Source organism: Pseudoalteromonas sp. MM17-2 (genome assembly GCF_022347945.1).
In the GTDB taxonomy this organism is placed as follows: Bacteria; Pseudomonadota; Gammaproteobacteria; order Enterobacterales; family Alteromonadaceae; genus Pseudoalteromonas; species Pseudoalteromonas ruthenica.
Genome location: NZ_JAKRFV010000002.1, coordinates 229163 through 333327 on the forward strand (window position 1 = coordinate 229163; position 104165 = coordinate 333327).

The following is a 104165-nucleotide window of genomic DNA, read 5'->3' on the forward strand; positions in this document are numbered from 1 at the left end:
AGCGGGTAGGCCCATACATGGTCCCGCGCACCATGGCTAGCACCACCTCGGCGTGTTTAGCCACGCCGTTTAAAATTAAAGGTGTGAATTACTCTATCAGTTCGGCCTGTGCCACCTCGGCGCATTGTATTGGCCATGCGGTAGAGCAAATTCAACTAGGCAAGCAAGATGTTATTTTCGCCGGTGGCGGTGAAGAGCTGCACTGGACCCTTGCGATGGAATTTGATGCTATGGGCGCCTTGTCGACCAAGTATAACGATGCGCCAGAAAAAGCGTCTCGTACTTATGATGCTAACCGAGATGGCTTTGTCATCTCTGGTGGCGGCGGTATCGTCGTGGTTGAAGAGCTAGAGCATGCATTGGCCCGTGGCGCGCATATCTACGCCGAAATTACCGGTTACGGTGCAACTTCTGATGGCTTCGATATGGTGGCACCATCGGGCGAGGGCGCAGTTCGCTGTATGAAACAAGCGATGCAAAACCTGCAGGGTCCTGTTGACTACCTTAATACCCACGGCACCTCAACGCCAGTAGGTGATGTCAAAGAACTCGGTGCTATTCAAGAGCTATTTGGTGAGCAATCACCGGCTATTAGCGCCACTAAAGCAATGACGGGTCACGCGCTCGGCGCAGCCGGTGTTCATGAAGCAATTTATTCTTTGCTCATGCTAGAGAATAACTTTGTAGCGCCATCTATCAACATTGATGAGCTGGACGAGCAAGCAAAAGGCTTGGATATAGCCACTGAGCGCCGCGATGTGGAGCTTAATACCGTGATGTCGAATAGCTTCGGCTTTGGCGGTACTAACGCCACATTGGTGATGAGTAAATACAAAGGCTAATTTTGCTGCTTTGTTAATCATAAAGCCACGCTGATGCGTGGCTTTTTGCTTTGTGTGCCAAGGGCGATTAGAATGGCGCTCCAAACTGGGTTGGGATAACTGCCATGAAGATATTAGCTGATCAAAATATGCCTTTGGTGGATGCATTGTTTTCACCGCTGGGCGATGTCGAGCGCTTCGATGGGCGCACACTCACAGCGGCACAAGCGCAGCATGCCGATGTACTGCTAACGCGCTCGGTGACCCAGGTGAACGAGCAGCTGCTAGAGAGCAACACGCAACTCTCTTTCGTTGGCACGGCGACCATTGGTATCGACCATATCGACCAAGGGTATTTGCAAGGCCGTGGTATCCCTTTTACCAATGCTCCTGGTTGCAATGCCATTGCGGTGGCAGAATACGTGCTAAGTGCCATGCTGGTGTTAGCGCAGCAACAACAGTTTTCGCTATTCACCAAGAAGGTGGCTATTGTGGGTGTCGGCAATATTGGCCAATGCTTAGCCGATAAGCTAGCCGCCATCGGTGTGCAAACCTTGCTGGTTGACCCGCTGCGTGCCGCGCGAGGTGACAGCGGCCAATGGTACGAACTAGAGCAGGCGTTAGCGCAAGCAGACATCATTAGTTTCCATGTGCCTTTGGTAAGAGAAGGCAGCCACCAAACGCGGCACTTACTCAATGCCGAGCGCATTGCGGCTTTAGCCAGTAACAAGGTGATCATTAATGCCAGTCGCGGTGATGTAATTGATAACGTCGCATTGCTGGCGCGTCAGCAAAGTGACAATGACCTGCATCTGGTCTTAGATGTGTGGGAAAATGAGCCGCATATTCTTACTGAGCTGATGAATTATGTGGATTTAGCTACGGTGCACATTGGCGGTCATACCCTCGAAGGTAAAGGTCGAGGCACCTTTATGTTGTATCAAGCGTTGTGTCAGCACTTGGGGATTCGCGCTGAAGCCACCCTCAGTGAGCTGCTGCCGACGCCGAGTTTAAATGAACTCACTTTAAGCCCTAGTTGGACATTGCAGGAGCTTGGCTCGCTTGTGCACCTTATTTATGACGTTCGTCGCGATGATGCCATTATGCGTCAAGCACTCGCGACAGAGGGCTTTGATAGCCTAAGAAAGAATTATCCGGTTCGCCGTGAGCTCAGCACCTTGCGGCTGCGCGGTGATAACCCTCACCTCAGTGCGCTGGCTGCACTGGGGTTCAGTATTTAATGCCTGAGGAAATAGCATGTCGCAAAAGTTTAACGTCGCGGTATTAGGAGCCACAGGGCTCGTAGGTCGCCAAATTATCGAAACGCTCGCGGAGCGTAACTTTCCGGTTGATAACCTTTATCCATTGGCCAGCAGTCGCTCTGCCGGTGAGGAAATTGAGTTTAATGGCCAGAGCATTGAGGTGTTGGATGTCGAGCAATTCGACTTCGCTGATGCCCATATTGGTCTGTTCTCGGCTGGTGGCAGCGTGTCACAAAAATATGCTCCCATTGCCGCTGAAGCTGGTTGTATCGTCATCGATAATACCTCAGAGTTTCGCTATGAGTTTGATGTGCCACTGGTTGTGCCTGAGGTGAATGGCGCAGCGCTAGCAGATTTTCGCAATCGTAATATCATTGCCAATCCGAACTGCTCCACTATTCAGATGATGGTGGCGCTGAAACCTATCTATGACGCCTATGGCATTGATCGTATTAACGTCTCAACCTACCAAGCGGTGTCGGGGGCAGGTAAAGAAGCGGTGGAAGAGCTGGCTAAGCAAACAGCGCACTTAATGAATGGCCGGCCCATGGAAAATGAAGTCTTTAGCAAGCAAATGGCTTTTAACGTCATTCCGCAAATTGATAAGTTTGAAGACAATGGCTACACCCGCGAAGAAATGAAAATGGTGTGGGAGACGCAAAAAATTCTTGGTGATGACAGCGTATTAGTGAACCCAACAGCGGTGCGCGTGCCGGTATTTTACGGTCATGCTGAAGCCGTACACCTAGAAACGCGTATGCCGGTGGATGTTGAGCACGTTAAACAGCTGCTCGAGCAAGCGCCAGGTGTTGAGCTTATCAATGATGACCATGATTTTCCGACGCCGGTGACCGATGCAAGCGGCAACGACAGCGTCTATGTTGGCCGCGTGCGGCAAGATATTTCTCATCCACACGGCTTAAATTTGTGGATCGTCAGCGATAACACCCGCAAAGGTGCGGCGACCAATAGTGTGCAGATTGCTGAGGCGCTCATTGCCGAATATTTGTAAAATGAAGGCCAACGGCGAGTAAGTACAGTAAAAAAGCGGCAAATTGCCGCTTTTTTCTTAGTTATCAATTGTTTCGGAGTAAAGTGAAATTCCCTTTCCGGCGTGGATATTCCCCTATATCTGGTTTATAGTTTGAAAGTGGAATAAAGCTTGCTGATAAACACAAGAAAAACAATGACTCGGGAGATGGCTTTTGCGGCCGATAACCTTCCATAAAGCACAAAAAAATGAGTAAAGGAAAAGCATGCGCGGTTTAGTTACACTGGTTTTTGTTGTCGCGACCCTAGTAGCGGCTGGCACGAGTGCGCAAAGCACTGAAATTCGTGGTCCTAAAGGGGTCGACTATGGTGCTCAAGGCCGCTCTATCGGACCCATTAAGCCAACTGACACCTTGTGGCGAATCGCTGCCAAGGTGCGTCCCGACAACTCAGTAACCATGTATCAAGTAATGGTTGCCCTTTACGAGAAAAACCCCGACTCATTTTTAGACAAAAACCTTAACCACATGCGTGATGGCGCATATTTGCGTATTCCCTCGTTAAATGAAATTCGTACTATTGACCCAGCTCAGGCACGACAAAAGTCTGAGCAAGATGACCGTTTGTGGGAGAAAATCAAAAACGGCACGCTTAATAGTAATGAAATCGATCTGGTCGCGAAAAAAACCACGTCGGCGCGTCAAGAAGATGTCGAAAAAGCCAAAACGGAACTGAAAAGCGAATTAGAGCAGCTTAAGCGTTTACAAGGCGAGCGTTTGGTGGAGCTACAAGAGCAGTTCAAGTCGTCTGTGACCGATGTAGAGGCGATATTGACTGAGAATCGTCAGCTGAAATCGCAACTGGAGAAGATCAGCGAACAGCTTGCCACAGTCAAAGATCAGCTTGACGAAAAGGACGCAGAGTTGCAGCGCCAGCTGCAACAAATACTGGCTGAACGTGAGGCCATGGCGCAGCAAAAGTTACAGCAAGCGCAGCAAGAACAAAGTGCGCTCGAAGGCATCCCAACGTGGCTGAAATTAGTTTTGATGATGACTATTCCAGCATTAGCCGTGCTCGGGTTAATTATTTTCATTTTAAAGAAACGCCAGTCAGCAAAAGAGCCTGAGCCAAGCGACGACGATGAATTCCTACCGCAAACACCGGCGCCGCAAATGCAAACTCAACCTGAGGCCGGTATCGATGACCTAGATTTAGGTGCGGATGACGACAGCTTAGACGACAGCCTTGATGATTTACCGCTCGATGACCCCGATGATGCGTTAGATGAGCCAGGCATTCAGTTAGACGATGACGACTTCCTTGATCAAAGCGACGATATTTTAGATGAAGGCGGTGATGGGGCTGACGATATCGACTCACTGTTAGACCAAGACGAGTTAGACGGCTTACTTGATGATGACGTGGTATTTGACGATGAGTCTGATGCTGAAGTTAGCCAAGAAGAAGCGGTATTACAGCAAAATTTTGATGCCCCTGGTGATGACATCAGTGTTGATGTGCCAGAAGAAAATGAACCAGATAGCGATATTCTTAGCGACGAAGATATTGACGACTTATTTGCCACCGATGATAGCGAAGACGAGTCACAGGCAAACGCTAACGGTGAAGAACCGAGCGATGATAGCGATGAGGCGATGGCCGCATTGTCTGAGGAGTTGGCTGACGATCAGCTCGAGCAGACTGATGCCGAGTCAGGGGATGACACCTTTGATATTGATGAGCTTGTTGATGAAACGCAATCCGAGCCGGCGGATGATGATTTCGATGTCGATGACTTACTAGAGGAAAACGCCACAGACGAGCAAGGCGCTGAAGAAGATGACCTTGATGTTGATAGCCTACTCGATGAAGCGGCAGAAGCGCCAGCAGCAGATGCCGATGAAAGCGATGTCGACATCGATGAGCTGATTGATGAAAACGCCGCAGACGAGCAAAGCGCTGAAGAAGATGACCTTGATGTTGATAGCCTGCTCGATGAAGCGGCAGAAGCGCCAGCAGCAGATGCTGATGAAAGCGATATCGATATCGATGAGCTGATTGATGAAAACGGCGCAGACGAGCAAAACGCTGAAGAAGATGACCTTGATGTTGATAGCCTACTCGATGAAGCGGCAGAAGAGCCAGCAGCAGATGCCGATGAGCTGATGGATGAAAACGCCGCAGACGAGCAAAGCGCTGAAGAAGATGAGCTTGATGTTGATAGCCTGCTCGATGAAGCGGCAGAAGCGCCAGCAGCCGATGCCGATGAGCTGATGGATGAAAACGCCGCAGATGAGCAAAGCGCTGAAGAAGATGAGCTTGATGTTGATAGCCTGCTTGATGAACCGGCAGAAGCGCCAGCAGTAGATGCCGATGAGCTGATTGATGAAAACGCAGCAGACGAGCAAGGCGCTTTAGATGATGACCTCGATGTTGAAAGCCTGCTCGATGAAGCGGCAGAAGCGCCAGCAGCCGATGCCGATGAAAGTGACGTTGATATTGACGAGCTGATTGATGAAAACGCTGCAGACGAGCAAGGCGCTGAAGAAGACGATCTTGATGTCGATAACCTACTCGATGAAGCGGCAGAAGCGCCAACAGCAGATGCCGATGAGAGCGATGTCGATATCAATGAGCTGATTGATGAAAACGCTGCAGACGAGCAAGGCGCTGAAGAAGATGAGCTTGATGTTGATAGTCTGCTCGATGAAGCGGCAGAAGAGCCAGCAGCCGATGCCGATGAGCTGATTGATGAAAGCGCTGCGGACGAGCAAGACGCTGTAGAAGATGATCTCGATGGCGATGACCTTCTTGAAGATGTCCCTGGCGATGAGCAAGCGGCTGATGAAGAGGGTGACGTCGAGCCGGAGCCAGAACTCGCATTGGAAGAAGATGACGACTTAGGCGGTGACGATCTTCTTGAAGATGTCTCTGGCGATGAGCAGACTCCTGATGAAGAGGGTGACGTTGAGCCGGAGCCAGAACTCGCATTGGAAGAAGGTGATGACTTAGACGGCGGCGACCTTCTTGAAGATGTCCCTGGCGATGAGCAAGCGGCTGATGAAGAGGGTGACGTCGAGCCGGAGCCAGAACTCGCATTGGAAGAAGATGACGAATTAGATGGTGACGATCTCCTTGATGACGCCCCTAGCGATGAGCAAGCGACAGATGAAGAGGATGGCGTTGAGCCGGAGCCAGAACTTGCGCTGGAAGAAGATGACGAATTAGGTGGTGACGACCTCCTTGGTGACGCTCCTAGCGATGAGCAAGCGGCAGATGACGAGGGTGACGCTGAGCCGGAGCCAGAGCCGGAGCCAGAGCTTGCGCTGGAAGAAGATGACGACTTAGACGGCGACGACCTCCTTGATGACGCCCCTAGCGATGAGCAAGTGGCTGATGAAGAGCATGACGTTGAACCGGGGCCAGAGCTTGCGCTGGAGGAAGATGACGAATTAGATGGTGACGATCTCCTTGAAGATGCCCCTAGCGATGAACAAGCGGCAGATGAAGAGCATGACGTTGAACCGGAGCCAGAACTTGCGCTGGAAGAGGATGACGACTTAGATGGTGACGATCTCCTTGATGATGCTCCTGGCGACGAGCAAGCGGCAGATGAAGAGCATGACGTTGAGCCGGAGCCAGAGCTTGCGCTGGAAGAAGATGATAACTTAGACGGCGATGACCTTCCTGAAGATGTCCCTGGCGATGAGCATACTCCTGATGAAGAGGGTGACGTTGAACCGGAGCCAGAGCTTGCGCTGGAAGAGGATGATGATCTCGATGGTGATGACTTACTTGCTGATGCACCGGAGCTTGAAATAGAAGAGCAAGCGCAACCGGATGAGAGTGATGAAGGTGCCGACCAAGAGCTACTTGAAGCAGACTTTGCTGATTTTGATGAGCCTGATCTCGAACTTGACTTAGGCGACGATCCGCTGCTTGAAGATGAAGATGCATCGGACGTTGAGCCTGTTAGCTCTCAAGAGCCCCAAATGGGGGATGTTGAACATCCTAGCCAGCAGCTAGATGACTATCCCGAGCTTGAACTCGACGAGCCATTTAGTAGCGAAGCTGAGCAGCAACTCAGCGAAGCGATGGCTCAAGAGGGAGGTGAAGAGCTCGACCTCTCCAGTGATTTGGATGGCGACCTTGACGATGAGTTAAGCGCACTGATGGATGACTCTCTAGATGACGATATCGATGGTGACGAACAACTCGACGACAGTCAGCTCGATGAGGATTTCCTTGCAGACTTAACGCAGACCGATTTTGATGCTCTGCTCAACGAACTTGCGGAGCCAGATGAAGATGTGATCGGTGAACCGCAAGATAACGACCTTGATCTGCAGAGTTTGCTCGCCGATAGTGACTTTGACGCGGATGATGACGCGGGTGCAGACGCGGTCGCAGACGCGAACGAAGACGACAATGGCGCAGCAGAGCCGGACTATCTTGATATTGATGACCTGCTCGAGCAGAGTGATGACTCCGAGCCTGATAACGAACCTTATGATGAGGTTGACATGGATGTGGGCTTGGGTGAGTTTGATGACATGCTCGATGACTCGCAAAAGACCGATGTTGATAGTGAAGACGGCGGTTTCAGCGCTAAATTGGATTTAGCGAGGGCTTATATCGAAATTGATGATGTTGATTCAGCCCTCGAGGCGCTACAAGACGTGCTTGATAATGGCCCGCAGTCGCTCCATAAAGAGGCGCAAGCCTTGCAGGAACGTCTGAAACGCTAGTGTGCTAAGCTCAGCCGCGAGATGATAAATGGCAGGCAAAGTGTCTGCGCATTTTTTTGTATTAACTGCTTGTCTATGGGCAAGCTTACTTCCTTCGGGAGCCTCATTACCCTCAGCATTAGCTATTTGCCCGCAGAGCGTTTAAAATGCCGAAAATTTTATTGAGCTAAGAGTATCAATGCGCGTCGCTTTAGGAATCGAATACAATGGTGCCCGCTACAGTGGCTGGCAGCGTCAATCTCATGTCAGCAGTATCCAAGCGGAAATTGAAACTGCGTTGTCCCGTATTTGTAATCACCCTGTGGATATTACTTGTGCAGGGCGTACCGACGCCGGCGTTCATGCCACTGGCCAAGTTGTGCACTTTGATACCCATGCTGAGCGTGATATGGGCGCTTTTACCTTAGGTATGAACTCGCAGCTGCCTGATGACATCGCCGTGCGCTATGCAATGCCAACCGCTGATGGTTTTCATGCCCGATTTAGTGCTACCGCGCGACGTTATCGTTATGTGATTTATAATCACCCCTATCGGCCAGGGATTTTGCGCTCTGGGGTGACTCATTATCATCACCCGCTGGATGAAACACGCATGCAAGCGGCCTGTGCGTATATGCTCGGCGAGCAAGATTTCACCTCGTTTCGGGCGGTGCACTGCCAGTCCAACACGCCGTTTCGTAATATTCACCATCTATTTGTTGAGCGCATCGGTGATTACATCGTTGTTGATATTAAGGCCAATGCCTTTTTGCACCATATGGTGCGCAATATTACCGGATGCTTGATGGACATTGGTGTTGGTGAGCAAGAGCCGCAATGGATGCAGCATTTATTGGCTATTAAAGACCGCACCCAAGCCAGTGCAACCGCTAAGCCTAATGGTTTATATTTGGTGGATGTGGACTACCCCGAGCAGTGGCAAATTCCCAGCACGCCACTGGGACCGCTTTTTTTACCCGATAACGAGCCACCACAGAGCTAATAAAAAGGGGTGAATGGTGGGTGTAAATGGACTACGCCGACCAGTTTTTTATATCTAAGCAACTAATTTCATGTTTTAATTGTGCTAATTTATCGGCTAATTTTGGGGTGCTCAATCCGCCCCGGTCCTGACAAGCATTAAGAGAGTTGCCAATGAGCTGGTTAGAAAAAATCTTACCAAAAACCACAAAATCTTCTGGCAAGAAAGAAATTCCAGAAGGGGTGTGGGCTAAGTGTACGTCGTGCGATTCGATTCTGTACAAAGCAGAATTAGAAAAAGCCATGAACGTATGCCCGAAATGTGATCACCACATGCGTATCAGCGCCCGTAAACGTTTAGAGTTATTTCTCGATGACGCTGGGCGCGCCGAGCTCGGTGAGCAGTATGAGCCAAAAGACATACTGAAGTTTAAAGATTCAAAAAAATATTCAGACCGCATCAGCGCCGCGAACAAAAGCAGTGGCGAGAAAGACGCCTTAGTCGCTATGAAAGGGCAGCTTAAAGGCATTCCTGTTGCGGCAGTATCGTTTGAGTTTGCCTACATGGGTGGCTCAATGGGCTCGGTTGTTGGCGCCCGCTTCGTTGAAGCCGTTAATGTGTGCTTAGAGCATAATATGCCGTTGGTGTGCTTTTCTGCATCAGGCGGTGCTCGCATGCAAGAAGCATTGATGTCGTTGATGCAAATGGCTAAAACCAGTGCTGCATTAGCAAAAATGAGCGAAAAAGGGCTGCCTTTTATTTCCGTACTGACTGACCCAACAATGGGGGGTGTATCGGCGTCTTTAGCTATGCTAGGTGATGTGAATATTGCTGAGCCCAAAGCACTGATTGGATTTGCCGGTCCACGAGTTATTGAGCAAACAGTACGTGAAACCCTCCCAGAAGGCTTTCAGCGCAGTGAGTTCTTATTGGAGCATGGCGCTATCGACATGATCGTTGATCGCCGCGAAATGCGCGACACTGTGGCGCGTTTATTGGCTAAGCTAATGAACTTGCCTTCTACCGAACAAGAGCATAGAGTAGCGTAAATTTCTCGGTAACCTAGAAACTTACAACCTATGTCAGATTCCATACCGAGCCAATCGTCAAGCCTTGATGATTGGCTTTGTTATTTAGAGCAAATCCATCCTGCTAACATAGAAATGGGCCTTGAGCGCGTGCAGAACGTTGCCGATAAGATGGGCCTTATTCATACCCCCAGCAAAGTAATTTTAATTGCCGGCACCAATGGTAAAGGCACCACCGCACAATGCCTGGAAAAGCTATTACTGAGCCAAGGGTATTCCGTGGGCACCTATGCCTCTCCTCATCTTATTCACTATAACGAGCGGGTCCGCATCAATGGCGCCGAGCTTGACGATCAGTACCATGTTGATGCCTTTAACAGTCTCGAGCAAGGACGAGGCGATGTGCCACTTACCTATTTTGAATATGGCACCTTGGCAGCGCTGGCAATTTTTAAACGCGAAGCGGTGGATTATGTGCTCTTGGAAGTAGGGCTAGGGGGACGTTACGACGCCACCAATATAGTTAATCCAGTCGCAAGCGTGATCACTACCGTCGATCTCGATCACAAAGAATACCTCGGTGATACCCGTGAACTGGTTGGTTATGATAAGGCGGGGATTTTTCGTAGCAACGTACCCGCAGTGGTGGGTGACTTAGATATCCCCCACACCGTGGTGGATTATGGCGAGCAAATCAATGCCGATTTGTGCCTGTCTAAGCGCGACTTTATTTTTACGGAAGATGAAGCAACCTTCAACTGGCAGATGGGCAAGCTGTCGCTGACCTTTGCTAAACCCGCTATTCCAGCGCAAAATGCCGCTACCGCATTGAGTGTGTTAGCAAAACTGGACTTACTGCCGGCGGTAACAGACATAGCTGATTGTTTGAAACAACTTCAGATAAAAGGGCGCTTTCAACAACTGAGTAAAGAACCCTTGGTCTATACTGATGTGGCTCATAACCGCGAATCAGCCCGTTATTTAGCCACACGTTTACAGAGCCTTCAGGCGCAGGGTAAGACAATACATGCCATTATCGGCATGCTCGGTGATAAAGAGCATGTTGACGTGATTACCGCGATGGCACCGGTGGTTACTCATTGGCACGTAGCCGGATTAGACAATCCGCGCGGGTTGAGTGCACAGCAATTAACAGCCAAAGTGACACAGTCTGTCAAGGTTGAAGGAACATATGAGCAGGTCAGTGACGCAATGCGTGCTGTTTTACCACAACTTTGTGCGCAAAGCCTTTTGATTATATTCGGATCGTTTTACACTGTAGCACAAGCAATCACCTTTTTTGATAACGAGAGGGCGTAACAGTGAACTCAGGGTTTATAAACCGCTTAGTGGGAACCATTATTGTCGTCGTCGCTGCGGTCGTTTTTATTCCCAATATCCTTGATGGCGATAAAGTGCGCTACAAAGAAGGGTTTAAAGCCATCCCAGAGCGCCCTGAGTTTAAATCTATTGACCTGCAAGAAGCGTTATCGGAAAAAGCCGATAGCGCACCACTGCCTGCTGATGCCAAAAGCGAAGAGCTGGCGGCCGATGACGATAAGTTGCAACAACGTGGTGAAACTCAAAGCGGGGGTGATGAACAAAGTGCGCAGCAGGTTACCGAGAGCAATGATACGGTCACGGTTAACACCCTGGTCAAAGATGAGCCATTGACGCGCCCACAACAGAGTGCGTTAAAAGAAATGGCTTATGTGGTGCAGTTGGGGGCCTTCTCTCGCCAAGGAAGCGTGGATGCCTTGAGCAAAAAGCTTAAAGACGCCGGTTTTAATGTATTTACCCGCCCGGTGAAGACCCCAAATGGCGAGTTGACGAAAGTGTTAGTGGGGCCTGAATTGGATAAGGCAACCTTGGAAAAGCAACTCCCCCAGTTGCAAAAGCTCACTAACTTAAAAGGGCGTATCACTCAATTCCAAGTGACAAAATGATCTGGTATTTAGTGCCTCGCTCCGTTAGAATGCGCCCCAAATAAACGACTAGTGGTTATTATGATCTGGGTTGATTACGCCATTGCCGGCATTATTGCACTGTCCACCATAATTGGTTTAGTGCGTGGCTTTGTTAAAGAGTCAATGTCGTTAGCCGTATGGGCCGCCGCGTTTTTTGTCTCCAGTTTATTTTACCCCTATTTAGCCTCCTACCTTACCAACATTTCAGAACCCCTTTTAAGAAATGCAGCAGCGATAGCCATATTATTTTTCTCTACGTTGCTTTTAGGCGGATTGCTAAACTATATTTTAGGCGAACTAGTGCAGCGCACTGGGTTGTCGGGCACCGATCGCGTATTTGGAATCGTGTTTGGTGCTTTACGTGGCGTGTTAGTCGTGAGCGCCATACTCTTCTTCCTGGATGCCTTTACCGGAGCCCCAAACACCGACTGGTGGAGCGCATCTCGACTAATCCCTGAATTTGGCTTTGTGATTGAGTGGTTTTTTGATTATCTCGAACACAACTCAAGCTTTTTAAATTCAGCTAACCGTTAATCGGCGAGGAAATTTTAATGTGTGGTATCGTTGGTATAGTCGGAACATCGCCCGTCAATCAGGCGCTGTATGACGGCTTGACTGTTTTGCAACACCGAGGCCAAGACGCGGCCGGTATTATTACCATAGACAATAATACCTTTAGTCTGCGTAAAGCCAATGGTCTAGTTAAGGATGTGTTCCATACTAGACACATGAAGCGTCTGCAGGGAAATATTGGCATTGGCCATGTACGTTACCCTACCGCAGGCACGTCAAGCTCTGCAGAGGCACAGCCCTTTTATGTTAACTCGCCTTTTGGCATCGCCATGGCGCATAACGGCAACCTGACTAATGCCGAGCAGCTAAAAGAACAGTTATTTACCGAAGCGCGTCGTCACGTTAACACGACCTCTGATTCAGAAATTCTCTTGAATATTCTTGCGCATGAATTCAGCAAATCTGACAAGCTGCACTTGGCACCAGAAGATATCTTCGCTGCGGTTTCTGAGGTTAACTCAAAAGTAGTGGGTGGGTATGCCACCATGGCGATGATTATCGGTCATGGCATCGTTGCTTTTCGTGACCCCCATGGCATTCGTCCGTTGATTTTCGGAAAACGTGAAACCGAAAAAGGCACCGAGTACATGTTCTCTTCAGAGAGTGTGGCACTGGATACTGACGGCTTTGAGGTGATTCGTGATGTGGCCCCAGGTGAGGCCATTTACGTAACTGAGGATGGACAACTGTATTCGCAACTGTGTGCAGATAAGTCGGTACAAAACCCTTGTTTGTTTGAGTTTGTTTATTTTGCGCGACCGGATTCCACCATCGACAATATGTCGGTGTACGCTACTCGCGTTAATATGGGCACCAAACTAGGCGAAAAAATTAACCGTGAATGGGCTGACAAAGACATTGATGTGGTGATCCCCATCCCTGAAACATCCTGTGATATCGCCCTAGAAATTGCTTCGGTATTGGATTTACCTTATCGCCAGGGCTTTGTTAAAAACCGCTATATCGGCCGGACTTTCATCATGCCTGGGCAAGAGCTGCGTAAAAAGTCAGTGCGCCGCAAACTTAACGCGATAGATCGTGAGTTCAAAGGCAAAAATGTATTGCTGGTTGACGACTCTATTGTCCGTGGCACCACCTCTGCGCAAATCGTAGAGATGGCCCGAGAGGCCGGCGCTAAGAACGTTTATTTTGCTTCAGCAGCACCCGAGGTGCGCTTCCCTAACGTCTATGGTATCGATATGCCTTCAGCGGCAGAGCTAATTGCCCATGGACGTGAAGTAGAAGATATCAATGCGAGCATCGGCGCAGATGGCCTGATTTATCAATCGTTGGACGACTTGGTGGCTGCCGTGGCTCAGGAAAATCCAGAGATTAGTCGTTTTGAGACCTCTGTTTTTGATGGCAATTATGTCACTGGCGACATCAATCAGGACTACCTAAATCGTATTGATGAGTTGCGTAACGATGCCGCCAAATCAGTGCGAGAGCAAGCCATGTCATCGAGCTTGGAATTACACAACCAAGATAGCGATTCGCAAGATGACTAACTGTGGTTAAAGAGCAATAAAAAAGGAGCCAGAGGCTCCTTTTTTATTGCTCCCACACTGCTAACTGAAGACCGGCGAGACAATCCCGTTAGTCCACAAAATTGCGGTAGCGGCAAGTATAATAACAAGTAACACCAGACCACATGTCACTACAGAGCTGGCGTAGATAAAGCCCCGTTCATGGGGAATATGCATCAAGATAGGAACACCTGTGTAGAGTAAATACACCGAGTAGCCAACCGCGACAATGCCCACAGACACGATAAACCATAAAGTAGGGTAGAAGGCTGCAAATGCGGCCATAAACACGGGAGTAGAGGTATACGCCGCAAGCTCTAAGGTCTGCGTAAAGGTTGGCTCGGCGCCAAAGGTTTTTGCCATCCAGTGGGCCAGGTATGCAAGTGCAAAAACCCCGACAATCAGAGCAACATACATAGCCACAGCTATCAGCATGGCGCTGTTGTGAGTAAGAAATACGGCATCGCCCGTGCCGACGTGCCAGCCTAAGTGTACGCCAGAGTAGTAGCCCATTGCACTGGGAATACAGGCGATGAGGAGAATATGCGATAAGCTGTAAAGTAAACTTTCGTGGCGATTATCAATCGTTTGCCACTCTTCCACTGGGTGGGCGTATAAGCCCCAAAGATGGTTCAAAATCATAGGTGTGCCCCTTAAATAAACTGGTTGTTATGGCTGTATTATTTTTCACCAGCCTTAATTAAGGTATCGTTCAGAGCAAAGAATTTGTCAAGAAAGCCCCATGGTAAAATCAGTATGGTAAAATAGTGGGTATTAGCGGTTAGTATTACAATTCTATGTTAGCGAAGTACCAACAACTCTTAGAACCGATCAACGCATTTTTACAATGTCAGACACCGGATGCATGGCTGCAGCAAGCAAAAAAGCCAGAGAACTTAACGGTAATTTTGACCGATCACCTTATTTGTGAGTTGAAAGCGGCACAAAGCGCCATGTACTTAATTCGTCGTTATGCGGTGGATGAGCAAAGTGCAGAAGCGCTGTTGGCTTGGCTCAAACCATACGAAGATTTTACCTACCGCCAGGTGGGGGATTGGCGAGAGCTAGCAGACTATAACCGCTTAAACAAATCGATGATGCCCAAGTCAGACACCCCTTATGGCCAAGACCTGATCGATAAAATGGTGTTACTCATCAAAGAAGAATTGCACCACTTTTATCAAGTGTTAGAGATTATGCAAGCTTGTGGCATTGAATACGATAAAATCACCTCCAGCCGCTACGCCAAGGGGCTGTTGCGACATGTGCGCACCTACGAGCCGCAGGCGCTGATCGATAAATTGATTTGCGGCGCTTATATCGAAGCACGCTCATGTGAACGCTTTGCTATGTTGGCCCCCCATGTTGATAAGCAACTGGGAGAATTCTACATCTCCTTATTGCGATCAGAAGCGCGCCATTATCAAGATTACTTGAGCCTTGGCGAGCAAATAGCAGGTGAAGATATCAGTGCCCGCATCGCTTTTTTTGGTGAAGTAGAGGCGGAACTTATTTCATCTCCAGACCCAGATTTTAAATTTCACTCTGGTGCGCCAGTATCGAGATAGTGCTGTTTAAGTAAACTTAGTACTGCTTGTTGCTGCGGTGGTGGCAAGGGGTGCTGTGCCAATATATCCGCCACCCGACCTTGTTTGAGCAGACTTTGCATGCCGCTGCGAAACGCCTTTAGGTGATAATGGCTAAGGGGATGCTGACGGGCGAAGGCTAAATGTAAGGTGTTTTCGCTCAAGGCCGGTGAATCAAACATCAAATGCTCAGAGAGTGCTAATTCACGAATAATATGTTCACCCACTTCTTGCGGACCGAGCACCCAGCTAATTCGTCGGCGTTTGAGTAATTGCAAGGCTTTGCTCAGATTGGGCAACTCAACGTAGTCGATGCCGCCATAGTTTATGAGCAGTTGCTCTTCACCATAGTCGCGACCAACGGCAATCGGGTCTTGTGCGACTAATGCTAAGTCGCCAGTAAAATCACGATTGCTCTTTGCATGGCGAAAAAATCCACTATGGGCTTTTGCCAGTGCGGCGCTAAAAACAAAGTCTTGCTGCCGCGCCGTGGTTTTATATGCGCCTAATACGGCCGAATATTTCCCTTTCTTTGTCCCTCGCAAGGCCCGAGACCACTGTGTAAAATGAATACGCACAACTATATTTTGGCTTCGGAAAGCTTCACTGACTAAATGGGCCATCCAGCCATGTTGATACAAAGTGTTGGAAAAATAAGGCGGGAAAGGTTCGGTGGCAAGCTCTAATCGCTCCAATGCATGTGTGTGCTGACTGAGTATAAACACGAGTGCGCTTAAAAGTGCACGCAAGACCATACTTTGCTCCTATCGCAACATTAGGCAATCGTTCATTAGAGCAAGTATAGTTTGAAACTCAGCGAGCGCGAGTTAGTCAGCGTGTTGCCACTGTGTAAGCGTATCAGCATGGTCGCCATAGTGCAGCCGCATATGCTGTTTATCAACCACTAGAAAAGAGCTTTGCTCGTACCAATCACCGAGGACGATACGGGTTTGCTCTTGATCATATTGATGCACTGCTGGGCGGTGAGTGTGGCCGTGGATCATGATCCTTACTTGATGTTTCGAAAAGGTATCAAGTACTGCTGAGCGCTCCACATCAAGAATTTCGGTGGCCTTGTGCTGTTGGCTTTGTTTACTTTTCGCACGGGCCTTTTTTGCCACACGACGGCGATACCAAAGCGGCATCGCGAGCATCAATCGCGGCCACCACCAACCTCGGCTTTTGCGCCGAAAGCGCTGATATTCAAGATCTTGTGTGCACATTTCATCGCCATGTAATAGCAACACCTGTGTCCCGTATAGGTCTATCACCGTTTGCTCTGCAAGCAGTGTCATGCCTGCTTTTTGCGCATAACGTTGACCAAGTAGAAAGTCGCGATTGCCATGGGTAAAGTAAATGGCAATACCTTGGTCTGCGAGTTGTTTAAGCCGAGCGGCAATATCATCACTGAATGCGTCACTGGCATCGTCGCCCACCCAAACCTCGAAGAAATCCCCTAATATGTATAAGGCATCTACTTGCTGATCTATTTCTTTATCAAGGAAGTCGAAAAAAGCACCTGTGATCTCTGGCTGGTTGCTACTGAGGTGGAGGTCGGCAATAAACAAGGTGCGAGACATAGGCGTCCAGATAGTAAAGTGGCGCGCATGGCGCGCCTATAAGTTATTCAACAATGACTTTGTTGATGATGACATCTTCCAGGGGAACGTCTTGGTGGAAGCCGGCGCTGCCAGTTGCAACGTCTTTAATTTTTTCCACTACATCCATGCCTTCAACGACTTCGGCAAACACGCAATAACCCCAGCCTTGTGGAGTTTCACTGCTGAAGTTAAGGAAGTCATTGTCATTCACATTAATGAAGAATTGTGCCGTCGCTGAGTGTGGATCTGGGGTGCGAGCCATGGCCAGCGTGCCTTTTTTGTTGCTCAACCCGTTATTGGCTTCGTTTTTGATCGGTGACTGCACTTTTTTCTGTTCCATGCCCGGAGCAAAACCGCCGCCTTGAACCATAAAACCGTCGATGACACGGTGGAAAATAGTGCCGTCATAAAATCCGGATTTGGCGTAGTTCAAAAAGTTTTCAACCGTTACAGGGGCTTTGTCAGCAAACAGCGCGATTTTAATCGTGCCAAAGTTGGTATCTAGTACAACCATGATGAGTCTCTGATTTAATAATTAGGGGCCTATTTTATAGTAGGGTAGCGGATCAGACAATGCACCAAGCAATGACACTGCCCTAAAGGCTTTATTTTTGTTATTTTCAGAGGTCTTGCGTGTGGCGAGATAGTCGGGGCAGTGGTAAGATAGCGCCATTAATATAACGATAGGATCATATTGCAATGTTGCAGATATACAACACACTTTCACGTCAAAAAGAACGCTTTACTCCACTGAACGAGAATAAAGTAGACATGTATGTGTGTGGCATCACTATCTATGACTATTGCCATGTTGGTCATGCGCGCACCTATGTTTCCTTCGATGTGATGAATCGTTACCTACGCTATCTCGGTTACGATGTCACTTATGTGCGTAATATCACCGATGTTGATGATAAAATCATTACCCGTGCTAATGACAACAATGAGCCTATTAACGCCTTAACAGAGCGGATGACCGCCGCGATGCACGAAGACTTTCGTGCCTTAAATATTCTTGATGCCGACATAGAGCCTACCGTTACCGGGCACATGGATGACATCATTGCGATGATTGAGCGGCTTATCGACAAAGAGCATGCCTACGTTAGCGATAGTGGCGATGTCTTATTTGATGTATCCACCTTTAAAGAGTACGGCAAGCTGTCGCAGCAAGACTTAGAGATGTTACAAGCGGGCGCGCGCGTTGATGTCGCAGCAGGTAAAGACGACCCCTTAGATTTTGTGTTGTGGAAAAAGGCCAAAGCTGGTGAGCCTAGTTGGTCTTCACCTTGGGGTGAGGGGCGTCCAGGTTGGCATATTGAATGCTCAGCTATGAGCTCAAAACACCTAGGTGAGTATTTTGATATTCACGGCGGTGGCTCTGATTTGCAGTTTCCACACCATGAGAATGAAATTGCTCAGTCATGCTGCGCCAATAATGGTCGCTACGTTAAAACCTGGATCCATACCGGCATGGTTCAGGTCAACAAAGAAAAAATGTCTAAGTCATTAGGCAACTTCTTTACCGTACGCGAAGTACTCAAAGCCTACGACCGCGAAACTGTGCGCTATTTCCTTATAAACGGCCACTACCGTAGCCAGTTGAACTACTCGCAAGAGAATCTCGAGCAGGCGCGCTCATCGTTGGAGCGCTTATATACCGCTCTACGTGATGTTCAGCCTGTTGCTGTTGAACTGGACGGTCATCCGTTGGTAGCGCGTTTTGAGCAAGCCATGAATGACGACTTCAATACCCCTGAAGCCTTGCCTGTGCTGTTTGAGTTGGCGAAGGAAGTAAACCGCCTAAAAGGCCAAGATGAGCAAGCCGCAGGTGAGCATGCCTATATCTTAATTAAGCTGGCTGAAGTGTTAGGTATTGCCCAGCAAGACCCTGCTGCCTTTTTACAAGGTGAGCAAGACGATGATGAAGCGCAAAAAATTGAGGCGCTGATCGCCAAACGTAATCAGGCTCGTGCTGATAAAGATTGGGCTGAGGCAGACGCCGCACGTGATGCGCTTACGGCCATGGGAGTAGTACTCGAGGACTCTGCTGGTAAAACAACATGGCGTAAGGCCTAAGCGTTTATGTTAATTAAACGCCGCGCTTAGGCGCGGCGTTTTCGTTTCTACGTCACTCTTTTTCTCTCACCATGGTTGGATGCACACTCAGTTCTTTATTTTTTGAACGTTGCCTTTAAGTGGTGATTTTTCCATTGACCTCAATCTTAGTTGAGGTTTTACCCTGTTCGCGCTGAATATAACTATGGAGCGTTGATGAATATTCTACTGGCAATGATCCCCGCATTTTTATGGGGCACCACTTATGCGGTCACTAAGTACGCCACCCCAGATTGGCCGCCAATTCTTCTCGGTGCTTTACGCGCCTTGCCTGCAGGGATACTGCTTTGGTTGATAAAGCCGTCGCTCCCTAAAGGTCGACAATGGTGGGGGCTAACAGTGCTCGCTTTGGCCAATATTGCTCTGTTTTTTGCTTTTATTTTTGTTATGGCGGTGAATTTGCCAGCAGCCATTGCCGGTGTAGGCATGGTCTCGGTGCCGGTGGTGGCGATGATTTATACTTGGGTTGTTAAAGGTCAGCGCCCAAGTGCCGTGCAATCGCTTTGTGCCGTGGCCATTGTTACCATCGCTTGGTTATTGTTTGACCCTCAGCATGTCGAATTGAGCCTCCTAGGGCTTGCCGCTTTAGCCGGAGCGTTGTTGTGTATTGTCATTGGCAGTTCGCTAGTGCAAACCGTGAGTATGCATATTCATTGGTGGACCGTACTCACCTGGCAGTTAATTATTGGCGGCACTGCGCTGCTGATAGCCGCCGCAATGCAAGCCAGCATATTTACCCCCGATGCGTATATACCGCTTAGTGAGCCTATGACGGCAAAGCAATGGATCGCTTTGTTTTGGCTTATAGTTCCTAATACAGCACTCGCTTACACCTTGTACGTCTGGCTCTTAGGGCGTATGACGGTGGTGGAATTTACCTTTGGCACCATTGCCAATCCAATAGCAGGGATAGTGACAGCGGTAATTTTGCTCGCTGAACATTACCAAGGTTGGCAATATGCCCTGATGGCATTGATGATCATGTTCTCGGTACTGCCACAGGGTGTTAACTTAGCAAAACAGCGGCTCAGACCGGTGGTGGCAGCACAGCCAAGGCAAGGAAAATAAGCACAAAAAAGCCAGCATTAAGCTGGCTTTTCTTTCATATTGACTCTGGCTGTCAGTCGCTGTGATAGTTCTCACAGGCCTCAAGGGTATTTTCTATTAGGCTCGCCACCGTCATTGGGCCAACACCGCCGGGCACGGGCGTGATGTAACTGGCGCGTTGACTCGCAGCCTCATAGGCAATATCGCCAACCAAAGAGCCATTATCAAGACGGTTGATGCCAACATCAATCACTAAAGCGCCGTCTTTCACCCATTCACCAGGAATAAACTCAGGTTTGCCTACGGCCACAACAAGTAAATCGGCACGACGAACGTGTTGCTCAAGGTCCTGGGTGAACTTGTGACAAACGGTGGTGGTGCACCCGGCGAGCAGCAGCTCCAATGACATGGGGCGGCCAACAATATTCGACGCGCCAACGACCACGGCATGCATGCCTTTATAACGGACCCCAGTGGAATCTAGTAAGGTAATGATCCCCTTTGGTGTACATGGGCGTAATGCCGGCATACGTTGAGCTAAGCGGCCAATGTTATAAGGGTGAAAGCCATCGACATCTTTATGAGGGGTGATGCGCTCTAGTACTTTCTCTGCGTTCAGACCTTCAGGTAGAGGAAGTTGTACTAAAATACCATCAACTTCTTTGTCGGCATTGAGCTCGTCAACCAGCGCCAACAATTGCGCTTCGGTGGTATCACCTGGGAGATCGTAAGATTTGGAAACAAAGCCGACTTCGTCGCATGCTTTGCGCTTAGAACCTACATAAACTTGGCTAGCTGGATCTTGTCCAACTAGTACCACCGCTAAACCAGGAGCACGAAGACCTTGCTCTTTCCTAGCAGCAACACGTGTAGCCACTTGCGAACGCACTTGCTTCGCAATTGCTTTACCATCAATGATGTTTGCCGTCATGGGTAACCTATACCTTGGGGTTAGTGTGCTTTTTGCTTTAATGCATGAGCAACACATGTGAACGAAATACTTTTATTATCAGTGAGGGCATTTTGGGGTCTCCCGTCACCAACTGGCAGATATTTTCGCAGAAAAGCGTCTTGCCGCCAAGGTAAAGGGGGATGCTTAGCATGCTTTTATGGTCTAAGGTGATAAAAAATCAACCAAAATTGCTAAAACTACAGCACTATGTCCTAAAAATGAGCAAACGCGCAGTTCAAGGCAAAAAAATGTTTGACCTTGTCAGGGCAAATCACTATTATGCACCCCGTTGTCAGCGAGGGGTCAGTAAAGAGTCCTTAATGATGCATCAAGTATCGGCGATTAGCGCAGTTTGGTAGCGCACTTGGTTTGGGTCCAAGGGGTCGCAGGTTCAAATCCTGCATCGCCGACCACTTTCTTAGAAAGTGTCACTTGGTTCGCACGAAGAAGTATTCGTTGCACCGCGCCCGTAGCTCAGTCGGATAGAGCAACGGCCTTCTAAGCCGTCGGTCGAAGGTTCGAATCCTTCCGGGTGCGCCATTATAGTGGCGGCTGTAGCTCAGTTGGTAGAGCCCTGGATTGTGATTCCGGTTGTCGTGGGTTCAAGTCCCATCAGTCGCCCCATTTTTCTACAATATGTTTATCGGCGATTAGCGCAGTTTGGTAGCGCACTTGGTTTGGGTCCAAGGGGTCGCAGGTTCAAATCCTGCATCGCCGACCATTTTCATATTTAGAACACATCTCAGTATCGGCGATTAGCGCAGTTTGGTAGCGCACTTGGTTTGGGTCCAAGGGGTCGCAGGTTCAAATCCTGCATCGCCGACCACTTCTAAATAAATCCAGAAATACACCTCTTGGTTTGGGTATAACTGCATGCAGTCGCAGGTTCAAATCCTGCATCGCCGAGCACTTCTAAATATATTCAGAAATACACATCTTGGTTTGGGTATGAACACATGCAGTCGCAGGTTCAAATTCTGCATCGCCGAGCACTTCTAAATAAGTTCAAAAATACACACCTTGGTTTGGGTATAACCTCATGCAGTCGCAGGTTCAAATCCTGCATCGCCGAGCACTTCTAAATACATTCAGAAATACACATCTTGGTTTGGGTACAGCCTATTCAGTCGCAGACTCAAACTCTCTAACATACACCGCACCATCTTTCTCTTATCAGTCATCAACGTTTTGCGCTAGATATGAAAAGCATTGCTGTGTTTATCGCTACGCTCTTACTCGCCGACATCCGTTAATCCAAGATTCTTAGCCGCCCTTATTTTTAAAGATAGCTTTTTGTACAGACTCATAGAGTGGCATGTTGAACACAGCCCAATAGCGATACTTTAACGCCAAGCGGTAATTACTTTTTTGACGCGCGTCCAACGTAGCTGTTACTTAGAATTCATTGTTAGCAAATCTCCTCAATTTATTGCTGTAAAAGTAATCAGCAATGCGCCATACGCCCAATTTATTGGTGCTCGCTCTCGACTCTTATAAATATTAGGTTATAATGCCGCGTCTATTGTTTAACGTAAGTGCCCATAGGGCAGTGCAAGCATAGGGATCGCTGGCTATCGCCGAGGTGCATAATGTGCACTTAATGTGGTGTAGCAACTAACTGATCGCCATGTATGTAAGGAAGGCGCAAAGTCGCCACATTTGAAGATTGAGGTAAATCATGCAAGTTTCTGTTGAGACGACTCAAGGCCTTGAGCGCCGTCTGACTATCACTGTTCCTTCAGAGAACGTTGAGACCGAAGTAAAAAAACGCCTACAACAACTGTCTAAAACTCAACGTATCGACGGTTTCCGTCCGGGCAAAGTACCAGTTTCTATCATTAAAAAGCGTTACGGCACTGCTGTACTTCAAGAAGTTGCTGGCGAATTAATGCAGCGCAACTACATTGAAGCGATCGTTTCTGAGAAAATTAACCCAGCGGGTGCACCTTCATTTGCACCAAAAACGCTTGAGACAGGTAAAGACCTAGAATTCGAAGCGACTTTCGAAGTTTATCCTGAAGTTGAACTTCAAGGTTTAGACAAAATCGCAGTAGAAAAGCCAGCTGTTGAAGTAAAAGACGAAGATCTAGAAAACATGCTAGAGACACTTCGTAAGCAGCACGCTTCTTGGAAAGAGTCTGATGACAAAGCCGGTGAAAATGACCGTGTAACAATCGACTTCGTTGGTACTATTGATGGCGAAGAGTTTGAAGGTGGTAAAGCTGAAGACTTCCCACTAGAGCTTGGCCAGGGTCGTATGATCCCAGGTTTTGAAGACAACATCGTTGGCAAGAAAGCCGGTGAAGAAGTTGTTGCTGACGTAACTTTCCCTGAAGAGTACCACGCTGAGAACCTTAAAGGTAAAGCGGCGCAGTTCACCATTACTGTGAAGAAAGTTGAAGTTCAAGAGCTTCCAGAGCTAAACGACGAGTTTGCTAAGCTGTTCGGTATTACCGAAGGCGGTGTTGACGCACTTAAAGAAGAAGTGAAGAAAAACATGAGCCGTGAGCTTGACCAAGCGGTTAAAGCTAAGGTTAAAGAGCAAGCAATTGAAGGCCTACTTGAGCAAAACGAAGTGGACGTTCCAAAAGCACTTGTTGAACAAGAAATCGACGCGCTTCGCAAGCAAGCGGCACAGCGTTTTGGTGGCGATGCCAACAACATGCCTGAGCTTCCTGCTGAATTATTCCAAGAGCAAGCAATTAAGCGTGTTAAAACCGGCCTACTGCTTGGTGAAGTAATCAAAGCGAACGAAATCGAAGCCGATGACGCAAAAGTAGAAGAGCTTATCAACACGATGGCGTCTGCATACGAAGACCCAAGTGAAGTAGTTGAATACTACAAATCAAATGATCAGCTTATGCAGCAAATGCGTAACGTAGCGATGGAAGAGCAAGCAATTGATGCTTTACTAGCCAACGCGAAAGTAACTGATGTTGAAACTGCGTTTGACGACATCATGAACCCGCAGGCAGCTCAATAAGTCGTTGACTTAAGCTAAAAGCAACGTTTAAATGGCTCGTATGCTTTGTTTACAAAGCACCGAGCCATTTTAGTTTGTGTCGGTCACTAAGGAATCAAGTAATAATGAATAATGGTATGACAGATCCCCTAAACGCGTTAGTGCCAATGGTAGTTGAGCAAACTGCTAAAGGTGAGCGCTCTTTCGATATTTATTCGCGCCTTCTAAAAGAGCGAATCATTTTCTTGACTGGCCCAGTAGAAGACCAAATGGCCAACTTGATTGTGGCTCAGCTATTGTTCCTTGAATCAGAAAACCCAGACAAAGACATTCACCTTTATATTAATTCACCAGGCGGCTCTGTAAGCGCTGGTATGTCTATTTACGACACCATGAACTTTATCAAGCCAGATGTAAGTACCTTGTGCGTCGGTCAAGCCGCAAGCATGGGCGCATTTTTATTATCTGGTGGTGCCAAAGGTAAGCGTCACTGTCTGCCTAACTCACGTGTGATGATTCACCAACCACTAGGTGGGTTCCAAGGCCAGGCGTCTGATATTGAGATTCACGCCAAAGAAATTTTATATATCAAAGACAAACTAAACCGCTTGCTAGCTGAGCACACCGGCCAGCCGCTCGATGTTATCGCTCGTGATACTGACCGTGATAACTTCATGACTGCTGATGCTGCCGTTGAGTACGGGCTGATCGATTCGGTCTTTGATCGCCGTAACGATAAATAAGCGCGAGCGCATTTGCCAAACAGCTGCGCATTGATAAGTAAAGTTTGGTATATTTGTTAAGAAGTACATTTGCTACTATGAATAAAAATAGTAGCGCAAAGAATGAGGTAGCTGAATGTCCGATAAACCAACAGACGGCGAAAAGACTAGCAAGCTGCTGTACTGCTCGTTTTGTGGTAAATCGCAGCACGAAGTACGCAAGCTAATTGCAGGTCCATCTGTTTATATTTGTGATGAATGTGTCGAGCTGTGTAACGACATCATCAGGGAAGAAATTAAAGATATCGCGCCAAAAACCAACGCGTCCGATAAGCTGCCCGTTCCAAAAGAGATCCGCAGCCACCTAGATGACTATGTGATCGGCCAAGAGCACGCGAAAAAGGTATTGTCGGTAGCGGTATACAACCACTACAAACGTCTTCGCAATGCGGGTACCACCGAAGGTATCGAACTCGGTAAAAGTAATATTTTGCTGATTGGTCCAACGGGCAGTGGTAAAACCTTACTCGCAGAGACGATGGCACGCCTATTGGATGTACCATTCACCATGGCGGATGCCACAACGTTAACCGAAGCGGGTTACGTCGGTGAAGACGTCGAGAATATCATTCAGAAACTACTGCAAAAGTGTGATTACGACGTCGAGAAGGCTCAGCGCGGGATCGTTTACATTGATGAAATTGATAAAATTTCTCGTAAATCAGATAATCCATCCATCACTCGTGATGTGTCAGGGGAGGGGGTGCAACAGGCGCTGCTTAAACTGATTGAAGGGACTGTTGCCTCGGTGCCACCACAAGGTGGTCGTAAGCATCCTCAGCAAGAGTTCTTACAGGTAGACACCTCAAAGATACTGTTTATCTGTGGCGGTGCTTTCGCCGGATTAGACAAGGTTATCGAGCAACGCAGTGCTAAGAATACCGGTATTGGTTTTGGCGCACACGTTAAGTCTGCCGATGGTGAGCGTAGTATCAGTGAAACGTTTAAAGACGTGGAGCCAGAAGATCTAGTTAAATACGGTCTTATTCCAGAGTTCATTGGTCGTTTGCCTGTGGTTGCAACACTCACTGAATTGGACGAAGATGCACTGATTCAGATTTTGAACGAACCTAAAAACGCATTGACTAAGCAATTCTCTTCATTATTCCAAATGGAAGATGTTGAGCTTGAATTCCGAGAAGATGCTTTACGTGCGATTGCTCACAAAGCGATGGAACGTAAAACCGGTGCTCGTGGCTTACGCTCGATTGTTGAAGGCGTATTGTTGGAAACCATGTATGAGCTACCTTCGATGGAAGGAGTATGCAAGGTGGTAATAGACGAGACAGTGATTAAGGGTGAGTCAGACCCTATCTTGATTTACGAAAACAGCAGCCAAGACAAGGCCGCGTCAGAGTAAAAAACAAGCAGTTTAATTAAAAAAGGAGCACTAAGCTCCTTTTTTTATAAATTTGTTTGAACTTTCCCCCCTTTATCCCCATATACTTGGGTAATCTTTAAATTTTAAGAAGTCCGAAGAGAGTTAGCATGACGCTTGAAAGAACGGATCGCGTAGACATTCCAGTATTGGCGCTAAGGGATGTGGTGGTGTATCCCCACATGGTGATCCCTTTGTTCGTCGGTCGGGAAAAGTCGATTCGCTGCCTTGAAGCAGCGATGGATAAAGACAAACAAATTTTCTTAGTGGCACAAAAAGACGCTTCTGTCGATGACCCACAAACGGATGAAATATATACCGTAGGGACAGTCGCGAGTGTGCTGCAGCTACTCAAGCTACCCGATGGCACCGTCAAGGTGCTGGTTGAGGGCACGCAACGCGCCGCTATTACCCATTATACGCAAGAAGAAGAGTACTTCGCAGCCGAAGTTGAGTATATTCCTTCGACTGATATTGATGAGCGAGAGCAGGATATTTTCATCCGCAGTGCGATAAGCCAATTTGAAGGTTACGTTAAGCTCAACAAAAAAATTCCACCAGAAGTACTTACCTCGGTGTCGGGTATTGATGAGCCCGCACGCTTAGCCGATACCATGGCTGCGCATATGCCTATCAAGGTGCCCGAAAAGCAGAAAGTGCTTGAAATCAGTGACGTCACCGAGCGCCTTGAATACCTTATGGCGATGATGGAGGGCGAAATAGATCTCCTGCAAGTAGAGAAAAAAATTCGTGCCCGCGTTAAAAAGCAAATGGAAAAGTCACAGCGCGAGTACTATCTCAACGAGCAAATGAAAGCCATTCAAAAAGAGTTAGGTGAATTGGATGATGTGCCTGACGAGTTTGAAGGTTTACAAAAGAAGATAACAGAGTCGGGGATGCCAGCCGAAGCCGAAGAAAAGGCGATGGCGGAGCTGAAAAAACTGAAAATGATGTCGCCGATGTCGGCCGAAGCAACGGTGGTGCGCTCTTATATAGATACCATGGTTAATGTGCCGTGGAAGAAAAAATCAAAAGTGAAAAAAGACCTAGCAGGGGCACAAAAGATTCTTGATGCCGACCACTATGGTCTCGAAAAAGTAAAAGATCGCATCATTGAATATTTGGCGGTGCAGCACCGTACCAACAAGCTTAAAGGCCCCATTTTATGCCTTGTAGGCCCGCCAGGCGTGGGCAAAACGTCACTAGGGCAAAGTATTGCTCGAGCAACGGGTCGCAAATACGTGCGTATGGCATTGGGCGGCGTACGTGATGAAGCCGAAATTCGCGGTCACCGCCGTACTTACATCGGCTCTATGCCAGGTAAGTTAATCCAGAATATGACCAAAGTAGGGGTTCGTAACCCGCTGTTTTTATTGGATGAAATCGACAAGATGTCATCGGATATGCGTGGCGATCCTGCATCTGCTTTACTGGAGGTGCTGGACCCAGAGCAAAACAGCACCTTTGCTGATCACTATCTAGAAGTTGACTATGACCTATCCGATGTGATGTTTGTTGCCACTTCTAACAGCTTCAACATACCAGGCCCATTGTTGGACCGTATGGAAGTGATCCGTTTATCCGGCTACACCGAAGACGAGAAACTCAATATCTCCAAGCAGCACTTAATCCCTAAGCAAATTAAGCGCAATGGCTTGAAAGAAAAAGAAGTGACCATCGAAGACAGCGCCATTATTGGCATTATCCGTTATTACACCCGTGAAGCCGGGGTTCGTAACTTGGAACGCGAGATTTCCAAGTTATGTCGTAAAGCGGTGAAAAATATTTTGCTCGATAAAGGTCTTAAACACATTACCATCAATGATGAAAACCTAGAAGAATACCTAGGTGTGCAACGTTACGATTACGGTAAAGTGGAAGGTGATGACCGCATCGGTCAGGTCACTGGTCTGGCGTGGACTGAAGTGGGCGGAGACCTGCTAACTATTGAATCGTCTGCGGTACCAGGTAAAGGTAAATTAAGCTACACCGGCTCTTTGGGCGACGTCATGAAAGAGTCGATTCAGGCTGCGATGACCGTGGTACGCGATCGCACTGAAAAACTGCGTATTAACGACGATTTCCACGAAAAGCGTGATATTCATGTGCACGTGCCTGAAGGCGCTACACCAAAAGACGGTCCCAGCGCGGGTATCGCCATGGTGACTGCTTTAGTATCAAGCTTAACGGGTAACCCTGTGCGCTCGGATGTGGCGATGACCGGTGAAATAACCTTACGCGGTGAAGTGTTGCCTATCGGTGGTCTTAAAGAGAAGCTGTTAGCGGCACACCGTGGCGGTATTAAAACAGTGGTCATTCCCAAGAAGAATGAGCGGGACCTAAAAGAGATACCGGAAAACGTCCGTGAAGGCCTCGAAATTCACCCAGTTCAGTGGATTGACGAGGTGTTAGATCACGCATTGGCGCAGCCTGTGGAGCGTTTTTCAACAGATCGTGCAAAAAGTGAGTAAAAATCACAAAAAATTGCCGCAAAGGGCTTTTCAAATCACACCTGTGTGATAAGTTAAGCACTAGATTTTGAGCCTAGGCCTTGTCCGGCCTAGGTTTCAAGCAGATCTAGGTGTTAGAAAAACGACCTTTGTTTTTCTAAATTACATAGCAAAGTGATGAGGCCGTTTTGTGTAAAACCGCACAAGGTTAGTCGCTCTGGATAATAACAATGTAAGGGGATGATATTGTGAATAAGTCTCAATTAATCGATCAAATCGCAGCTGATGCTGACATTTCTAAAGCGGCTGCAGGTCGTGCGTTGGATTCATTCATTGAGTCAGTATCAACTGCACTTAAAGACGGCGATTCCGTTGCCCTAGTTGGTTTCGGTACTTTTTCTGTACGTGAGCGCGCAGCGCGCACTGGCCGTAACCCGCAAACTGGTGAAGAAATTCAAATTGCTGCTGCAAACATTCCTTCGTTTAAAGCAGGTAAAGCGCTTAAAGACGCAGTTAACTAATTTGCGAAACTTGAGCTGCAATTAGCGCAACTGTGCTAGATTGCTTCAAGTGAAAAAGCGTATCTGTTAAGATACGCTTTTTTTATACCCACCGCCTCGAAATTGAGGGACAATAGAGTCTGAGTTCGTTGTTTAGCGGTTAAATAAAATAGAGATAAAATAAATGCTAGAAAAAATCAGAGAAGGCTCGCAAGGCTTAGCGGCCAAAATTATTCTAGGGCTGGTGATTTTATCTTTTGCTTTAGCAGGGATCGGTGGCTATTTAGGCCAATCAACCGAACAATCCGTGGCTGAGGTAAATGGAGTTAAGATCACTCAGCGCGAATTTGCTCGTGCCTATGAAAACGAGCGTGCCCGCTTAGAGCAGCAGTTCGGCGAATACTTCGCACAACTTGCTAACGATCCAAGCTATATGGCGCAAGTGCGTCAATCCGTTACTGACCGCTTAGTACAGCAAGAACTACAAACACAGTTAGCGGCAGAAATGGGGCTTCGCGTTAGCGATGAACAAGTTAAACAAACGATTCTAGAACTCCCAGCTTTCCAGTTTGGTGGTCAGTTCAGTAATGACCGTTATCTGCAAGTGATCCGCCAAATGGGTTATCAAGCAGATGGCTTCCGTGAGTACCTGCGTGAAGAAATGACGCGTTCACAACTTGTTTCGGCACTTGCTGGCACAGATTTCACGCTAAGTAATGAGTTAAGCCAAGCCGTGGGTCTGCAACAGCAACAACGTGCTATTGATTATTTAGTGCTCGATAACAACGCCTACAAAGCCCAAGTAGAAGTGAGCGACGAAGAGGTTCAAGAATACTACGACCTAAACCAAGCGCAGTTCCTTTCGCCAGAGCAGGTGAAAGTGTCTTATGTTGAGCTAAGTGCCGATGATTTAGAGTTGGCGGAGCCAATCACAGACGAGCAAATCAACGACTATTATCAGCAAAACAAAGCCTACTATTCAGAGCCTGAAAAGCGCCGTGTTGCTCATATTTTGGTTGAATATGGTGATGATCAGGACAGTGCTGAACAAAAAGCCAATGACCTACTTACACAGCTTAACAACGGCGCTGATTTCGCCGAGCTGGCTAGTGAAGAGTCAGACGATATCGTCAGCGCGGAAATGGGCGGTGACCTAGATTGGATTGAGCGTGATATGCTGGATCCTGATTTTGAAAAAGCAGCGTTTGCTTTGCAAAACGTGGGCGAACTTTCACAAGTCGTTGAGTCTGAGTTCGGTTATCACATTATTAAGCTCACAGACCTGCAGCCAGGTGAAACCAAGCCTCTTGCTGAGGTAAAAGAAGACATTCGCACTGAGCTGGCTAAAGTTGAAAAAGCTGACCTATTCTATGAACAGCAAACAGAGTTGGCAGAGCTTTCATTTGAGGTGGCTGATACGCTAGAAGACGCTGCTTCTGCGGTAGGAGCGCAAGTGCAAACCACACCTTGGTTAGCCCGTGGACAGCTAAGTGCCCCGTTGAATGAGGCTAACGTGCAAGCAGCCATCTTCTCACCAGATTTACTGGAAGATAGAGTTAACTCAGAAGTGCTGGATTTAGGTAATGAGCACGTGATTGTGGTACGCATCGCTGATCATAAACCTGCGGCAACTAAGCCTTTGGCTGAGGTGAGCGAACAAATTAAACAAACGCTGATAGCTGAAAAGGCCACCGCCAAAGCGAAAGAGCAGGGTGAAGAGCTGTTTGCACAATTACAAAGCGGCACCAGCCTTAACGCCATTGCTCAGCAAGCAGGTGTTGAAATGCAAAGCGAGGACGCCCTTAATCGTCGTAGCTTCAGTGTGGCACCCGCTCTGGTAGAGCAGGTATTTAAGCTGGCACACCCACAAGATGAGCCTGTCGTGGATATGGTTGAGCTTAACAATGGCAACATAGCCCTGGTTGCGTTGAAGTCAGTTAACACTCCGAGTGAAACTGAAGTGAATGCGCAAGTGAAGCAAAACCTCACCATGCAAATGGCAAACAAAAACTATCAAAGCTTTATTGAAGCGCTTGAGGCTCAGGCCGAAGTGGTTCGCATGCGCCAGCAGGGGCAATCAGAATAAAGTAACATGAATGCAAAAGGCGCCTATTCGGCGCCTTTTTTGTCTCTGCGCAGCGCCTAATAATAAAACTGACGTCGGAACATGAATTACACTTCGCAATGTAGTACAGTGAAACTAACCCCAATAAGGAGTGTGAGGAAGTATGAAAGGTGTATATCGATTTTTAATTGCTATGGTGCTTATTGTTGCAGCGATAGCATCATACAGCGCTGGGAATAGCACTGGGCTTTTCGCTTTTGTGGTGCTTGGCTTTATGTTTGAAGCGGCTTTTTGGCTGCGCCTTTTCCCGGTGAGTAAAAAGCGCAAATCACACGCCTGATAGCCATTAACAAGTCAGTAAACGCTGGCAGGTTTTGGATTGGGGATTACCGAAAATTTCACCGGTTTTCCCATACTCCACCACCTCCCCGTGATCCAGCACTAACACTTGATCACTCATGTGCTTTACCAAGCTCAAATGATGGGTGATCAACACGTAACTTAACCCTGTCTCCCGTTGTAACTCTAGTAGTAAGTTTACCGTCTGTGCGCGTACTGAGGGGTCAAGGGAGGAAAGCGCCTCATCCAATACTAAGACTTTAGGGTCCAAGATCAGTGCGCGTGCCAGTGCGACGCGCTGCAATTGCCCGCCAGAGAACATATGTGGGTAGTATAAGCGGTGCTCAACAAGCAGCCCCACCTTCGCTAATGTTTGCTTTATTTTTTCCAGTCTTTGTTCGCTGCTAAGCTCGGTATTTAAGCGTAAACAGTCATCTAAAATCTCACCGATAGTGAGCGCAGGATTGAGTGATGTGGTTGGGTCTTGGAAAATCAACCGAATGTGGCGGCAGTCACCATGGCGATTAGTCCCATCATGCACTAAATCACTTTCTAAAATGATCTGGCCGCTACTGGCCTCATCGGCGCCGGCCAACACCTTTGCGAGTGTACTTTTTCCTGCACCCGTCTCGCCAATAACCGCCAACGTTTCGCCGCGACCAATACAAAATGAGATATCTTTGAGTAAACTGACCTTTTTATGGCTCAGTAAGCCCGCCCTCACAGCCAGTTGCTTGCCCAAACCTTGTACTTTCAATAAGGGTTGCATCAACTTTGCTCCTGTTTATGTAAAGGGAAGTGACAGGCATAACTATGACCTTGCTCTTTGTCTAACTTAGGAGTAACGACACAGGCTTTCTGTGCGTTCGGACAGCGTGGCCCAAGTCGACACCCTATAGGCAGATGCTGCAAGGTGGGAATGGTGCCTTTGAGGGCGAACAGCGGCTCCTTATGGCCAAGTGCAACATCATAGTCGGGCAAGCTCTGTAACAGCGCTTTAGTGTAAGGGTGGCGCGGTTGAGCAAACACTTTTTTGGTGGGTCCGGCCTCCACCATTTGCCCGCAATACAGCACGTGCATACCATGCGTCCAGTCAGTCAATTCTTCGAGTTCATGAGAGATCATCAGAATCGACATATTTTTAAGCTGATTTAAACTTTTCAGTAGTCGAAATACTTGCGCTCGTGTGGTGCTCTCCAATGCTGTGGTCGGTTCGTCGGCAATAAGTAGCTTAGGGGAGCGGGCGATGGCCATCGCGATCATCACTTTTTGGCACACGCCCTCTGACAACTCATGTGGGTAACTGGTCAAAACCTTGGAGTGCTCTTTGATGCCCACCTTGTGCAACAGAGCCCTGACACGCTGGCGTTTAGCTCTGCGTCGTTGCCATAAATTACCGGTGTAGTTGCGCGCCGGAATACTTTCTTCAATTTGGTCACTGATCTTCGCTGTGGGGTCGAGGCAACGACTCGGCTCCTGATAAATCATCGCTAAGTCTTGGCTTACCAACTTACGTCGCTTTTCATCAGAGAGCCGCATTAAGTCAACGCCGCGCCAGTGCATGCGATCGGCCGTAACCCGCCAGCGTTTATTTAACGCACCCACCAAGGCCTTGGCAATGAGGCTTTTGCCAGACCCCGACTCGCCAATTAAGGCGTGTACTTCGCCTTCTTTTAGGCTGAAGTTTACTTTATCTACCACACGAATCACCGAATCTGAGGTCGTCAATTCTATGGTCAGATTTCGAATATCGAGCAATTGCATCAGTCCGCCCGCCGCTCTTTGAGTACATTACGCAAACCGTCACCAACAAGATTGGTGGACAGTACCGCTAAAAACAAAAGGATCCCCGGTAAGGCAACGGTCCATGGTGCGAGATAAATTAGGCCTAGGTTTTCCGCCAAAATAGCTCCCCATTCAGCTGTCGGAGGTTGCGCGCCAAGTTTCAAAAAGCCTAAGGCAGCAATGTCCAAAATGGCTAATGACAGCGCCATAGTAAAAATAACCACAATACGTTCGTAAATATTGGGGAAGATGCCCCGCACTAAGATTTGCCAGCGGCTGGCTCCATCAAGGCGAAATGCGCTGATGTAATCTTTATTAAGCTCTTCGACCACCAAGTTACGGACTGAGTGGATAAACTGTGGCAACAGCGCAAAGATAATCGCCCACACGGTGTTCATCAAACCCGGTCCGAGTATAGCGATGATGATAATCGCCAGCAGTAACGAAGGGATAGATAAGGTGATATCTAACAGGTGATTTAGGAAGCTCGCACGCAGGCCATGGCTCATACCGGCGAAGGTGCCAACCAATACGCCCACCAAGGTGGTCATCAGTGCTGCAATAATTGATAAGCCGAAGGTATAGGTTGCACCATTCATAAGGCGTGAAAGCACATCACGGCCCAAATCGTCGGTACCTAAAATAAAGCGTACATCGCCATCCTCATGCCATGAGGGAGGAATTAATAGCGCATCCGCATGTTGCTCGTTGATGCCATAAGGCGCCAGTAACGGCGCGGTGGTAGCAAGTACCGCCAGCGCAATAAAGAGCCATAAACCAACCAAAGACACATGGTTAGATTTAAACTTGCGCCATAACCGCGACAGCGGCGACACGTTAGACTGTTCGGTAAATAATTTAAACTTTGCCATGCGCTTGATTCCGTGAAATCGGGTCGAGCAGGGTGTAGAGCAACTCGGTGATAATGGTGGCGAAAATAATGAATACCGAGATTGCCAATAAGCCACCTTGAATTGCTGGGAAGTCACGTTGGTAAATGCTGTCTATTAACCAGCGACCAATGCCAGGCCATGAAAAAATAACTTCAGTGATCATGGCTAACGTGATCAACGCACTAAATTGCAGGCCGATTTGTTTTATCACCGGCAACAACGCATTGCGAAGCGCATGGTGAAAAATAAGTTGGCGGCGACTCAACCCCTTCGCCCGGGCCGTTTTAATATAGTTTTGGTCAAGCACGTTGAGCATTGAGTCGCGGGTAAAGCGGATTAAAACCGTGGTTGGGTAGGTCGCCAGCACCAGTGTTGGCAATGCCAGATGATGCAGCGCATCGGCAAAGGCAAGGCCGCCATAGGGAAAGCCCGCAACCATAATATCTAGCAAAATAAAATTACTGTATGCGGGGATCTCGTAAAGCAAACTGATACGCCCAGACATAGGGAATAGCCCCAGTTGTAAGCAAAATACCATAATAAGCAGCAGTGCTAACCAAAAAATAGGCACAGAGTAACCGACTAATGTAAAGCCACTAATGAGCTTATCACCCCAACGTCCGTGTGATAGAGCGGCGATGACTCCCGCTGGAACTCCCGCCAACACGGACACAAACAGCGCATAAATAGCGAGTTCAAAGGTCGCAGGAGCTAAATCTAACACATGGCCAAAAACACCATCGCCGGAAGCAAAAGACAATCCCCAGTCGCCCTGCATAATGCGTCCTAAAAACGCAAAGTACTGCGTTACATAGCCATCATCCATATGGTATTGCTGCTGTAATTGCGCTGTTTGCGAAAAGCCTGCTGTTTCAATACCACTAAAGTTCGTTAACGGGTCACCGGGGAACAGGTAGCCCAATGAGAAGGTAAACACACTCAGCGTAAAAAGCATAAAAACCAGCAATGAAACCCGGCGTAAGGCGAACTCTAACATCATGGCTTTTTACTCGCGTGGGCTAAGGATATGCCGCCAAAGGGGCTGAGGCTGATCCCTTTTACTTGGCTGTCACGAGCTTGCGAGCGCTTCCCATGAGCTAGAGGAAATAGGGGCAGCTGTTTCGCTATCATCTGTTGCGCCTGGTGGTAAAACTGTTGTCGCTGCGCTTGCTCTGTGGTGTCTAACGCCTGCGTCAGGAGCATATCAAATTCGGGATTACACCAATTGGCCGGGTTCTTACCGCTGTAAGTGGCGGCGCAGCTCAGTAGTGGGCTAAAGAAATTGTCTGGGTCGGGGGTATCAGCGGCCCATCCCAACAAAACACTATCATGGCGATGCTCGCCTACGCGCTGTAAAAAGGTATTCCATTCATACTCGACAATACGCACGTTAACACCAATTGCACGCAGGTCACTTTGCATCAGCTCTGCCATTTTGCGCGCATTAGGGTTATAAATACGGCTTACCGGCATGGCCCAGATGGTCATATCAAAGCCATTTTCATAGCCAGCGGCACTGAGCATCTCTCGAGCCTTTTCTGGGTCGTATTGGGGCAAATTAGATTGCTGCTGATAGGCCCAACTAATGGGCGGTAACATTGAAGCCGCTTTCACGCCTTGGCCGTAATAGACCGCCTGCATAATTTTGTCGACATTAATGGCGTGGGCTAATGCCCGGCGTATTTGTGGATTATTAAAAGGCACACGTTCAGTATTAAAGGCCCAATAGCCGACGTTAAGGTTATCTTGTTGTTCCAATTCAATATCGTCGCGTTGGCGCAGAACGCTTGATTGGGTCGCACTTGGGTGTGGGGTGACATCGCATTCTTTGGTTAAAAGCTTGGCAATGCGTGTTGTGCCATTAGGAGTAATATCAAATACCAACTGATCGAGGTTTACTTGGTGCTCCCAGTACTCGGGGTGTGAATAGTAGCGGATCAGTCTGTCGCGTTGGTATTCACGATAAACAAACGGGCCGGTGCCGATAGGTAGCTGGTCAAACAAATCCATCTGCTCGTTGGCCATCAGAGTCATTGCATACTCTTGCGAGGTGATCACCGCGAAGTCTGTAGCCAGATTCGCTAAAAAGCTACTTTCGGGGTTAAACAACTCAAATGTAACTTGGTATGGTGAGTCTTTGCGAATGTTGCGAATAAGCTGATCAAGACCGACACTCTGAAAATATGGGTAACTGGCTTCACCAACAAAGTGATAGGGGTTGTATACGTCGAATAAGCGACTAAAGGTAAATACCACATCATCGGCGTTAAAATTACGGCTGGGAGTAAAATAGCGGGTGGTATGGAATTTTACATCTTCGCGCAGGTTAAACGTCACTTCCGTGCCATCATCGCTAATTTCCCAACTGGTCGCCAACTCGGGGATAAATTCACCGGTGATAGGATCAATACGTAGTAAGCGGTTGTACAACTGTTTAGCGATCAGATCGATAGTTGAACCGGTGGTCGTTACTTGCGGATTGAAAGAGACAGGGTTGGCCTCAGCACAATAAACCATGCCTTCCATCGGTGCATACTGCGTGTCTTCGTCTTGGCACCCCATTAAGAGCACCATGGCAATGCCTAACAACCGTGTGTACACAGGCTAAGCCTCTTGTTTTTGCTGCGAATCAAGTAAGTTGTATTTTTTCAAATATCCTCTTAGCTGATGATACGTTAAACCAAGCAATTGTGCAGTTTTCTTTTGATTAAATTGGCTAAATTCCAACGCTTGGCGCAACAGTTCCGTTTCGTAGTCGCTGGAGAGTTGTTTTAAATCGCACGGGAAGCCCATTCGTTGATTGTTTTTCACCGGCTCTGCGGGCGCTACTTGAGGCTGCTCTGAGTCACTGAGTAGTGTCTGCTCATTGATGACCACCGCAGCTTTGCGAGTGCTCAACGCCTTAGGCCGATAGGGGCTGGCAAAAGGGTCTAAATTAATCGTATGCACCGCGAGGCTTTCATTGCCATGACGATACAAGCTGCGCTCTATCACATTTTTCAGCTCACGGACATTCCCCGGCCAGTCATAGTCCAGCAGAGCTGCCTTGGCTCGGGTAGTGAAACCACTGAATAACTCCCACCCCAGGTTACGTGCCATGTTAATAGCGAAATGCTCGGCTAGCAGCAGAATATCTTCTTGGCGCTCACGCAGCGGAGGGAGCGTAATTACGTCAAAGGCGAGACGGTCCAGCAAGTCGTGTCGAAACTCGCCGGCATCGGCAAGGCTAGGTAAGTCTTCATTGGTGGCGCAAATAAGTCGTGTATCAACTTTTATTGGCGCCCGACCCCCAACGCGTTCAAACTCGCCATATTCAATTACCCGAAGCAGTTTTTCTTGGACCGCTGCGGGGGTATTTGCGAGTTCGTCTAAAAATAATGTGCCGCCGTTGGCGCGCTCAAAACGTCCTTCATGACGTTTACTGGCACCAGTAAAAGCGCCACTTTCATGACCGAATAGCTCACTTTCAAGTAAGTTCTCATTGAGTGCAGCGCAGTTAAGACTGACATAGGTTTGATCCCAACGCCCAGATAGATAGTGTAACCGTGCAGCGATAAGCTCTTTACCGGTACCGCGCTCACCAATGACTAACACCGGCTTATCAAGGGGGGCCAACTGGGAGACCTGATCGAGCACCTCTAAAAAGCTATCGGATTGGCCCAGTAAATCGTCTTTTTTGCGGAACTGGCTCATTTACACTAACTCTTAGTTATTTTTGCTAAAGCTTAGTGTATTTCATTATTTGAAGATAAGAAAGTGATTTGGCGAATATAAAGTAACTTAATGAATAAATTAAGTTTTTTATGTGGTTTTAAAGTTGGCAAGCAACTTGATAATACGTAGAGTAGTCAACAAAGACTTCAACATCCGAGGTAAAGATTATGGGAATTTTTTCACGTTTTGCAGATATCGTAAACTCGAATATCAATGCTATTTTAGATAAAGCAGAAGACCCAGAAAAAATGGTGCGTTTAATCATCCAAGAGATGGAAGACACACTCGTGGAGGTGCGCTCGACATCGGCGAAAACACTCGCAGAGAAAAAAGAGCTCAGCCGCCGGTTAGAAACATTGCACAAGCAAACCGAGCAGTGGCAAGAGAAGGCTGAGCTAGCCTTATCTAAAGACCGCGACGATTTAGCACGCGCTGCACTACTAGAAAAGAGCAAGTGTACCGAAGCGAAAGAGTCACTTGAGCGTGAGCTTGAACATGTAGACGAGCACATCAACAAGTTGCAACAAGAGATCAGCACCTTACAAGAGAAACTCAGCGACGCTAAAGCGCGCCAAAAAGCCATTGTTCTTCGTCAGCGTTCAGTGCAATCGCGTCTAGATGTGAAAAAGACACTTGATGGTGACAAGGTGCAGGATGCACTGGATAAGTTCGAGCGTTACGAGACAAAAATTGATGGCCTCGAGGCTCAGGTAGAATCCTATGAGTTAGGTCAGAAGTCGCTGTCTGATGAAATCGAGCAGCTAGAAAAGGACGAGAAAATTGACGATGAACTCTCAGCCTTGAAAGCAAAAATGGGCAAAACCGATAAAGCAGAATAATAATGTATAAGGTGAAGGGTCGTACGCGGCCCTAGCCACACGATGGCGCACCATAACAACAAGGCAGGAGAGGATTATGTTTGATTTTGATATGTTATTACCACCGATTGTCATATTTTTGATTTTTGTGGCGCCGTTGTGGCTGATATTACATTACCGCAGTAAAAAACAGGTAAGCCAAGGGTTAAGTGAACACGAGCACCGTCAACTGGTTGAGCTGGCTAATAAAGCAGAGAAAATGGCAGAGCGCATCAATACCTTAGAGACCTTGCTCGACCAGGAGTCCCCGCAGTGGAGGAGTAAGGTATGAGTGGCAAACGCGAATTATATCGCAACCCCGAACGCGGCAAGCTAGGCGGCGTATGTGCAGGGGTCAGCGATTACTTTAATTTTGAGTTGTGGTTGGTACGCATTATCTTCATCTCCGCTGTGTTGTTGGCCGGGGGACCCTTATTTATCGTCGCCTACATTGCTGCTTGGCTTATATTAGAGAAAAAGCCAGCCGCAGAGCAAACAGCGCCCAGTAGTAAGAGCGCCCATGTCGGTGAGGTGAAAGCCAAAGTGTGGCAAAAGGGTGAGCCTCCACGTAAGGCTCTTAAAGAATTGAAGGAGTATTTAGGTGAGTTAGACAACCGTATTCAGCATATGGAGACTCATGTCACTTCGCCGACCTTCACGGTAGACAGAGAAATTAATAAGCTATAAAGCCCTCAGGCGCATTGCAACCAGCTAGTCATTATTAGCTGGTTGCCTGCGTTTGTATGTAAGGGTATTTCAACAAGGAGTTAATTTGTCGTACTCACGCCTTGATAAGCTCAAAGACAGAGCCAAAAAGACTTTAAAGCGTACCTTAGATAGCCATATCACCCTGGCGGTTACAGGATTGTCAGGCAGTGGAAAAACAGCCTTTATCACAGCTTTAGTGCATCAGCTATCAGAGCAAGCGAGCGAACAAAACATGCCTTTTTTCCGTGTTGTTCGCGAGGGGCGCCATATAGCCACACAACCGGTGCCACAAAAAGCGCTGAATATCCCGACTTTCGCATATCGTCAAGCGATGGCGGCGTTGAATCAGCAACCGCCGGCCTGGCCAGAGTCAACGCAACGTATTAATACTTTGCGCCTCGCCATGCGCTATCGTCCCAAGCAGGGATTACGGGCACAATTTGGTGATAGCGCCACACTAACCATTGATCTTATTGATTACCCAGGTGAGTGGCTAATGGATTTACCCATGTTGAGCATGGATTATCCCACTTGGTGTGAACGTCAGTTAACGATGTTCAACAAGGCCGCGAGATCAGAGCATGCACAGGACTTTATGACTGCACTGCATGAGTTTGACGCCAATGCAGAGGTCGATGAAGTACGCTTAAAAGAGCTCAGTGAGTTATACAAGCAAGCCTTAGTGAATATTAAGGCTCATGCCCACGCCGCTAACTTGCAACCGGGACGGATGTTGATCCCCGGGGAGTTAGAGGGCGCGCCGCTTTTGTCTTTTTTTCCTTGCCATGCGCCAAAGCAGGGTGAGCAACATACTCAATATCAGCAGCTTGAGGCACGCTTTGAAGCCTACAAAGCACAAGTCGTTAAGCCTTTTTATAAAGACTATTTTTGCCATTTTGACCGTCAAGTGGTGCTTGTGGACTTATTGCGAGCGCTAAAGCTGGGTCCGGACATATTCGATGAGCAAGCCGAGGCAATCACAGAGTTGCTGTCTTTTTTTGATTACGGTAAGAGCAATGTGCTGCGCCGACTGTTCAGTCCCAACATTGATAAGCTGCTGTTTATCGCCAATAAAGCAGACCAAGTTGGAGCTAATTACCATCAAGACTTGGCGCTGCTGTTGCACGATATTGTTAAAGAAAAAGCCAATAGCTTGACCTTTTCTGGGGTGGAAGTGGACACCATGGCGATGGCCGCTGTGTGCGCAACACAGGGCAAGCAAGTGGTGGAAAAAGGGCAAAGTTTGCATTGCGTCTATGGTAAACCGCTGCATGAGTCGCAGTGGCTCACCTATTTGCCACCGCAGCCACCGCGACACCGTTTGACTGCACAGCAATGGCCACAACAGGGGTTTGACTATATAGATTTTGCCCCTTGGCCGCACAGCGACGGACGCTTGCGACATATGCGAATGGATCATGCGCTGGAATTTTTATTGGGGGATAAGCTGACATGAGTGAGCCAGTTAATTTAGCCGGAGCGCGGCGTTTTGAGGGCCAGTCGCAGCAGCAATCTGCATCTCAGTTGGAGCCCGCTAAAGTGGTTGCTCGTAATGACGCGCCGCAAGAGGAGGATGATTTCGACTTGGCGCAGGGAAGCGAGCTGGAATCAACATTGAATGAGGAATTGGGGCGCCAGCGTGGTAAACGCTCGCTATTGAAAAGGCTGTTTGCTTGGCTGTTGTTAACCCTCATTATCGTTGAAACCGTGCTGAGTATTGTTGCGAGCTTTCAAGCCTCTGTATGGCTTGGCGCGTTATATAGCAGTGTTATCGGGCTGGCGGTGTTGTTAGTTGGCCGATTGCTATGGCGTGAGCTGATCAATTTGAAGCGCCTCAAAGTTAATCGCCATCATCAACAACAAGCTCAACGGTTGTTGGCGAGTGAACAAATCGGCCAAGCGCTACCTTGGCTAGAGAGCGTTAACCGTATTCAAAACCATGCGGACTTTGCACAATTTAAGGGGCAAATTGCCGAGCACCTAAGTGACCGCGAAGTGATGGAGTTGTATCGCGACACCTTGCTGGTGCGCCAAGATGAACAGGCTAAGCAGATTATTAATCGCTACGCCGTTGAATCAGCGGTGCTAGTCAGTGTCAGCCCATTAGCAGTAGTGGATATGCTTGCGGTGTTGTGGCGCGGACTGAAACTGGTCGATACCCTTGCGGATAATTATGGCTTGGCACTGGGCTACATGAGTCGTGTTCGGCTTTACCGCAGCTTGGTTAAGCAAATGCTCTTTGTCGGTTCGACCGAGTTGCTTGCCGATCTCGCCGCCACGGCGTTTGGTACCAAGTTGTTGAGTGTATTATCGACTCGTGCTGCCCAAGGCCTCAGCGCCGGGGTGTTGACTGCACGCATTGGCTATAAGGCGATGGAGCTGTGTCGGCCATTACCGAAGCTAGAGGCCAAGCCATCTTTATTGCGAGCGACAGCAAAACGCTTAGCTGCCCGATTGACGCGCTTAGATAAGCGTGAAAACGAGCAGACGACCGAGAACGTCAACAAAGATTGACGAAAACACCGAGATGATACAGCAAGCTAGCCATCCAAGCGGCTAGCTTGCTTGTTTTATAGCCAGAACTGCCACTATGTTAGAAAGAAAAACGGTGGCATTATGAAAAATATTCAACCTTCAGACAAAACGCAGTGTATCCATCCCCAGGGTGAGCGTCGCGATCCCCATCGCGCTTTGGCGGCCCCTTTATACCAAACCTCAACCTTTGTGTTTGACGACGCAGCGCAAGGTGCAGCCCGCTTTGCCGGTGAAGAGGCCGGGTATATTTATTCGCGTCTTGGCAACCCCACAGTGCGCGAGCTAGAGCAGAAGCTGGCAGCGCTTGAACAGACCGAAGATGCGGCGGCCTGCGCCACTGGTATGGGTGCGGTTTCAGCAGCAGTCATGAGCTTTCTTAGCGCAGGCGATCACCTGATAGCATCAACAACAGTCTATGGCTGCACTTATGCACTGTTTAGCCACTTACTTACTCGCTTTGGCGTCGAAGTCACTTTTGTTGATTGCAACGATATACAGGCTGTTAAGCAAGCTCTGCGCCCGAATACTAAAATGTTATTTGTAGAGACACCTGCCAATCCAAACATTGATGTTTACGACTTACAGCAGTTGTGCGATGTAGCGAAAAGTCACCAGTTGATCAGCGTTGTTGATAACACCTTTTTGACGCCTATTTTGCAAAAACCCGCCCACTTTGGTGCAGATTTGATCGTGCACAGCGCGACGAAGTACCTCAATGGTCATGGTGATGTCGTCGCAGGTCTGGTGTGTGGCAGTAATGAGCATATTCAGTGTATTAAGTCGACGGTACTCAAAGATATTGGTGCCACCATGAGCCCATTTGACGCCTGGTTAATATTACGAGGCATGAAAACCTTAGCGGTGCGCATGCAGGCCCATTGTCAAAGTGCTCATCAGGTGGCGGAATTTCTACATCAGCATCAAAGCGTTGAGCGCGTTTATTTCCCGGGGCTCAAAAACGATCCAGGACATCGGCTTATGGGCTCGCAGATGCAAGATGCCGGCGGCGTGATTGCTTTTGAACTTAAAGCGTCTTTAGCACAAACAGAGCAGTTTATTAATGGCTTGCAGTTGTGCACGTTGGCGGTCAGTTTAGGTGATACGGAAACCCTTATTCAGCATCCGGCTTCAATGACTCACTCTACTTATGAACCGGAACAGCGTCGTGCCGCAGGAATTAGTGATGGTTTGGTCCGCATTTCTATAGGTTTAGAAGATGTTAATGAGATTATTGCAGATCTAAGCCAAGGGTTAGCAAAGCTTTAATAATTTTAGTAATTAATACTTTACACCCTTTTGCTTTGCAGTCCACTAAAAGCAGGGGTGTAATTTTTAAGGTGTATAAGTGTATCTTTAAGTTTACGTTTTAAGCGGTTTGCCCAGAACGTATAACAGCACCAAGTATTACAAACAGATGTACTTTTCCTTAGTATCTGGTTAACACACACAGAGTCATTTGCGTCGTGCGTTTGCAGTGCAAACAAAAGCAAATGGGACAAGGTAAGGTAGTTATGGCTAAATCAAGTAAATACGTTTCTCGAACGCCGGATGAGAATGGCGTTATTCATTGGAGCGATGAAGAAAACCAAACCTGGGCCGAGTTGGTCGAACGCCAGTTGGCGTGCATTGAAGGGCGCGCTTGCGATGAGTATATCGAAGGCCTGAAAAAAATTAACTTGCCCACCGACCGTATTCCGCAGCTTAGCGAGCTCAATGAAGTACTCGAGCGCGAAACGGGTTGGCAGGTAGCGCCTGTCCCTGCGTTGATTGATTTTGATGAGTTTTTTCGTTTATTAGCGAACAAACAATTTCCTGTCGCCACGTTTATCCGCACTCGCGAGGAATTCGATTACTTACAAGAGCCGGATATTTTCCACGAGATCTTTGGCCATTGCGCTATGCTCACTAACCCGGACTTCGCTGAATTTACCCACAAGTACGGTCAGCTAGGCTATGCAGCAGACAAAAAAGACCGTGTCTACCTAGCACGTTTGTACTGGTTTACCGTTGAGTTTGGTTTGATGCAAACTAAAGACGGTCTTCGTATTTATGGCGGTGGTATTTTATCAAGCCCGGGCGAGACCAATTACGTGTACACCGACGAGCCCGAAATCAACCCAATAAATGTGTTGGATGTGCTGCGTACCCCTTATCGCATTGATATCATGCAGCCCGTGTACTACACCATTAACTCTATCCATGATTTATTTGAAATCTCGCAAATGGATTTAATGTCGATGGTAGCCAAGGCCAAAGAGCTTGGTTTGTTTGAACCTAAGTTTCCCCCTAAAGAGAAAAAAGCAAGTTAAGGAATTAGCAATGTCTGAATTAAGCGCACAAAAATGTGAAGCGTGTCGTGCCGATGCGCCCAAAGTATCAGATGAAGAGTTGGCCGAGTTAATTAAAGATATCCCAGATTGGGTGCCTGAAGTTCGTGACGGTATCATGCAATTAGAGCGCGTCTTTAAGTTTAAAAACTTTAAACAAGCGTTAGCCTTTACCAATGCGGTAGGTGATATGGCAGAAGAAGAAGGGCATCACCCAGGTCTTTTAACCGAGTGGGGTAAAGTAACAGTTACTTGGTGGTCTCACTCAATTAAAGGCTTGCATAAGAACGACTTTATCTGCGCGGCTAAAACCGACAAAGTGTTCGCATCGCTTTAAGCAATTGAGCTTTGCTTAAAAGGTCACCACACAAGGTGGCCTTTTTTATTGGCGGCTTCATTGTTGAGCACAACTTGCTATAATGCAGCGCTTGTCAGAACAAAAAATGAAATAACTATGAGTGCTGCTGATCTTCAATACATCAAGCAATCTATTGCCACAGTGCCGGATTACCCTAAGCCAGGCATCCAATTTCGCGATGTGACCACCTTGTTGGCCGATCCAAAGGCCCTAAGACTGACCATTGATAGCATGGTGAGCAAGTATAAAGACCAAGGCTTTACCAAAATCATTGGCACAGAGTCTCGCGGCTTTATCTTTGGCGCCCCGTTGGCTTATGTACTGGGCATTCCTTTTATTCCTGTGCGTAAGCCGGGTAAACTGCCGCGTGAGGTCATTGCACAAAGCTACCAGTTAGAATATGGTGAAGATATTCTTGAATTGCACAAAGATGCTATCGAACCCGGCGATAAAGTACTGCTCGTTGACGACTTACTCGCTACCGGCGGCACCATAGAAGCGACTGCCAAGCTGGTGGCCAAATTAGGCGGCCACGCCAGTGACGCAGCATTTGTGGTTTCTCTACCTGCTCTAGGTGGTGAACAGCGAGTGCGTGAGCAAGGTATCGATGTGTTCAAATTAGTTGAATTTGAAGGCGATTAAACATGAGCTATCAGGTTCTTGCCCGTAAGTGGCGACCGCAAACCTTTCATCAACTCGTGGGTCAAGACCATGTCAAACAAGCATTGGTTAATGCCTTAAACGAGCAGCGTTTGCACCACGCTTACTTGTTCACCGGCACTCGCGGTGTGGGCAAGACCACTATAGCCCGGATTTTTGCCAAAAGCCTGAACTGTGAGCAGGGTATCTCGGCACAGCCATGTGGTCAGTGTAGTACTTGCCTAGATATTGAAGCCGGTAAATACATTGACCTTATTGAGATCGATGCGGCATCGCGGACCAAGGTTGAAGACACCCGAGAGATTCTAGATAACGTGCAATATGCCCCGACTCGCGGGCAGTTCAAGGTTTACCTCATTGATGAAGTGCACATGCTTTCCAAGCACAGCTTTAATGCGCTGTTAAAAACATTGGAAGAGCCACCTGAGCACGTTAAGTTTCTGCTAGCGACGACCGATCCGCAAAAATTGCCTGTAACCATTTTATCTCGTTGTTTACAGTTCAATTTAAGTGCGCTGTCGGTGCAACAGATCAGTACTCAGTTAGCGCATGTGCTCAGCCAAGAGCAACTCGATTTTGAACAGCCAGCCTTGGCGGTGTTGGCTAAGGCTGCCGATGGCAGTATGCGAGATGCACTGAGTTTAACCGATCAGGCCATTGCGCAAACCAATGGGCAGTTGCACGAGGGGCCGATTAAAGACATGCTCGGGCTGATGGATGTGCGCTATGCCCAGCAATTGCTCAGTGCGGTATTGCTCGGCGATGGCGATGAGCTGATCCAGCAAATTCGCAATTTAGCACAACACAACCCGAATTATATTGCCGTACTCGATGACCTTTTGAATCTTACACACAGTGTGCAATTGACTCAGCTGGTGCCCAGTGCAGCGCTACTAAACGACCGTGACAGTGATTATATTACTGAGGTAGCAAACACTGCTGATACGCAACATATCCACTTGATTTATCAATTGTTGTTAGCGGGTAAGCGGGACCTACAGTGGGCCAGCTCTGCGCAAGTGGGCTTTGAGATGTTAATGCTACGCCTGCTCGCTTTTGAACCACAGTATGGCACTTCGACCACATCGACGGCTCAACAGACGCTGTCTCGTGGTGATAATGAAGAAAAAACGGCGAACCTGCGGGCAATGCTAGCACGTAACAAGGCTGGGTTAGAAAATACTGCTCAGCCTCAGCCTCAGCCTCAGCCTCAGCCTCAGCCTCAGCCTCAGGAGCCACACGCAGAGGCGCAGCAAAATACTTCTGCTTTTGAACCGCAACGCGCAGAACCCGCCATGGCCACCGAACCTGCGCCAGCGCAATCCGTTGCAAATGGTAGCGATAATCAGGGGGTAAACGCAGCAAATTCCCAATATGAAGCTGACTCTCAAGATGATCAGCATCATGAAGCGATGGCCGCGCAGCAGTTTGAGCAAGTGATGCAGCAGGCGCATGAACAAGGTTATCAACCCCACACAGAGAATGCGCAAACAGCAATGGCTAGCAAGCAGGGCGCAGAAGTAGCCGCCAATGCAGGTGCTGAGCCAGGCCCCGCGCCCGCTTCACCAGCGCAGCAGTTAGACCAACTACAAGATGAGGCGCAGTCTGCCATTGCGCGTATCTTAAAAAACCGCAAGTTGGGAACAGCGAGCAGGCCTGTGCAAGAGGATGATAATGCAAAAAAGGCCGAGGCCCGAACTAAACGGGCCACCGCCGTAAGCACTGCGAGCCAAGAAACGGCCAATACCGCTCCACCCGAAAAAACCAAAGCGCAGCGGCAACAATCGCCAGCACAGCGGTTAATGCATAAACACCAGCCTGATCCGCAAAAATTGGCCCCTGAGCTGGTGGAGCAACTAGAAGCGCCGGCTTCACCGCGCAAAGAGTTTCAGCAAGAGCAAGTCGCTATCGCCGCACCTGAAGGTTTTGAAAGCAGTGTAAGTGATGTCAAATTTGCGCACCAACAGGATGACTGGGCACATATTATTGAGTCTATGGGTCTCGGTGGGCGTATTAGGCAGTTTGCCTTGCATAGTCGCTATCAAAAACAAGGCACAGAGCTGACGTTGCATGTAGAACAAAGCCAGCGCCATCTAGACAGCAGTGCGTTACGTGAGCGCTTACAACAAGGGTTAGCTGAGCACTTTAAAGAACCATTGAACGTGCAGATTGAATTTGTCGATGAATTGCAACAAACGCCGTTTTTAATTCAGCAAAGCATTGATGGCCAGCGCTATCAACAAGCGGTTGCTGCAGTGAAAGCAGATGAACACGTGCAGCAGATGATGACGCAATTTTCAGCAATCTTGGACGAAAACTCGGTTCAAGCATTGTAATTTACGGCTGTTGGCCTTATCTTTGCCAGCAGAGCGATTTTTAACGAGAGAGAGCACTATGTTTAAAGGCGGAATGGGCAATATGATGAAGCAAGCGCAGCAAATGCAAGAGCGCATGCAAAAGGCCCAAGAAGAAATTGCCAATTTAGAAGTGACCGGTGAAGCCGGTGCGGGCTTAGTTAAAGTGACCATGTTAGGTAGCCACAATGTACGCCGCGTGGAAATCGATGAAAGCCTAATGGAAGATGACAAAGACATGATTGAAGACTTGCTTGCAGCCGCGTGCAATGACGCTGTACGTCGCGTAGCAGACGAAAGTCAAAAACGTATGTCTGAAGTAACCGGTGGGATGAACTTACCCCCAGGCATGAAAATGCCGTTCTAAATCTGTATCTAGATTTATGTGTTTAGCCCCGCTTTATAGCGGGGTTTTTTATTTCTTTAAGATAGCAAACACAGAGGCTCTTGAGGACTGCTACACTCAACTACAAAGGAAGAGGGAGCCGCTGTCATGAATGATATATTGGTGGTCGAAGATCAGGAATTTGATTTTCGTATTATTAAAGCCATATTGGAAGAAAAGCACCACTCACTGACTCACGCTACATCTGCTGAGCACGCGTTGGTTGAAATTCATCGCCATTTACCGGCACTTATTCTGATGGACATAGAAATGCCTGGTATGAATGGGTTAGAGCTCTGTCGGCAGCTTAAGCAGGATGAGTACAGCGCCCATGTGCCAATCATTTTTATTAGCTCATACTCTGATCGCCAACATATTGATGATGCCTTTGCCGCCGGTGGCGTCGACTACATTGTTAAGCCCTTTAATAAAACTGAAGTACAACAACGGGTCAGTACCTACCTTATGCTGATAGAGGCAACGCATCGACAACAACAGATAAGCACGCTCAAAGATATTCTTTTGATGACCTCAGGGCTGGCACATGAACTCAATACGCCGCTCGGAAATTGTCTAACAGCGAGCGGGTCGTTAGAGATGCAGAGTCAAACACTGTATCAAGCACTGAATAAAAAATCCCTAACCGCCAAAGCGTTAGATTCTGGCTTGCAGAAAATCGACCATGCCAACACCTTGCTGATGCGCAATTTGCTGAAAACCAGTGAAATGGTGGGTGAGTTTCAAACTATGTTTAATGACTACAGCACCCCAGACGGTGAATATTCATGATATGGCGTTATTGTTATTCGAGCCCTTCACTTACCAAAGTTACCCCTTTCGGCTTTCGTTTGATGTGCAAGGGCAGCTGCATATGGATCACGGCAGCAATACCATACAGCGGGTTCTGTTGGAGTTAATGGCTAATAGCTGCAAACATGCTCAGTTAGAGCCGGGTGATAATTTAGAGGTCGTGCTCAAGCTTGAGCAAAGGGGTCAATATGCGCAACTTATCTATGAAGATAACGCAGCGGAATTATCAGCCGAGCAAGCGGCGCAAATATTGTCACCCTTTTATACCACAGCACGAGCTAATGGGGCATTGGGGCATTGGGGCTTGGGGGAACCCGTATTGCCCAAGGCATTACCCTGGTGCTTAATGGCTCTATTGAAGTACAGGCGCTGCGCCCGCGTGGTGTGCGTTTTAGTATACAAGTGCCGCTACAGAGCCAATCTGGTTCACCTAATCGCTTGCAAGCAGGAGCGCGCTACTAAAAGCCCTTGAGCCTAAGTGCTGAAGCGCTTTATACTGGGGTTTTAGCGCCAAGGTCAATGTCTGCCTTGTGCTCTTGCCAACGCTTGTGGCTAGGCCACCGGTGTATTCATGACCTCTGTGGTACTTGGGATCCGTTATGCAATTATCTCCAAAATTAACGCAACTTGTTGACGCTTTACGCTGCCTACCAGGCATTGGCCCGAAATCAGCGCAGCGCATCGCTTTTCATTTATTAGAGCGAGACCGAGAAGGGGGGGCACAATTAGGGCAAGCCTTAAACCAAGCGATGCAAGACATTGGTCACTGCCAAAGCTGTCGTACCTTTACAGAGCAAGATATCTGCGAGTTATGTAGCAATATAAAGCGCCAAGATTCGGGCTTGTTATGTATTGTGGAATCACCCAGTGACGTCTTGGCGGTTGAACAAACAGGGCACTATCAAGGCTTATACTTCGTATTAATGGGTCATCTTTCGCCACTCGATGGCATTGGCCCGAATGAAATTGGCCTAGACGTGTTAGAGCAAAAACTTGCCCAAGGCAGCATCAATGAAGTGATATTAGCGACCAACCCGACAGTTGAAGGCGAAACCACGGCTCATTACATTGCCCAGTTGTGTAAACAGTACAATGTCGGTGCGTCGCGCATCGCCCATGGCGTGCCCGTTGGAGGCGAGCTTGACTTAGTCGATGGTATGACATTATCCCATGCCTTCAATGGTCGTAAACAAGTGCAATATGAAAGCTGACTTTTAGAGAAGTCTGTTTACTTACAAAAAACCGCCGTTAGGCGTTTTTTTTATGCGTACGCTCTTGAATCCGAGATGCAATACCCCATATACAGAGCATATCTGCTTCCCAGACATGCTGGGATTGTTTGCTAACGGAGAGAGAAATGACAGCAACATCAGAAAAAGAAACGCTCGGCTTTCAAACCGAAGTAAAGCAACTGCTTAACTTAATGATCCACTCTTTGTATTCCAACAAAGAGATTTTCCTACGTGAGTTGGTTTCTAATGCGTCAGATGCGGCAGACAAGCTGCGTTTCTTGGCGTTAGAAAATGACAGTTTGTATGAAGGCGATGCCGACTTAAAAGTGCGTATTAGCGCAGACAAAGATAAAAAAACTGTCACCATCAGCGATAACGGCATAGGCATGAACCGTGATGAAGTGGTGAGTGCATTGGGCACGATTGCCAAATCGGGTACCGCTGAGTTTTTCCAAAACCTTACTGGAGATAAAGCTAAAGACTCGCAACTCATTGGTCAATTCGGTGTAGGTTTTTACTCGGCCTTTATCGTTGCCGACGAAGTGACTGTGCGCACGCGCAAGGCCGGCGAAAGCCAGGCTGTTGAATGGCAGTCAAAAGGCGAGGGTGAGTACACACTCGCGAATATCGACAAGCCGAGTCGAGGCACTGAGATTATCTTACATCTGCGCGATGATGAAACAGAGTTCCTTGATGACTTCCGCCTACGCGGTATCGTGACTAAATACTCAGACCATATTTCGATCCCAGTGGAAATGTATCGCGAGCCAGTGCCTGAATCTGAAGGCCCTGACGGTGAGAAAATTGAAGCTAAGCCCGGTGAGTGGGAAGCTATTAACAAAGCTGAAGCTTTATGGACACGTGATAAATCTGAAATCAGCGATGAAGAATATCAAGAATTCTACAAGCATGTAGGCCACGATTGGGAAGAGCCACTGACATGGGCGCACAATAAAGTAGAAGGTAAGACTGAATACACTAGCCTGCTTTATATTCCTAAGCGTGCACCGTTTGATTTGTATAATCGCGACCGCCAAAACGGCTTAAAACTGTATGTGCAACGCGTCTTTATCATGGATGACGCAGAGCAATTTATGCCTGGCTACTTACGCTTTGTAAAAGGTTTGCTTGATTCCAATGATTTACCATTGAACGTGTCTCGTGAAATTTTACAAGACAACAAAGTGACCCAGGCGATCCGCAAAGGCTGTACCTCGCGGGTATTAAAAATGCTTGACCGCATGGGCAAAAACAAGCCTGAGCAGTACCAGACTTTCTGGAATGAGTTTGGTGGGGTGATTAAAGAAGGCCCAGCTGAAGATATGGCTAACAAAGAAGCCATTGCCAAGCTGCTGCGCTTTGCTTCAACGCACAGCGATGAAGCAACTCAGAATGTATCACTAGAGCAATACATTGAGCGCATGGATGAAGGCCAAGACAAGATTTACTACGTTGTGGCTGATAGCTTTGAAGCAGCGAAAAACTCACCGCATTTGGAGATTTTCCGTAAAAAAGGCATCGAAGTCTTACTGCTGAGCGATCGTGTTGACGAGTGGATGATGAGCCACCTTACTGAGTTCCAAGAAAAGCAGTTCCAGTCGATTACTCGTGGCGATCTTGACTTAGGTGACTTGGACGACGAAGAAAGTAAAAAAGCGCAAGAAGAGTCGGAGAAGGAAGTAGCAGGACTTTTAGAGCGCATCAAAGAGGTGCTTAGCGATAAAGTTAAAGAAGTACGCTTTACACACCGCTTAACTGACTCGCCAGCCTGTGTTGTTGCTGATGAGAACGACATGAGCTCGCAAATGATCAAGTTGATGGAATCAGTTGGGCAGCAAGCGCCGGAAACCAAGCCGGTGTTCGAGCTTAACCCTGAGCACCAACTTGTGAAACATTTAAATGATGAGCAAGACGAAGATAAGTTCAAGCAGTGGTCAGAAGTATTGCTTGACCAAGCACTATTGGCTGAGCGCGGCAGCTTAAAAGACCCAGCTGGCTTTGTTAGTCGACTGAATAAGCTCATGCTTGATTTAAATAAGTAAACAGTTCCCAACCGAAAGGCCCGAGCAATAGCTCGGGTTTTTTTATTGATTAATTTATAAAAAACGGGAGGTTAGGGGTTTTCAAGCGAGTTAAAAGAACATAGAATAACGTCGTGTTTTGGGGCTATAGCTCAGCTGGGAGAGCGCTTGCATGGCATGCAAGAGGTCGGCGGTTCGATCCCGCCTAGCTCCACCAATCACTTCTTTTACTTACCAGTACATTGATTCCCTTTTTTTAAGTTGCGAATATCTGATCTTACAGTTTAGATGAACAGGTTTAGACTTCATCTGACTGGCAGCTATGAGCAAAGAATAGACGTTCTCTAGCTAGCCTTGGCAGTGCCATCCTAATGCCAGCAAGAATGTTGCTCCAGCCAATACGTTTCTTTCAAAGCTTGCCATCTACAAAGACTTCATAACAATCAGTTTGGTTTGCTTTAAACAACTACATTATGGAAAGAATAAATAAATTACCTACTGAGTATTTTTCTGGTAACGAAGTCACCCACCCTATTTTACTCTGTGCAACAGCTGCGGCAAGGTTCAAATTGTTGCCCCTATGGCCTGTCGAAGTGCTTAGGTGAAAACCTACCTGAACTGGCACTGTATAAGTGTTGATTGTATGGATTTTATGTGTTTATATACCTCCCATTTTTTAATGGAACATATCATGAAGGAACATATCATGAGTCAATTACGCTCATTTTGTTACTTTGCTCTGCTAATGCTATTAACAGCGTGTGGCGGCGGAAGTGATTCTGGCGACAGTAATAGCAGCGAAGGTAACAGCCCAGTACCACAAACCGCTATTTCATTTGCTGAAAATTCAATCCAAATATTGATAGACGAGATCCCACCAGTTAATAAGATATCAGGAGGCTCAGGCACGGGAGCAATAACGTTCTCATCTTCAGACTCATCAATAGTAGAAGTAATGAACCCTCAAACCGGGCAAATAAAAGGTATTGGAGCAGGAAGTGCAACCATTACTGTATCCAAAAGTGGTGATTCTCAGTACAAGTCAGCATCTGCCAGTTATTCAGTTGAAGTTAAAAAGCGTGAGCAAGAAGCATTAATTTTTGATGCAAGTTATGTCACAAAGTTTGTGGACGATTTAAACTTTACAAACCCGCTCAATGGTGGAAGTGGTACAGGCTCAATAACCTATAGTTCGAGCAACCCAGACGTTGCAACTATTGACCTTACATCTGGAGACGTAACTTTTACAGGTAATGGCACAACAATCATAAAAGCTACCAAATCCGCAGATGAAATATATAATTCAGCAGAAGCGTCTTATTCATTGACAATAAATAGAAGAAATCAAGACGACATTGTTTTTGAGCAAGACTCACTTTACATCTATATAGATGAAACTAAAACTAATCACTATACAGGCGGGAGTGGAGAAGGACTGGTTACCTATTCGACATCCAATGCCGAAGTTGTGCTCATTAACACCGAAACGGGTTTATTGACACCTGTGGAAGCAGGTTCTGCTACCATTAACCTGACTAAATCGGGTGACACTTTTTATGAACCTCAAACAGCTCAGTTCACAGTTAATGTAACAAAAAGAGAGCAGGAGCCTTTATCATTCCAGTCTAACTCTTTAGATTTGTTAATTGATACCCCGATACAGAGCAATCCTTTATCAGGAGGTACAGGCTCAGGTACTATAACTTATCAATCCAGCGATACATCAGTGGTAGATGTCAATTCAAATACAGGAGAATTAACATTACTCACAGATGGGGTTGCAACTATAACCGCAACAAAAGCTTCAGATGCTGTGTACAGTGAATCAAAAGCTTCCTACGATGTTGATATCAGTTATATATTAGATGAGCTCAATATTGCCATTAGCTTAACAAATGCAGAGCTAACATGGAGTAAACAAAGTCAGCAACTGGAGCTATACAGAAGTACCGACGCCAACTGTGATATAGCCAATTACACTGCATGCGATAATTCGCAGATGAATATTATATCCGCACAAGATGCACTGCCACTTCAAGATAGCTTTATAAATGTTCAGCGTTCAGTAGACACGCTAGAACACCAAAGTGCCTATATTAAAATTGCTCACGAAGACTATATTTCTAATACCGTCCATGTAACACCTTCCTTACCTCCTTTTAAACTTGGGTTTGGCGCTCAAATGGTATCCTTTAAAGGTAAGTTGTGGTTGATAGGGGGTGAATACTACGAAGGCGACGATACTATTTGGCAAACTGGCATTTGGTCTTCTCCAGATGGAATAAACTGGCAACTTGAGGTTGCAAATGCGCCATTTGGGGGGCGTGCATACTTTGAATTAATTGAATTTAATGAGCAGCTTTATTTAGTAGGTGGTCAAAAAGGAAGGGGAACAGGTGGAGCTGCGGTAGAACAGTCAGATGTGTGGCGCTCTGATGATGGAGTTAATTGGACATTAATCCAACCTAATCCAGGGTTTTATATAGGAAAGGTAGCATCTGCAATCGTCTTTCAAGGTAAGCTATGGCTATATGGAGACGCTTACGGTAGTGAAAATAGCACAATCTACTCGACCGAAGATGGGTTCAATTGGACTGTGCAAAATAGCTCGGCAGCATATAAGCCTAGACGTAAGCCTACATTATTTGTCCACGATGACATCATGTGGATGTACGGTGGCCTGGTAATTGAAAGTAACCAAGCAAAGGCGGCTAACGAAATTTGGTCATCAGAAGATGGAGTTAATTGGAGCTTGAGGAATGCAGCCCCCAATATTCCAAATGAATATGCTAATACTAGTAAAGTGTTCAATTTTAACGGCAAACTTTGGATGATTAACGGACAAGCTTATACCGCTAATAATAGCGCCGTCTATTCATCTGATAATGGAATAGACTGGACGGTCGAAGCAAGCCCTATTATATCTAGGTTTAATACCTATTTAACAGGTGCTAAGTTCTCTGATAGGCTGTGGATATACAGTGGTCGACAAGATGAGTATATCTGGCACTCCAAAGACGGAAAAGATTGGAGAACCTATGTCGAGCTACCAGAACTAGAATGGAGCTCAAGGCAAAAATAATCCTAGGGTGATGATAGCAATTTAACGTGGACACCCATTCAACTTATCCACCCCAATTTGTATGTTGGGGTGGTTTGTCTTAGTTTGACGTTGAATGGGTGTTTTTATAAATAAAAGTTTAGTTCGCTGATACAGGCGCAAGTGTTTCGAAAGTAGAGTGTAAACGCATTGCAAGGTGCTAAATTAGGGCGAAATTAAATAAGCTCGTCGCTTCGCTTGATTTTAGCTTATTCAATTCTGGCTGTTAGCTCAGCGTTGGTATGATCCCACATGTCAAGCAGAGTACACCGATCTCTGTCTAAACCTTTAACCTTCAGTTGCCGCTCAATAAATTGAGTTAACACATCGAATGAAGCAAGTAGTGTCGTCAGTTATCATGGCGAAGCGTCGCCTTGGTGGTATTCGTGGGTTACTCTCCTTTCGGTGAGCTGCGCCTACTTTACTGAGCCCGTCGTGATTACTTCACAGCGACCCATTGCCTCCAATCTATGTTCGTGGTGCAATAATTATTGCTATCTCAAGCGATAACCAAGTCACTATTGGCAACTCAAAACTCTCTAAGAGTTTGCTTCGCTCAAAACACTAATTTGGTTAAGCAGTCTTGTGAATCTGTCATGGTTACAATTCGAGCTGATAAGTCGGCCAAAAATAAAGTTGTTTATGGCACAATCAAAAAAAATAAAACCATTGAGCTATCAAGTGTCGCAGTAACCCTAACTAGCGCATCAATGGATAGACGCTTTTAGCTCGGCGGTCACTCATTCTTCGCTATTTTAGGCAAGCTTAATCCGGCCATTACGCCTGCGTCAGCACTCATATTCATACAACAAGGAGGTTTTATGTTCCCATTGGAAGTGTTTGTTGCTTATCGCCAGGCCCTGATAACTTGCTCGCGATTGGTCGAGGCTTAAGTCAAGGGAGGCAGGCGGCGGTAGAGTCAGGGCTGTCTTCTGGAGCGGGTATTTTATTTCATGTTGTCGCCGCAACTTTCGGACTAACGCTTCTAATTCAAACCCCGGAAGTAGCATTTTACGTCGTGAAACTTCTTGGTGCTGCATATTTAATTTGGTTGGGTATAAAGGTTCTTCGTTCGAGGAATCTGTTCTCATTAGAGCCCGTGAAAAGGCAGTCTTTGAAAGTTATTTTGTCAACGGGCTTTCTATTAGCAGCGTTCAATCCAAAGCCCGGCATGTTTGTTCTTGCTTTCATACCTCAGTTTGTAAATCCAAACTTAAGGTCAGTGACAATTCAAATGTTAGGCTATGGAGTCTGGTTTGCGGTATTAACAGCAGTAGGCTTCAGCTTTATGAGTGCTTTCTCGCCTCAGTTGTCCGAGTGGTTCAGAAATAAACCTAAACTCGTGTCAGGGCTCAATATTGGCGCAGGCATAACATTTGTCTCTTCGGGGCTGGCGGTGGCTTTTATGAAGCAGCGATAATCCAACTACTCTTAGTATTTAAGAATAATTCGCAATGCTTGTCGTTTTTACTTCTCTTAGAGTGTAGGTAAGTGTTGCTCACACCCTAATGCGGCATTACCATCGCTCTCTAGTGGCACAAATGCGACTGTCAGACTTGATTGAATTCTGTCAATCGAACCTAACTGATGAACCTTTATTCACTTCCCCCTTGGCGTTAGCAAAAGGAGTTTATGAGTACGCATAAGTACCATAAATAGGTATATTTGTTATTTTAATGTAAATTTATGTAAATGTCGTAACCTATTGTTTATTTTGTGCTTATTTGTAAAAATCAATATTTAAAGCTCAATTATCGAACACTTGTTAATTGAGAATTTATATTTGTATGATTATTCTGCGTTCCAAAATAACTAATAACGGAACGTATCATGCGGTGGATATTTTTAGCGCTTATCAGCGTGAGTGCAGGCGCACTTCTTTGGATTTATCTTGGGCAGCAAGGCCCAAGCACTCATCATAACGCAACAATCGAAACAGCCGAGCAGCAACCCCCTGTTGCACAAATATCAATACACAAACAAGCGGTCACTGAACCGAAAAGCAGTTCCCAACCTTTGCTAAAGACACCAGCGAAGCACGATAGGCATCAGCCTACTGACTTTGGTGTTGCCTCGGTCAATAAGGTATCGAAAACCGCGCAAGCAAAGCTGCAAGAGGCGGGCGTGATCCCAACCGACTTACACAATGAAGCCTATGTGGAATTTGACCTGAGCGCGTTGCGTGCTCTTGAAGCCGGTGACACTTTTGAACTGATGATACCGCAAACTCAAGAGAGCTTTGTTGCTGAAGTAAATAACGTCAGTGTCGCTGAAAATGGCGATAGGAGTGTGTTTGGTGCGGTAACAGGGGCAGGGGGGCGTTTTCATACCACGGTATTAACTGTTGGAAAAGACGCCGTCTATGGTCAGCTGACGGCACCCAGTGGCAATTATGTTTTTGAATCAAAAGACGAGCATGGATGGATAGCGGCAAAACGCGATCTTTATCGCCAGCACCAAGAGCAAGAGGTGCATGCAAGTAGTCACCAAGCTGACGCCAACCCGGAAAATTTCAATCCTCAATTTACAACCACCCCCACTAACTAAAAATAAGGGAACAATAATGAAAAAAATCGTAAAATCAGCGCTTATTGCAAGTGCTATGGGTGCGTCAATGGCGCAAGCAGCGACGATTGATATTGGTATTTTGTATACTGATGAAGCAGCAGCGGCTACAGGTAATATTAATACAAAGATCAATCAGTTGATTGCTTTTGCGAATCAGGTTTACAGTCAAAACGGTATTGATCTACAGCTTCGTGTTGCTGGCCAGCAAAACCTAGGTAATTACAGTATCAGCCCCTCAAGCAGTTGGTTGAACTCAGTGACCAATGCTTCGAGTGTTCAAAACCTGCGTAATAGCTGGGGAGCCGATATGATGGCTGTGCTAGGTAAAGGTGCGGGCTCGAATGGTTATATTACCTGCGGTATTGCTTGGGTAGGCCAAGGCAGCAGTGCTTCTGGTAACTTATATGCCTCTACTTCAAACAACATGTATAGCATTACCGCAGTGGACTGTGGAGCAACCACCTTTGTTCATGAACTAGGACATAATCAAGGCTTGGCCCATTCACGCAAACAAGGCGATACCAGTGGCGGTGTGTATGTCGATGGTATGGGCCACGGCGTTGATAATCAATTTGCCAGCATTATGGCCTACCCACATGTATTTGGCAGTGCCACGCAATATGATTACTTTGCCAATCCAAACTGGAGTGTAAACGGTCTCCCTTACGGCATAACTGGGCAAGCGTATGCTTGGAAAACCGTGGAAGCAACGAAAAACAGTATCGCCAACTTTAAATAGTATTCCCCCTGAATGAGGAGCACCACTGTGGTGCTCTTTTTTATCACTGCCGTTAATCGCATCAGGTTGCCAATCGTTATCCAAGCGCCCATAGTATTTGGCGAATAATAACAAAAGCCCTAGGCCATAAACGGAGAGCCTCATGAAGTCTATACTTTATACATTCGCAGCACTGAGTGCTTTAGCAGCGCAACCTGCTATGGCTGACGATGAACCCATTGCCATTGCTATCCATGGTGGTGCCGGCACCATCGAAAAAGCCCGCTTCACTGCGGAGCAAGAAAAAGCCTATCGCGACAAACTCAAGCAGGCGGTTGAAGCCGGCTATCAAGTATTAGCGCAAGGAGGTGAAAGCCTAGATGCAGTCAATGCGGCGATCAATGTACTGGAAGATTCTCCTTATTTTAATGCCGGCAAAGGGGCCGTTTACACCTATGAAGGCACTCATGAGCTCGATGCCTCGATCATGGATGGACGTACGCGCCAAGCCGGCGCTGTAGCTGGAGTAAAGCACATTAAAAACCCTATTAACTTGGCACGCTTAGTAATGACGAACTCTGTTCATGTGCTGCTCAGCGGTGCAGGGGCTGAAGCATTTGCTCAGCAGCAGGGGGTGGAGAAGGTTGATAACAGTTACTTTGATACAGAGCATCGTTATGAAGCCTTGCTCAAGGCAAAACAAAAATTAGATAAAGCCAAGCCCGCAAGTCAAGACTACCAAGCTCGTCATCAAGCGTTACCCACATCCTATAAAATGGGTACGGTTGGCGCCGTAGCTTTGGATAAACACGGTAATATGGCAGCGGGTACATCAACAGGAGGTATGACGGCGAAGCGCTTTGGTCGTATTGGTGATTCTCCGATCATTGGCGCGGGTACATTCGCCGACAATGAGTCTTGTGCGGTTTCAGCAACCGGCCATGGTGAGTTCTTCATCCGTTATCAAGTAGCGAGCGACATTTGCGCACGTGTGCAATATCAGCAAAAAAGCATAGCGCAGGCGGGGAAAGAAGTTATTTTTGGACCCATGTTTGACGCTGGTGGAACCGGGGGAGTCATCATTGTTGATGGCAAAGGAAACATCAGCATGCCGTTTAATACCAAAGGTATGTATCGCGCTAGCAAGTCATCAACCAGTGACACCTATGTAGCGATTTTTAAAGACGAATAAATCCTTCAAAGATATAAGCAATTTTGTAAACGCCAACTATAGTTAGCTATGTTGGCGTTTACTTATTTGGGGGTGCCTATGCAATCAATCAAAGTCGCTGATTATTACAACCATAGACCAGTAAAATTCAAAGCCACTATGCCGATTGAAACGGCTGTAGAGAGGCTATTACAAAGCGGCCAAACCGGAGGACCTGTTGTCGACGACCTCGGAACCATCATCGGTTTCGTGTCGGAGCAGGATTGCTTACAACATATGTTGACATCCACTTACCAAAATGAAGCACATACAGTTGTTGGTGATGTCATGACCAAAGAGCCACTGTGTGTGACGCCAGAGGAGAGTGTGATGACACTCGCCGAAAATATGAAAGTTGATAAGCCGAAAATGTACCCGGTATGTGATGAACAGGGTAAGTTACTCGGGATTATCACCCGCGCGCACATCCTACTGGCATTGGATAAGCATCTGCATTGTAATTATACGTCCGGACATCGATTTGTTTAGTGTTGCTGTAGGCTCTGATTAATAGCCAAAAAGGCCCAGCCATCGGCATTCAGAGCTTAATACCCGCTACACTTGGCGCTGATAGTTTGCTAAGCTTAGCGACCATTTTTAAGTCGTTAATTAGGGGCCTGAGTGTCAGCAAGCAAGCCGTTGTATGGTAAACTCTCCGAGTGTTTGAAAAAGGATCAGTTTGTATTAAAAAGGCGCCTACAAGGCGCTGATAAGATTTCCGACTCCGAGAAGCAACAAAGCGTACTGGCCAAAATTGAGCGGGCGATAGAGCACAGCATCAGCCATCGCACACAACGCCTTGAACAACTGCCAAAACCGCAATTCCCAGCGGCCCTGCCGGTTAGCGATAAACGTGAAGACATAAAAGCAGCAATAGCGAAGCACCAAGTGGTGATTGTCGCCGGTGAAACCGGATCGGGTAAGACGACTCAGCTGCCAAAGATTTGCTTAGAGTTAGGCCGTGGCGTTGAGGGCTTAATTGGCCACACTCAACCACGTCGATTAGCCGCTCGCAGTGTGGCAGCGCGTATTGCCGAAGAACTCCATAGCGAAATCGGCGAAACCGTCGGTTTTAAAATACGCTTTAGCGACCAGGTCAGTGAACGCAGCTACATTAAGCTAATGACTGATGGTATCTTACTTGCAGAGATACAAAACGACCGCTACCTGAATCAATACGACACTATTATTATCGATGAGGCGCACGAGCGCAGTTTAAACATCGACTTTATCCTTGGTTATTTAAAGAACCTGCTACCCAAGCGCCCGGATCTTAAAGTAATTATCACCTCAGCAACCATCGACCCAGAGCGTTTCTCTCGCCACTTTAATGACGCCCCAATCATTGAAGTCTCCGGACGCACATACCCCGTTGAAGTACGTTATCGGCCCTTAACCGAGATACAAGGCGGTGACGACAACCAAGATGAGAATGATCAACTGCAGGGTATTTTTGATGCTGTAGATGAGCTCTACAGCGAAGGCCCTGGGGATATTTTGATTTTCATGAATGGTGAGCGCGAAATTCGGGATACCGCCGATGCCTTGAGCAAGCGCAACTTAAAGCATACCGAAGTGCTGCCTTTGTATGCACGATTATCCAATGCCGAACAAAATCGCATATTCCACCCCGGTAATAAACGCCGTATTGTGCTCGCCACGAATGTGGCCGAAACCTCACTGACGGTGCCTGGGATCCGCTATGTCATAGACCCGGGTACGGCGCGTATTAGCCGCTACAGTTACCGCACTAAAGTCCAGCGCCTACCTATTGAAGCGGTGTCGCAAGCCAGTGCCAATCAACGTAAGGGCCGGTGTGGCCGGGTTGAAGCGGGGGTGTGTATACGTTTATACAGCGAAGAAGACTTTCTTGGTCGTCCAGAATTTACTGACCCAGAAATTCTACGTACTAACTTGGCGTCGGTCATTTTGCAAATGCTGGGTTTGGGGCTTGGTGATATTAGCCAATTCCCTTTTGTACAGCCGCCGGATAGCCGCAACATCAACGATGGTGTGCGCCTGCTTGAAGAGCTCGAAGCAGTGCAAGCGAGCAAACATAAAGGGCGGACCAAGCTCACTAAGTTGGGACGTGACCTAGCACGCTTGCCGCTGGACCCTCGGTTAGCGAAGATGGTGCTTAGCAGTGTCTCCATGGGGGCGATGCGTGAAGTGATAGTGATTGCAGCGGCGTTAGCCATTCAAGACCCCAGAGAGCGTCCGCAAGAGAAAAAAGCCAAGGCCGATGAGCTGCATGCGCGCTTCGATGATGAGCATTCTGATTTCATCGCGTTCTTGAATTTGTGGCATTATTTGGAGCAGCAACAGCAAGCGCTCACCAACAATCAATTCCGCAGGTTATGCCAAAAAGAGTTTCTGGCATATATGCGTATTCGTGAGTGGCAAGATATTGTTTATCAAGTCACGACGATTTGTAACGAAATGGGCCTAAAGGACAGTAACAACGAGCCTGAACATGAGGCGATACATCAGGCGCTGTTGAGCGGGTTACTCAGCCATATAGGCCAAAAAGACGAAAAGAATGCGTTTTATCAGGGCGCACGCAATAGTCAGTTTCATATTTTCCCAGGCTCCAACCTGTTTAAAAAGCGCCCCAAGTGGGTGATGTCTGCCGAGCTGGTGGAAACCTCCAAGTTATATGCTCGCATCAATGCCAAAATTGATGTGAGTTGGCTGGCGCCCCTAGCACAGCACTTGGTGAAACGCAGTTACAGTGAACCGCACTGGCAGAAAAAAGCCGGCGCGGTGATCGCCTTTGAACAACAAACTCTGTATGGCCTCACTATCGTGGCGCGTAAGCGCAGTCAGTACGATAAAATTGACCCGGCCCTTAGCCGAGAAATATTTATTCGCACGGCCTTGGTCGAGCAAGAGCTCGGCGCCAGTGAAGCGTTTTTGCAAGTTAACCGTGAGCTTATCGAAGAAGTTCAAGATTTAGAGAACAAGGCACGCCGACGCGATATTCTAGTGGATGAGCAAGCATTGTTTGATTTCTATGACCAGCACATCCCTAGTGATATATGTAATCGTGTTAGCTTCTTGAAGTGGTACAAAGAACAAAAGCGTCACAACAAACGCTTTTTGTTCATGCGCAAAGAAGACCTGATGCAGCACGGGGCCACTGAGATCACGGCGGATAACTACCCGGATGTGTGGATGCAAGGCAACCTAGTGCTGCCGTTGCAATATAACTTTGAACCCGGGCAAGACGTCGATGGGGTGGCGGTGCAAATTCCCTTGGCGCTGCTCAACCAAGTCAGCGGCGAAGGTTTTGATTGGCATATTCCGGCGCTGCGCCATGAGTTGGTGTGCGCTCTTATCAAATCATTACCGAAAACCCAACGTCGCAACTTTGTGCCGGCACCGAATTACGCGGACGCGGTACTCAGCTCTGTAGAGCCACTGCAAGGGTCGTTGCGTGAGGCGCTGGCGCTGCGCCTATTTCGCATGACTGGAGCCAAAGTGGACGCTGAGGACTTTGATACCAGCGCCTTGGATGAACACCTGCGCATGGCGTTTGAAGTGCGTGATGATAAGGGTAAGTTAGTGGCCCGTGGTTATGACGTAGAGGCCTTAAAGACACAACTTGCGGATAAAGTGAGTAATACCCTATCGCAGGTCGCGGATAAGGGCATTGAGCGCGACGGCTTAGTGGAATGGCAATTTGACTCTTTACCCCAGTCCTATGTGAAAAAACAAGGTCAATACGAGGTCAAAGCCTTTGTTGCCTTGGTCGACAAAAAAGACAGCACCGCGATTGAGCTATTCGATTCACCAAGCAAAGCATCTGCAGCGCACCAGTTGGGTCTGCGGCGCATGGTGCTTTTGAATATTCCTTCGCCAATTAAGTATTTACAGCAGAATTTACCGAATAAAGCCAAGCTAGGTTTGTATTTTAACCCCTTTGGTAAAGTGCAATTGCTGATTGATGATTGTATCGCCGCTGGGGTTGATAAGCTTTTAGAGCAATGCGGTGAAATCCGAGACGCTGAAGCGTTTAATAAAGCCAAAGACTTTATTCGCGGCGAACTGGGCGACACTGTGGTGGCGATTGCCTTGCAAGTTGAGCAGGTGTTGAGCTTGGCTCACGGTATTCATAAGCGTATGCGTGGCAAAGTGGACTTAACCATGATCACCGCCCACGGTGATATTAAAAGCCAATTGGAAAGCCTGGTCTTTAAAGGCTTCGTTAGCCATCATGGGGCGCATAAAATGGCCGATTTATGCCGTTATATGAAAGCCATAGATAAACGTTTGGAAAAACTACCGGTGGACCCTAACCGCGACCGTTTGTGTACCCTTGAACTGGATAAAGTAGCGCAGGCGTACCATAAGTGTTTGGCCAAACACCCTAAAGGTGAGCCCCAGCCGCCGGCCTTGCAAGCGCTGTTTTGGATGCAGCAAGAGCTACGTGTATCGTTATTCGCGCAAACACTGGGAACCCCTTATCCGGTTTCGGCAAAACGGGTGTTGAACGCAATTAATGACTATCTCGCCGAGAGTTAACTTGCATTCGCGCTAAGCTGAGGTAACTTTATATTATTAGAGTGATTCAGGTGCTCGCCGACAAGGATAGGGAACAAGTTGAATAATCACGGCAAAGCTAAGCTATTAGTAGTCGATGACGAATATTTTAATTTTACACTGTATGCTCAAGCACTTGGTCAACAGTACCAATTGCAGTATGTTGATTCGGGCAAGCAGTGCTTGAACGAGGCCATCAATCAGCACCCGGACGCCATTATGCTCGATGTGTGTATGCCGGGGCTTGATGGCTTCGACACCTGTCGCATGTTAAAAAACACCCCAGAAACGCAAGATATTCCGGTGTTAATGATATCCGGACTCGAATCCCCCCATGCCAAGCAACAAGGGTACGCCGCTGGTTGTGATGCCTACTTCGTAAAACCCTTATCTTTCAACGAGTTATTGGATAGCTTGCAAACCCTCATTTAATCCGAGTATGCTGCCTATAGCAACACATGTTTCGCCCCTTTAAATGGGCTTTGTGATGCGACCCCAACTGCGGCATGCGTAGGTAGGTAGTGATAGGCCTGCGATCGGCTGCTGTAAAGCACAAAAGGAGAACAACAATGCTTTATGACGACGATAAGCGCGGCTTTATGCGCATGATGGTGAATGCGCAAGCAAAGCTTGAGGTATCACACAATGATAAATATTTGCAGTTAACGGCAACCTGCCGCGACTTGAGCGCCACAGGCATGCAGTTACTGGTTGATGAACCCATCGACCCGGGCGCCACAGTAAAAGTGGATATCAACTCACCCGATGGTTCGGTGCCGCCACTTAAAGCGCTGACCCAGGTCGTGCGTTGTACGCAAGACGACCAGGGACAGTACTGCATTGGTGTGGAAATGATCGATATTAATTAGGGTAAAGCGTTAATACACTTTGCAGATCAGCCCCTTGAGGTAAAAGCCTTCAGGATAAGCGCCTCCGATAGGGTGATCGGCGGCCTGATTTAAGCGCTCGACAATGAGTAGCTCTCTATTGGCGTCTAGGGCAGCATCGGCGACCACTTTTTGAAATAAGTTTTGCTCCATGAGTCCAGAACACGAGAACGTCAGTAGAGTGCCGCCTGGCTTAAGCAGCTGCATCGCCAACATATTGATATCCTTATAGCCTCGGCATGCGCCGTTGAGCTGCGCCTTTGAGTCGGCAAACTTGGGTGGATCCATGACGATGGTATCAAAGGTGCGTCCTTCGCTGCGGTATTCACGAAGTAGCTTAAATACGTCTTGTTTGACAAACTCAGCGCGTCCTAAGTCTAAGTCATTGTGCTGCACATTGCGCTTGGCAATATCAAGGGCTTGCTGTGATACATCGACATTGATCACCTTAGAGCAGCCACCGCGCAAGGCATATAAACCAAACGTGCCGGTGTAACAAAAGCAATTTAATACTTCCTTGTCTTTGGAGAAGCGCTCTAGGGCGGCGCGGCTGTCTCGTTGGTCGAGATAAAAGCCGGTTTTATGGCCTTGCAGAATATCTACCTCGCAGGTGAGGCCATTTTCTTTTATCAACACCGGGTGCTCTGGCGCCGTGCCAGATAGCACGCCGGTTGTTGGCGCTAATCCTTCTTTTTTACGCACCTCTACATCTGAGCGTTCATAAACATGACAAGAAGGGAACAGTTCCACTAACGCGGCGACTATCTCACCTTTGTGACGCTCTGCACCGGCACTTAACAACTGACAGACTAAGTAGTTATCAAATTTATCTATTGTTACTCCAGGAAGGCCGTCAGATTCACCGGCACATAGGCGGAAACCGGTTAACTGGCCTTCTTCAATAGCGTGCTGGCGGGCATCAAGGGCCCGAGCTAAACGGCGATAGAAGAACGCCTGGTCGATAGATTCTTGTTCGTCAAAGCTCCATACCCGAGCGCGAATTTGTGACTGTGGGCTATAAGCGGCCGTAGCCAAGTATGTTCCCTGACTGTCGTAAACGGTGACCGTGTCACCTAGGCCGAGGTTGCCTTTGGTTTTCTTAATTGCTTTTGAAAAGATCCACGGGTGTTTACGTTTCAGTGATTTTTCGCGTCCTGCTTGAAGATAAATCGCACCGGCCATTGAGCCTCCTAATAATTCCTAGAGTGAGTATGTTGAAGCTGCTGTGCACTGAGGCAGTTGAATACCCACCGCAAGGCATGTTGACACGCTAGGTCGTTGGTTTGAGAGGCGCTATTCTAGGCATCTTAAGGCGCTTTCTCAAATTAATTTTGCCAATAGCCGATGAGTGATTTATTGTCATCACATAAACTCTTAATAATGAATACTATGCAAGAAATCGAACAACAATGTCGCGATTTTATTCTCAGTTGCGGTAGCGCCGACTCAGCCCATGACATTACCCATATTGAACGCGTTGTGCAGGTGGCGAAAACTTTGTGTGAACAGGAGCATGCCAAGATTGAAGTGGTGTTGCCTGCGGCGTGGCTGCACGATTGTGTTGCGGTGGCGAAAAACCATCCGGACAGAGCGAAGGCATCGACCATGGCAGCCGACAAGGCGTTAAGCTTTTTGCACAGTATTCATTATGACAGTCGCTATTTCGATGCTATTCATCATGCTATTGTCGCCCATAGCTTTAGTGCCAATATCACACCCACCACTTTAGAAGCGCAGATAGTACAAGATGCCGACCGCATGGACGCCCTTGGCGCAGTGGGAGTGAGTCGCTGCATGAAGGTAGGCGGGGCGATTTGTCGTGGCCTATATCACCCCCAGGATCCGTTTTGTAAGAACCGTCAAGCTGATGACAGTAAATACACCCTTGATCACTTTTTTGTGAAGTTATTGCACATAGGTCAGAGCATGAACACCGCCAGTGCTCGATATGAAGCACATAAGCGCACGCAGTACATGCACGATTTCTTACGCCAACTGGGCGAAGAGATAGGTATTGCCTATGAGTAACCCACCGTTATTGCGTGGCGTACACCATTGCCATATACAAGTGCATGATATTGAGGTTGCATTGGCGTTTTATCGTCACGTAATGGGTTTTGATATCGTCCCCGAGTTGGCTTTTTGGTTTGAACAGCAACACGATGGACCGCTTATGCTGCAAGATCAGGCAAAGTCGATTTGCTTGGCTTTATTTGTTGGTGATAAAAAAAGCAACGGCATCGCGTTTCGTTGTGATGCGTTAGCCTTTGTGCACTGGCAACAGCATCTGCATGATTGTGATATCAAGGTCACGCGAGCCGATCAACAGGTATCTTGGTCATTGTACTTTCGTGATCCCAGCGGCAATGTCCATGAAATTACCTGTTATGAATATGAGGCCGTTGCTGAGCTGCTCTAGCTTGGATACTGTGCTTTAACAGCAAGAATATCGTCCAAACAAGCCATGAAAATATCCACCAGTTCGGGGTCAAAGTGCTTGCCTTTCTCTTCTTGAAGTAACTGCACGGCTTTGTCGATTGGCCAAGGTTCTTTGTATGGCCGCTTCGAAGTTAGTGCATCGAATACATCGGCAATGGCACATATACGGCCCTCTATGGAGATCTCTTCGCCTTGTAAGCCATTTGGGTAGCCGTTGCCATCAAAGCGCTCATGGTGTTCAAGGGCAAGTCTGTGGGCAAGTTGGATTAATGCAGAACTTGAGCCTGCCAAGATATCCGCACCAATGCTGGCATGAGTTTGCATTTGCCGGTATTCGTCTTGATCCAAGCGCCCAGGTTTAAGGAGGATATTATCGGGGATACCGATTTTGCCAATATCATGCATTGGCGCCGCAAGCAGCAACGACTCGGCATGGGCCTCATTAAAGCCATAAGCGCGCGCGATGATGTGGCAATAACGACTCATACGAATTATGTGTTGTCCGGTTTCATTGTCTTTGTACTCGGCTGCATGGCTCAGCCTCTGGATCAATTCAAGTTGCGCTGCTTTGAGTAAGTCAGCTTGCACTAAAGACAAATGATTTTTAACCCGCGCTTTGACGATTGCTGGGCTAATTGGCTTAGTAATGTAATCAACCGCGCCTTTGGCAAAGCCTTGCGTTTCATCAACTTCGTCTTGCATGGCGGTCACAAAAATAACCGGAATAGCCTGTGTACTTGGCTGTTGCTTTAACTGTTCACATACTTCAAAGCCAGACATATCCGGCATCATAACATCAAGTAAAATGAGCGCGGGTTGCTTGCTATGAGCTAATTCCAAAGCTTGAGGCCCTGATTTTGCAAATATAAGGCGATAGTCGTTTCCTAATACTTGATTTAAAACCTTAAGGTTCGTCGGCTCATCATCTACAGCTAGGAGAGTCGGCTTTTGTGTCTCAATCATGTTGCACACCCTGCAGTTGCTCAAGTAATTGCTCAATAGCGGCCTTTGCCGCCGCAAATTCGAATTCGTTAATGAGATTTGCGATATCCATTACTTGTTTATGCCATTGTTGTGGCGTTGCCGCAATAAGTTGTTCACTGTGTTCACTATCATATTCAAAGTTATCGCATAACTGCGCAACCTCCCGCAATAATTGCTTAAAGTCCTCATCGCTATGATGATTACTCACGACTTTGCTAGGCGCGTCAGTATGGTTTTGCAGATATTGATAGAGCTCATCAATACAGCTGAATAAGGCAAACCGATGAGGGTCTTGAACCTGTTTTTGTCGTTCAATCGACTTTAATGTATCGGCTAATTTGGGCAGAGCTAGATTACCGGCTAATCCTTTTAATGTATGCACGTCAACAAGCTGATCGGCGCTGAGCTGCTCATACTTACTCAGTGTTCGCAGCTGCTCATTGCGCTGCCCATAGAAGTGCTTTAGTTCCTTGAGGTAATGCGCTTTTGAACCCCACAGCTCCGCTCCTTGGGTTTCGTTGACTAGCTGCTGGCTGTCGTGGGCGGTGGCGTTAGTTTGTGCGAACACATGTGCAGCCAAATCGATATCGAGAACGCGGGCTATTTCCGTTAGTAAATCGCTCAGCACTACAGGTTTGCTGGCAAAACCGTTCATTCCAGCGGCTTTAGCCGCTTCACGGTCACTGCCCATAACACTGGCCGTTAAAGCAATCACGGGCGTTGTAGCAACCTCGTTGTGCTGCTCATATTGACGCAATTGTCGGGTTGCTTGGAGACCATCACATTTGGGCATATGAATATCCATCAACACAATGTCATAGCTATTACTTGTGGCCAGTTGCACTGCTTGCTCGCCGTCATCAGCTGCCTCTACTTGATGACCGAGTTTAGTTAGGCGTAGTTGCAGTAGCTCGCGGTTTTGCGGTACATCATCAGCCACCAGTATTCGCAATTTAGGCATTTCGCTAAGTGGGGTCAATGAGCTCTGCTCATTGACGTGCTCGCCCGCCACCTGTTTTAGGGGCAGGGTAAAGTAAAATGTACTGCCTTGGCCCAAGGTGCTGGTGACGCCTATATCCCCGCCCATAAGTTGTACGAGCTGGCGGCTAATGGTAGTGCCTAGACCGGTGCCGCCAAAACGCCGCGTGGTACTGTCGTCTGCTTGCTCGAAGGGGTTGAAAATAGCACCCACCCGCTCGGGGGCGATACCAATGCCAGTATCAACCACCTCAAAATAGACACCTTGATTATCGCCACGAACATTGACGGTGACACTGCCTTGCTCGGTAAATTTTACTGCGTTGCCGATTAAGTTGACTAATACTTGACGTAAGCGCTGCGGATCGCCGCGATAGTGCTCACCGAGATTATTATCCATATTCAGGGCAACCGAGAGCTGCTTATGTTCAGCGCTGTGATAAAAGCTGGAGACCACAGAGTCGACGAGAGCCAGCAAATTAAAGGGTACTGACTCAATACTCACTTTACCTTGCTCAAGCTTGGCAGAGTCTAAAATATCATTGAGTAAATGCAATAAAGAGCGTGCAGATTGCAATACGTTGGTGAGTTGCTGACGCTGTTGTTTATTCAATGGGCTATCTAGCAGCACTTCAGAGAAGCCAATGATGGAGTTCATGGGTGTGCGTATTTCATGACTCATATTGGCTAAAAAGGCTTGCTTTGTTTCCGCCGCAGCTTCGGCTTTCTCTTTCGCTTTTACAAGCTCTTGCTCCATTTGTTGGCGCTCACTGATATCGACCAATACGCCTGCAATGAAAAGCTCTTCCCCTTCGGTATGCTCAAATGTTCCCTTATCAATCACCCATTTACGGCTGCCATCGCGACACTGTATTTGGTATTCAAAAGAGTAGTGTTTTTTTCCTTGTGCAAGAGCGCTGTATATTTGCTCGCGCACATAGTTGCTATGCTGCGCAGAGATAAGCATGTCAAAATTAACGCTGCCGTCGATAAATTGCTGGTCATCATAGCCGGTTAATTGTTTTACGATGGGGCTAATGTAGAGCATGCTCCAATGCTTATCTAAACGGCAGCGAAAAGCCACGCCGGGCATATTAGTTAACAAAGTGCGATAATGACGCTCTTGCTGGGCAAGCTGATTTTGCATCGCCTTTTGTGCGCTCAAGTCAGTAATAAAACCTACAAACATGCGCTTTTGTCCGGGAATAGCGACTTCACCAACCCCCAAACGAATGGGGATCAGCGCGCCATTTTTATGTTCGGCGTTGACTTCACGTCCAGAACCAATAATGTTTTTAATGCCGGTACTTTGGTAGGCACTTAAGTAATTATCGTGTTGATTGGCGATTTCTTGTGGCATCAGCATTTTTACGTTTTCGCCAATCACTTCATCGCGATGATACCCGAGTATACGTTCGGCTCCAGAGTTGAAGCTCAGTACTTGGCCTTTCGCACTAATGGTAATAATGCCATCGACGGCAGTATTGAGGACCGCCTCAAGGCGTGATTGAGTGATAAGTTGTTGCTGAAGGGCCAAGCGATAGCGCATCACACTATGCAATAAAGCGATGAGACCACTGAGCAAGAGGCTTACAATAGCGATACTCAGAGCGAGATCGGTTACATGGCTATTATCGGTGAGCTGACTGTACACCGGGGATTGAGCCACAAATCGTGCCGCTTGCATCCCGGTATAATGCATGCCAGAGACTGCGCAGCCCATAACAATGGCGCTGAGAATACGATAACCGGTTTGACCTAGAGTGCTGCGCCCTGTGGGTTGTAAATATAAATGAGCGGCCAGGCCGAGCCATGCGAGAATAACCGCCACTAATACAGAGACAACAAACCAAAGTGGGTCATAGCCTAGCATCGGCCCTAGGCGCATCGCGGCCATGCCCGTGTAATGCATAATCCCTATGCCGGCGCCCAACAGCAGGGCACTGAGCGCAAGCTTGGCTCGAGATGGATTGTTCGTACTGAGTAAATGGAATCCTAAGGCAGTGGCTAAAAAGACAGGGATGAATGACACCACCGTCACTGTGAAATCATAGTCGACGCTGACGCATAGGCTAAATGCCAGCATTCCGATAAAGTGCATGCTCCACACGCCTGCGGCAAAAGCGGCGGCACTTGCTGGCAGTGCCATGCGATAAAATGGGGTGTGGCGTTGTTGTTGAGCAAATTCCCTTAATTGCAGCGCAAAAAAAGATGCAAAAATTGCAACAGTTACCGAAAGTAACACTAAGGTCCAATCATAGCTGCCATTGACCAGCAATTCGGGAGCAGGGTCGGTGATAAAAAATTGAGAAAGCATAAAGTACTTCGATACTCCAACAACGGATGGCCAAGTCGCAATCACAGCCTAGCACACTGAAAAACCACGTGTCGCGCACTAAAGTGAAAGCCCCTCTGTATTTTACAATGATACTGACTGTACTATCAGCGCAGCGACGGCTGAGTTTAGTTATTTATGAGTGCGCTGCAAGCTTACCCAAGAGCGTAATTACGGTATCATATTAGTAGCGCTGCAAAGGATGTACTTAATATTAGCACATTGTTTGGCAAACCCTTTTAGTTCAAGTAATTACAACAAAGGTTTAATATGAGTAGGCAATATGATGTGCACTATAGCCGTCGACGAACGCTCGCTTTGGTGGTCAAAAATCAGCAAGTGAGTGTGAAAGCACCTTATGGGGCATGTCGTGATTTCATTGCAGACTTCGTTGAGAGCAAACAGGCGTGGATAAACAAACAATTACATAAACAATCTGATATTGAAGCGGCTAGGTATAACCCATGGCTACATCGTCGCATTATGCTTTTCGGTGAATTACGTGCAATAGAGGTAAGCGAGAGCTCACTTGAGCAGACAGATAACCAAACGATAAACATCGTAATCAATAAGCGAGTGAAGCATCGCCAACGCTATTTTAATCAACAGCTATTGGCACTGATGCACGATGAATTATCTGATCACTTATCAGAGCGCATAATGCAGTGGCAAAAGGTGATGAATATCGGCGCTAACGGCATTAGCGTTAAAGTGTACAAGCGTCGTTGGGGCAGTTGCGATTCGCGCGGTGAGTTATGTTTTAATACCTTGTTGGCAGGAGCTCCGCATTGGGTTATTGACTATGTCATTGTTCACGAGCTGGCGCACCGGGTACATATGGATCACAGCCATCAATTTTGGGCACTGGTTAATGGCTACTACGAGCATACCGACCAAGCGCGATTATGGCTTAAAGAGAATGCACATCTGTTGGATTTTGTACGATAGGAAAGTGGTGGAGGGAGCTGGATTCGAACCAGCGAAGGCAATGCCGTCAGATTTACAGTCTGATCCCTTTGGCCGCTCGGGAACCCCTCCGATAGAATGATGTGTGTTGTTAAGTGGTGGAGGGAGCTGGATTCGAACCAGCGAAGGCAATGCCGTCAGATTTACAGTCTGATCCCTTTGGCCGCTCGGGAACCCCTCCTAAACAACGGCGGCGATAATAGCAAACTCAGAGTCCAAGTAAAGAAAAAAACTAAAGAAAGCTGAAAAAAGGCCGATAACTGCTTAGAAGTAATTCAGGTTGAATAAAGTTTATGCAAGTTAAGCCCGTCATTCGTAACGAACTACAAATGGACTCGCAATTATGTCGCAGTGTCCATGAGGCCCGTCGTGGAGACTTTGCTTGGCTGTTAGCATCATTATCAGCAGATGCACTCGATTTTGCCCAGTTTCACCTTCCCAAATCAGAATTAGAATCTCACCAGGTGGATGAGCAGCAGTTGCGATTGCAATTGGGCGCTGCGCCTGCAAAACCAACGGCATTACCGGATTACCATATAGATAGAGCTCAGCATGACAGGGCATTGTTGGCGCAAAGCTCAATGACAACTCTGCGCTTAAAAGAGTGTCTAACCCCGGAGCCTTTGGCAGTGCGAGACGACAAAACCTATGTTCCACTACTTATAATTGATAATTGCGATCCGAGCGTACAGGCAAAACATCATCGCCAATATGAGCCACTGAACGAGCCGCAAATGGATAGTGCAGCCTTTTACGATCAACTTGTGGATATGAATAAGTCCTCGTCTTTAGCACACGCGTAGTGGCCTGCGCATATCAGGGTGTAATAGTGGGTGCGAGCAGGATGCAATAGCAGGTGCGAGCCAAGGGTTCTTGTACTAATTAAGCGAATACCTAAAGCTGCCACTGGGCGGCGGTATCACATCAAGACATACAGCACTTTTTGAATTTATTGCCACTTAAGCATGGGCAGGGATCGTTGCGTTTAAGCTTTACATCAGCGGCTTTAAACAACTGCCCGCTGTCGTACTTCCACTGGTGGTGGCGTTGAATGAACTGTGAGCGTTCATGTATACAGTGAAGGGTATCAGCAATGATGTAAAAAGCCTTAAATTCAACATAGGCCAAAGCATCGCCAGGCACATAATCCATTATTTGTAAGCGCACAAAACGCGCTGCTTGGGCAAATTCAGCCACTTCCTCTCTGGGGTTTTGTTCTAGGGCTTTCTCTGAGCAGGTAAAACATAAGTAATCAATAGCTTGTTCACAAAATGCACTATAACGAGAGCGCATCAGGCTCTGGGCGTCGGGGGCATCAATAGCTCTACTTACAAACCGGCCGCAGCAATTAGCAAAAGGCTGCGGCAATCCACAATGGCACATCGCATTTTCTAACTACAAGGAATCACGCCACTATATTAGCAGACTTGTAACTGCGAGGGCACAGTTGTTTGGTCGCTGGCGTTATGCTCGGTAGTGAAACAGTAAAGCTGTGCTTTAGCTTGGTGGGTATTAAGTTGTAAGGCTTCGAGTCGCTGCTGTTTTAAAATATCCGTCCAGGTGATCACCGCCGCAAAACGGCCATTTTGCAGCGCACAATTAAGCATGTACTCCATATCAACAACATGTTTAGCCCGAATTACCAGCAATTTATTCGTGTCGATAGAGCAAGCGTCCAATAGGTGGCGGCTAGGCACATTGTCAGGGGCGACTAATAGCGTCCAGCCATTATTTTGATTGTAGCGATGAACGATTTTAAGCATCTCAAATGTTGCAGAGATCTCATCCTCAGTTTTTACGATATTGATCACATTAGGGTTATCTTGCTGATAGCTTTTAACATGACGAACACTTGCTGTATGTAACATAATTGCCTCGCTGTGGATTTTGTTAACCATATACAGTGTTTTATACAGTATGTGTATACAGTAGTTTATACAGTTGTTCAGTGCAAGTTTTTTTTGTTTCTTTTTTAAACGTCTTGTTTGTTGCTTTAAACGCTTAGCGATACCGAAGAAGCTAAAGCTGTATTTCAGTGCCAATATTGCTGTGTAAACATGCGGTCATTTGTCCGCATTTATGCTAGTATCCGCCGCTTCTATTTTACGTATCACTGTTTACTCCTATGTTCGAAAGACTGTTCAAAATAAAATCGCATGGAAGCTCCGTTAAGCGCGAGGTTATCGCAGGACTCACGACCTTTATCACCATGGTGTACATCGTGTTTGTCAACCCGGCAATGCTAGCAGAGGCGGGAATGGACCAAGGGGCAGCATTTGTAGCAACCTGTATTGCTGCTGCTATCGGTTGCTTCATTATGGGTTTTTGGGCGAATTATCCGTTGGCATTAGCGCCAGGCATGGGCTTAAATGCATTTTTTACCTACGGCGTAGTATTAGGCATGGGTTACACCTGGCAGGCGGCTTTAGCGGCGGTGTTTATGTCGGGATGTATCTTTTTAGCGTTGAGCCTATTTAAGGTCAGAGAGTGGATAATCAATGCCATTCCACTGGTACTTAAGCGCGCTATCGCCACGGGAATTGGCGCTTTTCTGGCGCTCATTGCACTGAAAAACGCGGGTATTGTTGTTGCCAGTCCAGCCACGCTCGTACAGATGGGTGATATTACCAGCAGTGGGCCTTTGCTCGCTATCCTGAGCTTTTTCGTAATAGCGGCGCTGTTGTATCGTGATATCAAAAGCGGCGTATTGATCAGTATCATGTTGGTAACAGGCATTGCGTTATCTCTGGGGCTGGTTGAATATCAAGGGGTGATCTCAGCGCCACCTTCCATCGCTCCTACCTTTATGCAATTAGATTTTGCCTCGGCGCTAGAGTTGTCCATGCTCAGTGTCATTTTCGCATTCTTGTTTGTGGATTTGTTCGACACCTCAGGCACCTTAGTGGCGGTAACGCAAAAAGCTGGCTTGGCCGATGAGCAAGGGCGTATGCCACGTTTGGGTCGAGCACTGAGTGCCGATAGTACGGCGACAATTGCAGGCTCTATGCTTGGCACCTCTACGACCACTTCCTACATCGAGTCGGTATCTGGTGTGTCAGTGGGTGGGCGTACAGGCTTAACAGCTGTGGTGGTGGGCTGTTGCTTCCTACTGATGATGTTTTTTGCTCCTTTGGCAGCCATGGTTCCAGCTTATGCAACAGCGGGTGCGATTTTGTATGTCTCGGTGCTCATGCTGCAAAACCTCAAGCTGGTTGATTGGGATGATATGACAGATGCGATTCCAGTTGCCGTGGTGCTGTTGATGACGCCGTTAACTTTTTCCATTGCCCACGGCATTGCCCTTGGCTTTATCGCCTATACGGCGGTGAAATTAGTGTGTAATAAGGGGGCGGAGATAAGCTTGAGTGTGTGGATTCTAACAGTACTATTTTTGCTTAAGTTCATGTTTTTATCTTAGTAAGCAAGGTCATATATAACAGCTAAAAAGGCACAGCTATGACGCTGTGCCTTTATTTTTTGTATGAACCAACGAGCTTCAAAAAATCAGCCTATATTGTCAATTGTCGCTCCTTGACGTCGCACTTCGTAGTTGTACTTCAGCACACTCAGATCATGGCTAGCCCTGCGTACCGGCGCAGCACTATGGGAAGTTTGGTTTCAGGTGTTGGCACACATAGCTGGGTGGTGTGTAGCTCAATGATTGAAGGTGGTAAGAGGGTTGAGCGTAAGGTACTTATCCTGCTGGCCCGGTACAGGCAGCAGATAGGCGATGTTTAATATCGGCCTATCTGTTATAGCTTGATTTACGCTGCTACCACTTTTTCTTTGGTGCGAATAACACATCCAAATCGTCTTTTTCTTCCTCTTCACGTTTTTTACGGGCGGAGGCGTTAGAGGCTTTCAACTCAGAGCTGATCTCATTGAGATAATCCTCAAGCTGATTTTTCTTATTCGTGACATAGTCGTCGCTGTAATTCAGGGCGGTAATCGTGGCATACGCCTTTTCGAAATACTGCCGTGCCGAGCCAACCATATTGGCGTTTCTTGCAGCCACGCCGCGCTTAATTTGGCTTTCGATATTTATTTTTAATTGCAGACGCTCAAAGGTTTTGTCCTCTTGCATAAACACAGGGGTATCGATTTTGCCCTTGCTGTGTTCAGAGCGCATGATGGTGCGCAGTTTCTTTATTCCCTGTATCAATGAAATAAGCTGCTTGTCATGATCGGGAAGAGCAAAGTTCTCGCCCATATTGGCGCTCTCATCAACACCACTGGTTAAGCGAGTTTTTGCATCATTAAGCCGAGATTTAAGCTCTTTCGAGGAGGGAGATAACTCAACCATGGCGGCGAGCGCATCGTGAATTCGACGATAAAGAATCATCATCACATTATTAGATAACGGGATATTGACACTGTTGACCAGCACTTCTTCCGTCTCTTCAATTATTTTTTTCTGCTTTGCGAGCTCTTGGCGGCGCTGAGCTTCTTGCTTTTCTTTATGCTGTTGCACTGCACTTACCCAAACCGCAATAACGATAAGCGCGACAATTAACATAATAATGATAGAGACTATCATACCCCGATTCTCTTACTCATTGAGTTGCCCAATTACCACCCATCTTAACCGAAAGAACCTAGGTTGGGGTAGTAATACACGTTAAATTCATGAAATAACATTAAATAAAATAAGAGTATAGGAGAACATCGCAGCCTTGAACATAAATCAACAGTACCGAGACATAATTAAATGTGCTAGCCTAGCTAATCGCAATAGCTAAAATGTATAAGAAGATGGGCTCAAGGTGTTGATTTGCCTTCCCATTCACCAGGAAGATTAGGGTCTAGGCCACTGCGTATAACGCCTGGTGCAATCGCAAGTAAAATAATAATAGAAAGTAACAACGACCATGAAACTACAGCAGCTAAAGTATATTGTTGAGGTGCTTAATCACAACCTCAATGTATCCGCCACAGCGGAGAGTCTTTATACTTCGCAGCCCGGTATCTCCAAGCAAGTACGTATGTTGGAAGACGAATTAGGGGTGCAAATTTTTGGACGCAGTGGCAAGCACCTGACGCACGTAACCAGTGCCGGTAAAGACATTATCAATATTGCTCGTGAGATTCTCTCCAAAGTCGAGGGAATTAAGGCTGTAGCCAATGAGCATACCTTGCCAGACCAAGGTAAACTTAATATTGCCACCACCCACACTCAAGCGCGTTATGCCTTGCCTGAAGTCATTCAAGGTTTTATGAAAAAGTACCCGGCGGTTTCATTGCATATGCATCAAGGTACGCCGCAGCAAATCTCTGATGCAGCGGCACGTGGAGATGCTGATTTTGCTATTGCAACAGAAGCCTTACACTTGTATTCCGACTTAGTGATGTTGCCTTGCTATCACTGGAATCGCAGTATTGTGGTGGCGAAAACTCACCCGCTGGCGCAAAAAGCCGATAACCTTAGTATTGCTGATGTTGCTGAGTTTCCGCTGATCACTTATGTGTTTGGCTTTACGGGTCGCTCAGAGCTAGACAAAGCGTTCAATGCTCAGGGGTTAGAGCCTCATATAGTCTTCACCGCCACTGATGCGGACGTTATAAAAACCTATGTACGTTTAGGTTTGGGCGTCGGGGTGGTCGCCTCGATGGCTGTTGATGAAATCACCGATAAAGATTTAGTGTGCATTGATGCCAGCCACTTATTTGAGGCAAGCACGACCAAAATCGGCTTCCGTAAAGGAACGTTTTTGCGTGGCTACATGTATGACTTCATTGAGCGTTTCGCGCCGCACTTGACCAAAGATCGGGTTGAAAAAGCTTGCTTATTACGTAATCAAGATGACGTCGATGCGATGTTTGAAAGCATTGAGTTGCCAGTGCGCTAAGTGATCAGTGTCACGATATGAAAAAGGCGCCTGTTGGCGCCTTTCTTTGTGCGATTAACACTCAATGATGTTTACCGCCAGACCGCCTCGAGCGGTTTCTTTGTATTTGGTTTTCATATCATTGCCGGTGTCCCACATGGTTTTAATCACTTTATCCAAGGAGACCTTTTGCTCACCGCTGCCGCGCATGGCTAGGCGTGAGGCATTAATGGCTTTAATCGCACCCATGGCGTTGCGCTCTATGCAAGGCACTTGCACAAGGCCGCCCACAGGATCGCAGGTGAGACCGAGGTTATGCTCCATGCCGATTTCAGCGGCATTTTCTACATGCACTACGTTACCGCCCATGATCTCCGTTAAGGCGCCCGCAGCCATTGAACAGGCAACGCCCACTTCGCCCTGACAACCCACTTCGGCCCCGGAGATAGAAGCATTCTTTTTATACAAGATACCAATTGCTGCTGCGGTAAGCAGATAGCGCGTGGCGATATCGCGATCCACCTCTTTGATAAAGGTGTGGTAATACATGAGTACTGCCGGCAGGATACCTGCGGCGCCGTTGGTGGGGGCAGTGACCACTCGGCCGCCAGCGGCGTTTTCTTCGTTCACGGCAAGAGCGAATAGGTCAACCCAATCCATTGCTCTAAGTGGGTCGTTATTGTTCTCAACGTTTAGCTTTAAGTATAAGCTGGGTGCCCGACGACGCACCTTCAGACCGCCTGGAAGAATACCCTCAGTACGCATGCCGCGTTCAGTACAGGCTTTCATCACCTGCCAAATATGAAATAACTCATCTTTGATATCAGCTTCGTCGCGTAAGGTCTTCTCATTGGCCATCATTAGGCTTGAGACGCTCAGGCCGGATTCCTTACAAAGCTCTAGCAGTTGCTGTGCGTTATCGAACGGGTAGGGGGCAGGGTTTTGCTCACGGATATCTAGCGCAGCCTGCTTTTCCTTATCAAAGTCCTCGTCGCTGACGATAAAACCGCCACCAATAGAGTAATACACTTGCGAGGCAATGCGCTCATTACCCTTAAAGGCAATAATCTCCATGGCATTAGAGTGCTTGGGCAAAGTCTTGCGGCGATGAAATACAATCGCCCCTTGCTTTGGAAACTTAGCCTGATGGGTTTTATTGAGATAAATAACCTGCTCTTGTTCGATTTTAGCCAAAATATCGGGTACGGCGTCGGCATCGACCGTCTCTGGGTCGTATCCGGCGAGCCCTAAAATAACAGCTTTACCTGAGCCATGGCCAACACCGGTTTGACCCAAGGAACCAAACAGCTCTACTTTTACCTCGGTAACATCCTCAAGTGTGCCTTGCTCTTGCAGGGTTTGCACAAACAACCGAGATGCGCGCATTGGGCCTACGGTATGGGACGACGACGGCCCAATGCCAATGCTAAACATATCGAATGCACTGATCATAAAATCTATACTCACATTGCCTTTGAACGGGCGCCCATCATAACGTTAAACACCAGGGATGTAATCCTCTGTACACTAATTTTAGCTGATCGGACCAAGGCGCTTCGTAAAGCGCTCAATAATTCGCTCGGTCGCCCCCCAAAGCAGGCCATAAGGGGTTTTAAAAACGCGGAAGTGGAGATTTTTTTGTTGTCGCTCGACCCGCAGAGACTGCCAGTTTTGGGTTGCCAGTAGCTCAGCCAGAGGCACAAAAAATGCGGCTTCGACCTCATTCTGATCAATTTGCCAACGGGCACCGGCGCGCAGCTGTGCTAGATACGGCGTAATACTCATATCATTGAGGGTGCTGACCTCATCGAGACGGCCGATGATGGTGACATCTTTGCTGTCTATATTCAGCTCCTCGTGCAGCTCTCGTAGGGCGGTGTGGGCAAGCGTCTTATCTTCGCGCTCTTGCTTTCCTCCTGGAAAGCACAGTTGGCTGGGATGATGGCGCAGATGGGCGCCGCGTTTACACAGCAACACTTGTGCTCCGTGCTCAGACTCTGAGAGCAACATAACCACGGCGCTACGGCGCTTTGGGTGGGCTGGAACAAAGCTGGAGGGCACGGCACTGAGATTAAACCGCGCAATAACCTGAGCGCATGAGAGCGCCGCATGGGGTGATTTTATCACGTCAATACCGGTAAGATTTTATTTACCTTATCGTAAGTCTCTTGGTACTCAGAGGCAACATCTGAGTCGGCAACAATGCCACCACCGGCCCAGCAATGTAGGGTATTGTCTTTGGCCACTAAGGTACGAATGGTGATACTGGTGTCCATATCACCGCAGGCGCTAATGTAGCCAATTGAACCACAATAGGCACTGCGCCGATGTGGTTCGAGCTCTTCAATGATTTCCATCGCCCGGATTTTCGGGGCACCGGTGATAGAGCCGCCCGGGAATGCGGCCTTCAGTTGGTCGAGCGCCGTTTTACCCTCAGCCAATTGCGACTGCACGGTACTGACTAAATGATGGACAGCGGGGAAGCTCTCTATGGCAAAAAGTGAGGGCACATGCACCGAGCCCGGTTTCGCAACCTTGCCGAGGTCATTACGCAGTAAATCGACAATCATGACGTTCTCGGCGCGGTCTTTGGGGGAGCTCGCCAACTGCGCTGCCAAGGCTTGATCTTTTTTAGGGTCACTGCTGCGCGGCAGTGTGCCTTTAATCGGTTTGCTTTCGACCTGATTGTGGTGCACTTCGATAAAGCGCTCTGGCGAAATGGATAAAATGCAGCCTTGCGGTAAACGCACAAAAGCAGAAAAGGGGGTGCTGTTATGGCTGCGTAAACGGCGATAGGCTTGCCATTCACAGCCCTGATATGTGGCACTGAAGCGCTGTGCTAGGTTTATCTGATAGCAGTCGCCGCTGCGCAAGTAGTCCTGTATCTTCGCAAACTTATCGGCATATTGCGCTTGGCTCATATTGGAGGCCCAGTCACTGGTTAAGGCAAATTTGCCCGCGCTTGCGGCGGCGGGTGGCTGCAGGTAACGCTGCAAACGGGCCTCGACATCCACCGTTGGCTGGGCAATATAATACCATTGGCTGGCTGCTTTATCGTAAATTAAGGCATCAAGATAAAGGCCCAGTTGCATCTGCGCCAAGGCAATGTCGTCCGTCGCCAAGCTGGGTAGGCGCTCTAAGGTGCGTCCTAAATCATAGCCAAAGTAGCCAAGCCAGCCGCCACTAAAAGGCAGATCATGCGCCGGGGATTGTGTGCACAGGCCAGCTAGACGTTGCTGCATATAGGCGAACACGTCCTGATGCAGCTCAAGGCCATCTAGGTATACCTTGTTGTGCTCGACGCTGAGCGTCGCTTCAGGCTCAATCACTAAGATATCGAAGCGGCTATTGACGTGCGCTGCACTAGCAGAGTCAAGAAAAACCGCTCCTTGGAGATGATGTAATTGTGCAAACACCTCACACGGCGAGGATGAAAGCGCCAATTTACGGCAATGTAATTGCGAATTTGTCATTATCTTCAACTCGAAGAACTAGCCCGAAACGGGCAGGGAGGTTATCATAAGTTACACTTTATCAGAAGACGCGGTCTAACCGTGCACACGTCACCGAGTCGTCGCACCGATTTATGTATTAACTGAAGGTGTGACCCAGTAGGAAGGATTAATCATGAGCACTATTCGCCAGCAAGATTTTATCGACAGCATTGCCGATGCGCTGCAGTATATTTCTTTTTATCACCCGCTAGACTTTGTTCAAGCTTTAGAAAAAGCCTATAACAAAGAGCAAAGCAAGGCGGCCAAAGACGCCATTGCGCAGATCCTTATTAATTCTCGTATGTCTGCCGAGGGCAAACGCCCACTGTGCCAAGATACCGGCATAGTTACTTGTTTTGTTAAAGTTGGTATGGATGTGCGGTGGGATCAAACCGACATGACGGTGCAGCAAATGGTGGATGAGGGAACGCGTCGTGCCTACACCAATCCAGATAACCCGTTACGTGCATCGATAGTTGCCGACCCTGCTGGCAGTCGAAAAAATACTAAAGATAACACCCCGTCCGTGGTGCACATTGATATGGTGCCAGGCAATGAAGTGGAAGTGATGATTGCGGCCAAAGGCGGCGGCTCTGAGAACAAAACCAAGATGGTGATGTTGAACCCTTCCGATGATGTTGCCGAGTGGGTAGAAAAAACCTTACCAACAATGGGCGCTGGTTGGTGTCCACCGGGTATGTTAGGTATCGGTATTGGTGGCACTGCGGAAAAAGCAGCGGTATTGGCCAAAGAGTCGTTGATGGACCCTGTGGATATTCATGAGCTGATCGAACGAGGGGCTGAAACGACCGAAGAGAAAATGCGCTTGGAGATTTTTGAGCGTGCTAACAAGCTCGGTATTGGTGCCCAGGGGCTCGGTGGTTTAACTACCGTCGTAGACGTAAAGGTGAAGACCGCGCCCACTCATGCGGCGTCAAAGCCTGTGGTGATGATCCCCAACTGTGCGGCAACTCGTCATGTGCACTTTACTCTTGATGGCTCGGGTCCCGCCGATTTGCAGCCGCCAAAACTAGAAGACTGGCCAGAAGTGACCTGGGAAGTAGGCGAAGACACCCGTCGCGTTAATCTTGATACCCTTAACAAGGATGATATCCAAGACTGGAAGATGGGTGAAACCGTGCTGCTTAGCGGTAAAATTCTGACTGGTCGTGATGCGGCCCACAAGCGCTTGCAAGGAATGATTGAAAGTGGTGAAGGCTTGCCTGAGGGTGTTGATTTTACCAATAAATTTATTTACTACGTGGGCCCCGTGGATGCGGTGGGCGATGAAGTCGTCGGCCCCGCAGGACCCACTACCTCGACCCGTATGGATAAATTCACCGACGTGATGCTAGAGAAAACCGGCCTTATTGGCATGATTGGTAAGGCTGAACGCGGTCCGGCTACAGTTGCCTCAATAAAAGACAACAAGGCGGTATACTTAATGGCTGTTGGCGGCGCCGCTTACCTGGTCGCTAAAGCGATTAAAAAGGCCCGCGTGGTGGCATTTGAGGACTTAGGTATGGAAGCTATCTACGAGTTTGAAGTGGAAGATATGCCGGTCACTGTGGCCGTGGACAGCGAAGGAGCAAATGCTCACACCCAAGGTCCAGCAATTTGGAAAGCAAAAATTGAAGAATTGGATGGTGCGTTGAAGTAATGCATCGGTTCGGTTAAGAAGGGCGCCTTGGCGCTCTTTTTTATGGAGTGAAACAATGACAACAATAAATTCTATCCTCAGTGTGATGTTGCTTGGCGGCTCAGCGCTGAGCGCCCAGGCTGAAGTACTCAGCGTTGAAAAACTAGCTCAGCTCAATAAAGTGCACAGTGTGGCGGTATCCAGTGAAGGAAGGCAGCTCGTTTACGGTGTAAAAACGCCCGAGGGCAGCGATTTATATCTGCAGCCCTTATTAGCAGTGAGCAGCAGTTATGCTGGCTCGGCCAACTTAGCGAAAGCGACACGGTTAACCTATGACAGCAGCAGTGAAACAGCGGTACGCTTTTCTAGTGATGGCCAAGCTATCTACTTTTTATCAGCCCGCTCGGGCTCCAATCAGCTGTGGCGACTGCCCCTTAGCGGCGGAGAAGCGCGCCCCGTCACCGACTTACCCATGGATATCGAGGGTTACACCTTAAGTTCTGACAACCAATCCGTGGTACTAAGCTTAGATGTGTATCCCGATTGTGATACCTTGGCGTGCACTATCGAGCGCGATGCCAACCCACCGGCCCATAACGGCCAAGTCTATGACAGTTTAATGGTGCGGCATTGGGATCACTGGAATGACGAAAAGGTGCGTCATCTATTTAGTGCTAAACTTGCCGATAAAGTCATCACCGACGTTAAAGACATCACCCCACAGTGGCAAACCGATGTGCCTGCTAAGCCTTTTTCCGGCATGGAAGAAGTGGCAATTAGCCCTGATGGCACCAAGGTGGTTTTCAGCGCTAAGGTTAAAGCCCCGGATAATGCTTGGAGCACAAACTTCGATTTATTTGAAGTGGCTATCGAAGGCGGCTCTATTCGCAACCTCACCGAAGCAAACAAAGCTTGGGATGCGGCGCCGCAGTTCTCCGCTGACGGCCGTTACCTTGCCTATAAAGCGACGACAAAACCTGGCTTTGAATCAGACAAGTTCACTTTGCAGTTGCTAGATTTGCGCACTGGTGAGAAAAAAGCACTGGCACCTCAGTGGGATCGCAGTGTGAGCAGCTTCCAATTCGGTGCGAATGGCCGCGCCATTTATGCCACCGCCAAAGATTTAGGTCAGACCAGCTTATTTGAAATCAGCACCGGGTTTGGCGATATCCGTAGCGTGTTTAGCGATGGCTATGTCGGTGACGTGCAGGTTGTAGGCGAGCAAATCGTGTTTTCTCGCCATGCTCTGAATTCACCGAAAGAGCTCTATCGTATTAATCGCGATGGCAGCGGCTTAATGCAGTTAAGTGATGTCAATAAAGAAAAAATGGCTGATGTGACTTTAGGTGACGTAGAGCAATTTAGCTTCAGCGGTGCTAACGATGAACAAGTATATGGTTATCTTGTGAAGCCGGCCCAGTTCGATGCCAACAAGCGCTATCCACTGGCATTTTTAGTCCATGGGGGGCCGCAAGGATCGTTCGGCAATATGTTCCACAGTCGTTGGAATGCTCAGCTTTGGGCAGCGCAAGGCTATGGCGTAGTGATGATCGATTTTCACGGCTCGGTGGGCTATGGCCAAGCGTTTACCAATTCTATTTCCCGCGATTGGGGAGGTAAGCCGCTGCTAGACCTACAAAAAGGGTTAGATTACGTGGGCGATAATTATGCCTGGTTAGACATTAACAACGGCTGTGCCCTCGGTGCCTCCTACGGTGGTTACATGATGAACTGGATTGCTGGAAATTGGCCTAAAGGCTTTAACTGTTTGGTTAATCATGCGGGCTTGTTTGATATGCCAAGCTTCCACCAAAGCACCGAAGAGTTGTGGTTCGCTGAGCATGAAATGGGCGGCCCGTTTTGGGCGAAAGACGGGGATTACAGTAAGTATAACCCGGCTAACTTCGTCGCCAATTGGCAAACACCGATGTTAGTGACTCAAGGCCTTAAAGACTACCGCGTGCCATATGCGCAAAGTTTAGGGGCGTTTACCACCTTGCAACGCAAGGGCATCGACTCGCGGCTGGTGGTCTACCCTGAGGAAAATCATTGGATCCATAACCCTGATAATTTAATTCACTGGTATCAGCAAGTATTTGCGTGGATGGCAAAGTACACCCAGCCACAGAGCGAACAATAATAAGTTCTGCTCTGACCAGTTAAGGGCGTCGCCAGCGATTAGACTGGCAGCGCCCGTCCTCCTTGAAACTCGACATTCCCGCCCAGCGTATTAAAATATTTACATAGGTGTTGCCGTTAACGTAAACGTCAGATGGGCGTGGATAAAGGTGGTACATAGGGTGATTGGTTATAGTTTAAAGTTCGTTAATTTAACCATATTTTGAATTAAATATTCACTTACTGTTCTATGTGTGAATAGAAATTCAACCACAAAGGAAATGCGTGGTTTTATCATCTTATATAGTGGTAAGGCACAGCACTTAGTGATAGAGTCTGCGGCAATTTCAGCGCACCCAAGTAGGGTAACAAGTTCGGAGAATAACAGTGGCTGTTTTTAATCAAGTTGATTTCGATAACCACGAGCAAGTGGTTTTTTGTAGTGATAAAGAATCCGGCCTAAAGGCAATTATTGCCGTACACAACACTAACCTAGGCCCAGCTGTGGGCGGTTGCCGGTTGTGGAACTATGCCAGTGATGAAGAAGCCGTTACCGACGTACTACGTCTTTCCAAAGGCATGACTTACAAGAACGCTGTGGCGCGTTTGCCTTTCGGTGGCGGTAAATCTGTGATCATCGGCGATGCAAAAAGCATTAAATCAGAAGCACTATTTCGTGCTTTTGGTAAGCAACTAGAGCGTTTAGGCGGAAGCTACTATTCTGCTGAAGATGTCAACATCACCACCGGTGATGTAATGATGATGCACCAAGAAACAAACTATGTAATGGGCTTGGAAGGTAAAAGTGGTAATCCATCGCCGTTTACTGCTTTAGGTACTTTCCTAGGTATTAAAGCGGCTTTTCAACACAAGCACGGTCATCAAAACCTTGAAGGTGTGAAAGTGGCGGTACAGGGCCTAGGCGCTGTGGCCTACGACCTATGTAAACATTTGCATAACGCTGGTGCAGAGCTATTCGTGACCGATATTAACGAGCAGTCGGTAGCGCGTGTAGTCAATGACTTCAATGCCACAGCTGTGGGCATTGACGACATTTATGACCTGGATGTGGATGTATACGCACCTTGTGCGCTAGGAGCGACCATTAATGACAACACCATCCCGCGTATTAAGGCTACGATCATTGCCGGTTGTGCTAACAACCAGTTAGCGGAGCCTCGTCATGGTGAGATCATTCGTGAAAAAGGCATGCTGTACGCGCCAGATTACGTTATTAACGCCGGCGGCATCATCAACGTCTATTACGAAACCAAGCCACAAGGCTATAATGCTGACGATGCGACTAAGCACGTTGAAGGTATCTTTGATACTTTGTTGGAGATTTTCCAACGCTCGGAAAAAGAGCAGGTATCAACGCATGTTATCGCTGATAAACTGGCAGAAGAGATCATCGCTCAGGGTCTTTAGTACTCAGCGTTTAGGCGCATTTTATTGCTCCTAATATCAGATTAAGGCATGCTTTCGGGCATGCCTTTTTTGTTGTCGAGTAGATAATGCCTTATCCCGCCACGCAAGTGGACCTCCAGCAGTGGCCGCGTGCACAGCACTTTGCCTTTTTCAAAGATTTTCAGCAACCCTACTTCAATGTGTGTGTGCGCCTAGACGCACGGCTGTTATTTGCATACTGCCACGCGCAGGCTTTGTCCTTTTTTAGTGCTTACATTTATTTGGTGCACAAAAGCGCGCAGCAATATTGGCCAATGGGGCTACGTATTGTTGATGATCAGCCTGTGCATTATCAGCAAGTGACGATGAGTGTGGTGCAACTGGCCGAGGATGACAGCTTTCGTTTTAGTTATCTCGATGACACGCCATGTTATACAACTTACGCGCAGCGTATGCGCGAAGAAAAAGCCCGTGCTGCAAATGAGCCTTTGTTTAGTGAGGCCTTCGCGCGCACCGAAGGGCGCGCCGATGTGCTGCATGTATCGGTATTGCCGTGGTTACAATTTAGTGGCTTTTCTCATGCTACTTGTTTGGGTGCTACTCACGGTATTCCTAAAGTGGTGTTGGGGCAATATGATAAAGTTTCAGGTTGTATGCCTTTAGCCCTGGATGTGCATCATGCACTGATGGATGGCCTGCATAGTGCAAAATATATTCAAGTATTGCAGGAGATGATGCATAATCCCTCGGATTATTTGTGATTTAAATGTAAATATTTAAACATTAAATTTACATTTGTTCCCCTTATGGATCTATAGTGAGTATTCCCACATACGGGACATGATAACGATAGAGGGAACAAAGATGAAATTGAACACCATACTCACCGGCATAGCCTGCGCCGGTGCAACAACACTATTGAGCTTTTCGGTGCATGCAGAGCATGCCCAGTTACCCGAGCGCATTGTTGCTAAGCAAGATATGGCGCTGATTGATTTACACAGCGAAGCGCTTATTGCCGATGAACAGTTTGTTTTTAATAACGCCCTGGCAGCGCGGGATTGGACTAATTTCTTCGCTGGGCTTAATAGCGAATTACAAGCAAAGCAAGAAGCGATACTGCATTTCGCTGGCTACGCCAGTATCAACCCAGAGCTGTTGTTAGCATTAATGGAGCAGCAAAGCCAACTAGTCACGAACCCCACGGCCGAAGCAATGCAGAGGCCTTTCGCTGATTTGAGTGATGAAGTCGGATTTGAAGCGCAGCTTCGCGATGTCACTAACCGGCTCAGCCACACCTTTTATGCCTATAAACGCTTCGCACAAAGCAGCCAGCAATTTAATCAAGATGTCGCCAGTTTTGCGCTGGTCGATATGTTTATTATGCGGCAAAAGCCGGTGGGTCCGCGCCGCCCGCGTAAGGGTAAGAAGATCACTGCGTTGATGAGTGCCTATGAGGTTGTGACCGGGAAACCATCAATACAACTGACGCAAAAGCAGGTATCAGCCCCACAGCGCCAAGCGCTCAGTGCGCAGCCTCAAGCTCAGGTAGCTTTTAGTATGAATCTTCCGTGGCCAAGTGGCTATGCATGGTTCAGTGGGGGGGCACACTCTAATACCGGCTCTGGGTATCCGTACTCCTCGTTAGACTTTAATAATGGCTCTGGAGGATGGGGCAGCAATACACCTTGGGTGCAAGCGGCCCATGAGGGCACTGTTACACGTTATTCGCAATGTAATATTCGCATCACTCATCCAAGTGGCTACGCGACCAACTACTATCATATGGATGCGTTGCAATTTAACTCCGGTGATTATATTTCCGCAGGGAGTTGGATAGGGCGCTATGCTAACAATCAAAGTACTGCGCTGTGTCAGGGTGGTCAGTCAACGGGACCACATGTGCATTTTTCACTGTTGTATAATGGCCAATATGTGAGCCTACAAAATCGCTATATTAGTGGTTATCGTATTGATGTAGGTAATTACAACTATGACGATAATTGCTACAACTTTTACTTTGAGCGTAACGGTTATAAAACCTGTGCGTGGCAGCGCTTGTATCGCTAGTGCGAACGGATAGCGCCGGTCTACGGCGCTATCTACAGTATCTCTACTATAATTTTATATTTAAATTCAAAAGGTTAAGTTTTTATTGGTGGGCGTTACAGTGCCTATTGTTATTAGTTGTAAGCGATTTGGCTCAAGCTAATTGTTATTTTATGTGTTTGAAGTAGAATAAAACTTAATAATAAAAAAGACGTAGGCGCGCTGCTGTGAAAATCATCCTTTATTTAGCTATTTCACTGTTAAGCCTAAGCAGTTTCGCCAATCAAGTCCCCAAAAATATTCCTAGTAATGTTCCCCTAAGTCACTATTTTGCCGAAACCTGGGATACCCGTGATGGTTTGCCTCACAACAGTGTCAATGCCCTAGCTCAAACTCCCGATGGTTATGTCTGGGTAGGTACATGGGAAGGTGTTGCCCGTTTTAATGGCCGCACTTTTAAGCTTTTTACTCGCGGCGTTCTCACCGGGTTGCCCGATTCAGGGATCCGCAGCCTCAATGTCGATAAAGCGACTCAGCAGCTCTATGTAGCTGGCTCTCGGGGTGGGATCAGCGTGGTCGAGCGCGAGCGTTGGCAAGCACTTAAACCGGCACAAACGATGGTGAATTTTGCCGTGCGCAGTGGTGATGGCGCCTTGTGGCTGGCGCTAGAAGATGGCGGCTTGGTGCGCAGAACACAACAGGGCGACGAGCAAAATTTGCTGTCTAATGTCAGTGCCTATCAAGTCTTTGAGCAACAAGAAGGGCGAATTTGGGCAGCAACAAATAACGGCCTTTATTACTATGAAGACGGAGCCATGCATGGTGTTAAGGGCGATAACAGCGCTATTACCGGCGCCATTTATTCGTTGGCTGAAGACCGTGATGGGGCGTTATTGGTTGGCACCGAGCAGGGTGTATGGCGTTATGTAAATAATGAATTTACGTTGCTACATAACGCTCTGGCAGACGATTCTGTGTCGAGTATTTTGGTTGACTTTCGTGGTGACATTTGGCTTGGCACCATCAATCAAGGGGTATTTCGCTTCAGCGAGTATGGGCTGGAAAAGTTAGACGCCAATGTTGGCCTACCAAGCAATCGCATTTTATCGCTGCTTGAAGATAATGAACACAGTATTTGGATTGGCACCAATGGGGGGCTTTTTCGCTTGCGGCAAGCGCCCTTTACCACCGTCAATACCGCACGCGGGCTCTCAGGAGATTATGTGCGTAGTGTGCTTTCGCACACTGATGGAGCGCTCTACATTGGTACCAGTAACGGCTTAAACCGCTACACCCAAGGACAGGTGGAACAAATTTCATCTCCCTTGGATGCACCCATTTCTGTACTTTCACTTACGAGTAGCCAACGTGGTGGTGTGTATGTCGGTACTTATACCAGCGGGTTGATGTATTTTGACGGCCAACGTTTGAAAACAGTGATTAACCGGGATTCGGGTCTGCCGAGCAACGAAGTAAGGGCCCTTCACGAGCAAGCTGACGGCACGTTATGGATTGGCACTGCGGGTGGCCTTGTGCGTATGAAAAACGCCAAAGAAGTAACAACCTTGACCGATAAGCAAGGTTTGCCCGGTAACTTTATTATGGCGCTAGCGCAAGATAAACAACAGCGACTGTGGATAGGCACCGGGGTCGGTGTTGCTTTTTATCACCAAGGGCAGTTTACCACCTTGCCGTTGCGCGAGCATTTCGATGCCGACTACGCATTTGGGTTTTTAGTTCAGGATGACGCACTGTGGATGGCCACCGATCGCGGGCTGCTTCATTATGATTATCAAAGTCATCGTCTGCGCAAGCTCGGTCGAGAGCAAGGGTTACCGGTTGATAAGCTGTTTGCCGTTGTAAACGATAAATATGATCACTTATGGCTTTCCAGTAACCGAGGTGTGATCCGCATAAGTCAAGCTCATGTGATGGCTTCCCTTGATAGTGAGGAAGCACAATTAGAATTCACCTTATTTGATGAAGGTGATGGCATGCTTAGCTCACAAGCCAACGGCGGCTCCCAATACCCAGCAGTGCGCCATCATGATGACAGCGTTTGGATTGCGACAGCGCGCGGTGCAGCGGTGGTCGACCCAGCGAAGTTGGTTCGTATGGCCAGTGTCTCACTGCCGGTGAGCATCGAGAGTATTGGTTTTGACGATGAGCAAGGCTTCCTACCTAACCTTGATAAAACGTCGTTAACAGTGCCTTCAGAAACAGACCGTTTATCTATTGCCTATGCTGGTTTAGGCTTTATTATGCCGGAGCGCATTGAGTATCAAACTAAGCTCAAAGGCTTTGATGATAACTGGATAAATCGCGGTAACCTCACACTGACCGAATACACTAATTTACCGCCCGGTAATTACGAGTTTCATGTGCGGGCGCGTTATCCTTATAGCGAATGGCCCGCATCTGCGGCAAGCTTTCATTTCACCATTACCCCTAAGTTTTGGCAAACACTCAGCTTTAAAGTCGCAATGATTGTGGTGTTGGCATTGGCACTATTTACTCTATATCGTTTGCGCTTTTTACACCTTAAGCGCAGCGAAGCTCAGTTAAAGCTAAGGGTGCAGGCGCAAACTCGCAGCCTAGCGGAGCAAGCTAAAGCCTTTGAACATCAAGCGACGCATGATCAACTCACCGGGGTGGCGAATCGTCGTGCCTTTGACAAATGGTTGATAGCGCATTTTGAGCAAGCTAAACAGCAACAACAACCTCTAAGCTTAGCTATTATTGATATTGATCACTTCAAAAACATCAATGATAAATACTCGCACATGGTCGGTGATAAAGTGATCACCGAAGTGGCTAACCTCATTCACCATTGTGCGCCGCAAGAGGCGATGTTTGCTCGCTGGGGTGGGGAGGAGTTCACATTGCTATTGCCAGGGTTCAGTGTACATGAGGCGCAAGTCTGCGCCGAGCGTATTCGGGTATTGATATCCGGCCATGATTACTCGGCGCTTGCCGATGGGGTGCATATTACCGTGAGTATTGGCGTTGCCGACAGTCAAGGCGCACAGGACTATGACCGAATGCTTGCCCAAGCGGATAACGCCCTATATCAAGCGAAGCAGGGCGGCAGAAACCAAGTCGTGGTGTACCAAAAGCCAATGCCCTAGCGGATATCCACAAGCTTACTGGCTTTTTTATATTGAATTTTAAGGCCACTCCACGCCGGTAACTCCCAGCGCTTGGGTGGGTCTTTGCGCTCGCCGCTGTGGTAATGGGCGATTAACCGCTTAGCGCGAAAGTGATATTCGATGTTGAGTACCATACTCGGAAGTGTGACTTGCAAGGGAAAGCGCTCATTAAAGTCTTTCGCATGCCAAGGGTCAATGCCCTGATAGTGCAGATCCTCGGCCTCTATCAACTGCAGATCTTCTTGGCTTTGCACACCCAGAGAATGTAAACGCTCAGCGATAAAGGTATCGGCATCCATATCAATGGCTGGTTGTTGATGGTAAGCCTGATACAAATTATGCTGAGCAATAGCCTGCGATATCTGCTCATAGCTGCCGGCGAATAACTGGTTGTCACGCATAAGCGCAACCACGCTGGCGCTTAGATGTTGGCCATCGACGCGCTGATGGCTTGACCCTAACTCGACTCCTGCATAGCTGTGGATAATATCAGCACGAATTTCTCCTTCCGAGCACTGCTCGTCAACATACCAATAACACTGGCCTAAGGTGGTGTCGTAAGGTACAGCTTGGCGCACCTGGGATAATTGCATTGGCGCACACATAGTCGCTAAGGTGTCGGCGTGCTTTTTACCGCGCCCGGCTAAGGAAAATGTTGCCAGTACCAGCGCCGCATTGCTGTTGTGTTGAAGCAGGGAGCTTTTTGCAGGACGCACTTCATCTTCGCCATTGGCGAAGCTGCCACGGCGATTATCGCGTTTTACATGGACACAGTGTGGGTTTAGCTCGGCGATGGCCTCGACTAGGGTGGCATGTTGGTATCGCGCTGCTTTATCGAGCTCTGGTAATTGATAGGCATGGCGTAAATAGTTGGCATAGGTGCGCGCTTCGCTAAGCGCCTCGCTATTGATAGTGAGTATGTGCTGTGCAGCACCGCCACGGACCACTGCGATATGCAGGGCCAAGTCGCACAGGGCATACTGCTCACCGAGTTGCGCTTGCAGTTGTTCACGCTCACTGCTGCTTGGCGGCGAAAACAGCGCCGCTGGGGTGGCGATGGCGGCGGCCAAGTCAATCATTGCTTGGCGCAATACATTGCTGGGCATGTTGTGGATCAGCATACCTAAATCAGCATCCACAGGAAGTGGGTAAATGGTTTTACCCAACGCGGTGGCCAAGCCGTCTGCGGTTACGGCCCCTAAGCGTTGTAATTTTGTCATCGCTCGTTGCAAAGACGAACCCGGCGGCGTGGTTAGCAGCGGTAAATCATCCACGGCAATACCGGCGCAAGCACTGGCGAGCACGAGCTCGTCTAATGCTTCACGTTCGACCTCTACCGGCGTGGTACTGAGCAAGGGAGCATGCTCACCAAATAGGCGAATATACAGCCCAGGCGCGATGCGTCCACAGCGGCCCATACGTTGGCGCATGGAGTCTTGGGCTATGGCGTCAAGGCCGAGTACGGTTTTCCCTTTGCGAAGATGCGTGCGGCGCTCAAGCCCGGAATCGATAACACATTCGACCCCAGGCACGGTGAGCGAGGTTTCGGCCACGTTAGTGGCAAAAATAATGCGTCGCTGTGGCCCTTGGCGCAGCGCGCGCTGTTGCTCTTGTAACGGGCTGGAACCGTGTAGTGAAATACATTCAGCGGGTAAGTCCTGACAGGCGCTGACGCACGCGGCTATCTCGGCGCGACCAGGTAAAAACACCAAAATATCAGCGCCACTGTTATCCAGCGCATAGACACAAGCTTGGCGCACACGCGCCGCTAAATCTTGGGAGCTGGGCATCGCTCTGGCGTCGCTGGCGAAGGTGTAGCTGCTGATAGGGTAGGTACGGCCGTGGCTTGTGAGCGCTTTGGTGGTGAGATAAGCGCTTAAAGCACGGTCATCTAAGGTCGCGGAGGTGAGTATCAGGCGGTGCTCGCCCTGGTGTTTCAACAGCGCCAACAGTAAATCGGTATCCCAGCGGCGCTCGTGAAACTCATCCAGCATGACCACGTCAAAATCAGCGAGCTGTTGCTCGAAAAACCACCTTAGTGCGACCCCAGGGGTGGCAAACACAACCTTGGTTTGGGCCGCCATTTTAGCCTCAAAGCGAATCGCGTAGCCGATGCTTTGTCCTGGTTTTTGCTGGCATTGCTCAGCCAAATAGTTCGCCAACGAGGTGGCAGCGATACGCCGTGGTTGCACAACCAAAACACGCCCTTGTGTGCTTGCCCATAGCGGTAAGTTGGTGGACTTACCGCTGCCGGTTGGCGCATGAACAATTACATTTTGCTGCCTAAGTGTTGATAAAAACTGATCTTTTATTGCCTCGATTGGTAATGTCATAGGATACAAATAATGTTGTTTAAGCTTGTAGAGGAATTGAAAATTAGCGCCAGCGGTCATATTAACATGTAATAGCGCCAAGGAATTACCCGATGTTAAACCTGATACTGTTGATTTTGTTAATTGTGTTTGTGGTAGCGTATTGGCAATGGGACCATGTCCGCCTCAAGCGCTGGCAGCGGCAATACCATGATGCCGGGCTCAGCCAGGAGCAACAGCGTTTTTTGCAGCGGGCTATGCCCATTTATAACGCCATGACCGATGCCGATAGAGCCAAGCTTGAGCGTCATATCTGTTGGTTTTTGGGCGAAAAACGGTTTCTCGGTCGCGATGGTTTAGAGGTTGATGAGGCGATGAAACTGGTGGTGGCCGCCGATGCCTGCCTGTTGGTGCTCAATAAACCTTGGCCTTTGTACCCTAATGTTAAAGAAATCTTGCTCTATCCCAGTGCTTATTACGCCAATGTCACCCAGCGTGATGTCGCCGGTTTGGTGAGCTATCATCAAGTGGTGCGTGAAGGAGAGTCATGGCCCGGTGGCACCTTGGTACTCAGCTGGCACGATGTGCTCGAGGGCAACCGCCTCCCGGAAGATGGCCATAACTTGGTGTTTCACGAATTTGCACACCAGTTAGATCAGGTAACAGGCTGCACCAATGGTACGCCGCAGCTAGCAAATAAGGCCGCGTATCAACGCTGGGGCGAGGTGTTCTCGCGCGCTTTTACCAAGTTAAAAAGCCATGTTGCTTACAATATGCCCCATGTAATGCACAGCTATGGGGCCACCAATGAGGCTGAGTTTTTTGCCGTGGCCACCGAAACCTTTATCGAAAAACCCATGGCGATGCGGCAGTTTGATGCTGAGCTATTTCATATCCTCAAAGATTATTACCAATTCGACCCCAGTGACTGGCAAAGACACTAAAAGTGTAAGCGTTCCAAGGCAACTGATTACTTAAATGGTCAGAAAAAAGATCAAGCTTAACTCTAGGTAGCTAATGTTGTTTTTTGTTAACATCCGCATCGAAGTGACAAAGGTGTTAGTTAACTAGCTATCACTACTGGGTTACTTCTAGGGATGGAATTTGTCGTTGGGATGCGATTAGCCTTTCTATGGCACTGACTCTGCGCTCTCCTGACAGCGGTTATGCCAGCAGTTAAAAGATGCGGGTATAGGCTGAAGATTTGTTCTCTCCCGGCAATGCTAATAATTAAATAAAGGGAAATAACATGATGAAAAAAACACTGCTAGCACTGGTTTTAGCCGGTACTTCATTCGCTTCTCAGGCTAATTGGCAAGCGGGTGTAGGCTATGTAAATCTTTCTGACAGTGAAGGTGGTGACAGCATCAGCCTTAACGCTTTGGTTGGTTCTTTAGGCTACAAATTTAAAACAGGTGACAACTTTTACCTTGTACCTGAGTTACGTTTGGGCACAGGTGTTGGTGATGACGAGTTATACGGAGCTAAAATTGAAGTAGAGAGCTTTACGGCTCTATCACTTCGTGGTCAATATGATCTTGAGAGCGGCCTGTATATCTACGGCGCTCCTTCATACGCTAACCTAGAGGTTAAAGCATCGGCTTACGGCGAGTCTGCCTCTGAAGACGAATGGGAATTTGGCTTAGGTGGCGGAGTTGGTTATAACTTCAGCAACGCTATGCTAGCTGAGCTGTCATACGAACAGTTTGATGGTGTGGATGTGGTTAGCCTTGCTGTGAAGTTTGACTTCTAAGTCACGCTAATCACGCTAACAGCGACAGACCAGAGGGTCTGCGCTGTTGGCTCGCTACCTTTTACTTTAGCCTCAAGTTGGTCAACGACATTGCCATAGCTTTCAATCTTGCTCACTTAACAGCGATATTCGCAGACTTGCTATTCCATCCCCCATTTTTGCTCATTAAACCCATGTTACTTCCACTTTTATACGGTTTTTGTTTTAGTAGGTAATGATAATAAATAAATAGAATAAGAGACCCACAAATGAAGACTCCACTATACAGTGCTTTAGCTCTGGCGGTTTCGCTGGCTTTACCGGTCAGCGCCGAGCAAGAAGAAAAACAACAATGGCAAGTAGATAAGCCTCAGGGTGAATTTGTTGATGCCAACATCAACGTCACTCAAGGTACCTGGATGAATGTCGATGTCAGCCCCGACGGCCAGACCTTAGTATTTGATTTGCTTGGTGATATTTACACCATGCCGATAAGCGGTGGAGAGGCGACACAGTTGACCTCGGATATTGGCTGGCAAATGCAGCCTCGATTTAGCCCAGATGGCAAGCATATTGCTTTTACCTCAGATCAAGGTGGCGGTGACAATATCTGGATTATGAACATCGATGGCTCGGAGCAAACGCAGGTGACCAAGGAGTCATTTCGCTTGCTTAACAGCCCAGCATGGAGCCCCGATGGCGATTTTATAGTTGCCCGTAAGCACTTTACTGCAAGCCGCTCATTGGGTGCCGGGGAAGTATGGATGTATCACAAAGCCGGTGGCTCGGGCGTGCAGCTAACAGAGCGCCCCAATGATCAGAAAGACTTGGGCGAGCCGGCATTCTCACCGGATGGCCGCTATGTGTATTTCTCACAGGACGCCACCCCAGGTAAAACCTTCCACTACTCCAAAGACTCGGTACAGGGCATCTACAAAATTAAGCGCTATGACCGCGAAACAGGTGATATAGAGACCATTTTAAGTGGTCCCGGTGGTGCAATCCGGCCCACGCCTTCTCCCGATGGCAAAACGTTGGCCTACATCAAGCGTGATGATTTCCAAAGCACCCTGTATTTATATGATTTAGAGTCGGGCAAAGAAACCAAGCTGTACGATAAGCTTGAGCGTGATATGCAAGAGACTTGGGCAATTCACGGGGTTTATCCTAGCATGGCTTGGACGCCTGATAACGAGTCGTTGGTGTTTTGGGCCGGGGGTAAAATTCACAAGCTTGATGTGCAAAGCGGTGAGAGTTCAGAAATCGCCTTTGCAGTAAACACCAGTAAATCCATCCAAAAAGCGGTGCGTGTAACTCAGCAGTTAGACTCCTCAGAATTTGACGTAAAAATGCTGCGCAATGTGCAGGTATCACCCGATGGTGAAACCGCCATTTTTGAAGCCATGGGTCACATTTACAAGCGCGACCTTGAATCAGGTAAAGTGCAGCGCCTAACACGCCAAGACGATCATTTTGAATTCTTCCCGACCTTCTCTCGCGACGGTAAAAAGATTGCCTATGTCACCTGGGATGACGAAAAACAAGGCAGTGTTCGCGTGGTTTCGGCGCGTTCAGGTCGTGGTGATACGCTGACCTCTCAGCCGGGTAAATACGTCGAGCCAGCGTTCAGTCCCGACGGAGAAACCGTGGTATTTAGAAAGTCTTCGGGTAGCAGTTTACTTGCCCCGGAGTGGTCGTTGAAAGCAGGTATTTACGCGGTGGATAGTGATGGTGATGAGCAGCCAGAGCTTATTACTGAACATGGCTATCAGCCACAGTTTGGTAAAGCCAACGACCGTATCTATGTGATGAGCCCGTGGCCAAAGCCGACCTTGAGTGTGGTTGAGCTGGAAAGTAAAAAAATCCGCAAACTGTATGAATCTGAGCATGCCACTGAGTTTCGTATTTCACCAAACGGGGAATACTTGGCGTTTGCTGAGCGTTTTAAAGTGTTCGTGACGCCTTTTGTTGAACGTGGCAAAACCATTAATATCGGCCCTAAAGACAGCCAGTTCCCAATAGAGCAGTTATCTGTGCGTGCTGGTGAAAATATCAGTTGGAGTGGTGCAAGTGATAGGCTTTACTGGAGTTTAGGGCCCGAGCTTTATCATGCCTCACTGGCGGGTATTTTTAATATTCAAAGCGATGAGAACGCCGACTTTAAAGTAGACAGTGGCGATAATATTGGTTTTAAACAAACCATGGCAGAGCCACAGGGCATGATAGCGCTGGTGGGAGCAAAAGTGATCACCATGCAGGGCGATAAAGTCATTGATAATGGCGTGGTGCTGACCGATGGTAAGCACATCAAAGCGGTTGGCAGTCAAGACCAGGTAGAGATTCCACAAGATGCTGAAGTGATTGATGTCAGCGGTAAAACCATTATGCCGGGGATCATCGATGCGCACGCGCATGGCGCTCAAGGCAGTGACGAAATTATTCCTGAGCAAAACTGGAAAAACCTAGCCGGTTTATCCCTGGGAGTCACCACGATTCACGACCCCAGCAACGATACCACGGAAATTTTCGCTGCCAGTGAGATGCAAAAGGCCGGTAAAATCGTTGCACCACGTATTTTCTCCACAGGGACCATTCTATACGGAGCTAACATGCCGGGGTATACCTCCCATGTTGACTCCCTTGATGATGCGAAATTCCACCTTCAGCGCCTGCAGAAAGTCGGTGCGTTTAGTGTAAAGTCTTACAACCAACCGCGTCGCGATCAGCGCCAACAAGTGATTGCAGCCGGTCGAGAGCTTGGTATGATGGTTGTTCCTGAAGGGGGTTCTCTGTTGCAGCATAATCTGACCATGGTGGTTGATGGCCACACCACGATTGAGCACTCCATTCCGGTTGCCAATATTTATGATGATATTCGCCAGTTATGGTCGCAAAGTGATGTTGCCTACACCCCTACGTTGGGCGTGGCTTATGGCGGTATCTGGGGGGAGAACTACTGGTACGATAAAACCGATGTATGGAATCATCCACGGTTAAGTAAATTTGTGCCAAAGAATCAGTTGCTCCCGAGAGCGATGCGCCGTACCAAGGCGCCCGATCATCACTACAATCACTTTAACAATGCGCGGGTTGCAGCACAGTTGCAAGACCAAGGGGTGCTGGTGAATGTTGGCGCGCATGGTCAACGTGAAGGCTTAGCGGCGCATTGGGAAATGTGGATGTTTGCACAAGGCGGCATGAGCCCGTTAGAGGTGATCCGCACAGCCACCATAGATCCGGCGAAAACCTTAGGTCTAGAAAATAACCTGGGCTCACTAGAGGAAGGCAAGTTAGCGGATCTCATCGTCATTGATGGCGACATTCTAAGTGATATTCGTCAAAGCGATAAGGTACGTTACACCATGATCAATGGACGTTTGTTTGATGCTGCAACCATGAACGAAGTCGGAGAGCCGGCACGCGCTCCGCTACACTTCGAATAAGCCCTGTCGCAGCAATGCTACTTGAGCCCGTCATCGACGGGCTTTTTTGTGGGTATCGCTTCGCTGCAGATAAATAAACAGTGCTGTGGGGTACAAAGTGACTGGAGAGTTGTCTCTGTATTAACTACACTGCAAACAGAACCCACAGGGAAGGACAAGCCAAGATGAAACGCTTCACTATCACAGCTATCTTGCTGCTCATTGGTGGCTGCGCGCAACAGCCCCGCTCAGATGATGTTAATGCACTCACCAAGGCGTGTGTTGGTAGCACTGCACTGCCAGCGCAGTGGCAAGGCCAGTTTCGCGCGGTCGACAACCCCGAACTGCTGCAATCGGCGCTGGGTGAGCCACAACAAGGAAAGCTCTGTCAAGGTCAGGTGTATGAAAGCACACAGCCTACGGCAGTGATTTTGTACCGCGCTTATAACAGCATGAACCCAAATAGCCGCTTTGGGAGCTGGTGGGCATGGGCAAAACCCAGTGGCACTGTCAGCGAATATCGCGCCAACTATGAAATTTGCTACCAATGGTCGCCGCTAGATAAATTAGTACGCTGTGAGCTTAAACCCGGCGTACAAGTGGTGGTGGGTAATGGCCAAAGTGCACAATGTTCTGAGTATTTGCGCTATGACGTATCGGCGGTGCAGCAAGTTTTCATAGCCGATGCCGGTGACGCTGTGCACAATTGCAGTGATTTCAATGCTGTAATGCAGTGGCAGCCGATACAAAGGTAAGGGGTCATAGTAAAGGGAAAAGGATAACACCAGCCTAGAGTATAAATCTTATTTGTTATCCTTTTGTTAACAAAGGACATGTATTATTTATTTAAAATGAGAGTTTATTTTTAAATTAACAATACTGGAGTCTTTGATTATTTAACCCACAATACAACCCAAGTAATAGCTATTATAAATGGGTCGAAGTTGAGGTTTTTTGGTGCTGTTATGATGCAAAGCCTCTTTCAATATCACGGAATGTCCATTGTCCTTTAGCGTCGGCAATATCAATAAGCTCACAGGCTTTTTTGTTCCATGCGGCGAGACAAGCAATGTAGTTGGTTAGTTGATAGTAGGCGCGATCTGGGGCATCAGGGCGAATTCGTGATACCGAGTAAGCAGAGTAGGTCGCACCGCTGCCAAGCCAAGTGACAATGGATGAAGCAACGCCTCCACCTGGCACAACAAAGCCTGCGGTGGTGGTCACTAGACCCAAAATAGTCGCCGCTTTTTCAACACCGTGTCCTGCTTTGGTAATGTCGTCACTGAGAATAGGGTGTAATAACGCGAGCAGGTTAGTGGCTTGCGGTTGGTGGCTCGCTACGGCAACATCGTCGGAGGTTTTTGGAGCATTGCCAGGTGCCGAGCTGCCGCCGCGCATAGCTGGTAATAAGGTGTTAAAAGCTTTCTGACTGTTATTACTGGCGGAGAAGGTCACTGATTGCGTACTTAAGCCTCCGGCTTTTACGCGCTTTTGATCTTTAGGTGTGATAGTGGATTTGTAAGTGCGTTGCAAACGACGATAGACAGCAGCGCTGCACTGAGTCATCTGTATCGCTAATGCGGCTTGGTCTTTAAATTCACGGCCTATGGCACGTTCAGCCAGCTTAGTTAACTGGGCTTTTTTCTTTTGCACCAGTTGTCCCACGATAATATCCATAAAATATATCCTTATACAAATATAAAACGCGATGAATATTACCATGAGTTTATGGGAGTGGATATTTAAATTGTTAGCTATTTTATTCTCGTTTTATGAAGCCGGCCTTGTATCTATATTTGACCGTTGCGTTGCGACAGCCTAAGTAAGTCGGGGTCATTGCGTATCGAGTTTCATACAACAGTACCTGAGGAGTATCACCAGTGCGCTCAGCTTGCTGGCGATACATGCTTAGTTCACGTTTTGACTATTACACTGAGCGTTTAGTAGCAAGGAGAGAGCAGTATGTTCAAAAGTGTCATTGCCGTGGTGTTATTAGTTGTTTTATCAGGCTGCGCCAATCACTTGCCTGCTGAAAAAGGAGCTGTGCAGCAGGGCCTCGCGTCTTATTATCATGATAAGTACCATGGGCGCACTACCGCTAGCGGCGAGCGTTTTGAGCAAACAGCTCTGAGTGCAGCCCACCGTAACCTTCCTTTCGGTAGCAAAGTAAAAGTCACCAATATCAATAATGGGCGCTCAGTTGTAGTACGGATAAATGACAGAGGCCCATTTGTTTCAGGGCGCATCATAGACTTGAGCCGTCGTGCATTTAAGCACATCAGTAATTTGTCTGCCGGCGTGATTGCCGTAGAGGTAGAAGTGCTCAGTGAGCCCTAAGCGGTGGTAAACTCACTATAACCCTGTACATCAACCTCCTTGTGGTTGAGCTGCTCAACGTGAGCCGTTTGCGGGCCCTGCTCTAACCAAGTAAGTAAGGAAGTTAATGCTGCCTTATCCCCCTCTGCGTGGACTTCAACGCGACCATCATCAAGATTTTTGGCGTAACCAGCAATATTGAGAGCCTGTGCTTGGCGGGCAGTGTTAGCACGGAAATACACGCCCTGAACTTTGCCACTTACCCAAGCTCGAAATGCGTATGTCATCATCTCTCCTCAAAAAGGCGGCTACGCCGCCTAACGAATCATTAATGAACTTTCTTAAGGTAGTCTAGAATTTGTCCCTCATTAGCGCCAATCACATCTTTAGCGAGGGTCTTATCGATCAGTTCGGTGGTGTGCTTATTGAACTCACCGCGTAGCTTGCCTAAAAAGCCCGACTCAGCAATCAGTTCGATACGATATACTTTGTCGTTTTTACGTTTGTCGTCAAGCCACTTGGCAATATCTGCGGCGAAGCGTTGCGCTTCTATATCAACCGCATCTTTTCGGCTCATGGCATCGACACCTTGCACTTGCTTTGCCGGGGCGCTTTGACGGCCCGCACGGTCAGTATAAATATCTTGCTCGTCTGAGCGTGCGAAGGGGTTTGACCAATGGGCTTGCAGCTCCAGCTCGGTGGAATGATTACGTAAGGCAAAAATTTGTGCTTCACTGTGGTTGGCAACCACTACATAAGAACGACCAATCATATCAATCTCCTTTTTTGCGAGCCAAAAACTTGGCCCTTACTATAGAGCTTGGAATGGATGGGGAGTTTTTCAACCCTAAGAAGTAAAGATTGTTGTTTTTCTACGGCTGTGTTCAACTTAAACTGATTTATGAATAACTTAGCCCTTTAATGAGATGTGGGTGCCGATACATGGCATACACTTAGGAGAGAGAATGACAGGGAAACGAGGTACAGGGAGTTGGCTTTTTGGGGCCGCGCTCATCATAGCCATGCCGGTTGCGGCAGAGCCAAGCTTCAGTGAGCAGTTAGTCAGTGCCGCTAACGAGCGGACTCTAGCGGACGTGACCTATGATGGTCGCTATATTGCTATTGATTACCCTGAGGGGGATGTACCTGCTGGGATGGGTGTATGTACGGATGTAGTGATACGCAGTTATCGAGCCTTAGGCATCGATCTGCAGCAGTTAGTGCATGAGGATATGGAGCGTAACTTTGATGCCTATCCATCCCACAGAATTTGGGGGTTAACGCGCCCGGACAGCAATATTGACCATCGTCGCGTGCCAAATTTACGTGCTTTTTTTACTCGTCACGGACAGAGTCTGAGAGTGAGTGATGACGGTAACAATTATAAACCCGGTGATATTGTTTCATGGATGCTACCAGGAAACTTGCCGCATATTGGTATTGTCGGCGAGCAACGCAATGAGCTGGGACAGCCTTTAATTATCCATAATATTGGCGCTGGCCCGCAAGTGACAGATATTCTTTTTCAGTATCCTATTACCGGTCATTATCGCTATGGTGGTGACGGCCTTGCTGAATAACGTGACTAGTCCTGAAATAAGTTGACACTTATTTTGATTAAAACGCCTGATGTACTTCATCGGGCGTTTTGTATTTTAGAGCCAGGTGTGGGCGTCTCTT

86 protein-coding genes and 8 tRNA genes (1 of these 94 cut by a window edge) are annotated in these 104165 nt (G+C 47.8%); 68 read left to right on the forward strand and 26 right to left on the reverse strand.

The window, feature by feature from the left end; translation table 11 throughout:
- From fabB to purF, 10 genes are all read left to right on the forward strand, one after another.
- Positions 1-842, forward strand: partial view of a beta-ketoacyl-ACP synthase I gene (fabB, locus tag MHM93_RS02705; protein ID WP_022945657.1) — the 3' portion only. Its footprint begins 373 nt before the window's first position; the window shows 842 of its 1215 coding nt (coding positions 374-1215); its start codon lies off the left edge, out of view; the stop codon is at positions 840-842.
- A gap of 104 nt (positions 843-946) precedes the next feature.
- Positions 947-2062, forward strand: coding sequence for a 4-phosphoerythronate dehydrogenase (locus MHM93_RS02710; protein ID WP_239447917.1), 1116 nt, complete (start codon positions 947-949; stop codon positions 2060-2062).
- Positions 2063-2078: 16 nt separating this feature from the next.
- Entirely contained in the window at positions 2079-3095 is a 1017-nt protein-coding gene (locus MHM93_RS02715) for an aspartate-semialdehyde dehydrogenase (RefSeq protein ID WP_138547867.1), read from the forward strand.
- 244 nt (positions 3096-3339) lie between these two features.
- Complete coding sequence (locus tag MHM93_RS02720) at positions 3340-7821, forward strand: FimV/HubP family polar landmark protein (RefSeq protein ID WP_239447918.1); 4482 nt, start codon at positions 3340-3342, stop codon at positions 7819-7821.
- 178 nt (positions 7822-7999) lie between these two features.
- A complete protein-coding gene (truA, locus tag MHM93_RS02725; RefSeq protein WP_239447919.1) occupies positions 8000-8803 on the forward strand; it encodes a tRNA pseudouridine(38-40) synthase TruA in 804 nt (267 codons plus the stop codon).
- Positions 8804-8955: 152 nt separating this feature from the next.
- The gene (accD, locus tag MHM93_RS02730; RefSeq protein WP_239447920.1) at positions 8956-9831 is read left to right on the forward strand and encodes an acetyl-CoA carboxylase, carboxyltransferase subunit beta; all 876 of its coding nucleotides are present in this window, start codon (positions 8956-8958) and stop codon (positions 9829-9831) included.
- Between the two features lie 30 nt (positions 9832-9861).
- Complete coding sequence (gene folC / locus MHM93_RS02735) at positions 9862-11130, forward strand: bifunctional tetrahydrofolate synthase/dihydrofolate synthase (RefSeq protein WP_239447921.1); 1269 nt, start codon at positions 9862-9864, stop codon at positions 11128-11130.
- A gap of 2 nt (positions 11131-11132) precedes the next feature.
- Entirely contained in the window at positions 11133-11756 is a 624-nt protein-coding gene (locus MHM93_RS02740) for an SPOR domain-containing protein (RefSeq protein ID WP_053911750.1), read from the forward strand.
- Between the two features lie 60 nt (positions 11757-11816).
- Positions 11817-12311, forward strand: coding sequence for a CvpA family protein (locus MHM93_RS02745; protein ID WP_022945649.1), 495 nt, complete (start codon positions 11817-11819; stop codon positions 12309-12311).
- Positions 12312-12328: 17 nt separating this feature from the next.
- Positions 12329-13858 carry an amidophosphoribosyltransferase gene (gene purF, locus MHM93_RS02750; RefSeq protein WP_022945648.1) on the forward strand — a complete coding sequence of 510 codons (1530 nt, stop codon included), beginning with the start codon at positions 12329-12331 and terminating at the stop codon, positions 13856-13858.
- A gap of 60 nt (positions 13859-13918) precedes the next feature.
- On the opposite strand, the gene MHM93_RS02755 is transcribed toward purF, so the two are convergent.
- A complete protein-coding gene (locus MHM93_RS02755) occupies positions 13919-14518 on the reverse strand; it encodes a Yip1 family protein (protein ID WP_022945647.1) in 600 nt (199 codons plus the stop codon).
- A 155-nt stretch (positions 14519-14673) separates the two neighbouring features.
- On the opposite strand from MHM93_RS02755, the gene MHM93_RS02760 reads away from it, so the two are divergent.
- Positions 14674-15444, forward strand: a complete 771-nt coding sequence (locus MHM93_RS02760) for a tRNA isopentenyl-2-thiomethyl-A-37 hydroxylase MiaE (RefSeq protein ID WP_045978123.1) — start codon at positions 14674-14676, stop codon at positions 15442-15444.
- Here MHM93_RS02760 and MHM93_RS02765 read toward each other — a convergent pair.
- The 3 genes from MHM93_RS02765 to ppiB form a co-directional block, all read right to left on the reverse strand.
- Positions 15417-16217 carry a transporter substrate-binding domain-containing protein gene (locus MHM93_RS02765; RefSeq protein ID WP_239447922.1) on the reverse strand — a complete coding sequence of 267 codons (801 nt, stop codon included), beginning with the start codon at positions 16215-16217 and terminating at the stop codon, positions 15417-15419. The genes MHM93_RS02760 and MHM93_RS02765 overlap by 28 nt on opposite strands.
- A gap of 72 nt (positions 16218-16289) precedes the next feature.
- Positions 16290-17042, reverse strand: coding sequence for a UDP-2,3-diacylglucosamine diphosphatase (lpxH, locus tag MHM93_RS02770; RefSeq protein ID WP_239447924.1), 753 nt, complete (start codon positions 17040-17042; stop codon positions 16290-16292).
- Positions 17043-17085: 43 nt separating this feature from the next.
- On the reverse strand, positions 17086-17577 hold the full coding sequence (gene ppiB / locus MHM93_RS02775) for a peptidylprolyl isomerase B (protein WP_045978120.1): 492 nt from the start codon (positions 17575-17577) through the stop codon (positions 17086-17088).
- 185 nt (positions 17578-17762) lie between these two features.
- Here ppiB and cysS point away from each other — a divergent pair, with 185 nt between their 5' ends.
- Complete coding sequence (gene cysS / locus MHM93_RS02780) at positions 17763-19142, forward strand: cysteine--tRNA ligase (RefSeq protein WP_239447926.1); 1380 nt, start codon at positions 17763-17765, stop codon at positions 19140-19142.
- 195 nt (positions 19143-19337) lie between these two features.
- On the forward strand, positions 19338-20249 hold the full coding sequence (locus tag MHM93_RS02785; protein ID WP_239447927.1) for an EamA family transporter: 912 nt from the start codon (positions 19338-19340) through the stop codon (positions 20247-20249).
- 52 nt (positions 20250-20301) lie between these two features.
- Here the strand turns inward: MHM93_RS02785 and folD are convergent, their stop codons facing one another.
- Positions 20302-21159, reverse strand: a complete 858-nt coding sequence (gene folD, locus MHM93_RS02790; protein ID WP_022945640.1) for a bifunctional methylenetetrahydrofolate dehydrogenase/methenyltetrahydrofolate cyclohydrolase FolD — start codon at positions 21157-21159, stop codon at positions 20302-20304.
- Between the two features lie 357 nt (positions 21160-21516).
- Between folD and MHM93_RS02795 the strand changes: the two genes are divergently transcribed.
- From MHM93_RS02795 to MHM93_RS02850, 12 genes are all read left to right on the forward strand, one after another.
- Positions 21517-21593 (forward strand) — tRNA-Pro (locus MHM93_RS02795).
- Between the two features lie 50 nt (positions 21594-21643).
- A tRNA-Arg gene (locus tag MHM93_RS02800) sits at positions 21644-21720 on the forward strand.
- A gap of 8 nt (positions 21721-21728) precedes the next feature.
- Positions 21729-21804 (forward strand) — tRNA-His (locus tag MHM93_RS02805).
- Between the two features lie 20 nt (positions 21805-21824).
- Positions 21825-21901: transfer RNA gene (locus MHM93_RS02810), tRNA-Pro, on the forward strand.
- Positions 21902-21929: 28 nt separating this feature from the next.
- Positions 21930-22006: transfer RNA gene (locus MHM93_RS02815), tRNA-Pro, on the forward strand.
- Between the two features lie 852 nt (positions 22007-22858).
- Positions 22859-24163: a trigger factor gene (gene tig / locus MHM93_RS02820; RefSeq protein ID WP_022944379.1), complete on the forward strand. Its 1305-nt coding sequence runs from the start codon at positions 22859-22861 to the stop codon at positions 24161-24163.
- Positions 24164-24267: 104 nt separating this feature from the next.
- Positions 24268-24885, forward strand: coding sequence for an ATP-dependent Clp endopeptidase proteolytic subunit ClpP (gene clpP / locus MHM93_RS02825; protein WP_022944380.1), 618 nt, complete (start codon positions 24268-24270; stop codon positions 24883-24885).
- A 115-nt stretch (positions 24886-25000) separates the two neighbouring features.
- Entirely contained in the window at positions 25001-26284 is a 1284-nt protein-coding gene (clpX, locus tag MHM93_RS02830; protein ID WP_022944381.1) for an ATP-dependent protease ATP-binding subunit ClpX, read from the forward strand.
- Positions 26285-26412: 128 nt separating this feature from the next.
- Positions 26413-28773, forward strand: a complete 2361-nt coding sequence (gene lon / locus MHM93_RS02835; RefSeq protein WP_138509141.1) for an endopeptidase La — start codon at positions 26413-26415, stop codon at positions 28771-28773.
- Between the two features lie 227 nt (positions 28774-29000).
- Entirely contained in the window at positions 29001-29273 is a 273-nt protein-coding gene (hupB, locus tag MHM93_RS02840) for a nucleoid-associated protein HU-beta (protein ID WP_022944383.1), read from the forward strand.
- A gap of 163 nt (positions 29274-29436) precedes the next feature.
- A complete protein-coding gene (gene ppiD, locus MHM93_RS02845; protein ID WP_239447929.1) occupies positions 29437-31338 on the forward strand; it encodes a peptidylprolyl isomerase in 1902 nt (633 codons plus the stop codon).
- A gap of 142 nt (positions 31339-31480) precedes the next feature.
- Positions 31481-31657 carry a hypothetical protein gene (locus tag MHM93_RS02850; RefSeq protein WP_022944385.1) on the forward strand — a complete coding sequence of 59 codons (177 nt, stop codon included), beginning with the start codon at positions 31481-31483 and terminating at the stop codon, positions 31655-31657.
- Positions 31658-31663: 6 nt separating this feature from the next.
- Here the strand turns inward: MHM93_RS02850 and MHM93_RS02855 are convergent, their stop codons facing one another.
- Genes MHM93_RS02855 through pspF form a run of 6 tightly spaced genes read right to left on the reverse strand, consistent with a single transcriptional unit; the run spans position 31664 to position 38027 of the window.
- Positions 31664-32425 (reverse strand): ATP-binding cassette domain-containing protein, encoded by a 762-nt coding sequence (locus tag MHM93_RS02855; RefSeq protein ID WP_239447931.1) that lies wholly within the window; start codon positions 32423-32425, stop codon positions 31664-31666.
- Positions 32425-33420 (reverse strand): oligopeptide/dipeptide ABC transporter ATP-binding protein, encoded by a 996-nt coding sequence (locus MHM93_RS02860; RefSeq protein ID WP_022944387.1) that lies wholly within the window; start codon positions 33418-33420, stop codon positions 32425-32427. Before MHM93_RS02860 ends, MHM93_RS02855 begins: the two co-directional genes overlap by 1 nt.
- Complete coding sequence (locus MHM93_RS02865; protein WP_022944388.1) at positions 33420-34313, reverse strand: ABC transporter permease subunit; 894 nt, start codon at positions 34311-34313, stop codon at positions 33420-33422. Before MHM93_RS02865 ends, MHM93_RS02860 begins: the two co-directional genes overlap by 1 nt.
- Positions 34300-35334, reverse strand: a complete 1035-nt coding sequence (locus MHM93_RS02870; RefSeq protein ID WP_022944389.1) for an ABC transporter permease — start codon at positions 35332-35334, stop codon at positions 34300-34302. Before MHM93_RS02870 ends, MHM93_RS02865 begins: the two co-directional genes overlap by 14 nt.
- Positions 35331-36908: an ABC transporter substrate-binding protein gene (locus MHM93_RS02875; RefSeq protein WP_239448004.1), complete on the reverse strand. Its 1578-nt coding sequence runs from the start codon at positions 36906-36908 to the stop codon at positions 35331-35333. The genes MHM93_RS02870 and MHM93_RS02875 overlap by 4 nt, the downstream gene beginning before the upstream one ends.
- A gap of 30 nt (positions 36909-36938) precedes the next feature.
- On the reverse strand, positions 36939-38027 hold the full coding sequence (pspF, locus tag MHM93_RS02880) for a phage shock protein operon transcriptional activator (RefSeq protein ID WP_239447933.1): 1089 nt from the start codon (positions 38025-38027) through the stop codon (positions 36939-36941).
- A gap of 188 nt (positions 38028-38215) precedes the next feature.
- Here pspF and pspA point away from each other — a divergent pair, with 188 nt between their 5' ends.
- The 25 genes from pspA (at position 38216) to MHM93_RS03005 (ending at position 65302) form a co-directional block, all read left to right on the forward strand.
- A complete protein-coding gene (gene pspA, locus MHM93_RS02885; protein ID WP_130145488.1) occupies positions 38216-38887 on the forward strand; it encodes a phage shock protein PspA in 672 nt (223 codons plus the stop codon).
- Between the two features lie 76 nt (positions 38888-38963).
- Complete coding sequence (gene pspB, locus MHM93_RS02890; RefSeq protein ID WP_022944393.1) at positions 38964-39197, forward strand: envelope stress response membrane protein PspB; 234 nt, start codon at positions 38964-38966, stop codon at positions 39195-39197.
- Entirely contained in the window at positions 39194-39592 is a 399-nt protein-coding gene (gene pspC, locus MHM93_RS02895; RefSeq protein WP_022944394.1) for an envelope stress response membrane protein PspC, read from the forward strand. The genes pspB and pspC overlap by 4 nt, the downstream gene beginning before the upstream one ends.
- A gap of 85 nt (positions 39593-39677) precedes the next feature.
- A complete protein-coding gene (locus MHM93_RS02900; RefSeq protein ID WP_239447935.1) occupies positions 39678-41069 on the forward strand; it encodes a YcjX family protein in 1392 nt (463 codons plus the stop codon).
- On the forward strand, positions 41066-42127 hold the full coding sequence (locus MHM93_RS02905; RefSeq protein WP_239447937.1) for a TIGR01620 family protein: 1062 nt from the start codon (positions 41066-41068) through the stop codon (positions 42125-42127). The genes MHM93_RS02900 and MHM93_RS02905 overlap by 4 nt, the downstream gene beginning before the upstream one ends.
- 102 nt (positions 42128-42229) lie before the next feature.
- Positions 42230-43414, forward strand: coding sequence for a methionine gamma-lyase (gene megL, locus MHM93_RS02910; RefSeq protein ID WP_239447939.1), 1185 nt, complete (start codon positions 42230-42232; stop codon positions 43412-43414).
- 245 nt (positions 43415-43659) lie between these two features.
- On the forward strand, positions 43660-44457 hold the full coding sequence (gene phhA / locus MHM93_RS02915) for a phenylalanine 4-monooxygenase (protein ID WP_026110982.1): 798 nt from the start codon (positions 43660-43662) through the stop codon (positions 44455-44457).
- A 10-nt stretch (positions 44458-44467) separates the two neighbouring features.
- Positions 44468-44812, forward strand: a complete 345-nt coding sequence (locus MHM93_RS02920) for a 4a-hydroxytetrahydrobiopterin dehydratase (RefSeq protein ID WP_022944020.1) — start codon at positions 44468-44470, stop codon at positions 44810-44812.
- 117 nt (positions 44813-44929) lie between these two features.
- Complete coding sequence (gene apt, locus MHM93_RS02925) at positions 44930-45475, forward strand: adenine phosphoribosyltransferase (RefSeq protein ID WP_022944021.1); 546 nt, start codon at positions 44930-44932, stop codon at positions 45473-45475.
- Between the two features lie 2 nt (positions 45476-45477).
- Positions 45478-47829 carry a DNA polymerase III subunit gamma/tau gene (dnaX, locus tag MHM93_RS02930; protein WP_239447941.1) on the forward strand — a complete coding sequence of 784 codons (2352 nt, stop codon included), beginning with the start codon at positions 45478-45480 and terminating at the stop codon, positions 47827-47829.
- A 58-nt stretch (positions 47830-47887) separates the two neighbouring features.
- Positions 47888-48214 carry a YbaB/EbfC family nucleoid-associated protein gene (locus tag MHM93_RS02935; RefSeq protein WP_022944023.1) on the forward strand — a complete coding sequence of 109 codons (327 nt, stop codon included), beginning with the start codon at positions 47888-47890 and terminating at the stop codon, positions 48212-48214.
- Positions 48215-48340: 126 nt separating this feature from the next.
- Complete coding sequence (locus MHM93_RS02940) at positions 48341-49021, forward strand: response regulator (protein ID WP_239447943.1); 681 nt, start codon at positions 48341-48343, stop codon at positions 49019-49021.
- Positions 48987-49514 (forward strand): ATP-binding protein, encoded by a 528-nt coding sequence (locus MHM93_RS02945; protein WP_239447945.1) that lies wholly within the window; start codon positions 48987-48989, stop codon positions 49512-49514. Before MHM93_RS02940 ends, MHM93_RS02945 begins: the two co-directional genes overlap by 35 nt.
- 127 nt (positions 49515-49641) lie before the next feature.
- A complete protein-coding gene (gene recR, locus MHM93_RS02950; RefSeq protein WP_022944025.1) occupies positions 49642-50253 on the forward strand; it encodes a recombination mediator RecR in 612 nt (203 codons plus the stop codon).
- 146 nt (positions 50254-50399) lie between these two features.
- Positions 50400-52316, forward strand: coding sequence for a molecular chaperone HtpG (htpG, locus tag MHM93_RS02955; RefSeq protein ID WP_138509132.1), 1917 nt, complete (start codon positions 50400-50402; stop codon positions 52314-52316).
- Between the two features lie 120 nt (positions 52317-52436).
- A tRNA-Ala gene (locus MHM93_RS02960) sits at positions 52437-52512 on the forward strand.
- A 489-nt stretch (positions 52513-53001) separates the two neighbouring features.
- On the forward strand, positions 53002-55377 hold the full coding sequence (locus tag MHM93_RS02965; RefSeq protein WP_239447947.1) for an Ig-like domain-containing protein: 2376 nt from the start codon (positions 53002-53004) through the stop codon (positions 55375-55377).
- Positions 55378-56263: 886 nt separating this feature from the next.
- The gene (locus MHM93_RS02970) at positions 56264-56815 is read left to right on the forward strand and encodes a LysE family translocator (protein ID WP_239447949.1); all 552 of its coding nucleotides are present in this window, start codon (positions 56264-56266) and stop codon (positions 56813-56815) included.
- A gap of 410 nt (positions 56816-57225) precedes the next feature.
- A complete protein-coding gene (locus tag MHM93_RS02975) occupies positions 57226-57942 on the forward strand; it encodes a hypothetical protein (RefSeq protein ID WP_239447951.1) in 717 nt (238 codons plus the stop codon).
- A gap of 16 nt (positions 57943-57958) precedes the next feature.
- The gene (locus tag MHM93_RS02980; protein WP_239447953.1) at positions 57959-58702 is read left to right on the forward strand and encodes a reprolysin-like metallopeptidase; all 744 of its coding nucleotides are present in this window, start codon (positions 57959-57961) and stop codon (positions 58700-58702) included.
- A 142-nt stretch (positions 58703-58844) separates the two neighbouring features.
- Positions 58845-59873: an isoaspartyl peptidase/L-asparaginase gene (locus MHM93_RS02985; protein WP_239447954.1), complete on the forward strand. Its 1029-nt coding sequence runs from the start codon at positions 58845-58847 to the stop codon at positions 59871-59873.
- A gap of 48 nt (positions 59874-59921) precedes the next feature.
- A complete protein-coding gene (locus tag MHM93_RS02990; RefSeq protein WP_022944032.1) occupies positions 59922-60380 on the forward strand; it encodes a CBS domain-containing protein in 459 nt (152 codons plus the stop codon).
- Positions 60381-60512: 132 nt separating this feature from the next.
- Positions 60513-64415 (forward strand): ATP-dependent RNA helicase HrpA, encoded by a 3903-nt coding sequence (gene hrpA, locus MHM93_RS02995; protein WP_239447956.1) that lies wholly within the window; start codon positions 60513-60515, stop codon positions 64413-64415.
- A 78-nt stretch (positions 64416-64493) separates the two neighbouring features.
- Complete coding sequence (locus MHM93_RS03000) at positions 64494-64865, forward strand: response regulator (protein WP_022944034.1); 372 nt, start codon at positions 64494-64496, stop codon at positions 64863-64865.
- Positions 64866-65002: 137 nt separating this feature from the next.
- Complete coding sequence (locus tag MHM93_RS03005; RefSeq protein WP_239447958.1) at positions 65003-65302, forward strand: PilZ domain-containing protein; 300 nt, start codon at positions 65003-65005, stop codon at positions 65300-65302.
- Positions 65303-65311: 9 nt separating this feature from the next.
- Here MHM93_RS03005 and MHM93_RS03010 read toward each other — a convergent pair whose 3' ends face one another.
- Positions 65312-66502, reverse strand: coding sequence for a class I SAM-dependent methyltransferase (locus MHM93_RS03010; RefSeq protein WP_239447960.1), 1191 nt, complete (start codon positions 66500-66502; stop codon positions 65312-65314).
- 162 nt (positions 66503-66664) lie between these two features.
- On the opposite strand from MHM93_RS03010, the gene MHM93_RS03015 reads away from it, so the two are divergent.
- Both MHM93_RS03015 and MHM93_RS03020 read left to right on the forward strand, forming a co-directional pair.
- The gene (locus MHM93_RS03015) at positions 66665-67348 is read left to right on the forward strand and encodes an HD domain-containing protein (protein WP_239447962.1); all 684 of its coding nucleotides are present in this window, start codon (positions 66665-66667) and stop codon (positions 67346-67348) included.
- On the forward strand, positions 67341-67739 hold the full coding sequence (locus MHM93_RS03020) for a VOC family protein (RefSeq protein ID WP_239447964.1): 399 nt from the start codon (positions 67341-67343) through the stop codon (positions 67737-67739). Before MHM93_RS03015 ends, MHM93_RS03020 begins: the two co-directional genes overlap by 8 nt.
- Here MHM93_RS03020 and MHM93_RS03025 read toward each other — a convergent pair.
- Together MHM93_RS03025 and MHM93_RS03030 are read right to left on the reverse strand one after the other, a co-directional pair.
- A complete protein-coding gene (locus tag MHM93_RS03025; protein ID WP_239447965.1) occupies positions 67736-68722 on the reverse strand; it encodes a two-component system response regulator in 987 nt (328 codons plus the stop codon). The two genes, MHM93_RS03020 and MHM93_RS03025, sit on opposite strands and share 4 nt — an antisense overlap.
- Complete coding sequence (locus MHM93_RS03030) at positions 68715-72038, reverse strand: MHYT domain-containing protein (RefSeq protein WP_239447967.1); 3324 nt, start codon at positions 72036-72038, stop codon at positions 68715-68717. The genes MHM93_RS03025 and MHM93_RS03030 overlap by 8 nt, the downstream gene beginning before the upstream one ends.
- A 288-nt stretch (positions 72039-72326) precedes the next feature.
- On the opposite strand from MHM93_RS03030, the gene MHM93_RS03035 reads away from it, so the two are divergent.
- Positions 72327-73004, forward strand: a complete 678-nt coding sequence (locus MHM93_RS03035) for a YgjP-like metallopeptidase domain-containing protein (protein WP_239447969.1) — start codon at positions 72327-72329, stop codon at positions 73002-73004.
- A 5-nt stretch (positions 73005-73009) separates the two neighbouring features.
- Here the strand turns inward: MHM93_RS03035 and MHM93_RS03040 are convergent.
- Positions 73010-73094: transfer RNA gene (locus MHM93_RS03040), tRNA-Tyr, on the reverse strand.
- 24 nt (positions 73095-73118) lie between these two features.
- Positions 73119-73203 (reverse strand) — tRNA-Tyr (locus tag MHM93_RS03045).
- Between the two features lie 112 nt (positions 73204-73315).
- On the opposite strand from MHM93_RS03045, the gene MHM93_RS03050 reads away from it, so the two are divergent.
- On the forward strand, positions 73316-73825 hold the full coding sequence (locus MHM93_RS03050) for a VC2046/SO_2500 family protein (RefSeq protein ID WP_239447971.1): 510 nt from the start codon (positions 73316-73318) through the stop codon (positions 73823-73825).
- 121 nt (positions 73826-73946) lie between these two features.
- Here MHM93_RS03050 and MHM93_RS03055 read toward each other — a convergent pair whose 3' ends face one another.
- The gene (locus tag MHM93_RS03055) at positions 73947-74315 is read right to left on the reverse strand and encodes a YchJ family metal-binding protein (RefSeq protein WP_239447972.1); all 369 of its coding nucleotides are present in this window, start codon (positions 74313-74315) and stop codon (positions 73947-73949) included.
- 125 nt (positions 74316-74440) lie between these two features.
- Positions 74441-74890 (reverse strand): SulA-like leucine-rich domain-containing protein, encoded by a 450-nt coding sequence (locus tag MHM93_RS03060; protein ID WP_239447974.1) that lies wholly within the window; start codon positions 74888-74890, stop codon positions 74441-74443.
- A gap of 257 nt (positions 74891-75147) precedes the next feature.
- Here MHM93_RS03060 and MHM93_RS03065 point away from each other — a divergent pair, with 257 nt between their 5' ends.
- Entirely contained in the window at positions 75148-76440 is a 1293-nt protein-coding gene (locus tag MHM93_RS03065) for an NCS2 family permease (protein WP_138548919.1), read from the forward strand.
- 354 nt (positions 76441-76794) lie between these two features.
- Here the strand turns inward: MHM93_RS03065 and MHM93_RS03070 are convergent, their stop codons facing one another.
- On the reverse strand, positions 76795-77559 hold the full coding sequence (locus MHM93_RS03070; RefSeq protein WP_045978091.1) for a hypothetical protein: 765 nt from the start codon (positions 77557-77559) through the stop codon (positions 76795-76797).
- A gap of 331 nt (positions 77560-77890) precedes the next feature.
- On the opposite strand from MHM93_RS03070, the gene cysB reads away from it, so the two are divergent.
- Positions 77891-78868, forward strand: a complete 978-nt coding sequence (gene cysB, locus MHM93_RS03075; protein ID WP_022944048.1) for an HTH-type transcriptional regulator CysB — start codon at positions 77891-77893, stop codon at positions 78866-78868.
- A 54-nt stretch (positions 78869-78922) separates the two neighbouring features.
- On the opposite strand, the gene MHM93_RS03080 is transcribed toward cysB, so the two are convergent.
- From MHM93_RS03080 to pabB, 3 genes are all read right to left on the reverse strand, one after another.
- Positions 78923-80299 carry an L-serine ammonia-lyase gene (locus tag MHM93_RS03080; protein ID WP_239447976.1) on the reverse strand — a complete coding sequence of 459 codons (1377 nt, stop codon included), beginning with the start codon at positions 80297-80299 and terminating at the stop codon, positions 78923-78925.
- An 81-nt stretch (positions 80300-80380) separates the two neighbouring features.
- A complete protein-coding gene (locus tag MHM93_RS03085; RefSeq protein ID WP_239447978.1) occupies positions 80381-80974 on the reverse strand; it encodes a CoA pyrophosphatase in 594 nt (197 codons plus the stop codon).
- On the reverse strand, positions 80971-82320 hold the full coding sequence (pabB, locus tag MHM93_RS03090; protein ID WP_239447980.1) for an aminodeoxychorismate synthase component I: 1350 nt from the start codon (positions 82318-82320) through the stop codon (positions 80971-80973). Before pabB ends, MHM93_RS03085 begins: the two co-directional genes overlap by 4 nt.
- A gap of 154 nt (positions 82321-82474) precedes the next feature.
- Here pabB and MHM93_RS03095 point away from each other — a divergent pair, with 154 nt between their 5' ends.
- From MHM93_RS03095 to MHM93_RS03120, 6 genes are all read left to right on the forward strand, one after another.
- Positions 82475-84001: a fumarate hydratase gene (locus tag MHM93_RS03095; RefSeq protein ID WP_022945861.1), complete on the forward strand. Its 1527-nt coding sequence runs from the start codon at positions 82475-82477 to the stop codon at positions 83999-84001.
- A 55-nt stretch (positions 84002-84056) separates the two neighbouring features.
- Positions 84057-86120 carry a S9 family peptidase gene (locus MHM93_RS03100; RefSeq protein WP_239447982.1) on the forward strand — a complete coding sequence of 688 codons (2064 nt, stop codon included), beginning with the start codon at positions 84057-84059 and terminating at the stop codon, positions 86118-86120.
- A gap of 365 nt (positions 86121-86485) precedes the next feature.
- The gene (locus MHM93_RS03105; protein WP_045978088.1) at positions 86486-87526 is read left to right on the forward strand and encodes a Glu/Leu/Phe/Val dehydrogenase; all 1041 of its coding nucleotides are present in this window, start codon (positions 86486-86488) and stop codon (positions 87524-87526) included.
- An 86-nt stretch (positions 87527-87612) separates the two neighbouring features.
- Positions 87613-88266 carry a CatA-like O-acetyltransferase gene (locus MHM93_RS03110; RefSeq protein WP_239447984.1) on the forward strand — a complete coding sequence of 218 codons (654 nt, stop codon included), beginning with the start codon at positions 87613-87615 and terminating at the stop codon, positions 88264-88266.
- A gap of 103 nt (positions 88267-88369) precedes the next feature.
- Positions 88370-89575: a M23 family metallopeptidase gene (locus MHM93_RS03115; RefSeq protein ID WP_052698092.1), complete on the forward strand. Its 1206-nt coding sequence runs from the start codon at positions 88370-88372 to the stop codon at positions 89573-89575.
- Between the two features lie 206 nt (positions 89576-89781).
- Positions 89782-92682, forward strand: coding sequence for a ligand-binding sensor domain-containing diguanylate cyclase (locus MHM93_RS03120; protein ID WP_239447986.1), 2901 nt, complete (start codon positions 89782-89784; stop codon positions 92680-92682).
- Here MHM93_RS03120 and MHM93_RS03125 read toward each other — a convergent pair.
- Positions 92679-95036 (reverse strand): helicase-related protein, encoded by a 2358-nt coding sequence (locus tag MHM93_RS03125; protein WP_239447988.1) that lies wholly within the window; start codon positions 95034-95036, stop codon positions 92679-92681. The genes MHM93_RS03120 and MHM93_RS03125 overlap by 4 nt on opposite strands.
- 92 nt (positions 95037-95128) lie before the next feature.
- Between MHM93_RS03125 and MHM93_RS03130 the strand changes: the two genes are divergently transcribed.
- The 4 genes from MHM93_RS03130 to MHM93_RS03145 all read left to right on the forward strand — a co-directional run bounded on the left by MHM93_RS03130 (position 95129) and on the right by MHM93_RS03145 (position 100924).
- Positions 95129-95959 (forward strand): M90 family metallopeptidase, encoded by an 831-nt coding sequence (locus tag MHM93_RS03130; RefSeq protein ID WP_239447990.1) that lies wholly within the window; start codon positions 95129-95131, stop codon positions 95957-95959.
- Positions 95960-96264: 305 nt separating this feature from the next.
- Positions 96265-96768, forward strand: coding sequence for an outer membrane beta-barrel protein (locus MHM93_RS03135; RefSeq protein WP_045978085.1), 504 nt, complete (start codon positions 96265-96267; stop codon positions 96766-96768).
- A 248-nt stretch (positions 96769-97016) separates the two neighbouring features.
- On the forward strand, positions 97017-100190 hold the full coding sequence (locus tag MHM93_RS03140) for an amidohydrolase family protein (RefSeq protein WP_239447992.1): 3174 nt from the start codon (positions 97017-97019) through the stop codon (positions 100188-100190).
- Positions 100191-100354: 164 nt separating this feature from the next.
- Positions 100355-100924 carry a hypothetical protein gene (locus tag MHM93_RS03145; RefSeq protein WP_239447993.1) on the forward strand — a complete coding sequence of 190 codons (570 nt, stop codon included), beginning with the start codon at positions 100355-100357 and terminating at the stop codon, positions 100922-100924.
- A gap of 208 nt (positions 100925-101132) precedes the next feature.
- Here the strand turns inward: MHM93_RS03145 and MHM93_RS03150 are convergent, their stop codons facing one another.
- Entirely contained in the window at positions 101133-101846 is a 714-nt protein-coding gene (locus MHM93_RS03150) for a hypothetical protein (protein ID WP_022945871.1), read from the reverse strand.
- A gap of 285 nt (positions 101847-102131) precedes the next feature.
- On the opposite strand from MHM93_RS03150, the gene MHM93_RS03155 reads away from it, so the two are divergent.
- On the forward strand, positions 102132-102506 hold the full coding sequence (locus MHM93_RS03155) for a septal ring lytic transglycosylase RlpA family protein (RefSeq protein WP_138548929.1): 375 nt from the start codon (positions 102132-102134) through the stop codon (positions 102504-102506).
- Here the strand turns inward: MHM93_RS03155 and MHM93_RS03160 are convergent.
- Together MHM93_RS03160 and MHM93_RS03165 are read right to left on the reverse strand one after the other, a co-directional pair.
- The gene (locus MHM93_RS03160) at positions 102503-102772 is read right to left on the reverse strand and encodes an acylphosphatase (protein WP_022945873.1); all 270 of its coding nucleotides are present in this window, start codon (positions 102770-102772) and stop codon (positions 102503-102505) included. The genes MHM93_RS03155 and MHM93_RS03160 overlap by 4 nt on opposite strands.
- A 41-nt stretch (positions 102773-102813) precedes the next feature.
- Complete coding sequence (locus MHM93_RS03165; protein WP_022945874.1) at positions 102814-103257, reverse strand: host attachment family protein; 444 nt, start codon at positions 103255-103257, stop codon at positions 102814-102816.
- A gap of 250 nt (positions 103258-103507) precedes the next feature.
- Between MHM93_RS03165 and MHM93_RS03170 the strand changes: the two genes are divergently transcribed.
- A complete protein-coding gene (locus tag MHM93_RS03170; protein WP_239448005.1) occupies positions 103508-104065 on the forward strand; it encodes a DUF1287 domain-containing protein in 558 nt (185 codons plus the stop codon).
- Positions 104066-104165: the final 100 nt, after the last annotated feature.

What these genes read in the sequence shown, in the direction of transcription:
- MHM93_RS02710 (WP_239447917.1), top strand. Translation starts at nt 947, where the DNA reads ATGAAGATATTAGCTGATCAAAATATGCCTTTGGTGGATGCATTGTTT.
- MHM93_RS02715 (WP_138547867.1), top strand. Translation starts at nt 2,079, where the DNA reads ATGTCGCAAAAGTTTAACGTCGCGGTATTAGGAGCCACAGGGCTCGTA.
- MHM93_RS02720 (WP_239447918.1), top strand. Translation starts at nt 3,340, where the DNA reads ATGCGCGGTTTAGTTACACTGGTTTTTGTTGTCGCGACCCTAGTAGCG.
- truA (WP_239447919.1), top strand. Translation starts at nt 8,000, where the DNA reads ATGCGCGTCGCTTTAGGAATCGAATACAATGGTGCCCGCTACAGTGGC.
- accD (WP_239447920.1), top strand. Translation starts at nt 8,956, where the DNA reads ATGAGCTGGTTAGAAAAAATCTTACCAAAAACCACAAAATCTTCTGGC.
- folC (WP_239447921.1), top strand. Translation starts at nt 9,862, where the DNA reads ATGTCAGATTCCATACCGAGCCAATCGTCAAGCCTTGATGATTGGCTT.
- MHM93_RS02745 (WP_022945649.1), top strand. Translation starts at nt 11,817, where the DNA reads ATGATCTGGGTTGATTACGCCATTGCCGGCATTATTGCACTGTCCACC.
- purF (WP_022945648.1), top strand. Translation starts at nt 12,329, where the DNA reads ATGTGTGGTATCGTTGGTATAGTCGGAACATCGCCCGTCAATCAGGCG.
- MHM93_RS02755 (WP_022945647.1), bottom strand. Translation starts at nt 14,518, where the DNA reads ATGATTTTGAACCATCTTTGGGGCTTATACGCCCACCCAGTGGAAGAG.
- MHM93_RS02760 (WP_045978123.1), top strand. Translation starts at nt 14,674, where the DNA reads ATGTTAGCGAAGTACCAACAACTCTTAGAACCGATCAACGCATTTTTA.
- MHM93_RS02765 (WP_239447922.1), bottom strand. Translation starts at nt 16,217, where the DNA reads ATGGTCTTGCGTGCACTTTTAAGCGCACTCGTGTTTATACTCAGTCAG.
- lpxH (WP_239447924.1), bottom strand. Translation starts at nt 17,042, where the DNA reads ATGTCTCGCACCTTGTTTATTGCCGACCTCCACCTCAGTAGCAACCAG.
- ppiB (WP_045978120.1), bottom strand. Translation starts at nt 17,577, where the DNA reads ATGGTTGTACTAGATACCAACTTTGGCACGATTAAAATCGCGCTGTTT.
- cysS (WP_239447926.1), top strand. Translation starts at nt 17,763, where the DNA reads ATGTTGCAGATATACAACACACTTTCACGTCAAAAAGAACGCTTTACT.
- MHM93_RS02785 (WP_239447927.1), top strand. Translation starts at nt 19,338, where the DNA reads ATGAATATTCTACTGGCAATGATCCCCGCATTTTTATGGGGCACCACT.
- folD (WP_022945640.1), bottom strand. Translation starts at nt 21,159, where the DNA reads ATGACGGCAAACATCATTGATGGTAAAGCAATTGCGAAGCAAGTGCGT.
- tig (WP_022944379.1), top strand. Translation starts at nt 22,859, where the DNA reads ATGCAAGTTTCTGTTGAGACGACTCAAGGCCTTGAGCGCCGTCTGACT.
- clpP (WP_022944380.1), top strand. Translation starts at nt 24,268, where the DNA reads ATGAATAATGGTATGACAGATCCCCTAAACGCGTTAGTGCCAATGGTA.
- clpX (WP_022944381.1), top strand. Translation starts at nt 25,001, where the DNA reads ATGTCCGATAAACCAACAGACGGCGAAAAGACTAGCAAGCTGCTGTAC.
- lon (WP_138509141.1), top strand. Translation starts at nt 26,413, where the DNA reads ATGACGCTTGAAAGAACGGATCGCGTAGACATTCCAGTATTGGCGCTA.
- ppiD (WP_239447929.1), top strand. Translation starts at nt 29,437, where the DNA reads ATGCTAGAAAAAATCAGAGAAGGCTCGCAAGGCTTAGCGGCCAAAATT.
- MHM93_RS02850 (WP_022944385.1), top strand. Translation starts at nt 31,481, where the DNA reads ATGAAAGGTGTATATCGATTTTTAATTGCTATGGTGCTTATTGTTGCA.
- MHM93_RS02855 (WP_239447931.1), bottom strand. Translation starts at nt 32,425, where the DNA reads ATGCAACCCTTATTGAAAGTACAAGGTTTGGGCAAGCAACTGGCTGTG.
- MHM93_RS02860 (WP_022944387.1), bottom strand. Translation starts at nt 33,420, where the DNA reads ATGCAATTGCTCGATATTCGAAATCTGACCATAGAATTGACGACCTCA.
- MHM93_RS02865 (WP_022944388.1), bottom strand. Translation starts at nt 34,313, where the DNA reads ATGGCAAAGTTTAAATTATTTACCGAACAGTCTAACGTGTCGCCGCTG.
- MHM93_RS02870 (WP_022944389.1), bottom strand. Translation starts at nt 35,334, where the DNA reads ATGATGTTAGAGTTCGCCTTACGCCGGGTTTCATTGCTGGTTTTTATG.
- MHM93_RS02875 (WP_239448004.1), bottom strand. Translation starts at nt 36,908, where the DNA reads ATGGTGCTCTTAATGGGGTGCCAAGACGAAGACACGCAGTATGCACCG.
- pspF (WP_239447933.1), bottom strand. Translation starts at nt 38,027, where the DNA reads ATGAGCCAGTTCCGCAAAAAAGACGATTTACTGGGCCAATCCGATAGC.
- pspA (WP_130145488.1), top strand. Translation starts at nt 38,216, where the DNA reads ATGGGAATTTTTTCACGTTTTGCAGATATCGTAAACTCGAATATCAAT.
- pspB (WP_022944393.1), top strand. Translation starts at nt 38,964, where the DNA reads ATGTTTGATTTTGATATGTTATTACCACCGATTGTCATATTTTTGATT.
- pspC (WP_022944394.1), top strand. Translation starts at nt 39,194, where the DNA reads ATGAGTGGCAAACGCGAATTATATCGCAACCCCGAACGCGGCAAGCTA.
- MHM93_RS02905 (WP_239447937.1), top strand. Translation starts at nt 41,066, where the DNA reads ATGAGTGAGCCAGTTAATTTAGCCGGAGCGCGGCGTTTTGAGGGCCAG.
- megL (WP_239447939.1), top strand. Translation starts at nt 42,230, where the DNA reads ATGAAAAATATTCAACCTTCAGACAAAACGCAGTGTATCCATCCCCAG.
- phhA (WP_026110982.1), top strand. Translation starts at nt 43,660, where the DNA reads ATGGCTAAATCAAGTAAATACGTTTCTCGAACGCCGGATGAGAATGGC.
- MHM93_RS02920 (WP_022944020.1), top strand. Translation starts at nt 44,468, where the DNA reads ATGTCTGAATTAAGCGCACAAAAATGTGAAGCGTGTCGTGCCGATGCG.
- apt (WP_022944021.1), top strand. Translation starts at nt 44,930, where the DNA reads ATGAGTGCTGCTGATCTTCAATACATCAAGCAATCTATTGCCACAGTG.
- dnaX (WP_239447941.1), top strand. Translation starts at nt 45,478, where the DNA reads ATGAGCTATCAGGTTCTTGCCCGTAAGTGGCGACCGCAAACCTTTCAT.
- MHM93_RS02935 (WP_022944023.1), top strand. Translation starts at nt 47,888, where the DNA reads ATGTTTAAAGGCGGAATGGGCAATATGATGAAGCAAGCGCAGCAAATG.
- MHM93_RS02940 (WP_239447943.1), top strand. Translation starts at nt 48,341, where the DNA reads ATGAATGATATATTGGTGGTCGAAGATCAGGAATTTGATTTTCGTATT.
- MHM93_RS02945 (WP_239447945.1), top strand. Translation starts at nt 48,987, where the DNA reads ATGACTACAGCACCCCAGACGGTGAATATTCATGATATGGCGTTATTG.
- recR (WP_022944025.1), top strand. Translation starts at nt 49,642, where the DNA reads ATGCAATTATCTCCAAAATTAACGCAACTTGTTGACGCTTTACGCTGC.
- htpG (WP_138509132.1), top strand. Translation starts at nt 50,400, where the DNA reads ATGACAGCAACATCAGAAAAAGAAACGCTCGGCTTTCAAACCGAAGTA.
- MHM93_RS02965 (WP_239447947.1), top strand. Translation starts at nt 53,002, where the DNA reads ATGAGTCAATTACGCTCATTTTGTTACTTTGCTCTGCTAATGCTATTA.
- MHM93_RS02975 (WP_239447951.1), top strand. Translation starts at nt 57,226, where the DNA reads ATGCGGTGGATATTTTTAGCGCTTATCAGCGTGAGTGCAGGCGCACTT.
- MHM93_RS02980 (WP_239447953.1), top strand. Translation starts at nt 57,959, where the DNA reads ATGAAAAAAATCGTAAAATCAGCGCTTATTGCAAGTGCTATGGGTGCG.
- MHM93_RS02985 (WP_239447954.1), top strand. Translation starts at nt 58,845, where the DNA reads ATGAAGTCTATACTTTATACATTCGCAGCACTGAGTGCTTTAGCAGCG.
- MHM93_RS02990 (WP_022944032.1), top strand. Translation starts at nt 59,922, where the DNA reads ATGTTGGCGTTTACTTATTTGGGGGTGCCTATGCAATCAATCAAAGTC.
- MHM93_RS03005 (WP_239447958.1), top strand. Translation starts at nt 65,003, where the DNA reads ATGCTTTATGACGACGATAAGCGCGGCTTTATGCGCATGATGGTGAAT.
- MHM93_RS03010 (WP_239447960.1), bottom strand. Translation starts at nt 66,502, where the DNA reads ATGGCCGGTGCGATTTATCTTCAAGCAGGACGCGAAAAATCACTGAAA.
- MHM93_RS03015 (WP_239447962.1), top strand. Translation starts at nt 66,665, where the DNA reads ATGAGTGATTTATTGTCATCACATAAACTCTTAATAATGAATACTATG.
- MHM93_RS03020 (WP_239447964.1), top strand. Translation starts at nt 67,341, where the DNA reads ATGAGTAACCCACCGTTATTGCGTGGCGTACACCATTGCCATATACAA.
- MHM93_RS03025 (WP_239447965.1), bottom strand. Translation starts at nt 68,722, where the DNA reads ATGATTGAGACACAAAAGCCGACTCTCCTAGCTGTAGATGATGAGCCG.
- MHM93_RS03030 (WP_239447967.1), bottom strand. Translation starts at nt 72,038, where the DNA reads ATGCTTTCTCAATTTTTTATCACCGACCCTGCTCCCGAATTGCTGGTC.
- MHM93_RS03035 (WP_239447969.1), top strand. Translation starts at nt 72,327, where the DNA reads ATGAGTAGGCAATATGATGTGCACTATAGCCGTCGACGAACGCTCGCT.
- MHM93_RS03050 (WP_239447971.1), top strand. Translation starts at nt 73,316, where the DNA reads ATGCAAGTTAAGCCCGTCATTCGTAACGAACTACAAATGGACTCGCAA.
- MHM93_RS03055 (WP_239447972.1), bottom strand. Translation starts at nt 74,315, where the DNA reads ATGCGCTCTCGTTATAGTGCATTTTGTGAACAAGCTATTGATTACTTA.
- MHM93_RS03060 (WP_239447974.1), bottom strand. Translation starts at nt 74,890, where the DNA reads ATGTTACATACAGCAAGTGTTCGTCATGTTAAAAGCTATCAGCAAGAT.
- MHM93_RS03065 (WP_138548919.1), top strand. Translation starts at nt 75,148, where the DNA reads ATGTTCGAAAGACTGTTCAAAATAAAATCGCATGGAAGCTCCGTTAAG.
- MHM93_RS03070 (WP_045978091.1), bottom strand. Translation starts at nt 77,559, where the DNA reads ATGATAGTCTCTATCATTATTATGTTAATTGTCGCGCTTATCGTTATT.
- cysB (WP_022944048.1), top strand. Translation starts at nt 77,891, where the DNA reads ATGAAACTACAGCAGCTAAAGTATATTGTTGAGGTGCTTAATCACAAC.
- MHM93_RS03080 (WP_239447976.1), bottom strand. Translation starts at nt 80,299, where the DNA reads ATGATCAGTGCATTCGATATGTTTAGCATTGGCATTGGGCCGTCGTCG.
- pabB (WP_239447980.1), bottom strand. Translation starts at nt 82,320, where the DNA reads ATGACAAATTCGCAATTACATTGCCGTAAATTGGCGCTTTCATCCTCG.
- MHM93_RS03095 (WP_022945861.1), top strand. Translation starts at nt 82,475, where the DNA reads ATGAGCACTATTCGCCAGCAAGATTTTATCGACAGCATTGCCGATGCG.
- MHM93_RS03100 (WP_239447982.1), top strand. Translation starts at nt 84,057, where the DNA reads ATGACAACAATAAATTCTATCCTCAGTGTGATGTTGCTTGGCGGCTCA.
- MHM93_RS03110 (WP_239447984.1), top strand. Translation starts at nt 87,613, where the DNA reads ATGCCTTATCCCGCCACGCAAGTGGACCTCCAGCAGTGGCCGCGTGCA.
- MHM93_RS03115 (WP_052698092.1), top strand. Translation starts at nt 88,370, where the DNA reads ATGAAATTGAACACCATACTCACCGGCATAGCCTGCGCCGGTGCAACA.
- MHM93_RS03125 (WP_239447988.1), bottom strand. Translation starts at nt 95,036, where the DNA reads ATGACATTACCAATCGAGGCAATAAAAGATCAGTTTTTATCAACACTT.
- MHM93_RS03130 (WP_239447990.1), top strand. Translation starts at nt 95,129, where the DNA reads ATGTTAAACCTGATACTGTTGATTTTGTTAATTGTGTTTGTGGTAGCG.
- MHM93_RS03135 (WP_045978085.1), top strand. Translation starts at nt 96,265, where the DNA reads ATGATGAAAAAAACACTGCTAGCACTGGTTTTAGCCGGTACTTCATTC.
- MHM93_RS03140 (WP_239447992.1), top strand. Translation starts at nt 97,017, where the DNA reads ATGAAGACTCCACTATACAGTGCTTTAGCTCTGGCGGTTTCGCTGGCT.
- MHM93_RS03145 (WP_239447993.1), top strand. Translation starts at nt 100,355, where the DNA reads ATGAAACGCTTCACTATCACAGCTATCTTGCTGCTCATTGGTGGCTGC.
- MHM93_RS03150 (WP_022945871.1), bottom strand. Translation starts at nt 101,846, where the DNA reads ATGGATATTATCGTGGGACAACTGGTGCAAAAGAAAAAAGCCCAGTTA.
- MHM93_RS03155 (WP_138548929.1), top strand. Translation starts at nt 102,132, where the DNA reads ATGTTCAAAAGTGTCATTGCCGTGGTGTTATTAGTTGTTTTATCAGGC.
- MHM93_RS03160 (WP_022945873.1), bottom strand. Translation starts at nt 102,772, where the DNA reads ATGACATACGCATTTCGAGCTTGGGTAAGTGGCAAAGTTCAGGGCGTG.
- MHM93_RS03165 (WP_022945874.1), bottom strand. Translation starts at nt 103,257, where the DNA reads ATGATTGGTCGTTCTTATGTAGTGGTTGCCAACCACAGTGAAGCACAA.
- MHM93_RS03170 (WP_239448005.1), top strand. Translation starts at nt 103,508, where the DNA reads ATGCCGGTTGCGGCAGAGCCAAGCTTCAGTGAGCAGTTAGTCAGTGCC.